This window comes from Vibrio sp. QJM3NY_21 (assembly GCF_057785975.1).
On sequence record NZ_CM173513.1, the window covers coordinates 3399992 to 3515334 of the forward strand.

The 115343-nt window shown below is 45.6% G+C and carries 87 protein-coding genes, 8 tRNA genes, 9 rRNA genes, 2 pseudogenes and 1 riboswitch (2 of these 107 running past the window's edge); of the genes and pseudogenes, 41 read left to right on the plus strand and 65 right to left on the minus strand.

Going from position 1 to position 115343, the window contains the following annotated elements; genetic code table 11:
- The 4 genes in view from AC3CID_RS15240 to lptM are tightly spaced (at most 44 nt apart) and all read right to left on the minus strand, a layout consistent with a single transcriptional unit that may run on beyond the window.
- Positions 1-202: the beginning of a DUF484 family protein gene (locus AC3CID_RS15240; RefSeq protein ID WP_488526728.1), read on the minus strand. Its footprint begins 497 nt before the window's first position; 202 of the gene's 699 nt are visible here — the first part of the coding sequence; its start codon is at positions 200-202; its stop codon lies beyond the left edge, outside the window.
- A 44-nt stretch (positions 203-246) separates the two neighbouring features.
- Positions 247-1077, minus strand: coding sequence for a diaminopimelate epimerase (gene dapF / locus AC3CID_RS15245; protein WP_004736615.1), 831 nt, complete (start codon positions 1075-1077; stop codon positions 247-249).
- An 11-nt stretch (positions 1078-1088) separates the two neighbouring features.
- Positions 1089-2342 carry a diaminopimelate decarboxylase gene (gene lysA / locus AC3CID_RS15250; protein ID WP_009848209.1) on the minus strand — a complete coding sequence of 418 codons (1254 nt, stop codon included), beginning with the start codon at positions 2340-2342 and terminating at the stop codon, positions 1089-1091.
- 42 nt (positions 2343-2384) lie between these two features.
- Positions 2385-2501 carry an LPS translocon maturation chaperone LptM gene (lptM, locus tag AC3CID_RS15255; RefSeq protein WP_407829960.1) on the minus strand — a complete coding sequence of 39 codons (117 nt, stop codon included), beginning with the start codon at positions 2499-2501 and terminating at the stop codon, positions 2385-2387.
- A 75-nt stretch (positions 2502-2576) separates the two neighbouring features.
- Between lptM and cyaY the strand changes: the two genes are divergently transcribed.
- Entirely contained in the window at positions 2577-2891 is a 315-nt protein-coding gene (gene cyaY / locus AC3CID_RS15260; RefSeq protein WP_171309431.1) for an iron donor protein CyaY, read from the plus strand.
- A gap of 68 nt (positions 2892-2959) precedes the next feature.
- On the opposite strand, the gene AC3CID_RS15265 is transcribed toward cyaY, so the two are convergent.
- Positions 2960-5488 (minus strand): class I adenylate cyclase, encoded by a 2529-nt coding sequence (locus AC3CID_RS15265; RefSeq protein ID WP_488526729.1) that lies wholly within the window; start codon positions 5486-5488, stop codon positions 2960-2962.
- 344 nt (positions 5489-5832) lie between these two features.
- On the opposite strand from AC3CID_RS15265, the gene hemC reads away from it, so the two are divergent.
- From hemC to AC3CID_RS15285, 4 genes are read left to right on the plus strand one after another with little or no spacing between them, the layout of a single operon-like run.
- On the plus strand, positions 5833-6771 hold the full coding sequence (hemC, locus tag AC3CID_RS15270; protein ID WP_009848205.1) for a hydroxymethylbilane synthase: 939 nt from the start codon (positions 5833-5835) through the stop codon (positions 6769-6771).
- Positions 6772-6773: 2 nt separating this feature from the next.
- The gene (locus AC3CID_RS15275) at positions 6774-7502 is read left to right on the plus strand and encodes a uroporphyrinogen-III synthase (RefSeq protein WP_171330996.1); all 729 of its coding nucleotides are present in this window, start codon (positions 6774-6776) and stop codon (positions 7500-7502) included.
- Positions 7503-7521: 19 nt separating this feature from the next.
- Positions 7522-8748: a uroporphyrinogen-III C-methyltransferase gene (locus AC3CID_RS15280; RefSeq protein ID WP_171330998.1), complete on the plus strand. Its 1227-nt coding sequence runs from the start codon at positions 7522-7524 to the stop codon at positions 8746-8748.
- Positions 8748-9929, plus strand: a complete 1182-nt coding sequence (locus AC3CID_RS15285) for a heme biosynthesis protein HemY (protein ID WP_171331000.1) — start codon at positions 8748-8750, stop codon at positions 9927-9929. The genes AC3CID_RS15280 and AC3CID_RS15285 overlap by 1 nt, the downstream gene beginning before the upstream one ends.
- A 920-nt stretch (positions 9930-10849) precedes the next feature.
- On the opposite strand, the gene AC3CID_RS15290 is transcribed toward AC3CID_RS15285, so the two are convergent.
- The 15 genes from AC3CID_RS15290 to trxA form a co-directional block, all read right to left on the minus strand.
- Positions 10850-10926, minus strand: a tRNA-Asp gene (locus AC3CID_RS15290).
- Positions 10927-10993: 67 nt separating this feature from the next.
- A 5S ribosomal RNA gene (gene rrf, locus AC3CID_RS15295) occupies positions 10994-11109 on the minus strand.
- 98 nt (positions 11110-11207) lie between these two features.
- Positions 11208-14101 (minus strand): 23S ribosomal RNA (locus tag AC3CID_RS15300).
- 303 nt (positions 14102-14404) lie between these two features.
- A tRNA-Ala gene (locus AC3CID_RS15305) sits at positions 14405-14480 on the minus strand.
- A gap of 21 nt (positions 14481-14501) precedes the next feature.
- Positions 14502-14578 (minus strand) — tRNA-Ile (locus tag AC3CID_RS15310).
- A 66-nt stretch (positions 14579-14644) separates the two neighbouring features.
- Positions 14645-16199, minus strand: a 16S ribosomal RNA gene (locus tag AC3CID_RS15315).
- Between the two features lie 411 nt (positions 16200-16610).
- Positions 16611-16726, minus strand: a 5S ribosomal RNA gene (gene rrf, locus AC3CID_RS15320).
- 98 nt (positions 16727-16824) lie between these two features.
- Positions 16825-19718: ribosomal RNA gene (locus tag AC3CID_RS15325) — 23S ribosomal RNA — on the minus strand.
- Positions 19719-20116: 398 nt separating this feature from the next.
- Positions 20117-21671, minus strand: a 16S ribosomal RNA gene (locus AC3CID_RS15330).
- Together the 16S, 23S and 5S rRNA genes with 3 tRNA genes alongside form the textbook arrangement of a ribosomal RNA operon.
- 566 nt (positions 21672-22237) lie before the next feature.
- A complete protein-coding gene (gene fre / locus AC3CID_RS15335) occupies positions 22238-22951 on the minus strand; it encodes an NAD(P)H-flavin reductase (RefSeq protein ID WP_009848201.1) in 714 nt (237 codons plus the stop codon).
- 20 nt (positions 22952-22971) lie between these two features.
- Positions 22972-23241, minus strand: a complete 270-nt coding sequence (locus tag AC3CID_RS15340; protein WP_017081534.1) for a 2Fe-2S iron-sulfur cluster-binding protein — start codon at positions 23239-23241, stop codon at positions 22972-22974.
- A complete protein-coding gene (gene ubiD, locus AC3CID_RS15345; RefSeq protein ID WP_488526730.1) occupies positions 23238-25079 on the minus strand; it encodes a 4-hydroxy-3-polyprenylbenzoate decarboxylase in 1842 nt (613 codons plus the stop codon). Before ubiD ends, AC3CID_RS15340 begins: the two co-directional genes overlap by 4 nt.
- A 98-nt stretch (positions 25080-25177) precedes the next feature.
- Entirely contained in the window at positions 25178-26173 is a 996-nt protein-coding gene (locus AC3CID_RS15350; RefSeq protein WP_004736631.1) for a hypothetical protein, read from the minus strand.
- Between the two features lie 110 nt (positions 26174-26283).
- Positions 26284-27543, minus strand: a complete 1260-nt coding sequence (rho, locus tag AC3CID_RS15355; RefSeq protein WP_029222011.1) for a transcription termination factor Rho — start codon at positions 27541-27543, stop codon at positions 26284-26286.
- A 200-nt stretch (positions 27544-27743) separates the two neighbouring features.
- A complete protein-coding gene (gene trxA / locus AC3CID_RS15360) occupies positions 27744-28070 on the minus strand; it encodes a thioredoxin TrxA (RefSeq protein ID WP_004736635.1) in 327 nt (108 codons plus the stop codon).
- 111 nt (positions 28071-28181) lie between these two features.
- Here trxA and rhlB point away from each other — a divergent pair, with 111 nt between their 5' ends.
- Together rhlB and gppA are read left to right on the plus strand one after the other, a co-directional pair.
- Complete coding sequence (gene rhlB / locus AC3CID_RS15365; RefSeq protein WP_004736636.1) at positions 28182-29492, plus strand: ATP-dependent RNA helicase RhlB; 1311 nt, start codon at positions 28182-28184, stop codon at positions 29490-29492.
- Between the two features lie 6 nt (positions 29493-29498).
- Complete coding sequence (gppA, locus tag AC3CID_RS15370) at positions 29499-30992, plus strand: guanosine-5'-triphosphate,3'-diphosphate diphosphatase (RefSeq protein ID WP_017081537.1); 1494 nt, start codon at positions 29499-29501, stop codon at positions 30990-30992.
- Positions 30993-31093: 101 nt separating this feature from the next.
- On the opposite strand, the gene AC3CID_RS15375 is transcribed toward gppA, so the two are convergent.
- The 3 genes from AC3CID_RS15375 to recQ all read right to left on the minus strand — a co-directional run bounded on the left by AC3CID_RS15375 (position 31094) and on the right by recQ (position 34286).
- Positions 31094-31765, minus strand: coding sequence for a 7-cyano-7-deazaguanine/7-aminomethyl-7-deazaguanine transporter (locus AC3CID_RS15375; protein ID WP_004736638.1), 672 nt, complete (start codon positions 31763-31765; stop codon positions 31094-31096).
- 298 nt (positions 31766-32063) lie between these two features.
- Positions 32064-32375: a DUF3630 family protein gene (locus AC3CID_RS15380; RefSeq protein ID WP_102448200.1), complete on the minus strand. Its 312-nt coding sequence runs from the start codon at positions 32373-32375 to the stop codon at positions 32064-32066.
- A gap of 72 nt (positions 32376-32447) precedes the next feature.
- Positions 32448-34286, minus strand: a complete 1839-nt coding sequence (gene recQ, locus AC3CID_RS15385) for an ATP-dependent DNA helicase RecQ (protein ID WP_488526731.1) — start codon at positions 34284-34286, stop codon at positions 32448-32450.
- 179 nt (positions 34287-34465) lie between these two features.
- Between recQ and rarD the strand changes: the two genes are divergently transcribed.
- The 5 genes from rarD to tpx all read left to right on the plus strand — a co-directional run bounded on the left by rarD (position 34466) and on the right by tpx (position 40148).
- On the plus strand, positions 34466-35374 hold the full coding sequence (rarD, locus tag AC3CID_RS15390; RefSeq protein WP_009848190.1) for an EamA family transporter RarD: 909 nt from the start codon (positions 34466-34468) through the stop codon (positions 35372-35374).
- An 86-nt stretch (positions 35375-35460) separates the two neighbouring features.
- Entirely contained in the window at positions 35461-36255 is a 795-nt protein-coding gene (locus AC3CID_RS15395; protein ID WP_017081539.1) for a helix-turn-helix transcriptional regulator, read from the plus strand.
- A gap of 99 nt (positions 36256-36354) precedes the next feature.
- Entirely contained in the window at positions 36355-37017 is a 663-nt protein-coding gene (locus AC3CID_RS15400) for a LysE family translocator (RefSeq protein ID WP_054548411.1), read from the plus strand.
- A 91-nt stretch (positions 37018-37108) separates the two neighbouring features.
- On the plus strand, positions 37109-38866 hold the full coding sequence (ggt, locus tag AC3CID_RS15405; RefSeq protein WP_488526732.1) for a gamma-glutamyltransferase: 1758 nt from the start codon (positions 37109-37111) through the stop codon (positions 38864-38866).
- 784 nt (positions 38867-39650) lie between these two features.
- Positions 39651-40148 carry a thiol peroxidase gene (gene tpx / locus AC3CID_RS15410; RefSeq protein ID WP_488526733.1) on the plus strand — a complete coding sequence of 166 codons (498 nt, stop codon included), beginning with the start codon at positions 39651-39653 and terminating at the stop codon, positions 40146-40148.
- Between the two features lie 135 nt (positions 40149-40283).
- On the opposite strand, the gene uvrD is transcribed toward tpx, so the two are convergent.
- Positions 40284-42458: a DNA helicase II gene (uvrD, locus tag AC3CID_RS15415; protein WP_004736649.1), complete on the minus strand. Its 2175-nt coding sequence runs from the start codon at positions 42456-42458 to the stop codon at positions 40284-40286.
- A 264-nt stretch (positions 42459-42722) separates the two neighbouring features.
- Between uvrD and AC3CID_RS15420 the strand changes: the two genes are divergently transcribed.
- The 4 genes from AC3CID_RS15420 (at position 42723) to AC3CID_RS15435 (ending at position 45132) form a co-directional block, all read left to right on the plus strand.
- Complete coding sequence (locus AC3CID_RS15420) at positions 42723-42983, plus strand: BufA1 family periplasmic bufferin-type metallophore (RefSeq protein WP_004736650.1); 261 nt, start codon at positions 42723-42725, stop codon at positions 42981-42983.
- 64 nt (positions 42984-43047) lie between these two features.
- Positions 43048-43908, plus strand: a complete 861-nt coding sequence (gene bufB / locus AC3CID_RS15425; RefSeq protein ID WP_054548409.1) for an MNIO family bufferin maturase — start codon at positions 43048-43050, stop codon at positions 43906-43908.
- The gene (locus AC3CID_RS15430; RefSeq protein ID WP_054548408.1) at positions 43905-44672 is read left to right on the plus strand and encodes an HvfC/BufC N-terminal domain-containing protein; all 768 of its coding nucleotides are present in this window, start codon (positions 43905-43907) and stop codon (positions 44670-44672) included. The genes bufB and AC3CID_RS15430 overlap by 4 nt, the downstream gene beginning before the upstream one ends.
- A 1-nt stretch (position 44673) precedes the next feature.
- Entirely contained in the window at positions 44674-45132 is a 459-nt protein-coding gene (locus AC3CID_RS15435) for a DoxX family protein (protein ID WP_017085662.1), read from the plus strand.
- 86 nt (positions 45133-45218) lie between these two features.
- Here AC3CID_RS15435 and tsrA read toward each other — a convergent pair whose 3' ends face one another.
- Positions 45219-45500, minus strand: coding sequence for an H-NS-like global regulator TsrA (gene tsrA / locus AC3CID_RS15440; RefSeq protein ID WP_004736654.1), 282 nt, complete (start codon positions 45498-45500; stop codon positions 45219-45221).
- Between the two features lie 102 nt (positions 45501-45602).
- Positions 45603-46802, minus strand: a complete 1200-nt coding sequence (locus tag AC3CID_RS15445) for a multidrug effflux MFS transporter (protein WP_208638345.1) — start codon at positions 46800-46802, stop codon at positions 45603-45605.
- A 101-nt stretch (positions 46803-46903) separates the two neighbouring features.
- Between AC3CID_RS15445 and AC3CID_RS15450 the strand changes: the two genes are divergently transcribed.
- Together AC3CID_RS15450 and AC3CID_RS15455 are read left to right on the plus strand one after the other, a co-directional pair.
- Positions 46904-47845 carry a LysR family transcriptional regulator gene (locus AC3CID_RS15450; RefSeq protein WP_012605070.1) on the plus strand — a complete coding sequence of 314 codons (942 nt, stop codon included), beginning with the start codon at positions 46904-46906 and terminating at the stop codon, positions 47843-47845.
- Positions 47846-47967: 122 nt separating this feature from the next.
- Entirely contained in the window at positions 47968-49758 is a 1791-nt protein-coding gene (locus AC3CID_RS15455) for an aminopeptidase P family protein (RefSeq protein WP_488526734.1), read from the plus strand.
- Between the two features lie 165 nt (positions 49759-49923).
- Here the strand turns inward: AC3CID_RS15455 and thiH are convergent, their stop codons facing one another.
- From thiH to AC3CID_RS15535, 16 genes are all read right to left on the minus strand, one after another.
- Positions 49924-51051 (minus strand): 2-iminoacetate synthase ThiH, encoded by a 1128-nt coding sequence (thiH, locus tag AC3CID_RS15460; RefSeq protein WP_488526735.1) that lies wholly within the window; start codon positions 51049-51051, stop codon positions 49924-49926.
- A 7-nt stretch (positions 51052-51058) separates the two neighbouring features.
- Positions 51059-51823, minus strand: coding sequence for a thiazole synthase (locus tag AC3CID_RS15465; RefSeq protein ID WP_171317446.1), 765 nt, complete (start codon positions 51821-51823; stop codon positions 51059-51061).
- Positions 51824-51825: 2 nt separating this feature from the next.
- Positions 51826-52035, minus strand: a complete 210-nt coding sequence (gene thiS / locus AC3CID_RS15470; RefSeq protein WP_171317444.1) for a sulfur carrier protein ThiS — start codon at positions 52033-52035, stop codon at positions 51826-51828.
- Positions 52032-52814: a HesA/MoeB/ThiF family protein gene (locus AC3CID_RS15475; protein WP_171317442.1), complete on the minus strand. Its 783-nt coding sequence runs from the start codon at positions 52812-52814 to the stop codon at positions 52032-52034. Before AC3CID_RS15475 ends, thiS begins: the two co-directional genes overlap by 4 nt.
- Positions 52804-54096, minus strand: a complete 1293-nt coding sequence (locus AC3CID_RS15480; protein WP_171317440.1) for a thiamine phosphate synthase — start codon at positions 54094-54096, stop codon at positions 52804-52806. Before AC3CID_RS15480 ends, AC3CID_RS15475 begins: the two co-directional genes overlap by 11 nt.
- Positions 54096-56045 carry a phosphomethylpyrimidine synthase ThiC gene (gene thiC / locus AC3CID_RS15485; protein ID WP_102421324.1) on the minus strand — a complete coding sequence of 650 codons (1950 nt, stop codon included), beginning with the start codon at positions 56043-56045 and terminating at the stop codon, positions 54096-54098. Before thiC ends, AC3CID_RS15480 begins: the two co-directional genes overlap by 1 nt.
- A 130-nt stretch (positions 56046-56175) precedes the next feature.
- A riboswitch (TPP riboswitch) is annotated at positions 56176-56274 on the minus strand.
- A 62-nt stretch (positions 56275-56336) separates the two neighbouring features.
- Positions 56337-56720 carry a fluoride efflux transporter CrcB gene (gene crcB / locus AC3CID_RS15490; protein WP_004736665.1) on the minus strand — a complete coding sequence of 128 codons (384 nt, stop codon included), beginning with the start codon at positions 56718-56720 and terminating at the stop codon, positions 56337-56339.
- Positions 56721-56820: 100 nt separating this feature from the next.
- Positions 56821-58218 carry a multicopper oxidase family protein gene (locus tag AC3CID_RS15495; RefSeq protein WP_488526736.1) on the minus strand — a complete coding sequence of 466 codons (1398 nt, stop codon included), beginning with the start codon at positions 58216-58218 and terminating at the stop codon, positions 56821-56823.
- A 350-nt stretch (positions 58219-58568) separates the two neighbouring features.
- A tRNA-Trp gene (locus AC3CID_RS15500) sits at positions 58569-58645 on the minus strand.
- A 60-nt stretch (positions 58646-58705) separates the two neighbouring features.
- Positions 58706-58782, minus strand: a tRNA-Asp gene (locus AC3CID_RS15505).
- Between the two features lie 67 nt (positions 58783-58849).
- Positions 58850-58965 (minus strand): 5S ribosomal RNA (gene rrf / locus AC3CID_RS15510).
- 98 nt (positions 58966-59063) lie between these two features.
- A 23S ribosomal RNA gene (locus AC3CID_RS15515) occupies positions 59064-61956 on the minus strand.
- Between the two features lie 369 nt (positions 61957-62325).
- Positions 62326-62401: transfer RNA gene (locus AC3CID_RS15520), tRNA-Val, on the minus strand.
- A 32-nt stretch (positions 62402-62433) separates the two neighbouring features.
- Positions 62434-62509: transfer RNA gene (locus AC3CID_RS15525), tRNA-Lys, on the minus strand.
- 2 nt (positions 62510-62511) lie between these two features.
- Positions 62512-62587, minus strand: a tRNA-Glu gene (locus AC3CID_RS15530).
- A gap of 122 nt (positions 62588-62709) precedes the next feature.
- A 16S ribosomal RNA gene (locus tag AC3CID_RS15535) occupies positions 62710-64264 on the minus strand.
- A gap of 570 nt (positions 64265-64834) precedes the next feature.
- On the opposite strand from AC3CID_RS15535, the gene AC3CID_RS15540 reads away from it, so the two are divergent.
- Complete coding sequence (locus AC3CID_RS15540) at positions 64835-65380, plus strand: gamma carbonic anhydrase family protein (protein WP_065205719.1); 546 nt, start codon at positions 64835-64837, stop codon at positions 65378-65380.
- On the opposite strand, the gene AC3CID_RS15545 is transcribed toward AC3CID_RS15540, so the two are convergent.
- The 4 genes from AC3CID_RS15545 to tsaC form a co-directional block, all read right to left on the minus strand.
- On the minus strand, positions 65377-65646 hold the full coding sequence (locus tag AC3CID_RS15545; protein WP_054548298.1) for a DUF1488 family protein: 270 nt from the start codon (positions 65644-65646) through the stop codon (positions 65377-65379). The genes AC3CID_RS15540 and AC3CID_RS15545 overlap by 4 nt on opposite strands.
- A gap of 17 nt (positions 65647-65663) precedes the next feature.
- A complete protein-coding gene (gene aroE / locus AC3CID_RS15550; RefSeq protein ID WP_488526737.1) occupies positions 65664-66494 on the minus strand; it encodes a shikimate dehydrogenase in 831 nt (276 codons plus the stop codon).
- 74 nt (positions 66495-66568) lie between these two features.
- The gene (hemF, locus tag AC3CID_RS15555; protein ID WP_171330655.1) at positions 66569-67486 is read right to left on the minus strand and encodes an oxygen-dependent coproporphyrinogen oxidase; all 918 of its coding nucleotides are present in this window, start codon (positions 67484-67486) and stop codon (positions 66569-66571) included.
- Positions 67487-67505: 19 nt separating this feature from the next.
- Positions 67506-68063 carry an L-threonylcarbamoyladenylate synthase type 1 TsaC gene (gene tsaC / locus AC3CID_RS15560; protein WP_171330653.1) on the minus strand — a complete coding sequence of 186 codons (558 nt, stop codon included), beginning with the start codon at positions 68061-68063 and terminating at the stop codon, positions 67506-67508.
- Between the two features lie 195 nt (positions 68064-68258).
- On the opposite strand from tsaC, the gene purE reads away from it, so the two are divergent.
- Positions 68259-68744, plus strand: a complete 486-nt coding sequence (gene purE, locus AC3CID_RS15565; protein WP_004735777.1) for a 5-(carboxyamino)imidazole ribonucleotide mutase — start codon at positions 68259-68261, stop codon at positions 68742-68744.
- A 5-nt stretch (positions 68745-68749) separates the two neighbouring features.
- Complete coding sequence (locus AC3CID_RS15570; RefSeq protein ID WP_488524899.1) at positions 68750-69880, plus strand: 5-(carboxyamino)imidazole ribonucleotide synthase; 1131 nt, start codon at positions 68750-68752, stop codon at positions 69878-69880.
- 86 nt (positions 69881-69966) lie between these two features.
- Here the strand turns inward: AC3CID_RS15570 and AC3CID_RS15575 are convergent, their stop codons facing one another.
- Genes AC3CID_RS15575 through AC3CID_RS15590 form a run of 4 tightly spaced genes read right to left on the minus strand, consistent with a single transcriptional unit; the run spans position 69967 to position 73229 of the window.
- Positions 69967-70536, minus strand: a complete 570-nt coding sequence (locus AC3CID_RS15575) for a DNA topoisomerase family protein (RefSeq protein WP_017080840.1) — start codon at positions 70534-70536, stop codon at positions 69967-69969.
- A gap of 12 nt (positions 70537-70548) precedes the next feature.
- The gene (locus tag AC3CID_RS15580; protein ID WP_004735774.1) at positions 70549-71025 is read right to left on the minus strand and encodes a DUF494 family protein; all 477 of its coding nucleotides are present in this window, start codon (positions 71023-71025) and stop codon (positions 70549-70551) included.
- Between the two features lie 3 nt (positions 71026-71028).
- On the minus strand, positions 71029-72141 hold the full coding sequence (dprA, locus tag AC3CID_RS15585) for a DNA-processing protein DprA (protein WP_017077324.1): 1113 nt from the start codon (positions 72139-72141) through the stop codon (positions 71029-71031).
- Positions 72138-73229, minus strand: a complete 1092-nt coding sequence (locus AC3CID_RS15590) for a LysM peptidoglycan-binding domain-containing protein (protein ID WP_265974284.1) — start codon at positions 73227-73229, stop codon at positions 72138-72140. Before AC3CID_RS15590 ends, dprA begins: the two co-directional genes overlap by 4 nt.
- A gap of 140 nt (positions 73230-73369) precedes the next feature.
- On the opposite strand from AC3CID_RS15590, the gene def reads away from it, so the two are divergent.
- From def to AC3CID_RS15620, 6 genes are all read left to right on the plus strand, one after another.
- Positions 73370-73882: a peptide deformylase gene (gene def / locus AC3CID_RS15595; RefSeq protein ID WP_004735769.1), complete on the plus strand. Its 513-nt coding sequence runs from the start codon at positions 73370-73372 to the stop codon at positions 73880-73882.
- 38 nt (positions 73883-73920) lie between these two features.
- Positions 73921-74886, plus strand: coding sequence for a methionyl-tRNA formyltransferase (gene fmt, locus AC3CID_RS15600; protein WP_065205715.1), 966 nt, complete (start codon positions 73921-73923; stop codon positions 74884-74886).
- Positions 74887-75005: 119 nt separating this feature from the next.
- The gene (gene rsmB / locus AC3CID_RS15605; protein WP_017077320.1) at positions 75006-76286 is read left to right on the plus strand and encodes a 16S rRNA (cytosine(967)-C(5))-methyltransferase RsmB; all 1281 of its coding nucleotides are present in this window, start codon (positions 75006-75008) and stop codon (positions 76284-76286) included.
- A gap of 110 nt (positions 76287-76396) precedes the next feature.
- Positions 76397-77773: a Trk system potassium transporter TrkA gene (gene trkA, locus AC3CID_RS15610; protein WP_004735766.1), complete on the plus strand. Its 1377-nt coding sequence runs from the start codon at positions 76397-76399 to the stop codon at positions 77771-77773.
- 96 nt (positions 77774-77869) lie between these two features.
- Positions 77870-79315 carry a TrkH family potassium uptake protein gene (locus AC3CID_RS15615; RefSeq protein ID WP_065205714.1) on the plus strand — a complete coding sequence of 482 codons (1446 nt, stop codon included), beginning with the start codon at positions 77870-77872 and terminating at the stop codon, positions 79313-79315.
- Between the two features lie 26 nt (positions 79316-79341).
- Positions 79342-79944: a DUF3157 family protein gene (locus tag AC3CID_RS15620; RefSeq protein ID WP_488526738.1), complete on the plus strand. Its 603-nt coding sequence runs from the start codon at positions 79342-79344 to the stop codon at positions 79942-79944.
- Here AC3CID_RS15620 and trhA read toward each other — a convergent pair.
- A complete protein-coding gene (gene trhA, locus AC3CID_RS15625; protein WP_004735763.1) occupies positions 79941-80594 on the minus strand; it encodes a PAQR family membrane homeostasis protein TrhA in 654 nt (217 codons plus the stop codon). The two genes, AC3CID_RS15620 and trhA, sit on opposite strands and share 4 nt — an antisense overlap.
- A gap of 108 nt (positions 80595-80702) precedes the next feature.
- Positions 80703-81494, minus strand: coding sequence for a sporulation protein (locus AC3CID_RS15630; RefSeq protein ID WP_114634151.1), 792 nt, complete (start codon positions 81492-81494; stop codon positions 80703-80705).
- Between the two features lie 283 nt (positions 81495-81777).
- On the opposite strand from AC3CID_RS15630, the gene AC3CID_RS15635 reads away from it, so the two are divergent.
- From AC3CID_RS15635 to AC3CID_RS15660, 6 genes are all read left to right on the plus strand, one after another.
- Positions 81778-81945: a hypothetical protein gene (locus AC3CID_RS15635; RefSeq protein ID WP_004735761.1), complete on the plus strand. Its 168-nt coding sequence runs from the start codon at positions 81778-81780 to the stop codon at positions 81943-81945.
- A gap of 131 nt (positions 81946-82076) precedes the next feature.
- On the plus strand, positions 82077-82340 hold the full coding sequence (locus AC3CID_RS15640) for a YihD family protein (RefSeq protein ID WP_054548310.1): 264 nt from the start codon (positions 82077-82079) through the stop codon (positions 82338-82340).
- A 327-nt stretch (positions 82341-82667) separates the two neighbouring features.
- Entirely contained in the window at positions 82668-84086 is a 1419-nt protein-coding gene (gene ccoG, locus AC3CID_RS15645; RefSeq protein ID WP_488526739.1) for a cytochrome c oxidase accessory protein CcoG, read from the plus strand.
- Positions 84087-84160: 74 nt separating this feature from the next.
- Positions 84161-85147, plus strand: coding sequence for a serine/threonine protein kinase (locus AC3CID_RS15650; protein ID WP_145566009.1), 987 nt, complete (start codon positions 84161-84163; stop codon positions 85145-85147).
- A gap of 55 nt (positions 85148-85202) precedes the next feature.
- Positions 85203-85802: a thiol:disulfide interchange protein DsbA/DsbL gene (locus tag AC3CID_RS15655; RefSeq protein ID WP_488526740.1), complete on the plus strand. Its 600-nt coding sequence runs from the start codon at positions 85203-85205 to the stop codon at positions 85800-85802.
- A gap of 139 nt (positions 85803-85941) precedes the next feature.
- Positions 85942-86895 (plus strand): DUF2860 domain-containing protein, encoded by a 954-nt coding sequence (locus tag AC3CID_RS15660; protein WP_114634148.1) that lies wholly within the window; start codon positions 85942-85944, stop codon positions 86893-86895.
- Between the two features lie 127 nt (positions 86896-87022).
- Here the strand turns inward: AC3CID_RS15660 and AC3CID_RS15665 are convergent.
- Positions 87023-87643, minus strand: a pseudogene (locus AC3CID_RS15665) (magnesium chelatase subunit ChlI family protein); the annotation flags it as partial.
- A 461-nt stretch (positions 87644-88104) separates the two neighbouring features.
- Here AC3CID_RS15665 and AC3CID_RS15670 point away from each other — a divergent pair.
- Positions 88105-88326 (plus strand): hypothetical protein, encoded by a 222-nt coding sequence (locus AC3CID_RS15670; protein ID WP_488526741.1) that lies wholly within the window; start codon positions 88105-88107, stop codon positions 88324-88326.
- Positions 88327-88663: 337 nt separating this feature from the next.
- Complete coding sequence (locus AC3CID_RS15675; RefSeq protein WP_488526742.1) at positions 88664-89401, plus strand: metallophosphoesterase; 738 nt, start codon at positions 88664-88666, stop codon at positions 89399-89401.
- Positions 89402-89947: 546 nt separating this feature from the next.
- On the opposite strand, the gene AC3CID_RS15680 is transcribed toward AC3CID_RS15675, so the two are convergent.
- From AC3CID_RS15680 to AC3CID_RS15705, 6 genes and pseudogenes are all read right to left on the minus strand, one after another.
- The gene (locus AC3CID_RS15680) at positions 89948-92533 is read right to left on the minus strand and encodes an nSTAND1 domain-containing NTPase (RefSeq protein WP_488526743.1); all 2586 of its coding nucleotides are present in this window, start codon (positions 92531-92533) and stop codon (positions 89948-89950) included.
- Positions 92534-93330: 797 nt separating this feature from the next.
- The gene (locus tag AC3CID_RS15685; protein WP_488526744.1) at positions 93331-94692 is read right to left on the minus strand and encodes a tyrosine-type recombinase/integrase; all 1362 of its coding nucleotides are present in this window, start codon (positions 94690-94692) and stop codon (positions 93331-93333) included.
- Entirely contained in the window at positions 94692-95228 is a 537-nt protein-coding gene (locus AC3CID_RS15690) for a hypothetical protein (RefSeq protein WP_488526745.1), read from the minus strand. Before AC3CID_RS15690 ends, AC3CID_RS15685 begins: the two co-directional genes overlap by 1 nt.
- Before the next feature lie 11 nt (positions 95229-95239).
- The gene (locus AC3CID_RS15695; RefSeq protein ID WP_488526746.1) at positions 95240-97651 is read right to left on the minus strand and encodes an integrase; all 2412 of its coding nucleotides are present in this window, start codon (positions 97649-97651) and stop codon (positions 95240-95242) included.
- Entirely contained in the window at positions 97645-99987 is a 2343-nt protein-coding gene (locus AC3CID_RS15700; protein ID WP_488526747.1) for a hypothetical protein, read from the minus strand. Before AC3CID_RS15700 ends, AC3CID_RS15695 begins: the two co-directional genes overlap by 7 nt.
- 154 nt (positions 99988-100141) lie before the next feature.
- Positions 100142-101053, minus strand: a pseudogene (locus AC3CID_RS15705) (YifB family Mg chelatase-like AAA ATPase); the annotation flags it as partial.
- A gap of 472 nt (positions 101054-101525) precedes the next feature.
- Between AC3CID_RS15705 and ilvG the strand changes: the two are divergent.
- From ilvG to ilvA, 5 genes are read left to right on the plus strand one after another with little or no spacing between them, the layout of a single operon-like run.
- Positions 101526-103172 carry an acetolactate synthase 2 catalytic subunit gene (ilvG, locus tag AC3CID_RS15710; protein ID WP_488526748.1) on the plus strand — a complete coding sequence of 549 codons (1647 nt, stop codon included), beginning with the start codon at positions 101526-101528 and terminating at the stop codon, positions 103170-103172.
- Position 103173: 1 nt separating this feature from the next.
- Positions 103174-103458: an acetolactate synthase 2 small subunit gene (gene ilvM, locus AC3CID_RS15715; protein ID WP_017077311.1), complete on the plus strand. Its 285-nt coding sequence runs from the start codon at positions 103174-103176 to the stop codon at positions 103456-103458.
- Positions 103459-103470: 12 nt separating this feature from the next.
- Positions 103471-104439: a branched-chain amino acid transaminase gene (locus AC3CID_RS15720; RefSeq protein ID WP_065205707.1), complete on the plus strand. Its 969-nt coding sequence runs from the start codon at positions 103471-103473 to the stop codon at positions 104437-104439.
- Between the two features lie 33 nt (positions 104440-104472).
- Complete coding sequence (ilvD, locus tag AC3CID_RS15725; RefSeq protein ID WP_054548317.1) at positions 104473-106314, plus strand: dihydroxy-acid dehydratase; 1842 nt, start codon at positions 104473-104475, stop codon at positions 106312-106314.
- A gap of 2 nt (positions 106315-106316) precedes the next feature.
- The gene (gene ilvA, locus AC3CID_RS15730; protein ID WP_488526749.1) at positions 106317-107861 is read left to right on the plus strand and encodes a threonine ammonia-lyase, biosynthetic; all 1545 of its coding nucleotides are present in this window, start codon (positions 106317-106319) and stop codon (positions 107859-107861) included.
- Between the two features lie 97 nt (positions 107862-107958).
- On the opposite strand, the gene punR is transcribed toward ilvA, so the two are convergent.
- On the minus strand, positions 107959-108873 hold the full coding sequence (punR, locus tag AC3CID_RS15735) for a DNA-binding transcriptional activator PunR (protein ID WP_004735746.1): 915 nt from the start codon (positions 108871-108873) through the stop codon (positions 107959-107961).
- A 163-nt stretch (positions 108874-109036) separates the two neighbouring features.
- Between punR and punC the strand changes: the two genes are divergently transcribed.
- On the plus strand, positions 109037-110248 hold the full coding sequence (punC, locus tag AC3CID_RS15740; RefSeq protein ID WP_488526750.1) for a purine nucleoside transporter PunC: 1212 nt from the start codon (positions 109037-109039) through the stop codon (positions 110246-110248).
- Positions 110249-110373: 125 nt separating this feature from the next.
- Here punC and glmU read toward each other — a convergent pair whose 3' ends face one another.
- From glmU to atpA, 5 genes are all read right to left on the minus strand, one after another.
- A complete protein-coding gene (glmU, locus tag AC3CID_RS15745) occupies positions 110374-111732 on the minus strand; it encodes a bifunctional UDP-N-acetylglucosamine diphosphorylase/glucosamine-1-phosphate N-acetyltransferase GlmU (protein WP_004735743.1) in 1359 nt (452 codons plus the stop codon).
- A 184-nt stretch (positions 111733-111916) separates the two neighbouring features.
- Complete coding sequence (locus tag AC3CID_RS15750) at positions 111917-112339, minus strand: F0F1 ATP synthase subunit epsilon (protein ID WP_004735742.1); 423 nt, start codon at positions 112337-112339, stop codon at positions 111917-111919.
- Positions 112340-112357: 18 nt separating this feature from the next.
- Positions 112358-113761: a F0F1 ATP synthase subunit beta gene (gene atpD, locus AC3CID_RS15755; protein WP_017077305.1), complete on the minus strand. Its 1404-nt coding sequence runs from the start codon at positions 113759-113761 to the stop codon at positions 112358-112360.
- A gap of 34 nt (positions 113762-113795) precedes the next feature.
- Positions 113796-114662: a F0F1 ATP synthase subunit gamma gene (atpG, locus tag AC3CID_RS15760; RefSeq protein WP_004735739.1), complete on the minus strand. Its 867-nt coding sequence runs from the start codon at positions 114660-114662 to the stop codon at positions 113796-113798.
- Between the two features lie 48 nt (positions 114663-114710).
- Positions 114711-115343, minus strand: the final stretch of a protein-coding gene (gene atpA / locus AC3CID_RS15765; protein WP_004735737.1) for a F0F1 ATP synthase subunit alpha. Its footprint extends 909 nt past the window's final position; the window shows 633 of its 1542 coding nt (coding positions 910-1542); the start codon falls outside the window, past its right edge — the gene reads right to left on this strand; it ends in the stop codon at positions 114711-114713.

Below are 115343 nucleotides of genomic sequence, written 5' to 3' on the forward strand. Positions count from 1 at the left end.
CAGTGATTTCTTCCTCTAGCTCTTCGATTCGGTGGCGTTGGCGTTTAAGCTGAACCTCCACCAGAGAAACAGCACCCTGCTCAACATTATTGATAGCAAGGCGATCAACCAAACCTTTCCTGTCTTGGAAAAAATCAGGGTTATCACGTAAATATTCCGCGACCACTTCTGCGGTGAGTGCGTCGGCTTGAACGTAAGACAAAACCTATCCTTTATTTTTATGAATCTATTGGTTATGAATGTTTATTAGCAAGAAAGTTGACCATCAAACACATGGGTTGCCGGGCCAGTCATAAACAGAGGTTTACCCGGACCTTGCCAACTAATCTGCAAATCACCACCAGGTAGACGAACTTTCACGTTCTCAGCCAGCAAACCTTGATTGATACCAACCGCAACCGCGCCACATGCACCGCTGCCACACGCCTGAGTTTCACCCGCACCGCGTTCATAAACACGCAAGCGAACCTCTTCACGGTTAATCACTTGCATAAAGCCAGCATTAACACGCTCAGGGAAGCGTTCATGTGATTCGAGAAGCGGACCTAAGGTCTCCACATCTGCAGTATCGACATCATCAACAACGGTAACCACGTGCGGGTTACCCATACTTACGGCACCACAGAACAAGGTATGTACATCCGTTCTTAAGATATACGTCTTCTCAGGCTGCTTTGCCTTGAATGGGATTTTGCCAGGTTCAAACTCAGGAATGCCCATGTTGACAGTGATCTGGTCATTGTCTTCAATCTTGAGAACCATTTTTCCTTTCTTGGTGCTCACGTTGATGCTGTACTTATTCGTTAAGCCTTTCATGCGAACGAATCGTGCAAAACAACGAGCGCCATTGCCACACTGCTCCACTTCACTGCCATCCGCATTGAATATGCGGTAATGGAAGTCAGTTTCTGGATCATAGGGAGCCTCAACCACAAGTAGCTGATCAAAACCCACACCAGTGTGACGATCCGCCAAACGACGGATCAAATCTGGAGAAAAGAAAATATTTTGAGTAATGCAGTCCACGACCATGAAATCATTGCCCAAACCATGCATTTTAGAAAAGTGGAAGTGCATAACGCTTAAAATTACTCCGGAAGAATGTTTTCAAGTTCCCACAGACTCGTAAGCTCTTCACGCTGACGAACCAAGTGAGTTTTATCGCCATCAACCATCACTTCAGCCGCACGCGAACGAGTGTTGTAGTTAGATGACATAGCGAAGCCATAAGCACCAGCAGAACGAACGGCCAGTAGATCGCCTTCTTCAAGAACAAGGTCACGATCCTTACCTAGGAAGTCACCCGTCTCACAGATAGGGCCAACCAAGTCGTAAGTCACCGCTTCACCCTGACGCGGGCTCACTGGCACAATATCCTGCCAAGCTTGGTAAAGTGCCGGGCGCATCAGATCGTTCATTGCCGCATCGATGATGGCAAAGTTTTTATGCTCTGTTGGCTTCAGGAACTCAACTTTCGTTAATAATACACCAGCGTTCGCAGCAATCGCTCTTCCAGGCTCGAAAATCAACTCTAGATCAGAATGATTGTCTAAACGAGCCAACAAAGCCTTCGCGTAATCTGAAGGTTGTGGTGGTAATTCATCTCGGTAAACCACGCCCAAACCGCCACCGACATCAAGGTGTTTGATGTTGATGTCATTCGCACGTAGTTGGTCGATCAGTGCAAGCAGGCGGTCAGTGGCATCGATGAAAGGTTCGATATCCGTTAACTGAGAACCGATGTGGCAATCAATACCATGGATAGACAAGTTATCGAGTGTTTTTGCAAACGCATAAACTGCAGGAGCACGGTCGAAGGCAATGCCGAATTTGTTATCACGCAGACCCGTAGAAATGTAAGGGTGAGTGTTCGCATCAACATCTGGGTTAATACGCAGTGAAATCGGCGCTTTAACACCAAGCTCACCAGCCACTTTATTCAGTCGCTCCAATTCTGGCTCAGACTCTACGTTAAAACATTTTATGTTCAACTCAAGCGCACGCTTCATTTCAGCGGCTGTTTTGCCGACACCAGAGAAAACAACTTTTGCTGGATCGCCACCGGCAGCAACTACACGCTCTAGCTCACCGCCAGAAACGATGTCGAAGCCAGAGCCCAAGCGAGCCAAAGTATTCAACACGCCAAGGTTCGAGTTAGCTTTAACGGCATAACACACCAAGTGTGGGTGCTCGCCAACCGACGAATCAAACGCATTCCAGTGGCGCTCTAATGTTGCACGAGAATATACATACAGCGGTGTACCATATTGCTCTGCTAGTTGTGAAAGTGCGACGTCCTCAGCCCAAAGCTGGCCATCTTCCTGATAGTTGAAGTAATCCAAAGTTCTTATCCCTTATAAATAACGATTTCTGCGTGTTTTCACTTATTGTGATTGTTCAGTCTGCTGAACTTCATCAGGATCGTACAAAGGACCCGTTTGACCACAACCAGAAAGTCCAATAACGGACACCATAAACAGAGCGGTAATTAATTTTTTCATTTTGCATATCGTGATTATTAACTCAATGCCCCCTATAATCGCACCACACTCAGGAAAAGCAATAGGATAGAAAGGATGAACGAGACTGAATTTCATCAACTGGTCGATATACAGATGCAAAACATCGAAGAAGCTATCGATGAATCAGAGGCAGATATTGATTACGAAGTGACTGGTAACGTAATGACGCTGGAGTTTGAGAACCGCAGCCAAATCATTATCAACCGCCAAGAACCAATGAAAGAAATCTGGTTAGCGTCTAAATCTGGTGGTTTTCATTTCAAGCTAATCGACGACAAGTGGACATGTTCTAAGACGGGCATGGAATTGTTTGAGATGGTTAAAGAAGAATGCGCGAAGCACGCAGATGAAGCGATCAATTGGGTCTAATTATTGGTAAAAAACAAAAAGGAGTGAATCAATCACTCCTTTCTTAATATCAATTATCGAGAATAAACCTAGATGTTGACTATCTTTGAGCTCCGAGAAGCTAAAGTCGCATCATTACGGTAAGGCACCACGTAAGAGTTACCTTCTTCAGGATGAACAATTTGGTAGTACTGAGGTAGATTGAAATTAATCAACTTAGATGACACCTTCGACTCATCTTTTACTGAAGTGTAGAAAGAATTCACGCTCGCGATCATCTCATCTTTTTCACCGCTGTATTGGTGATACACCTCAACTTGATTCGACTCGTCCAATACATAAATATTGAAACCTTTGTCGGTATCCTCAAAGAAAAATTGAATTAAACCTTCACTCGCAAAACCATCAACCACTTCTGGTAGCTGATACTCTTGCTCTTTATCGAGCATCAGTAAAGGTGAGCCCTTCAGCTTATTCGTCGAGATACTACGATAGAAATCGACCGAGTTTTCCAGCATCTGCACCGAAACGCCACGACGTTCAAAGAACAGGCCAAACATCTTATTTGCCAGACGAATAGCCTTGAAGCGGCGGCGCTTCTCCGGCTCAATCGGTTTCAATCGTAAGTCGATACACTCAGCAAGCAGTTGATACACCATATTACGCATCACACCACGCAGGTTTTTGCTGTAACAGAACACATCGACCGATTCTGGCGGTAAAGCATCTTGGTGCATTTTACCAAGTACCGTCTTCAACGCGTCGAGCATTGCAGTATCACCTTGGAAATGAAGCGTACGTACTTCATGCCAAGAGTTACGATAAACCAGATCAACACTTCCGACTAAACTCTTACCCTCTTCACCAAAACTGAAGATATCGGCGTTCTTAAGATCAACCTTCAACGCACGACCACTTAATTCAGAAGTTGGGTCACTTTCAAAATTGATGAACATCGCCAGCTGGCTTATTTCACACGGGCTCGCCAGTGCTTGCATGCTCGGGCGGCGCTTACGTAAAGAGAAGGTATTGCGCAGATCGCTCACCATTTGATAGAACTTATCGATATCAATGTGAGCATCACGTACCACAGAGTGCAAACGCGTCGACTCTGTAATCAAGCCATTAAAGAATGACCAAGCAACCAGTTTACTCAAGTACTCATGGTGCTCAAGTGAAGGCTGACCAAGAATACGATGCGCTACCAGTGGCTGCTTATACAAGTACCAACCGGCTTTATTCGACTGACCTTGACGAACTTCGATGAAGCTCAAGTCTGGTTCATGCAGATCAGGAGAGATTTGTGGGTTCAGTAGTGTCACTTTACCTGGCAATACCTCAAACGCAGCATAAAGCTTACGCGCCAAGATACTGATATCTTGTGGACTAATTGCCGAAGTGATGTCGTTACGACGCGCAAATTGAATCAGATTGCGGTAGCTCAGCATCAAGGCATCAAGCAGTGCATGGTGGACCACTTTAACCTGCTCTACCTTCCAGTTACGGCGGTTATCGAGCTCAGCAATGGTTTCATGTCCCCAATTCCAAGACTTAGTCATCTCAGTTAAGGCTTCACGACGCCACGCAACAGAACCAATGCCCGCATCTCGTGACAACTTCTCATGGGTCTTAAGGTAGAAACAACGTCTCACCAAGTCCAATCGAGTGTGGTCGTTAATGCGTTCTAGATAGCGCGTTACCTTCTCGAGCATCAGATAGTAGCTATCCATGCCATACAGATCCGGTTCATCCGCGAAGAAGCGACGCTTGGTATCAATACTAAGCAGTTGGGTGTTTGGGTATTCCCATGAATAAGCTTCTAACAGGATCGCCTTCAAAACCGATTTATACGGTGAGTCGATACTCTTATAGAGCTGCCATAGGTTTGAACCAAAGTACTCTTCAGCAGGGATGCGGTTCAGCTTGCCGAAATCGATCCACTGCGAGCAATCAAGATAACCATCCTGACACAGGCCTTGGACATACTCGTCGTAACACTCTTCCATTTCTGGCGGAATTATTTGCCACAACAAACGCTGGCCAGACAAACGAACGGCAGAGCGATAGAACTCATCAAGCAGTAATAAGTGCTGTGAAGAGCCACAGTTATCACCGGTCATCTCTTCAGAATGGTTTGAGCGGAAACGCTGTTCATCCATCAAGAAGAAGTTAGCTTCAACCCCTAAGGTTTCAGCCCAGTCGGTAATCAACAGACATTTGTTGGTCAGGCTGTCGCGAGATGCGCCATCCATATCCGGAGAAACACACACCCAGATATCGAGGTCACTTGAAGTGCTTTGGCCAATAGAAGAAGTACTGCCCATGGTGTACAAGCCCAGGATTGCCGGTTCAGAAGCCTCGGTGAGTTTTCCACCCAGCGTTAATTCGGTATCAGAGACAAATTGCTTTTGGAATTCATTAGGCGTGAAGCTACGAATTCCAAAAGGAACTTGTTGATCATAATAACCAGGCATCATGGGATGATTGAAGTGAAGTAGTGCAGGAATAAGGTTGAAAACTCGCTGGCCTTGGACATTCATCAACGCCAACGCACGATCAATGCGCTGCTGATTAAGATTGTCTAATCGTTGAATCAAAGTCTGAGTGTAAGCCTGCAAGGTAAGTCCTTGGTTTGAGATTAAATGCACTTCTGTTTAGTTACTGAACGAAAGGAGCAACAAAACGTGATCAATTTAACACTTTTACCCTTAATGGTAAAGCAAAGGAACCTGTCATACTGGCCAATGCCTTGATGACAAAAAGTTAAACTCACGGCGCCGTAGTGTCCTCTTTATTACCTATTTCTAATAATAGCCCATGTTTCAAATGAGATACCAATCACACTATTTTGGTGAACTCATGAAAATCCCTCAGCTATCAAAGCATGGAATGATCAAACAGTAAGAATTTTCGCCTCACAATGGTAGGATTAGCCTATTACAGAACCTATATCGGAAACACCATGACAAATTCAGCACCAATCCGTATCGCGACCAGAAAAAGCCCTCTTGCCCTTTGGCAGGCATACTTTGTAAGGGATGCACTGCAAGCTGCTCACCCTGGTTTAGAGGTTGAGTTGGTAACTATGGTGACCAAAGGTGACATCATCCTAGATACCCCACTGGCTAAAGTGGGTGGTAAAGGGCTGTTCGTTAAAGAACTCGAAGTGGCGATGCTAGAAGGCCGTGCTGACCTAGCCGTTCACTCAATGAAAGATGTACCGGTCGACTTCCCTGAAGGTCTAGGTCTAGTAACTATCTGTGAACGCGAAGACCCTCGCGATGCTTTCGTTTCAAACACTTACAACAACATCGACGAGCTACCACAAGGTGCTGTCGTGGGTACATGTAGCCTGCGTCGTCAATGTCAGTTGCTAGAATACCGCCCAGATCTCATCATCAAAGAACTGCGCGGCAATGTTGGTACTCGTCTAGGTAAACTCGACGATGGTCAATACGATGCGATCGTACTCGCTGCTGCAGGTCTTAAACGTCTAGAGCTAGAAGAGCGTATTCGTAGCTTCATCGAACCAGAGCAGTCTCTCCCTGCTGTTGGCCAAGGCGCTGTTGGTATTGAGTGTCGCCTTGATGACGAGCGTCTGATTAAACTCCTTGAACCACTGAATCATAAAGACACGGCTGATCGTGTACTGTGCGAACGTGCAATGAACCTTACCCTAGAAGGTGGCTGTCAGGTTCCTATCGGCAGCTACTCATTATTAGATGGCGATAATATCTGGCTACGTGCATTAGTAGGCGAACCAGATGGTTCTAAAATGGTTCGTGGTGAGATCTCTGGCCTTCGCAAAGATGCAGAAGCGCTTGGCGTTACTCTGGCAAATCAATTGCTGGATGATGGCGCGAGAGAAATCTTAACCAAGCTCTACGCTGACCAAGAATAATCATGACAGTGTTGGTGACACGTCCCGGCTCAGAGGGACAATCGCTTTGCCAACAACTAGCGGATGAAGGGATTCAAGCAATCCATCATCCGCTTATTCGTATCGTTGATAATCCACACTCATCGGATTTAAGCACCCAGCTTAATAACAGCGATATCATTATTGCAGTCAGTCACCACGCTGTTACCGCTGCCCAAAACATCCTTTCGAAAACTTCATCTATTTGGCCAACTTCGCCGCTTTATCTTGGCGTTGGTCAAAAAACTGCGCACGTTTTAAGCAAAGTTAGCAAACAAAAAGTAAACTATCCCCAAGTGAGTGATAGTGAACATCTTCTCAAACTTACTGAACTTAATGGCGTAGATAATAAATCCATTTTGATACTGCGTGGAAATGGTGGGCGTGAGCTCATTCGAGATTCTTTACTCAATCGAGGTGCACAAGTCTCCTATTGTGAGACCTACCGTAGAGAATATATTCCCATTAACGATCACAATATCTATCAAACATGGATAAACAAAAAAACGTCCAAAGTTGTCATCACTAGTCAGGAACAATTGGAGTATCTCTGCTCAATTACCCCTGATGAGTATTTGGTTTGGCTTTCAACGAGACAACTATTTGTCCCAAGCCAGCGCATAGTAGAACGAGCACAACAACTCGGTTTCTCGAACGTGACCAATACTCACAGTGCTACGAACCAAATATTACTGGCTGCTCTCCGGCCCTAGCTAGAAACAGGAAATAAGCATGACAAGCAAAAAAAATAATGAGCATATTGAACCTGAAAAGAAACCAGACACTCAGCCAGTAGTTGTTGAAAACGAAAAAGCTGAATCTACAGAGACAAAACAGCCTGAAAAAAAACTTGATGCCTCTGCGTCAAATACGGTTCAAAGTGAACAGCCCCAAGCTGAGCATAAAGAACAAATCGAGAAAGCAGAAAAGCAAGGTAAGCGCGGTGTCAAACTAGGCGCTATTGCGATCGCTATTTCTATTATTTTCAGTGGCGGTATCGCATTTCAAATGCAGCAAAAGAGCGCTGAATACTCGGCTCAAATCTCGGCTCTTCAAACACAACTGCAAAATACCCAATCTGCAGTAAATAAAGACCTGCAAACCATCAAGCAAGAGACTATCCAAGAAGCTTCTCACGCAGTGGAGAAAACTCAGGTCGTACAATCCCAGCAACAAAAGAGTATTCAAAGTCTGCAGTTAGCAGTAGCTGACGTTAAAGGCCGTCGACCAAATGACTGGTTGCTTGCTGAAGCCGATTACCTAGTAAAACTAGCAGGTCGTAAATTGTTCCTTGAGCATGATGCCGTTAGCGCAACCAAACTAATGGAAAGCGCCGATCAACGTATCGCAGCACTAAATGACCCAAGCTTAGTATCACTGCGCCAATCAATGACCAATGACATTACTAAGCTTCGCACTATCCCTCTTATCGACCGCGATGGCTTAGTTCTACGCATCACAAGTCTACAACAGCAAGTCGATACGCTACCGCTTGCCAATGCAATTCTTCCAGAAGCTGCAGTTGTTGAGAAAAAAGCGGTATCGAAAGATATTAATGATTGGCAGAACAACCTGATGACGTCGATGAAAGACTTCTCAGAAAACTTCATCACCTTCCGTAGTCGTGATGGTGAAGTCATCCCTCTACTCTCTCCTGAGCAACACTTCTACCTACGTGAGAATATCAAGGGCAAATTAGAGACCGCAATTCGCGCTGTCTACAAAGAGCAAGGTGATGTCTACAGTGCAGCACTTAATACCGCTAGCGAGTGGTCGAAAGCGTACCTAAACCAAGATAACAACTCAGTGATTGAATTTGAGAAGGCGATTAAACAGTTAAGTGAACAGAATATCTCTGTGAAATACCCTGTAAAACTTGAGTCTCAAAATGAGTTGTCAGATGTTATACGCGAGCGCCTACGTCGTGAAGTGACCGTTATGACCACGGAGGAGAAATAATGATTCGCTGGATTTTTCTTTTTCTCGTTCTAGGTGCCGGATTAGTTGTCGGTACCCAGTTCTCAGGTCAACAAGGTTATGTCCTGATCTCGATAGCAAATAAGACCATTGAGATGAGCGTGACAACACTGGTTATATTTGTCATTGCTCTTCTCGCTGCTCTATTCGGCTTGGAGTACCTATTCAAAAAGCTTATGTACGCAAGCTCAACGACTTGGAACTGGTTCAGTGTTCGTAAACTAAAACGCTCTCGTCGTTATACCAATGAAGGCATCATCAAGCTTCTTGAAGGTGATTGGAAAGGCGCAGAGAGGAAAGTAACTCGTTGGGCTAATCATCACGACATGCCTCTGCTTTGTTACTTAGTCGCTTCTCAAGCTGCTCATGAACAAGGTAATACGAGTGAGCGTGATAAGTACATCGAACTTGCTAGCCAACAAGAGGACTCTCTACTGGCCGTTGAGCTAACTAAAGCAAAACAACAAATCAGTGAGTCGAACTACGAAGCCGCATTCGATACACTTTCAACATTGAAAGGTTCGTACCCGAATAACACCGCCGTACTTGGCCTGCTAAAAGCCACTTACATGCAGCTTAAACTCTGGCAGCCATTACTAGAGTTAACCCCTAAACTAGCTAAAAACAAGCTTCTTACCGCTGAGGAGCAAGTTGAGTTGGAGCAGAAAGCACAATGTGGCTTACTTCACGATGTTGCACAGCAGCAAGGTAGCGAAGGTTTAATCAGCCATTGGAACAAGCTTTCAAGAAAGCAGAAACAAAGCTCTCACCTTGTTTCCTGCTTTGTGAAGCAACTGATCGCTCGTAAAGCTGACTCAGAAGCCTTCACTGTGATCAAAGAGAACATTGCGAAGAGTGGTTCAAATGAGCTCTACATGTTGCTTCCAGAGCTTAACCTTGCCGATCACCACCCAGTCGTTGTGATGCTAGAGCGCGCCATCAGTAAAGATGGTGGCAATGCCGAAGCACACAGCGCATTGGCTCAGTTCTACTTAAGAGAACAGAAGTGGGCAGAAGCACAAACCCACTTCGAGAAAGCACTAGCACTTCGCTCAAACGTATCAGATTACGGATACCTATCTGATGCACTAGAAAAGCAAAACTTAACGAAGGCAGCTCACGAAGTTTCTCGTAAGGCACTCGCTCTGGTTCAACCAGCTTAAACTGATACAACTAACATGAAGCCGATGCCTAGCATCGGCTTTTTTGTATCTACTGTTTACCTTAAGTAACTTGCTCAGTACGAATAAGCAAACACTAGAGATGGTAGTAAAAGTCTTCCATCCAGATCCCTTCTCCACACCCAGCTTATTGCTGACCGAAGCATCGTCCATTTTTAATAGGACCTACCTAGCTCGTAACAATCCATAAGTCACACATCTTGATCATGGATTTTCAAATGCTATTAATGCTTTATAAGTACTGATTTTAAGTCATGAGGTTAAATCTTCTTGGAATCCCCCGCAAGGTTTCCTAAAAAACACTGAGGGATACTTTAGATATATCCGTATGTAGTTTTAGCCAATTATAAAACAAGCTGTTTAGAATCCATTTGAGCTGACTGACAACCTTTATATAGATTTTTGAAGGAATAACGATCAGATAGCTTGGTTTAAGATTGAAGAAGTGAATGTATAGCAGCCGAGTTTCAGACTCTAGACGAAATCAATTCTGGGACACAGCAAAACTCCGAAGTTTAAAGCGCGGCTTAATCATCACTCAACAGAAGTAATTAAGAAGCCACAGCCACTTAGAGAACTCCTGCTAACTTATTAATTAAAATCAATTTGTCATGTTAGATCGCAAAGCCCGGCTATTGCTTAGCACAGCTTTCTAATCAACCGTCGATTCAACGATTACTAGCCAAAGCAACCTTTTACGGAAGCCAAAGCCAAGAGTTAAAACACATACCCGAGAAACGACGAAAGCCTAGTCGTCAGACTAGGCTTTCTAATAAGTAGCGGAATGGCCGGGTTGCGGACTTCAGGCAACCCCTTTGCAGGGCTCATTCGGCCGAAGGGCAAAACACCTTTCTTGAGATGTAAAAAAGCCCTGCTATTTCTAGCAGGGCTTTTCTAATAAGTGGCGGAGTGGACGGGACTCGAACCCGCGACCCCCGGCGTGACAGGCCGGTATTCTAACCAACTGAACTACCACTCCGCAGTGGTCAACTCACTAAGTGAGCGTCCATATCTCCAGGTCGGTCAACCTAAAGATTTAATTTAAAGCCTGGCGATGTCCTACTCTCACATGGGGAAACCCCACACTACCATCGGCGCTATTGTGTTTCACTTCTGAGTTCGGCATGGAATCAGGTGGGTCCACAATGCTATGGTCGCCAAGCAAATTTTAAAATTCGGAAAGCTTATCTAAAAGTTATTTCTCTTCAAACTCATTCAAGGTCTGGTACTTCTGAGTCCACAAAACCCCTTGGGTGTTGTATGGTTAAGCCTCACGGGCAATTAGTACAGGTTAGCTCAATGCCTCGCAGCACTTACACACCCTGCCTATCAACGTCGTAGTCTACGACAACCCTTTAGGACACTTATAGTGCCAGGGAAAACTCATCTCAAGGCTCGCTTCCCGCTTAGATGCTTTCAGCGGTTATCGATTCCGAACTTAGCTACCGGGCAATGCCATTGGCATGACAACCCGAACACCAGAGGTTCGTCCACTCCGGTCCTCTCGTACTAGGAGCAGCCCCTTTCAATTTTCCAACGCCCACGGCAGATAGGGACCGAACTGTCTCACGACGTTCTAAACCCAGCTCGCGTACCACTTTAAATGGCGAACAGCCATACCCTTGGGACCGACTTCAGCCCCAGGATGTGATGAGCCGACATCGAGGTGCCAAACACCGCCGTCGATATGAACTCTTGGGCGGTATCAGCCTGTTATCCCCGGAGTACCTTTTATCCGTTGAGCGATGGCCCTTCCATTCAGAACCACCGGATCACTATGACCTGCTTTCGCACCTGCTCGAATTGTCATTCTCGCAGTCAAGCGGGCTTATGCCATTGCACTAACCACACGATGTCCAACCGTGTTTAGCCCACCTTCGTGCTCCTCCGTTACTCTTTGGGAGGAGACCGCCCCAGTCAAACTACCCACCAGGCACTGTCCGTAACCCCGATTCAGGGGCCAACGTTAGAACATCAAAACTACAAGGGTGGTATTTCAAGGACGACTCCATCACATCTAGCGACGCAATTTCATAGTCTCCCACCTATCCTACACATGTAGGTTCAATGTTCAGTGCCAAGCTGTAGTAAAGGTTCACGGGGTCTTTCCGTCTAGCCGCGGGTACACTGCATCTTCACAGCGATTTCAATTTCACTGAGTCTCGGGTGGAGACAGCGTGGCCATCATTACGCCATTCGTGCAGGTCGGAACTTACCCGACAAGGAATTTCGCTACCTTAGGACCGTTATAGTTACGGCCGCCGTTTACCGGGGCTTCGATCAAGAGCTTCGACCGAAGTCTAACCCCATCAATTAACCTTCCGGCACCGGGCAGGCGTCACACCGTATACGTCATCTTACGATTTTGCACAGTGCTGTGTTTTTAATAAACAGTTGCAGCCACCTGGTATCTGCGACTCTCGTCTGCTCCATCCGCAAGGGATTTCACTGATAAGAGCGTACCTTCTCCCGAAGTTACGGTACCATTTTGCCTAGTTCCTTCACCCGAGTTCTCTCAAGCGCCTTGGTATTCTCTACCCGACCACCTGTGTCGGTTTGGGGTACGATTCCTTACAATCTGAAGCTTAGAGGCTTTTCCTGGAAGCATGGCATCAATGACTTCACTACCGTAGTAGCTCGACATCGTATCTCAGCGTTAATGAAAGTCCGGATTTACCTAAACTTTCCGCCTACATACTTGAACCTGGACAACCGTCGCCAGGCCCACCTAGCCTTCTCCGTCCCCCCATCGCAATTGTAAGAAGTACGGGAATATTAACCCGTTTCCCATCGACTACGCCTTTCGGCCTCGCCTTAGGAGTCGACTTACCCTGCCCCGATTAACGTTGGACAGGAACCCTTGGTCTTCCGGCGAGGGAGTTTTTCACTCCCTTTATCGTTACTCATGTCAGCATTCGCACTTCTGATACCTCCAGCAGCCCTTACAGACCACCTTCAACGGCTTACAGAACGCTCCCCTACCCCACATACCCTAAGGTACGTAGCCGCAGCTTCGGTGTATAGCTTAGCCCCGTTACATCTTCCGCGCAGGCCGACTCGACCAGTGAGCTATTACGCTTTCTTTAAATGATGGCTGCTTCTAAGCCAACATCCTGGCTGTCTGAGCCTTCCCACATCGTTTCCCACTTAGCTATACTTTGGGACCTTAGCTGGCGGTCTGGGTTGTTTCCCTCTCCACGACGGACGTTAGCACCCGCCGTGTGTCTCCCGGATAGTACTTACTGGTATTCGGAGTTTGCAAAGGGTTGGTAAGTCGGGATGACCCCCTAGCCTTAACAGTGCTCTACCCCCAGTAGTATTCGTCCGAGGCGCTACCTAAATAGCTTTCGGGGAGAACCAGCTATCTCCAGGTTTGATTGGCCTTTCACCCCTAGCCACAAGTCATCCGCTAATTTTTCAACATTAGTCGGTTCGGTCCTCCAGTTGATGTTACTCAACCTTCAACCTGCCCATGGCTAGATCACCTGGTTTCGGGTCTAATCCTAGCAACTGTACGCCCAGTTAAGACTCGGTTTCCCTACGGCTCCCCTAAACGGTTAACCTTGCTACTAAAATTAAGTCGCTGACCCATTATACAAAAGGTACGCAGTCACACCACGAAGGTGCTCCTACTGCTTGTACGTACACGGTTTCAGGTTCTATTTCACTCCCCTCACAGGGGTTCTTTTCGCCTTTCCCTCACGGTACTGGTTCACTATCGGTCAGTCAGTAGTATTTAGCCTTGGAGGATGGTCCCCCCATATTCAGACAGGATATCACGTGTCCCGCCCTACTCGTTTTCACTGATTATGATGTGTCGGTTACGGGGCTATCACCCTTTATTGCGAGACTTTCCAGACTCTTCACCTGCATCATTAAAAGCTTAAGGGCTAATCCAATTTCGCTCGCCGCTACTTTCGGAATCTCGGTTGATTTCTCTTCCTCGGGGTACTTAGATGTTTCAGTTCCCCCGGTTTGCCTCCTGTTGCTATGTATTCACAACAGGATACTTGCTTATGCAAGTGGGTTTCCCCATTCAGGAATCCCAGACTCAAAAGGTTATTACTACCTAATCTGGGCTTATCGCAAGTTATTACGCCTTTCATCGCCTCTGACTGCCAAGGCATCCACCGTGTACGCTTAGTCACTTAACCATACAACCCGAAAGGGTCTTAGCGTATGGCAACTAACCAAGGTTTTTGGTTGTCATCAAGAAGGGTTAATCCTTGATAACTGTTTGCCGGACTCAATTGTGAATCAAACTAAAGTTTGATTCGAATACAAGACACTTGAATGTGTTTGTTGTGTTTATCTAATGAAAGATAAACATTGAGAACTTTTAAATTTGATTGAATTACTCGCAAGTAAATCAATCAGTCAGCTTTCCAAATTGTTAAAGAGCTTGATTCAAACTAATGAACCATTTTTAAATATTTTCAGATAAAAACACTTAAAGATGGTGGAGCTATGCGGGATCGAACCGCAGACCTCCTGCGTGCAAGGCAGGCGCTCTCCCAGCTGAGCTATAGCCCCATCTTTGTATCTAGTCGATATTGGTGGGTCTGAGTGGACTCGAACCACCGACCTCCCGCTTATCAGGCGAGCGCTCTAACCAGCTGAGCTACAGACCCAATATCGTCTCTTTTACTTTCTAAACCTAATCAATCTGTGTGGACACTCGTCGTGGTATCTTCGTATAAGGAGGTGATCCAGCCCCAGGTTCCCCTAGGGCTACCTTGTTACGACTTCACCCCAGTCATGAACCACAAAGTGGTGAGCGTCCTCCCCGAAAGGTTAAACTACCCACTTCTTTTGCAGCCCACTCCCATGGTGTGACGGGCGGTGTGTACAAGGCCCGGGAACGTATTCACCGTGACATTCTGATTCACGATTACTAGCGATTCCGACTTCATGGAGTCGAGTTGCAGACTCCAATCCGGACTACGACGCACTTTTTGGGATTCGCTCACTATCGCTAGCTTGCTGCCCTCTGTATGCGCCATTGTAGCACGTGTGTAGCCCTACTCGTAAGGGCCATGATGACTTGACGTCGTCCCCACCTTCCTCCGGTTTATCACCGGCAGTCTCCCTGGAGTTCCCGACATTACTCGCTGGCAAACAAGGATAAGGGTTGCGCTCGTTGCGGGACTTAACCCAACATTTCACAACACGAGCTGACGACAGCCATGCAGCACCTGTCTCAGAGTTCCCGAAGGCACACCTGCGTCTCCGCTGGCTTCTCTGGATGTCAAGAGTAGGTAAGGTTCTTCGCGTTGCATCGAATTAAACCACATGCTCCACCGCTTGTGCGGGCCCCCGTCAATTCATTTGAGTTTTAATCTTGCGACCGTACTCCCCAGGCGGTCTACTTAACGCGTTAGCTCCGAAAGCCACGGCTCAAGGCCACAACCTCCAAGTAGACATCGTTTACGGCGTGGACTACCAGGGTATCTAATCCTGTTTGCTCCCCACGCTTTCGCATCTGAGTGTCAGTGTCTGTCCAGGGGGCCGCCTTCGCCACTGGTATTCCTTCAGATCTCTACGCATTTCACCGCTACACCTGAAATTCTACCCCCCTCTACAGCACTCTAGTTCACCAGTTTCAAATGCAGTTCCGAGGTTGAGCCCCGGGCTTTCACATCTGACTTAATGAACCACCTGCATGCGCTTTACGCCCAGTAATTCCGATTAACGCTCGCACCCTCCGTATTACCGCGGCTGCTGGCACGGAGTTAGCCGGTGCTTCTTCTGTTGCTAACGTCAAGATGCGCAGCTATTAACTACACACCCTTCCTCACAACTGAAAGTACTTTACAACCCGAAGGCCTTCTTCATACACGCGGCATGGCTGCATCAGGCTTTCGCCCATTGTGCAATATTCCCCACTGCTGCCTCCCGTAGGAGTCTGGACCGTGTCTCAGTTCCAGTGTGGCTGATCATCCTCTCAGACCAGCTAGGGATCGTCGCCTTGGTGAGCCATTACCTCACCAACTAGCTAATCCCACCTAGGCATATCTTGACGCGAGAGGTCCGAAGATCCCCCTCTTTGGCCCGTAGGCATTATGCGGTATTAGCCATCGTTTCCAATGGTTATCCCCCACATCAAGGCAATTTCCTAGGCATTACTCACCCGTCCGCCGCTCGACGCCCAACAAATCCTCCGAAGATTCAATGTTGTCGTTTCCGCTCGACTTGCATGTGTTAGGCCTGCCGCCAGCGTTCAATCTGAGCCATGATCAAACTCTTCAATTTAAGATTTTGTGACTCAACGAATACTGACTTCAAAACTATTCTTTATAAATAAAGAATGTAATTTTAAAGCTATTACCATTCCAACAGAATGGTAATGAATTGACTGTGCCAAAATTAAGTAAACTTAACTTTGTATTGGTCACTCAGTTCATTGAAATCAAGTTTGTTACCGAAGTAACTGTTTTACCCAAAGGATAAAACGTTTTGATATTCATCAACGAGTGCCCACACAGATTGATAGGTTTAAATTGTTAAAGAGCGTGTTCTCTAAAAAGAGAACGCTTTCAGTGCCTTAGCACTTAAGCAGGACGCGTATAATACGCTTTCCACTTTGAAAGTCAACATAAAACTCTAAGAAAACTTAGAACCCTATGGTGACTTGTCTATTAAATAGACAAAGTCGAAATTAAAGCCTGGCGATGTCCTACTCTCACATGGGGAAACCCCACACTACCATCGGCGCTATTGTGTTTCACTTCTGAGTTCGGCATGGAATCAGGTGGGTCCACAATGCTATGGTCGCCAAGCAAATTTTAAAATTCGGAAAGCTTATCTAAAAGTTATTTCTCTTCAAACTCATTCAAGGTCTGGTACTTCTGAGTCCACAAAACCCCTTGGGTGTTGTATGGTTAAGCCTCACGGGCAATTAGTACAGGTTAGCTCAATGCCTCGCAGCACTTACACACCCTGCCTATCAACGTCGTAGTCTACGACAACCCTTTAGGACACTTATAGTGCCAGGGAAAACTCATCTCAAGGCTCGCTTCCCGCTTAGATGCTTTCAGCGGTTATCGATTCCGAACTTAGCTACCGGGCAATGCCATTGGCATGACAACCCGAACACCAGAGGTTCGTCCACTCCGGTCCTCTCGTACTAGGAGCAGCCCCTTTCAATTTTCCAACGCCCACGGCAGATAGGGACCGAACTGTCTCACGACGTTCTAAACCCAGCTCGCGTACCACTTTAAATGGCGAACAGCCATACCCTTGGGACCGACTTCAGCCCCAGGATGTGATGAGCCGACATCGAGGTGCCAAACACCGCCGTCGATATGAACTCTTGGGCGGTATCAGCCTGTTATCCCCGGAGTACCTTTTATCCGTTGAGCGATGGCCCTTCCATTCAGAACCACCGGATCACTATGACCTGCTTTCGCACCTGCTCGAATTGTCATTCTCGCAGTCAAGCGGGCTTATGCCATTGCACTAACCACACGATGTCCAACCGTGTTTAGCCCACCTTCGTGCTCCTCCGTTACTCTTTGGGAGGAGACCGCCCCAGTCAAACTACCCACCAGGCACTGTCCGTAACCCCGATTCAGGGGCCAACGTTAGAACATCAAAACTACAAGGGTGGTATTTCAAGGACGACTCCATCACATCTAGCGACGCAATTTCATAGTCTCCCACCTATCCTACACATGTAGGTTCAATGTTCAGTGCCAAGCTGTAGTAAAGGTTCACGGGGTCTTTCCGTCTAGCCGCGGGTACACTGCATCTTCACAGCGATTTCAATTTCACTGAGTCTCGGGTGGAGACAGCGTGGCCATCATTACGCCATTCGTGCAGGTCGGAACTTACCCGACAAGGAATTTCGCTACCTTAGGACCGTTATAGTTACGGCCGCCGTTTACCGGGGCTTCGATCAAGAGCTTCGACCGAAGTCTAACCCCATCAATTAACCTTCCGGCACCGGGCAGGCGTCACACCGTATACGTCATCTTACGATTTTGCACAGTGCTGTGTTTTTAATAAACAGTTGCAGCCACCTGGTATCTGCGACTCTCGTCTGCTCCATCCGCAAGGGACTTCACTGATAAGAGCGTACCTTCTCCCGAAGTTACGGTACCATTTTGCCTAGTTCCTTCACCCGAGTTCTCTCAAGCGCCTTGGTATTCTCTACCCGACCACCTGTGTCGGTTTGGGGTACGATTCCTTACAATCTGAAGCTTAGAGGCTTTTCCTGGAAGCATGGCATCAATGACTTCACTACCGTAGTAGCTCGACATCGTATCTCAGCGTTAATGAAAGTCCGGATTTACCTAAACTTTCCGCCTACATACTTGAACCTGGACAACCGTCGCCAGGCCCACCTAGCCTTCTCCGTCCCCCCATCGCAATTGTAAGAAGTACGGGAATATTAACCCGTTTCCCATCGACTACGCCTTTCGGCCTCGCCTTAGGAGTCGACTTACCCTGCCCCGATTAACGTTGGACAGGAACCCTTGGTCTTCCGGCGAGGGAGTTTTTCACTCCCTTTATCGTTACTCATGTCAGCATTCGCACTTCTGATACCTCCAGCATGCCTTACAGCACACCTTCAACGGCTTACAGAACGCTCCCCTACCCCACATACCCTAAGGTACGTAGCCGCAGCTTCGGTGTATAGCTTAGCCCCGTTACATCTTCCGCGCAGGCCGACTCGACCAGTGAGCTATTACGCTTTCTTTAAATGATGGCTGCTTCTAAGCCAACATCCTGGCTGTCTGAGCCTTCCCACATCGTTTCCCACTTAGCTATACTTTGGGACCTTAGCTGGCGGTCTGGGTTGTTTCCCTCTCCACGACGGACGTTAGCACCCGCCGTGTGTCTCCCGGATAGTACTTACTGGTATTCGGAGTTTGCAAAGGGTTGGTAAGTCGGGATGACCCCCTAGCCTTAACAGTGCTCTACCCCCAGTAGTATTCGTCCGAGGCGCTACCTAAATAGCTTTCGGGGAGAACCAGCTATCTCCAGGTTTGATTGGCCTTTCACCCCTAGCCACAAGTCATCCGCTAATTTTTCAACATTAGTCGGTTCGGTCCTCCAGTTGATGTTACTCAACCTTCAACCTGCCCATGGCTAGATCACCTGGTTTCGGGTCTAATCCTAGCAACTGTACGCCCAGTTAAGACTCGGTTTCCCTACGGCTCCCCTAAACGGTTAACCTTGCTACTAAAATTAAGTCGCTGACCCATTATACAAAAGGTACGCAGTCACACCACGAAGGTGCTCCTACTGCTTGTACGTACACGGTTTCAGGTTCTATTTCACTCCCCTCACAGGGGTTCTTTTCGCCTTTCCCTCACGGTACTGGTTCACTATCGGTCAGTCAGTAGTATTTAGCCTTGGAGGATGGTCCCCCCATATTCAGACAGGATATCACGTGTCCCGCCCTACTCGTTTTCACTGATTATGATGTGTCGGTTACGGGGCTATCACCCTTTATTGCGAGACTTTCCAGACTCTTCACCTGCATCATTAAAAGCTTAAGGGCTAATCCAATTTCGCTCGCCGCTACTTTCGGAATCTCGGTTGATTTCTCTTCCTCGGGGTACTTAGATGTTTCAGTTCCCCCGGTTTGCCTCCTGTTGCTATGTATTCACAACAGGATACTTGCTTATGCAAGTGGGTTTCCCCATTCAGGAATCCCAGACTCAAAAGGTTATTACTACCTAATCTGGGCTTATCGCAAGTTATTACGCCTTTCATCGCCTCTGACTGCCAAGGCATCCACCGTGTACGCTTAGTCACTTAACCATACAACCCGAAAGGGTCTTAGCGTATGGCAACTAACCAAGGTTTTTGGTTGTCATCAAGAAGGGTTAATTCTTGATGACTGTTTGCCGGACTCAATTTACTTTTTGTTTCCACTTTTTAATAAAAAGTAGAATCAAAAAATGAACAATCATTTCTGATCATTCGAATACAAGACACTTGAATGTGTTTGTTGTGTTTATCTAATGAAAGATAAACATTGAGAACTTTTAAATTTGATTGAATTACTCGTAAGTAATCAAATCAGTCAGCTTTCCAAATTGTTAAAGAGCATAAAGCAAAAAGCTTTAATCAATAACTTACGTTATTAATTAAAGCTCTGGCTTTAACTAAATCTAAACCATCAATCTGTGTGGACACTCATCGTAAGTATCTTCGTATAAGGAGGTGATCCAGCCCCAGGTTCCCCTAGGGCTACCTTGTTACGACTTCACCCCAGTCATGAACCACAAAGTGGTGAGCGTCCTCCCCGAAAGGTTAAACTACCCACTTCTTTTGCAGCCCACTCCCATGGTGTGACGGGCGGTGTGTACAAGGCCCGGGAACGTATTCACCGTGACATTCTGATTCACGATTACTAGCGATTCCGACTTCATGGAGTCGAGTTGCAGACTCCAATCCGGACTACGACGCACTTTTTGGGATTCGCTCACTATCGCTAGCTTGCTGCCCTCTGTATGCGCCATTGTAGCACGTGTGTAGCCCTACTCGTAAGGGCCATGATGACTTGACGTCGTCCCCACCTTCCTCCGGTTTATCACCGGCAGTCTCCCTGGAGTTCCCGACATTACTCGCTGGCAAACAAGGATAAGGGTTGCGCTCGTTGCGGGACTTAACCCAACATTTCACAACACGAGCTGACGACAGCCATGCAGCACCTGTCTCAGAGTTCCCGAAGGCACACCTGCGTCTCCGCTGGCTTCTCTGGATGTCAAGAGTAGGTAAGGTTCTTCGCGTTGCATCGAATTAAACCACATGCTCCACCGCTTGTGCGGGCCCCCGTCAATTCATTTGAGTTTTAATCTTGCGACCGTACTCCCCAGGCGGTCTACTTAACGCGTTAGCTCCGAAAGCCACGGCTCAAGGCCACAACCTCCAAGTAGACATCGTTTACGGCGTGGACTACCAGGGTATCTAATCCTGTTTGCTCCCCACGCTTTCGCATCTGAGTGTCAGTGTCTGTCCAGGGGGCCGCCTTCGCCACTGGTATTCCTTCAGATCTCTACGCATTTCACCGCTACACCTGAAATTCTACCCCCCTCTACAGCACTCTAGTTCACCAGTTTCAAATGCAGTTCCGAGGTTGAGCCCCGGGCTTTCACATCTGACTTAATGAACCACCTGCATGCGCTTTACGCCCAGTAATTCCGATTAACGCTCGCACCCTCCGTATTACCGCGGCTGCTGGCACGGAGTTAGCCGGTGCTTCTTCTGTTGCTAACGTCAAGATGCGCAGCTATTAACTACACACCCTTCCTCACAACTGAAAGTACTTTACAACCCGAAGGCCTTCTTCATACACGCGGCATGGCTGCATCAGGCTTTCGCCCATTGTGCAATATTCCCCACTGCTGCCTCCCGTAGGAGTCTGGACCGTGTCTCAGTTCCAGTGTGGCTGATCATCCTCTCAGACCAGCTAGGGATCGTCGCCTTGGTGAGCCATTACCTCACCAACTAGCTAATCCCACCTAGGCATATCTTGACGCGAGAGGCCCGAAGGTCCCCCTCTTTGGCCCGTAGGCATTATGCGGTATTAGCCATCGTTTCCAATGGTTATCCCCCACATCAAGGCAATTTCCTAGGCATTACTCACCCGTCCGCCGCTCGACGCCCATTAACGCACCCGAAGGATTGTTAGTGTCGTTTCCGCTCGACTTGCATGTGTTAGGCCTGCCGCCAGCGTTCAATCTGAGCCATGATCAAACTCTTCAATTTAAGATTTTGTGACTCAACGAATACTGACTTCAAAACTATTCTTTATAAATAAAGAGTGTAATTTTAAAGCTATTACCATTCCAACAGAATGGTAATGAATTGACTGTGCCAAAATTAAGTAAACTTAATTTCGTATTGGTCACTCAGTTCATTGAAATCAAGTTTGTTACCGAAGTAACTGTTTTATCCAAAGGATAAAACGTTTTGATATTCATCAACGAGTGCCCACACAGATTGATAGGTTTAAATTGTTAAAGAGCTTCACTTGTTGAGCGTTCCTTTTAAGTAAGGAGCCTCTCTAAGTGGACGGCCATTCTAGCGAATTAACATTCAGTGTCAAACACTTTTTGAAAATTAATTTTTTGTCGCTTTCCGTCTGACTGATTGTTGCTGAAGCCTTGTGGCGTCTGCCGTCTCAGTGGTGTCGCATTATAGGGAACCCACTCAGCTTAGCAACTACTTTTTCATAAAAAATGAATAAATAGGGGTTAACTGCCTAATAGTTCACCTAAACAGAAAAAAGAGAACATTTCTGCTCTCTTTTCGCTCAAAATCCAAAAGAATTCTTAGATAAATGCGTAAGCATCTGCGTACATATGGTCACGCTTTGCTTCTTTATTCTGAGTAAACAAGTCTCTTGCAGCACCTGCCATTTCGAAACGACCCGCAATGTAGATATCGAAATCAGCTAATGATTCGAAACTTTGCGTGATTGCTTCAAGTACATTACCCGTTTGACCGTGCCAAACTTCAGGCGCTTCTTCTACTACTGGTACAAAATGTACATTGCTGTGTTTTGCTGCAATGTCGACAAGCTCTTCTTTCGCATACAGCTGACACTCATCTTTTGCGCCCCAGTATAGATGAATCTCTTTTTTACTGTTCTGCGCGATGCAGTGATCGAGAATAGAGCGCACGTAGCTAAAGCCAGTACCACCAGCAATGAGTAACAGAGGACGATCGCTTTCTTCTTTAACCCACGCATCACCGTGCGGAGCATCAATAGCTATATCGCCATCTTCAGCTTGCGCTTTCTTCATTGCCTCAACGACTTCTGAAGCGTAAGCATTGTGCTCAGCTGCACCAATGTGTAACTCAAGCTCGCCTTCATGGCGACAAGGGCTGCTTGCAATCGAAAATGGACGCTTATCTTTCTCGCCCATTTCAACCATCAGATATTGGCCCGCTTTAAAAGCGACCGGTGTTTCTGGGTGAAGTAGGATTTGGTAAGTATTACAAGCCAAAGGCTCAATAGACTTCACTTTACATTTAATAGTCATGTTCTTCCTCTTACTAACCCTTAATCGGCAAAGGTTAGAACTAAATTACTTTCTGCAAATGCTTGGCAAGCAAAAATCCAGCCTTGTTGCTGCTCTTTCTCTGTGAGCATGGGTTCAAGATGGTAACTCACTTGCCCTTCTAATTTTCTGCACATACACATCGCGCATGCGCCGACTTGGCAACGGTTTGGGAAATAGATATCGCTGTTGAGCGCAGCATCCAAGACCGTTTGCCCTTTTTCTACGGTAAAACTGATGTTTTCTGGGTATAAGACTACTTGGTAGCTCATGAAATTCCTAGCTGTTCCCAGATGCTATCAATCTTTTTAACGACATCAGGATCTTTTGTGATTGGAACACCCCACTCACGCAGGCATTCGCCTTCCCACTTATTGGTCGCATCTAGACCCATTTTTGAGTGTCCTGTTTCATTCTGTAGGAACAACGTATCTCTGGCCGGATCCATTCTTGTGGTCACCGCCCAAATAATGTCATTCCAATCACTCACGTTGACATCGCCGTCACACACGATAACAAACTTGTTCTCATCAAATTGAGACCAAACAGCTTCCATGATTTTCTTACCATGACCTGCAGCTTGCTTATCAATAGACACCACAACCATGTTGGCATTATCGTTTTGCAGGTGAATATCAATAATTTCAGGTTGAGTCTTGGTTAACTCAGCTAAGCTGCCCTCTATATGTTCACTATTTACAGGTGCTGATTCGACATCTGGCGATAGTGCTAACTCTGCATCCCACTTCTTAGTGATGTCTAGGCCCATCTTAGAACCTAACCCAACCACAGGTGATGCAAAATCCAATGAATCGATCGGCGTGTTCTCTATCATCAGGCTATCGCGTGACGGATCCATATGTTCACACATAGCAGCGGTCACTTGAGACCAGTCTCGTGCATTCACATCTTCATCGCACACCAATACAAACTTGGTGTACATGAATTGGCGTAAGAAAGACCATACACCCATCATCACTCGCTTAGCGTGACCTGGGTATTGCTTCTTCATGGTCACTACAGCCATTCGGTATGAACAACCTTCAGGCGGTAGATAGAAGTCTTCAATCTCTGGAAACTGCTTTTGAAGAATAGGAACAAACACTTCATTGAGCGCAACACCCAATACCGCAGGCTCATCAGGTGGACGGCCAGTATAGGTGCTGTGGTAGATAGGGTTTTCGCGCATGGTTACATGAGTAATAGTGAACACATGGTGCTTTTCTTTCTCGTTGTAGTAACCAGTATGATCTCCGTAAGGCCCTTCGTCCGCGAACTCATTCGGGTCGATGTAACCTTCCATCACGATTTCCGCACTTGCAGGAACGTCTAAATCATTGCTGATTGATTTAACAACCTCAGTTTTACTACCGCGTAGTAAGCCTGCAAACGCGTATTCCGATAAAGTATCCGGCACTGGCGTAACCGCACCAAGAATGGTGGCAGGATCTGCTCCAAACGCTACAGAAACTGGGAATGGTTTACCTGGGTTAGTTTCCATCCAATCACGCAGATCAAGCGCTCCACCACGGTGGGCTAACCAACGCATAATGACCTTATTCTTGCCGATTTTTTGCTGGCGATAGATGCCTAAGTTTTGGCGTTTCTTATTAGGCCCGCGAGTAACCGTTAATCCCCATGTTAGCAACGGCGCGACATCGTCGGCCCAACAGCTCATCACGGGAATTTTATCAAGGTCGACGTCATCACCCTGCCATATCACTTGTTGGCATGCCGCTTTACGAAGACGTTTAGCTGGCATATTTAAGACTTGCTTAAACACCGGCAGTTTATCGAGAGCGTCTTTAAAGCCTTTTGGTGGCTCAGGTTCCTTCAGGTAAGCTAACAACTTACCCACTTCACGCAGTTCTTTCACTTCCTGACGACCCATACCAATAGCCACACGATTAGGTGTACCAAATAGATTGGTTAAAACAGGCATGTCATAGCCTATTGGATTTTCAAATAAAAGAGCCGGGCCACCAGCACGTAGAGTACGGTCGCTAATCTCGGTCATTTCATAGTCTGGATCGACTGGGTGAGAAATGCGTTTCAACTGACCAATACTTTCAAGATGGTCGATAAAATCACGTAAATCTTTAAAACTCATAGGACTTCTACATGCTGATTATTCTGCGCTCAGTATATCAAAAAGGGTGACGCTGAGATCCCCCTTTTTAGTGTGGTTATTGAGAGGCAAAATCCACTTTACGGTAATGCTTGCTCGATCAAAGAGCTCTTCACCTGAGGGTTATCATTTACAAGATCTTGCAACCATCGCGTATGACCTTGTTTGGCTAATTCACGGGCGACTAATGGCGCTTCATCGGCAATCGCCATCCTAGAGACAAGAAACTCCTTCACCTCTTCTGATAGCGGGTTAACCTTGGTAAGCAAAGTAATCGCTTCATCTTTCAAACGAGGGTTCTTAGTCGCAGCCATTACTTGTTCAAGTGCGAACGCTTGTTTGGTTTCAGCAAGGCGGACTAGCTCAGCTTGGCTATGATAATCGGCCTTCATTCGCCATAGAATCTTGTAGACCTCTGGGTCTTCGCTCACTTGCGCTAATCGAACCACCACCTCAGTAGAAGGTAGCCAGCTAACAATCGAGGAGGCCGTGAGTTGCTTAGTCAGATAATCAACCGCTTCAGGAGACAAACTGTCTAGCTCTCTGATTAACAATGCTTCTCGTGTTTGAACTTGATGCTCAGATCCAGATAACCACTCTTTTAGGTCGAGTTCTTGTTTCTCTGCATCTAACACAAACACCAGCGTCTTCTGGTCTTGGCGCCACTGTTTGATGAGCCGGTTGGCAATCGAAGGGTAATTAAAGGCAGGTACCGTAAACTCATAACCATCGCCACGCTCTAAAACTTGGTAAGTTGGCGTGATAGCGAGTTGCTGCTCAATGAAGATAGACATCTTGGGGGTGAGGACAATTTTTTGCTGTTCGAGCTTCTTCAAGAGTTGGTAACGAGCCACTTCTTGTTGGGGAAATGTCAGACGCTCAAGCGCGAAGCGCAGCGAATTAACTTCGTCACGCACGACAAATTCGAGTAATTCAGCAGTTTTCAGTTTTACTTGATCATTCTCAAGCCAAGACTCTACTGTAATTGGAGACATCTCGGTGGCATAGCTCATACCGACCGGGGAAAGTAACAGTGAAGTAGACAGGAGTAATGATGACAACAGTCCATGTTGCATTTTAACTTCCTTTTAACACTTTTGCTCATTCTGCAAGCTGTCGCTATAAAATGCAAATAAAAAGCGCCACCCGAAGGCAGCGCTTTTTAATAACTATCAGCTAATCAAGACTACTGACGACGCATTGCGTCAAAGAACTCATCGTTCGTTTTAGTCATTGCTAACTTATCGATAAGGAATTCCATTGCATCAGTTTCGCCCATAGGGTGAACAATCTTACGCAGGATCCACATCTTCTGTAGTTCATCGCTCTTAGTAAGAAGCTCTTCACGACGAGTACCAGAGCGGTTGAAATCAATCGCTGGGAATACGCGCTTTTCAGCAATCTTACGGTTAAGGTGCAGTTCCATGTTACCTGTACCTTTGAATTCTTCGTAGATTACTTCATCCATCTTAGAACCAGTATCAACCAGTGCTGTTGCGATGATAGTTAAGCTACCGCCTTCTTCTACGTTACGTGCCGCACCGAAGAAACGCTTTGGACGATGTAGAGCATTCGCATCAACACCACCAGTAAGAACTTTACCTGATGAAGGAATAACAGTGTTGTAAGCACGAGCTAGACGAGTGATTGAGTCCAGTAGGATAACCACGTCTTTTTTGTGTTCAACAAGACGCTTCGCCTTCTCGATTACCATTTCTGCAACTTGCACGTGGCGAGATGCTGGCTCATCGAAAGTCGATGCGATTACTTCGCCTTTAACTAGGCGCTGCATTTCTGTTACTTCTTCTGGACGCTCATCGATAAGTAGAACCATTAGTTCACACTCAGGATGGTTGCGTGCAATGCTTTGTGCAATATTTTGCAGAAGCATTGTTTTACCTGCTTTAGGCGGAGCAACAATCAGACCACGCTGGCCTTTACCTATAGGTGAAGCAAGGTCAAGAATTCGAGCTGTGATATCTTCAGTCGCACCATTACCCGCTTCCATCACCATACGTTCGTTGGCGTGAAGAGGAGTCAGGTTTTCAAAAAGGATTTTGTTACGAGCGTTGTCTGGCTTGTCGTAGTTAACCGTGTTTACTTTAAGCAGTGCAAAGTAACGTTCGCCATCTTTAGGTGGACGGATTTTACCGCCAATCGAGTCACCGGTGCGAAGGTTAAAACGACGAATCTGGCTTGGTGATACGTAAATATCATCTGGCCCAGCAAGGTACGAACTGTCGCCGCTACGCAGGAAACCAAAACCGTCTTGAAGAATTTCTAGAACACCATCACCAAAGATGTCTTCACCACTTTTTGCATGCGCTTTAAGGATGGAGAAGATAATGTCTTGTTTTCTTAGGCGAGCTTGATTTTCAAGACCTAGGCTTTCGCTAAGTTTAACAAGTTCAGACACAGGTCTGTTCTTCAGTTCAGTAAGATTCATAGTGGTGGAAGTTTGTTTAGTCAAAATAGGATCTGTTTTCTTAAGTTAAGAAGGAGTTGGTCACAGGATCGACCAAGAAGAGAAATTCGTTCAATTAACGTGCGATAAATTAGCACTAAAACTAAGAGTAGTCCATAGCTTAGAAAAAACAAAACCGCGCATTTGTTAACTGCGCGGTTTCTTTTCAAAGGCTCACCTAATTAAAGGTTAGCGTCTAGGAACTCTTTAAGTTGAGTTTTAGACAATGCACCAACTTTAGTTGCTGCTACGCCGCCATCTTTGAAAAGAAGCAGCGTTGGAATGCCACGAATACCAAATTTTGGTGGAGTTCCAGCATTTTGGTCGATATTTAATTTACCGATTGTGAGCTTGCCTTCGTACTCGTTTGCGATTTCATCAAGAATCGGCGCAATCATTTTACATGGACCACACCATTCTGCCCAAAAATCAACAAGAACAGGGCCTGCAGCATTGATTACATCGTTATCAAAACCGTCATCAGTTAGCTGCAAAATCTTATCACTCATCTTCCACTCCAATGTATTTTTTAGAACTGGTTGGATGATAACCAGTAAATAGATGCCCTATTGGAATGTATTTACTTTCGTATTGCAAGCTTAAGCTGATATTCTATAGCAATGAAAAAGACGCATATCACAGAGCAAAAGTTCGCCGACTTGGATTTACTTCCTCAAGTCATTGAAGGATTGGAGAAAAAAGGGTTCGATTATTGTACCCCTATCCAAGCCTTGGCGCTCCCGGTACTGCTCACCGGCCAAGACATTGCAGGCCAGGCCCAAACGGGTACTGGTAAAACGCTTGCGTTTCTAACTGCTACTTTTAACCACCTGCTAAAAACACCTGAGCATGAAGGGCGTAAGCCTAACCAGCCACGTGCAATTATTATGGCACCAACGCGTGAACTCGCGATTCAGATCTACAACGATGCTGACTCTCTGGTTGAAAGCACGGGTATCAAAGCAGCACTCGCTTACGGTGGCGAAAGCTACGACAAGCAGCTAGGTAAGATCGAAGAAGGCGCAGATATCTTAATTGGTACGACTGGCCGTATCATCGATTTCTACAAGCAAAAGGTATTTAACCTTAACCACATTCAAGCTGTTGTGCTTGATGAAGCCGATCGTATGTTTGATCTGGGCTTTATTAAAGACATTCGCTTCTTGTTCCGCCGTATGCCTGAGCCAAAAGATCGCCTGAACATGCTGTTCTCTGCGACGCTGTCTTACCGCGTACAAGAGCTAGCGTTCGAGCACATGCACAACCCAGAGCACGTGGTTGTTGAGCCTGAGCGTAAAACAGGTCACCGCATTCAAGAAGAGCTGTTCTACCCTTCTAACGAACATAAGATGGCTCTTCTACAAACGTTAATCGAAGAAGAATGGCCAGATCGCGCAATCATCTTCGCTAACACGAAGCACAAATGTGAATCAGTTTGGGGCCACTTGGCTGCCGATGGTCACCGTGTAGGCCTGCTAACGGGTGATGTTCCTCAGAAGAAACGTGAAAAGATTCTTGAGCAGTTCACCAAAGGTGATGTTGACCTTCTTGTCGCAACGGATGTTGCAGCTCGTGGCCTACACATTCCTCAAGTAACACACGTATTCAACTTCGACCTACCTGATGATTGCGAAGATTACGTTCACCGTATCGGTCGTACAGGTCGTGCTGGTGAAAGCGGTCACTCGATCAGCTTTGCTTGTGAAGATTACGCAATCAACTTGCCACCAATCGAAGAATACATTGAGCATGCTATCCCAATGTCTGACTACGATGCTTCTGCACTACTAGAAGATCTGCCAGCACCGATGCGCTTACGTACACGTAACCCGCAACAACGCCGCTCGAACAACAATGGCCCACGCAACGGTAACCGTAAACCAAACCAGAACCGTCGCCCACGCCAACCGCGTCATAACAAGGAAGCTTAGTCGCTTATGAGTCAAACAGTGTCACCCCCGCTTTATGCTGCAATCGACCTCGGGTCGAACAGTTTTCATATGCTCGTTGTGCGTCACATCGATGGCAGCGTACAAACCATGGCTAAGATTAAGCGTAAAGTGCGTTTAGCAGCAGGCTTAAATGAAAATAATGCGCTTAGTACAGAAGCTATGCAGCGCGGCTGGGACTGTTTGAGTCTCTTTGCAGAGCGACTGCAAGATATTCCGAAAGAAAATATCCGCATTGTGGGTACAGCGACCCTACGTACCGCTATCAATGTGGATATATTTCTAGAGAAAGCGAACCAGATCCTTGGTTACGACATCAATGTTATCTCTGGTGAAGAAGAAGCTGCGACTATCTATAAAGGCGTAGCACACACTTCTGGTGGCAGCGGCCGCCGACTAGTGGTTGATATTGGTGGCGCAAGCACCGAAATGATCATAGGTGAAGGCTTCTCAGCGAAAGCACTAACTAGCCTGAAGATGGGCTGTGTTACCTGGCTTGAGCGCCACTTTAAAGATCGCCAATTAACCGCAACCAACTTTAACAATGCCATTGAAGCGGCTAAGTCTACGTTGGCTCCTATTCTAGATAGCTACACGGATATTGGATGGGATGTGTGTGTTGGTGCCAGTGGTACCGTTCAAGCACTGCAAGAAATCATGTTGGCGCAAGGCATGGATGAAGTCATTACTCATGCCAAACTTAAGCGACTACAGAAACAAGCCATGATTACCGAGCGCTTGGAAGAGCTAGAAATAGAAGGTTTGACCCTAGAGCGTGCATTAGTGTTCCCAAGTGGCCTTTCTATTCTTATCGCTATTTTTGAGCTACTTGAAATTGATTCAATGACACTCGCAGGCGGTGCACTCCGTGAAGGCCTAGCCTACGAGATGGTGGATGAACTTCGCCAAGAAGATATTCGTGCGCGTACCATCAAGAGCGTGCAATCACGTTACCAAATGGACGTAAGCTACGGTGAACAAGTTGCTGTCGTCGCACAAACTCTGTTAGAGCAAGCGGGCGCCGAAGAGTGGGTTTCAGAACCTCAAGCTGGCGTGCTATTGCAAACCGCAGCTAAGCTTCATGAGATTGGTTTAACCATCGATTTCAAAAAAGGCGGCGAGCACAGCGCTTACCTACTGCAGAACTTAGACCTGCCAGGCTTTACTCGAGCGCAAAAGCACTACTTGGGTGAGTTAACACGTCGCTACCGTGAACAGTTAACCTCATTGCCTGAGCAACATGCAATTTCAGGCACCAGCAGCAAGCGTATTTTACGAATTCTGCGTTTAGCTATTTTGCTGACCCACCGTCGCAATCCAGCGCTAGAGCCTGAGTTTAAGCTTGCAACCGATGGTAACAACCTGACCTTAACGCTTTCTAAGCAATGGCTAGCAGACAACCCGCTGACCGCTGCTGAGCTAGAGATCGAGTCGAATAGACAAACCGATATTGGCTGGCCATTGAATATTGAATGCCTCTGATATTAGTATCTGACGCTAGAAATTAAAAAAGCCCAAGTTAGTAGACTAACTTGGGCTTTTTCTTATCGCTGCATTAATGCTTTGTGTTACAAATCTCAAACTTAAGCGTTAACACCTGTCGCTTTAAAATCAGGGTTCACTGCGGTTAACTTCTTAACCACGTAATTAAGAAGCACACCGTACATAGGCACGAACAAACCTAAGCTAATGATGAGTTTGAATCCGTAATCAACCAACGCAATTTCAGTCCAGTGCTCAGCCATAAATGGATCTGGGCTTTGGTAGAAGGCAATCGCAAAGAACGCGATGGTATCAATGGCATTACCGAATAACGTTGAACACGTTGGCGCAACCCACCACTGCTTCATTTGACGTAAGCGGTTGAACACATGCACATCCAAGATCTGACCAAGCAAATAAGCCATGAAGCTTGCTGCTGCGATGCGTGCAACAAACAGGTTGAACTCGCCTAGTTGGCTAAAGCCTTGGAATGAACCTTCAAAGAACACCACAGACAATAAATAAGAAACGGCCAGTGCAGGCAACATCACTAAGAAAATAATTTTACGAGCAAGCTGCGCGCCAAAAATGCGTACTGTGAGATCGGTCGCTAGGAAGATAAACGGGAAAGTGAAAGCACCCCAAGTGGTGTGCATACCGAAGACGGTAAAAGGTAGTTGAACCAAATAGTTGCTTGACGCAATAATGACCAAATGGAACAAAACTAATAGTGCTAGGGCTTTGCGCTGTTGCGCAGGGGTAAAGTTACTCATGCTGTACCTTTTTAGTTTGGTTTGGGGGTGAGGGAACCCAAATCGAGTCATTTCTTCGAATAATCCAAGAAAGCTCTTACCAATAATGTGAATTAAAAATGTTTCTATAATTTGCTCTATTGAGCGGCGGGCGATTATACATTAATCAATATTGGCTGCAATGGTGAGAACAAACGCAAACGTTTATCCTCACTTTTATTGATGAATGACGCTAGAAGCTCTGTTTTTTAAAGCTATGTTTTTAGAAGCGATGCTAAACGTTAGAAACCACGCTTGAAGTTAGAAACCATGCCAAAAGTTAGAAGCCGCGCTTGAAAAGCGTCGCGAGATAATCGAACTCTTCTCGGCTTTCTTCAGCGTTTAACGACTCAAACCAAATTGATTCGCTGTAATGCTCAGACTTTAAAAACATTCGACAATCTTCAAAATCAATCAACCAAGAGTGCATGTCAGCGTCCCATTGTTTTTCAACTATAGACGCTGACAGTAACGCCACCAGCTTTTCACCTAACACTTCGTAAGAATCAAAATCAAAACTTGGAGACGTAATCAATAAACGTCCTTCCTCAGCCAAATACTCTCTTAAGCCAAATTCTGTTGGTGTTGTCATGTCCCTATCAACCTTATTCTTTTTCTATGAGCTAATGGTTTTTATAAGCTAAACACTTCTGAAAACTAGCAATTAGCCGTGTGTAGTGATGTGTTCTTGAATCAAATCTAAGAATGGATCAGCGTACTTATCCAGTTTGCGTTGACCAACGCCATTGACTGCCAGCATCTCGCCATAAGATGTGGGTAGGATTTCAGCCATATCAATCAGCGTCGCGTCACTGAATACCACATAAGGTGGTAAGCCATCTTCATCTGCAATCGACTTACGCAGCTTTCGCAGTTTCGCAAACAGCTTCTTATCGTAGTTCTTACTGCTCAGCTTGTCGGACTTCGCATTACGCACCGCGGTATCTAAACGAGGAACAGCCAACTCCAAAGACATCTCACCACGCAGTAACGGGCGGGCTTCTTCTGTTAACTGTAATGTCGAGTTACGAGTGATGTTTTGGAACAACAAACCTTTGTGAATCAGCTGACGGAAGATACTGATCCAGTAATCATGACTGTGGTCACGGCCAATACCGTAGGTAGACAGCTTATCGTGGCCATTATCGCGCACACGGATATTCTGCATGCCACGCATCACTTCAACCACATAGCCCATACCAAACGACTGATTCACACGGTACACACAAGACAACGCCTTCTGCGCTTCTTGGGTCGCATCAAAATGCTTAGGTGGGTCGAGACAGATATCGCAGTTGCCACATTGCTTCTCACGATATTCACCAAAGTAGTTAAGCAGAACCTGACGGCGACAGGTTTGTGCTTCAGCAAAGGCACTCATCGCGTTCAGCTTGTGCATCTCAACTTGTTTTTGCGGGCCTTCTTCTTTCTCATCCAACATACGACGCAGCCAACCCATATCAGCAGGGTCAAACAGCATCATGGCTTCAGCAGGCAAGCCATCACGACCCGCACGGCCAGTCTCTTGATAGTAAGACTCAATGTTGCGTGGAATATCAAAGTGCACTACAAAGCGAACGTTGGGTTTATTGATACCCATACCAAATGCCACGGTCGCCACAACGATCTGAATATCATCACGTTGGAAAGCTTCTTGAACGTAAGCACGTTCGTCGGTGTCCATGCCAGCATGGTAACCCGCAGCGCGAATACCGTTATTGCACAGCTTCTCGGTCACCATCTCCACTTTCTTACGGCTACCACAGTAGATGATGCCGCAATTGCCTTTCTGTGTTTCTAGGTAGCGAACCACCTGTGACACGGGCTTGTGCTTCTCAACCAAGTTGTAGCGAATATTAGGGCGATCGAAGCTGCCTAAATGCGTATGCGGATCCACCAACTGCAAACGCGAGATAATATCTTTGCGCGTCGCATCATCAGCGGTTGCCGTTAGCGCCATGTAAGGTACATGTGGGAAATACTGTTTAAGCTGACCTAATGATGCATATTCAGGGCGGAAATCGTGTCCCCACTGAGAGATACAGTGCGCTTCATCGACCGCAACCATCGAAAGCGGTAAGCCTTGTAGACGCTCGATAAAGTCACGCATCAACACGCGCTCTGGCGAGACATACACCATTTTCAACTGACCTGAGTTCATACGATTAAAGACCGAGATCAGATTCTCACGCGGCATCGACGAGTTAATGCACTCTGCCGCGACACCGTTGGCTTTCAACTGATCAACCTGGTCTTTCATCAATGAAATCAGCGGTGAGATAACCAGAGTCAGCCCTTCACGAACCAAAGCCGGGATTTGGTAACACAGAGATTTACCGCCACCGGTTGGCATAATCACCAAGCTGTCTTTGCCCTCAACGGCCAAATCAATAACCTCTTGCTGACCATCGCGAAAGCTTTGATAGCCGAACACATCTTGCAAGATGGTTTGCGCATCATTCGCGGGAGTTGGTATTTGCTCAGCAATCAGAGTGGCGGTCATTATGGTTCCTAATCGAGGTATGAAATCAGCAAGCATCTTCGGCAAGCAAGTCGCACATTGTAGAGGGGAACGCTGGCGAATTAAACCGCAAATTGTTAGGTGAAAAGGGTTATCGCTCCTATACTGACCAACTCTCTTATAAATCTTATTAATAAGCACTCAGTGCTAGAGAAAGATGCATGACACAGGAAGAACAACAACGTACGCGCCAGGGGGTTTTGCTTGCCGTCGGCGCCTACACAATGTGGGGTATCGCCCCTATATATTTCAAATCTTTAAGTGACGTTTCCCCGTTAGAGATCCTTAGCCACCGTGTAGTATGGTCCTTTTTCCTACTCGCTTTCTTACTGCACATTGGCCGCAGCTGGCGTAAAGTCCGCGACACCCTGACCTCGAAACCAAAAATGCTCTATTTGGTGGCGACGTCTATTTTGGTGGGCGCTAACTGGCTTATTTTTATTTGGGCTGTGAATTCCAATCACATGCTTGATGCCAGCTTGGGGTATTACATCAACCCACTGATTAACGTGTTGCTCGGGATGCTCTTCCTCGGCGAACGCTTACGTAAGCTGCAATGGTTTGCAGTGGCTCTTGCTGCGATTGGCGTATTAATCCAATTAATTGCCTTCGGCTCAGTGCCGATCGTCGCCATTGCCCTAGCCTTTAGCTTCGGTTTTTATGGCTTACTGCGTAAAAAGGTGAGCTTAGAAGCGCAAACCGGTTTGTTCATTGAGACTCTGGTTATGTTGCCTCTCGCAGCAACGTACCTACTGTTTATTGCTGATAGCCCAACCTCGGACTTCTCAATGAACCCTATGCAACTCAATCTGTTACTGGTTGCTGCTGGTGTTATTACCACTATTCCACTGCTGTGCTTTACTGGCGCTGCAACACGCTTGAAGCTATCGACCCTCGGCTTCTTCCAGTACATTGGACCAAGCTTAATGTTCTTGTTAGCGGTGCTGATTTATGGCGAAGCGTTTACCAGTGACAAAGCGATTACCTTCGCCTTTATTTGGGGAGCGTTGGTGATATTCAGCTTTGACGGTCTGCGTAACAACAGAAAGAACAAACGCGCTAAGCAGTAACACTGATCGTTTTTTACAAGACAATCCCTTAATACGAAGATAAGCTTGGTTGAATTGATGACTATTTGACCAAGCTTTTTTGTACCATGGATAAAGTCCACTATTACTCCACCCCAACAGAAGATATCAGCCTGATCCAAGCTCAATACCAAGAGTTTGCTTTTCAGCGCCACTATCATTTGGACTTTCACATTGGTTTAATTACCCAAGGACAGCAGAAATTCGTCTATAAAGGGACGAGCCACAATGTAGGTGCTGGCCAAGTTGTTATCATGCCACCCGATGAGCTACATGATGGGCACTCCAAGCTCGATTCGGGTTATCAAGTCAGTGTGTTTGCCGTGTCTCCCCAATGGTTTCAAGATCTTGCCGATCCCAAGCAAAATGGTCACACATTGGGCTTTTCTGAGTTGATCCTCTCCGATCAAGCTGCATTTTCACAATTACGCAACTTACACGGCCTATTAATCCATCAAAACATCAGCCAGCTCGCTCAAGATTGCTTACCTTTCGAAGGGTTCTCGACGATTGTCGATCGTTATGCGAAGTTTGGATCGAAGAGTGACATCAAACTGGGTAATCAATCGATTGATACGCTAAAAGACTATTTGATGGCGAATTTGGATCAACCAGTGCGATTAGAACAATTGTCTGAGTTGTGTGGTTTAACCACGACTCAATTCCAACGCCATTTTAAAAACAGGATGGGCATTACGCCTTATGCATGGCTGAGCCGTTTACGTATGGAACAGAGCATGCGTCTGATTAAGTCTGGGATATGTGGTACCAAGGTCGCGCACCAAGTAGGCTTCTATGATCAAGCACACTTCTCTAAGGCTTTCAAAACCACGTTCGGCGTCCCACCGTCACAAATCAACTAAGTGTTGATAATTTACAATTGCTCGATTTCAAATCACGGTAAGCTACGCTCAATACGATTACTTATTTAAAAATAGCGGCAACGTTATTGAGAACTGACGATGAACGAAGTCACCATACTGATCACCCTAGCCTCTATCCACTTCATCGCTTTGATGAGCCCCGGCCCTGATTTTGCGTTAGTCGTGCAAAATGCGACGCGTCACGGACGCCAGACAGGCTTGTACATTGCGCTTGGTTTATCTTGCGGGATCTTGCTGCACTCATTGCTAAGCCTGACGGGAATCAGTTACCTAGTCCACCAACAACCGACATTATTTGCCATTATCCAACTAGCCGGCGGTAGCTACTTGCTGTACTTAGGCTACGGTGCACTTAAAGCAACCTGGCAAATCATTCAGAACCACGATGATGATGCCGATATCGTCAATTCCAACGATCTGATTCTGACCAATAAGCGTCAGGCATTTTCGAAAGGGTTTGCGACCAATATTCTCAACCCAAAGGCTTTGGTGTTCTTTATCAGCTTGATGTCGAGCCTAGTGCCTGCCGACATGTCTCTGTCAGGTAAGGGCTTTGCGCTTATCATCCTATTTGGTCTGTCTCTGTTTTGGTTCTCACTACTGGCGTGGATGCTTTCGACTAAGGCATTGCAAAAGAAACTCAGCGAAGCAACGGTATACATCGATGGCTTATGTGGCGTGGTATTCAGCCTTATTGGCGTGAGTATTCTTTGGCAGTCGCTGTCCGGTTTAATCGCTTAAATTCGAATCAAGATTACAATTCGTTAACAACACTCTGGCTATCTCATCTTTCCACTGCCAATCTAGCTCTGCATATTAAAAGGAGAAGATCATGCAGTGGAAAACAAAACTAACAACCCTCGCCACTTCTACCCTACTTTTTGCCTCTCACGTCAGTTGGGCAAATCAAGCTGCCGATTCCGTCGCACCCGAACAAAGTAGTGGTTTAGAAACCAAACAGCTCGTTAAAGCCAACGATTGGATGGTCACCGCGGCCAACCCTCTTGCCACACAAGCCGGTGCTGATGTACTTGCTCGTGGTGGTAACGCGATAGACGCCATGGTTGCTGTGCAGCTTATGCTTGGCTTAGTGGAACCTCAGTCATCAGGTATTGGTGGCGGCGCGTTCCTTGTTTATTTTGATGGCAAGGACAAGCAACTCAAAACCTACGATGGCCGTGAAACCGCGCCGCTTGATGCCACACCACGTCTATTCCAAGACGAAAACGGCCAACCGCTTAAATTCTATGATGCCGTGGTTGGCGGTCGTTCTGTTGGCACGCCAGGCACGGTGCAATTACTGTGGGACACTCACCAGAAGTACGGCAAGCTCGAATGGGCGTCACTGATTAAGCCTATTGCTCAGCTGGCTGAAGAAGGTTTTACTATTAGTCCACGTTTAGCCACCTTGATTGAGAATGACCAAGAACGTCTAAGCCGCTTTGCCACTACCAAAGCCTACTTCTTCAATGCCGATGGCAGCCCGAAAACCGCAGGTACTCAACTTAAGAACCCAGAATACGCGGCCACGTTAAACGCTATCTCGAAGAACGGCGCTAAGGCCTTCTATCAGGGTGAGATCTCTGCCGACATCATTAATACTGTGCAAACTGCCAAAGGTAACCCTGGTGTATTGGCACAGAAAGATTTCGACGCGTATTCAATTAAGCAACGCGAGCCGGTTTGTTCTGCTTACGAGAGCTATCAAGTATGTGGAATGGGGCCACCAAGTTCAGGTGCATTGACGGTTGGACAAATTCTCGCGATGACCGAGCAGTTTGATCTTAAATCATGGGGACCAAACGACGCAAAATCTTGGCAAGTGTTAGCAGACGCTTCTCGCTTAGCCTTTGCAGACCGTGGTATGTACATGGCCGATCAAGATTACGTACCGATGCCTACCCAAGGGTTAGTGAATACTGACTACTTGCAGGGACGCGCTCAGTTAATTACCGCAGGTAAGGCATTGGCAAGCGCATCTTCAGGCACACCGCCGTGGGATCACGCGATGCAGAGAAGCCAAGATGTTTCTATTGAATTACCGTCCACCAGCCACTTCAATATTGTAGATAGCGATGGCAATGTCGTGTCGATGACCACCACCATTGAGAATGCCTTTGGCTCACGCTTGATGGTAAGAGGCTTCCTACTCAACAACGAACTTACGGATTTCTCATTCAAGACCCATAACGATGGTAAGCCTATCGCCAACCGACTTGAACCGGGTAAGCGTCCGCGCTCTTCAATGGCACCGACCATCATCATGCAAGACGATAAACCTTACATGGCAATTGGCTCTCCGGGCGGCAGCCGTATCATAGGTTATGTGGCACAAGCGATCATTGCTCATACCCAATGGGACATGGATATTCAGCAAGCCATCAATCAACCACACTTCCTAAACCGCTTCGGTACCTTAGATTTGGAAAAAGGAACATCAGCGGAAAACTTCAAACCTGAGCTAGAAAAGATGGGTTTTGAGGTCAATGTTCGCGATCTTAACTCTGGTTTACACGCGATTCGCATCACAAAAGATGGTTTAGAAGGCGCTGCAGACCCTCGTCGTGAAGGTGCAGCCATTGGTCAGTAGGGAATAATCCTCCCTTTTTACTCGCTGCCTTGTGCGAGATCTCTCACAAGGCAGTGAGTAAATATCGATATTTGATGACGAAATTAGTCACCTAGATATCGTAACCAACTGAAATAAAACGATACGTACATTTATCATTCAAATAATTATATGGAAATTCGCTTATGCACCATTGCTGATAAATAAGGAATCGGTAATATGAATGGTGTCGGAAGGATGCTGACACGGAACAGGAAACGCCAAGGACTTGGTTATCTTCAGGATGAAGATTCGATTACTCAGGATGAATAATCGGCATGGATAGCGAAATGGACATTGAATGGACGCAATAGTAACTAGGATGGTTGCTACTAAGGAAAGACAATGGACACCTCTGGACGAGGAAAGGACTGAACATCAGGATGATGTAAAGGACACCGCTCAAGGAACAAGTGACGCGCGCTAACGAGGATTGTTGGCAGATCAGGATAAGATCAAGGACACCGCTAGGAAGGCGACGAAAGGAATACGCTGAAGGATAACAGCACACTATCATGGATTTGATGCATGGAGCACACTTAGTAGCCGGATTGCTGCGAGTAAGACTATAGACCCCGATGAGCGCAAGCTCTCGGGGTTTTTCTTTATCTGTCGTTTCACTTATTCTTCTCTCAAACAAATAAATCAAAGACCTTTAATTACAATTCTGACATTTAAAGCATTCACTTCTTAACCACTTCCGAGTAACGTAAGTCTTACTAGGCTCAACTAGTTTCATAACCATAATTAAACTAAGGACAAATTCATGTCACACGTTACCTTCAAAGGCGCTGCTGTACCGCTAACAGGCACATTCCCACAAACTGGCGAACAAGCACCAAGCTTTGCACTGACCGCAGGCGATCTTTCTGAACTAACTCTTGCTTCTCTTGAAGGCAAGAAAGTAGTTCTAAACATCTTCCCAAGCATCGATACAGCAACTTGTGCGACGAGCGTACGTACGTTCAACGCAAAAGCGGCAGAGCTTGAGAACACGGTTGTTGTTTGTATTTCTGCTGATCTACCGTTTGCTGCGGGTCGCTTCTGCGAACTAGAAGGCATTGAGGGCGTTCAACACGCTTCAACTTTCCGCTCTCCTGCGTTCGCATCAGACTACGGCGTGGCGATTGCTGAAGGCCCACTAGCAAGCCTAACAACACGTGCAGTTGTCGTTGTTGATGAGAAAGGTCTGGTAACACACAGCGAGTTAGTTGCAGAGATCACTGAAGAACCAAACTACGAAGCGGCACTTGCAGCACTGTAAGTCTCACTTTAAGGCAGTAATGTCTTCAGCTTGTATTAACCTAATTTAGGTCGGTACAAAGCAATAAAAAGAGCAGCTATTGGCTGCTCTTTCTATTTTTAATAATGAACGATTTTTAGATACCGAGGTAGCAGATTAAAGCTGCTCTAATCGAGCATAAGCCGTTACTAACCACTTGATGCCTTCACCGTTAAACGCGACTTGAACTCGGCTCTGCGGGCCACTTCCCTCGAAGTTGATGATGGTGCCTTCACCAAACTTAGGGTGCTTAACGCGAGAACCCAAACTAAAGCCTGTTTCGTTAAAGTTCTCTTTCACGGCGGTTTGGCTAAAGCGGCCACTGCTTGCAGGACGGCTCACTTGCGCTTTCATACGAACCTCATCCAGACAGGTTTCTGGTAGTTCACGAATAAAGCGTGATGGTTTGTGGTACTTATCCTGACCGTACAAACGACGCATCTCAGCGTAAGTGATGTAAAGCTTCTCCATCGCACGCGTCATGCCTACGTAACACAGGCGACGCTCTTCTTCTAAGCGCCCTGCTTCTTCTGCTGACATCTGGCTTGGGAACATACCTTCTTCCACACCCACCATGAAGACCATTGGGAACTCTAGGCCTTTGGCGCTGTGCAGAGTCATTAACTGAACTGCATCATCAAACTCATCAGCTTGGCCTTCGCCCGCTTCCAAAGCCGCATGAGTTAAGAATGCTGTTAGCATGCTCATTTCATCCGCTTCTTCTGGTTTTTCAAACTGACGCGTTGCCGTTACTAATTCTTCCAAGTTCTCAATACGTGCCTTCGACTTCTCGCCCTTCTCTTGCTCGTACATCGCAAACAAGCCCGACGATTTGATCACGTGGTCGGTTTGCTCATGAAGCCTCAGTTCTATCGTGTCATCTTCAAGCGCATTGATAAGCTCGATAAAGCGGCTCAATGCACCCGCAGCACGGCCTGGGAGCACTTGCTCTTCTATCAGAGCAATACTGGCTTGCCACATGGTTGCACCACGGTCACGCGCCGCAAGGCGAATCGTTTCTAACGTTTTATCACCCAAGCCACGCGTTGGCGTATTGACGACACGTTCGAACGCCGCGTCATTGCTGCGATTGCTCATGAGGCGCAGGTAGCTCAAGGCATCTCTGATTTCTTGACGCTCGAAGAATCGCATGCCGCCATAGATTCGGTAAGGTAGACCACCTTGAATCAAAGCTTCTTCAAGCACACGAGATTGGGCATTGTTACGATAAAGCATCGCGGTATCTTCTAGCGCACCGCCTTTCTCTTGCCACTCTTTGATTTTGCTGACCGTGAAACGCGCTTCATCGAGCTCGTTATAAGCCGAGTACACAGAGATTGGCTCACCATCGTTGCCATCGGTCCAAAGCTCTTTACCCATACGCTCGGTGTTGTTCGAAATAAGCTCGTTCGACGCCTGCAGAATGGTTTTGGTTGAACGGTAGTTTTGTTCGAGTCGAACCGTTGAAGCTCCTGGGAATTCATCCAAGAACTTTTGAATATTTTCGATTTTCGCGCCGCGCCAACCATAGATAGATTGGTCATCATCACCCACGATCATCACGCGACAATCCGGGCCTGCCATCATACGTAGCCAAGCGTATTGAATGTTGTTGGTATCTTGGAACTCGTCGACAAGGATATGCTTGAAGCGAGCTTGGTAGTGCTCTCGGATGTGTTTCTTATCGCGCAGTAATTCATGCGATCGCAACAAGATTTCAGCAAAGTCGACCAAGCCAGCACGATCACATGCCTCTTGGTAAGCAGAGTAGATCTTTAACCACGTTTGAGTTATTGGATCATGGTAGGCGTCAATGTGACTTGGGCGTAGCCCTTCGTCTTTCTTACCATTGATCCACCAAGAAGCTTGCTTGGCAGGCCACTGCTTTTCATCAAGGTTTTGCGCCTTGATTAAGCGACGTAGTAAACGAATCTGATCATCTGAATCAATGATCTGGAAATCTTCTGGCAGTTTTGCATCTAGGTAGTGAGCACGAAGGATACGGTGACAAATACCGTGGAAGGTACCGTTCCACATACCCGATGAACTTCCCATCATCAACTCTTCAATACGGCCACGCATCTCTGCTGCCGCTTTGTTGGTGAAGGTAACCGACATGATAGAAAACGGCGATGCTTGCTCTACGCTTTGCAGCCAAGCAATACGATGCACCAACACTCGCGTTTTACCACTGCCAGCACCAGCCAGAATAAGTAGGTTTTCTAAAGGTGCTGCGACCGCCTCACGTTGTTTATCGTTTAGGCCATCGAGTAAAAGCGAAGGATCTATCATTGGATATGCTCACTACTGGGTATTTATACATAAAAGCTGATTATAACCTAAACACTAGGCTGCGTTTAGGATAATAAGAAGAAAAAACAATCAAAAAATAACATCATATAATCAGTAACTTAATAGCCAACACATCATTAATATTGATATTTTTTATAATGCAGTGAAATTATTTCCGAGTTCTTCCTATCCTTTTTAGTAAGCAAGTTAACAACTTATTAACCTGCGATATAAAAATACTATTAAGTCCTAGAGGGAATGACTATGAAAAATTCTAATCTTGCTGTTACAGCTGCAATCACAAGTGTACTCGCGTTCGGCGGTGCAGTTCTTACATCAGCACCTGCGGAAGCAGCAGCAAAAGAGAAATGCTACGGCGTGGCAAAAGCTGGCCAAAATGATTGTGCAACCAAAACAAGTTCATGTGCGGGTACAGCAAAAGAAGACAACCAATCCGATGCATTCGTAGTCGTACCTAAAGGGCTGTGTGGCAAATTATCAGGTGGTAACACTCAATCATCATAATTGAGCTGCTTAGTATGGTGAGCTGACATTCAGCTCACCTCCACTTCCTATTAGGAGAATCGTTGTGACTCAAACTCTTCACCCCAACGCAGGGGTTGGCCTTAGAACACCGCACTTGGACTTCTTTAGCCAAAACCCAGCTTTAGTGAGTTGGTTAGAGGTGCACAGCGAGAACTACTTTTTAGCTCAATCACCGCAACGTCAACAACTGAGAGAGATTCGTCACGCACACAACATAAGTTGTCACGGCGTTGGGTTGTCATTAGGTTCTGTTGATCGCATCAATCAACATCATCTGATGCAGTTAAAAGAACTCATTGATGATATCGAACCGTTCTTGGTTTCTGATCACCTAAGCTGGAGCCAAACTGGCGGTCATTACTTCAATGACTTATTACCGCTGCCTTATACCGAAGAGGCGTTAGAAGTCTTTTGCCGTAACGTGTTAGAGGTTCAAGATAGCCTACAACGCCCTATGCTAATTGAGAACCCATCCAGTTATCTCGCCTTCAAGCATTCAACCATCCCAGAGTGGGAATTTTTGGAAGAGGTACAGAAGCGCACCGGGTGTCGACTATTACTCGATTTCAATAATATTTTTGTCTCATCTTTTAATCATGGCTTCAGCTGTGAAGAATACTTAAGTGGAATTCCTGCAGACAAAGTGGAAGAGATTCACTTGGCAGGTTTTACCAAAAAGAAACTCGAACAAGGTGAGATCTGGATAGACACCCATAGCAAGCCTGTCTGTGACGAAGTGTGGCAACTTTACACGCAATGGATAGCACAACATGGTTCGCGCCATACCTTGATAGAGTGGGATTTAGATATCCCAGAGCCACAAATTTTATTGGCTGAAGCGGCCAAAGCCAGTGATATTTTGTATCAACACGACAAGTTCAACCAAAGGAGTCGCGCATCATGAGCCACTCTTTAGCTAATGTGCAATCGGAGTTTGCCAACGCCCTACGCTATCAAAACAATGGTGAGCACTGCGACATAGTGAGCGACCACTTTACCGATGAACAGCGCATACAGATCTACCGTAATAACTTTGTGATTAGCTTGAGCGAAGTACTGGCTGCCATGTATCCACTCACTGAAATGCTGGTTGGTGAAGAATGCTTCCAACAGATGGCTCGTCGACATGTCTTAAGTTATCCATCAACCTCTGGTGATGTCAGTGGTTACGGTGAACACTTTGAACAAACTATCCAAGCCTTTCCTGCTGTTATCGAGGCTGCACCTTATCTCGGTGAAGTGGCTTTGTATGAATGGCAAAAAGATAGCTTGGTGAGATGCGTTTCAGAATCACATGTCGACCAACATCCTCTTTCTCGTTTAGCTGATGTACCGCAAGAACAACAGGGCGCTTTAGTCTTTCATCTCAAAGATTCAATAACGCTCATTAATTCTAGCTATACGATCATCGTGCTTGAGCAAGCTATCTACCAGCAACAACTCGATGGGTTAGACATCAACCAACCTGAATTTGGGGTGTTAATCCGCGCCGAGAATTCACAGGTTGAGAGCCATTGTGTGACAGAAGAATGCCACCAACTATTAACTGAATTGCAATCGGGTCAAACGCTCTCAGCGATAGACCCTTTACTACTACAACATCTGAATACTGTCATGGCACTTAACGTCATCTCAGGCTTTTCAATCAATGCCGAATTGGAGACATAATATGGATAACAACACAGTCACGAACATGATGGCTCAATACGACAGTTTGATTGAGAAATCACAGGCACTTTTTGTTCCCGTACTACTTCTGTTTTGTCGCCTATGGGTGGCGTGGGTCTTCTTTAATTCAGGACTCACCAAGATAGCCACTTGGGATAGCACCCTTTACTTGTTTGAATTGGAATACCAAGTGCCTCTTTTGCCTTGGGAATTGGCCGCTTACATGGGTACCGCAGCTGAATTGATTCTGCCGGTATTCTTAGCGCTTGGCTTGTTAACCCGACCAATGGCTGCAGTGCTGTTCGTTTTCAATATCATGGCCGTCGTGTCATACCCTGTATTGTGGGCACAAGGCTTCTATGATCATCAGCTTTGGGGATTAATGATTCTTATCGTCGTGGTATGGGGAGCAGGACCATTTTCATTGGATAGAATCTTAAAAGCGCAGTTCAAAAGCTAAACCTCTTTTCCATGGTCTTTAAATTTACATAGGTCCAAAACGCAAAAAACCACTCAATTGAGTGGTTTCTTTTTATCTGGAATAAACTACTTGTTTAGAAAAGCTTGTAGCTCTTCAGCAGAGATACCTTGCTCGGCTAGCTCTTTTGCTAGTAGCTGAACTTGTTCACCTTTACGAGATTCAACCACGCGTTGAAATTGGTAAATGATATCTCGCAAAGTATCAATTGGAACTTGTTTTGCCGCACTGCGAATACGCTCTTCACTTTGGTTTCCTAGCTCTTTAAGCAATTTACCAAACATGACCTTTTCAGGTGCATCTTCCATTTGTTCTAAGATGCGCGCCATTTCGTAGGTTGTTAATGACATTACAGTATTTTCCGTTGGGGACTAACGTTTCAATGAGTGACAAATATACCATGTTTTAACGTTTCGCAAACCGCCATTTGTATATTTTGTCACCCTTGAGACTTATGCCTTAGCAAACGTCATGTGCCATGACTTACCCGCTTTGCTCGCAAGCACTAACAATGCAGGAACAATAAGGAACATTTGCAGCGCAATCATCACTTGAGACGTTAAATCAAGACGTTGCATCGTACCAACAAGCAGTCCAGAACCGCTCATTTGGAACAAGCCAAGCAACGCAGCTGCGGTACCCGCACGGTCACCAAAAGGTTCAAGTGCCTTACCGGCTGCGGCACCAAGAATCCAAGCGAAGCCAACTGAAGATAGGAAAATCGGCAGCATAAATGCGATCGCGCTAGCATGCTCAGCAAGCACCAGCATAACCACACCCGCTAAGCCAAGCGTTGAAATACCAACAACCAATGCTTTGTAAGTACCAAAACGGTCCATGAACTTAGGCGCTGTGAATGCAGCCGTGATATTGATAACCGCGTTAATACCAAACCAGAAGGTAAATTCGTTCATCGTCAAACCTAGGTTTTCCATCAACACAACAGGTGCAGAGGTAACGTAAGCAAGAATTACTGCCATCGCCATTAAGCATAAGGTTGCGTGGAAGATGAACGATGGTGTTTTCAATACCGACCAGTAACGCTCTAATTTGAACACCGCGACCTTCTCTGTCGCTGGATTAGACTCTTTCATTTGGAAAAACAAAATGGTGCCAACCACGACAGCGAACACAGCCATAAAGCTGAAGTTCGAGCGCCAGCCAAACTGTTGAGTCAACCAAGCACCAAGAATCGGTGCCAGTGCAGGAATAAAGCAAATTGCACCATTGAGGTAACTGATCATGCGGCCACTTTTTTCAGGGCCAAATAGATCGCGAACCGTCGCAAAGGCTGCTACAGAAGTCGCACAAGCTCCTAAGCCTTGTAGCAGCCGAGCTATTAGCATCATATCAATCGATTGAGCTGCCCACGCCAAGCAAGCACTCAATGCATAGATACTAACACCTCCCAATGCAACGGTTCGACGTCCTAACTTATCAGCCAAAGGGCCTGCAAATAATTGCCCGACACCCATGGCGAATAAAAACCAAGTAATCGTATCTTGTGCTAATGCGTGTTCCACGTGAAACGCTGTTGAAATTTGTGGCAGAGCTGGAAGATAAATATCTATAGCCAGAGGGCTAAATAGAACCAGCATTGCCAATAAAGCAACCTGCAGTTTACTAGGGGTTGGAAGCGCGTTAGAAGGCACAAGATTCTCCGAATGAGTTAATTTAGGTGCATAATAACCAACTAAAGATATGAACAAAAATGGCATATACTCATTAGCATTATTCCAAATAGGAAACTCACATGAATATCGAGAAACTATCACGCCTCGACCTCAATCTATTGGTTTGCTTGCAGGTGCTGATGGAAGAGCTGAGTGTCACTCGCACTGCACATCGATTATGCTTGAGCCAGTCAGCGGTGAGTAAGTCGCTAGCCAAGCTTCGTGAACAATTTAATGACCCCCTTTTTACACGAAGTGCTCATGGCCTACGACCAACACCGAAAGCTGTTTTCCTTAAGCCTCGGTTAGAAACGTTGATCAACCAACTTGATGTTCTCACTCAGCCTGAGACATTCATACCCAACAATAGCGACCACAGCTTTCACATTGCTGCCGTTGAGAGTGTTTATCCTCTGATTCTTCCGCACTTCTTACCGGCGATATTTCGACAAGCGCCTAAGGTTAATATCAACACCCATGCGTGGACGGAGCAAACCTTTAAGAAGCTGCAGCTTGGTGAGTTAGATATCGGACTCACCGGCAAAGACATCGACATCAACGATGCGCGTTTAACCATGCTGCCGCCAGACGACATCTGCGAACAAGAGATCTACCGTGATGCACAGATGTGTGTGTTAAGACGCAACCACCCTGCTCTGAGCGGTAAATGGGATCTGGAAACCTACCTTGCGCAGCGTCATGTACAAGTAAGATGTGATGGTAACGACCGCTGGCTGCTCGACTACAAACTGGCTGATCTTGGTCATCAGCGAGATATCGCTATTTCTGTTCCAGACTTCAATAGCGCCGCAAGCCTATGTACCTACACCGACTTTGTGTTTACCGCACCAAGCCATTTTACTTACCTCGTCGCCAAGCAACTCGACTTAGTGGTTGTTCCTTTACCTATGGAATTCCCACCGATGGCATACACTCTGTTTTGGCACCGTGACAGAGAAAATGACCCAGCGTTAACTTGGCTGCGAGATATCATCAAAGAAAAAACTCTGCACCTTAGATAAAAATGGCGTACAGCGTTTGCAGCAAACGAACAAAAGCGCTAGCTTATTGACCTAATAAGTCCCCTCGCATATATATCGACTGTGAGTGTTAACAAGGACCCTAACAATAAGGATAAACACAGATGCACAATATCACTGCTGAACGCGTTGATGCGGTTCGAGCTTGGCTTGAAACAAACAACCTAGATGCCGTTATCATTCCACACGAAGACGAATATCTAGGTGAATACGTTCCAGCTCATAACGAGCGACTTCACTGGTTAACAGGTTTCACAGGCTCTGCAGGTGCCGCTGTTATTACTCGTGAAACTGCTGCTATTTTTGTTGATGGTCGCTATACCGTTCAGGTTCGTAAGCAGGTGCCAGCAGAGTTATTTGAGTATCGCCACCTTATTGAAGAACCAGCTTTAGATTGGATCGTCAATTCATTACCACAAGGCAGTAAGGTTGCATTCGACCCACGCATGCACACTGCCGCTTGGTTGAAAGGCGCACAAGCAAAACTAGCAGAGAGAGTTGAGCTCACAACGCTATCAGCAAACCCGATTGATGAGCTTTGGTCTGATCGTCCTGAGCCTGTCGTGTCTGATGTGCGCCTAATGGCAACAAACGCCGTTGGTCAATCAAGCGAGAGTAAGCGCGCTGAGATTGCTGGCTTGTTAAAAGCAAAAGGTGCAGACGCCGCTATCCTTACCGAGCTTGACTCAATCTGTTGGTTACTTAACGTTCGCGGTTTAGACGTATCCCGCCTACCTGTTGTGCTGTCTAATGCAGTCATTCACGCTGATGAAAGCGTCGATTTCTTCCTAGACCCAGCACGCATCCCAGCAGGCTTTGAAGCACACGTTGGTAATGGTATTCGAGTTTCTCACCCATCAGAGCTTGAAGCGCGCCTTCAGTCTTTAGAAAACAAAAATGTGTCTGTCGATTCAGGTACAAGCAATGCTTGGTATACGCTTGTTCTTCAAAACGCTGGCGCTCATATCATTGAAGCAGCAGACCCATGTCTCATGCCAAAAGCCGCTAAAAACGAAACTGAAATTGCCGGCATGAAAGCGTGTCACATTCGTGATGGTGTGGCGATGGCGAAATTCCTATCTTGGATTGATGCAGAAGTCACACAAGGTAACCTGCACAACGAAGCGGTATTGGCTGACAAAGTACAGTCGTTCCGTGAGCAGGACCCAACGCTGATGGACCTAAGTTTTGACACGATTTCAGCAGCGGGCGGAAACGCAGCTATGTGTCACTACAACCATGAGAACCAACCTAAACCAGGTCAGTTAGAACTGAATACTTTGTACCTAGTCGATTCAGGCGGCCAGTACTTAGATGGTACAACCGACATCACTCGTACTATCGCGATTGGCCAACCAAGCGACGAAATGATTCAGCAGTTCACTCTCGCACTAAAAGGTCACATCGGCATTGCACGTGCACGTTTCCCTCAAGGTACTCGTGGTTTCCAACTGGATATCCTAGCGCGTCAGCACTTATGGGCAGAAGGCTTCGACTACGACCACGGTACTGGTCACGGTGTTGGTCATTTCCTAAGTGTTCATGAAGGACCGCAAAGCATCTCTAAGAAGCTGATCGACGTACCTCTAGTTGAAGGCATGGTGTTATCGAACGAGCCGGGTTACTACCGTGCTGATGAATTTGGTATCCGCATCGAAAACCTAGAGCTCGTGGTTGAACTTCCAACTCAAGGTGATTTCTCAGTACTAACGTTTGAGTCGCTAACACGTTGCCCTATCGATAAGCGCAACATCAATGTTGATTTGCTAACACGACCTGAACTGGCATGGCTGAACGACTACCATCAGAAAGTTTGGAACGACGTTAGCCCATTAGTTGAAGGTGATACATTGGAATGGTTACGCCAATCAACCACTCCATTGGCTCACGCTTAATGCTTCGCTAAGCTGTTAGCTGTTAGCTGTTAGCTGAACCAAAATGAGCTTGCTAGGTTAATAAGTTAAATAGCAAATAGCAAAACGGCTACCCAAAGGTAGCCGTTTTTATTTGCCTGTATCATTACATCGATGTTTCACGTGGAACATCAACCAATATGTTGATTAACCAGAATAGGCACTGTGCCAGTCTCGCCACACTGGGTCGAAACCACGCTGACGAATCATCGACTCAACATCAGCAGCACTTCTCTCATCACTGATCTCAAACTGCTCGAGTTCTTCCTCACCGGAAGCATAACCACCGGGTTGGGTTTTCGAAGCTGCCGACATACTGGTGATACCCAAAGGCAACACGTTATTGCGAAAAGTTGCCGACTCACGGGTCGAAAGGGATAACTCGACCTCAGGATTCAAGAGTCGATATGCGCAGATAAGCTGAACCAACTGTTTATCGTTCATGACTGATTTAGGCTGTAAGCCTCCACTAGACTCCCCACCTTCACACGGGCGAAGACGTGGGAATGAAATCGAGTAACGTGTCTGCCAATAAGTACGCTCCAGGTAATCTAAATGAGCAGCAACAAAGAAGCAGTCGGTTCGCCAATCTTCCAAACCAATCAAAGCACCAATCCCTACCTTATCAATACCCGCTTTTGCCAAGCGATCGGGAGTTTCAAGACGATATTCAAAATCCATTTTATTGCCACGTAGATGATGCTCAGCGTAGGTCCTTGGTTGATAGGTCTCTTGATAAACCATCACCGCATCTAAACCGAGAGTTTTAAGCTCTGCGTAATCATGTTGATCAAGCGGCTGCACTTCCATCGCAAGGTAGTTGAATTGCTTTTTGATATTCGGCAGCACCTGTCGAAAGTAATTCATCCCGACCTTAGTTTCATGTTCACCGGTGACTAACAAAACGCTATCGAACTTCATCTTTTTGATGGCCCCACTTTCGGCATCAATTTCATCCAAAGTAAGCGTGCGACGTTTGATACGGTTCTCCATTGAGAAGCCACAATACGTGCACGCATTAGCGCATAGGTTAGATAGGTACAAAGGAATATAAAGCGATATCGTATTGCCAAATCGCTTGCGAGTTAGTGCCAACGATTGTTGTGCCATCTGCTCTAAGTAAGGTTCTGCCGCCGGAGAGATCAGAGCCTTGAAGTCTTCTAAGTCGCGTTTGGGTTTACTCAGAGCGCGTTCAACATCCGCTGCCGTTTTACTGAAGATAGACATACCAATGTCATCCCAGTTTAGCTGTTTAAATCGATCAACAAACGTCATAACAATACTACTCGTCTAGGAATGAAGTTAGCGGGCTCGAAGCAACCGCGTGAGATACTTTTCCTGCAAGTCCAGCAAGATAAGCCATTCGACCCGCCTCAACCGCCAACTTAAAAGCAATCGCCATATCAACAGGCTGTTGCGACGCAGCTATAGCCGTATTCACTAACACAGCGTCTGCACCCATTTCCATTGCACGAGCAGCATGAGATGGCGCACCAATGCCCGCATCAACAATCACAGGGACATTCGCTTGATCGATGATGATCTCTAAGAAGTCTGCAGACGCAATACCCTTATTTGAACCAATTGGCGCACCTAACGGCATAACCGCAGCACAACCCACCTCTTCCAAGCGTTTACACAATACTGGGTCGGCATGGCAGTAAGGCAACACAACAAAGCCATCTTTAACCAGTTGCTCAGCGGCTTTAAGCGTTTCAATTGGGTCTGGCATCAAGTACTTTGGATCTGGGTGAATTTCCAGTTTGAGCCAATTTGTGCCTAGCGCTTCACGAGTCAAATGCGCAGCAAAGACGGCATCCTTCGCGTTCTTAGCCCCAGAGGTATTTGGTAGCAAGTTCACGCCAGCATCCATGATGGGCTGCAAAATATCATCTTGCTCAGAGCGAATATCGACTCTCTTTAGTGCCATGGTTGCCAGTTGAGAACCTGAAGCTTCGATAGCACTAGCCATCAAGTGCTTATTGGCAAACTTGCCAGTTCCAGTAAAGAGTCGAGATTGAAACGTTTTATCGGCGATAGTTAACATGGTTAGCCTCCTGCAATGGCTTGGAAAAGAGATATAGCGTCGCCTTCATTAACGACTGTTTGTTGCCACTGGCTACGCGGGATAACCGTATTATTGATTGCAAATACACAACCTAGATCAGGTAATGCTAGAACTTGGATAATGTCTGCTAGAGACGACGAGTGTGCTACTTGTTCTGATTGTTCGTTTATCGAGATCGTTATATGGCTCATTGGATTTCTTCTTCTAAATGCTTAACTACAGACGCACTGCACACAGGACATTCACTATCTTGAGTGACCATTAAGTTATGCCAATTCATCGTTTGGCCATCGAACAGTTTGAGCTGGTGTGTTGCGACCTGAAACTCACCACGAGCTAAGCGTTGAATAGCAGCCAAAGCTTGAAGGTTACCTATGGTGCCAACAACCGGACCTATGATGCCGCTATCACTACAACGAGTCGTTTGTGGATGATGACTGAACGGGAACAAACAGTGATAGCACCCTTGCTGATTCTGATAATCAAATACAATAAACTGGCCTTTCCAACCGATTGCAGATCCAGAAATCAAAGGTGTAATGCTACCGAAACACGCACGGTTAACCTGCTGGCGTGACGCGAAGTTGTCAGTACAATCCAACACTAAGTCAGCTAGCATCACTTCAAGCTCAAGCTGACTTTCACTCATTCGTTGATTGATGGTTCTAACTTGGCTGCGACTATTGAGCTCACTCAGTTGTTGCTTCAGAGCTTCAACCTTAGGCGAACCTAACTGACCTTCTCTGAACGCGACCTGTCGTTGCAGGTTCGATGAATCTACACAATCATCATCGACCAGAACGACCTTTCCAACACCAGAAGCTACGAGGTAAAGAGCCGCAGCATTACCTAAGCCACCACAACCAATCAACAGCACATGACTATTTAGTAGGTTGCGTTGCCCTTGCTCACCCACTTCAGGTAACGCAATTTGTCGTTGATAACGAATAAATTCAAAGTCACTCAGCATAGCTAGGCTCCTGCATAACCTCTTCTTTGGTAGTCGGAGGTTTAGGCGTCATCAGTTTTTCGAAAAATTCGATCACTTTTTGTGGGTCTTCCGCCAATGTAATCGCACGTACCACCGCTAAACTCGACACCCCACACTCCCACACCTGCCCAGCTGTCGATTGATCAATACCGCCAATAGCAACCGTCGGATAACCGGTGAGTTGTTCTGTGTATGGGATAGTATCAATCAGCTGTTGATACAGAGATAAACGAACTAAACCTTGAGGCTTCGATGGCATCTGTTTAGTTGTTGTTGGGAAGATATGCCCCAGCGCAATATAGCTTGGGTTGATTTGAACAATGCGCAGCAACTCGTAATAGCCATGAGTCGAGAGACCGATCTTTATACCCGCTTGGCTCAACTGTGAGAGGTTTGATTCTTCAATATCCTCTTGCCCTAAATGAACACCAAAAGCACCATGCTTGAGTGCAAGCTGCCAGTAATCATTGATAAAAACTTGAGCGTTATACTCACGACCAAGATCGATAGATCGTGCGACTTGTTGTTCTAAATCCGCTTGCTGTGGATTCTTAATACGTAGTTGGACAGTGTTGATTCCAAGCTTGAGCAATCTTTCGATCCACTCAACATCATCAACTACTGGGTATAAACCGAGGCTACTCTTACTCAACTCAGGAAAAGAAAGTGATGTCCCTTGGTTAACCCAACCTACGCTTATGTCCAATCGTTGATCTTCAAGAACAGGGATAGGAAAGTTTTGGTAATGTGCAGGCCATGTTCCACGTGAAACATTGGACGCTGCGCGAGCTAAAACTAGTGCGTCTTCTAATGGGAACTCCAACGCCAACAAAGTAAGTAACCAGGCAAAATGGCCGCGATTATCTAATTCCTTATGAGCTGTAGTTGCACCCTTGATAGCACGATTAGCATCTAGGTGTGACCAGATATCCAATACAGCCGAATCATCTAAGACGCCAATATAGATAGTATTCGGAGTTTGTGCCAAGGCATCGCGGACGCCAGCTAGCACCACTGAATGACTGTAATCAACAACATGGTTCAGTTCTGCTAGCTGACACACCGTCAATGAATCAACATCATGAGCGAAGCCAATAGATAACGACTGCTGAGAATCAACAATAGAGAAGTATTGAGTTGGGCTTACGCCCAACTCAACTGCATCGGTTGCCAAGCCTTGTCGCTTAGCAACCAATAGACAGTTCTGCACCTCTCCCGTTAACTCAATATTTTGAGATGGGATGAGTATCTTCACTGTCATTATTCCTCTAATTGAGCTTCTTTTGCACCTACTGCAGGGTGGTAAAGTTCAGAGCCAGTATCACGGAACTCTTGTGATTTTTGACGCATCCCTTCCAACGGGTTATCTAGCATCTTAATCTCGATAGCCTGATCCGCGGCTACTTGTTCGGTGTCTTTCGCATACTCTCGAACTTCCTGAGAGATCTTCATCGAGCAGAATTTAGGTCCACACATTGAGCAGAAGTGAGCAACCTTACCCGACTCTTGTGGCAGGGTTTCATCGTGGAAAGAACGCGCGGTTTCCGGATCTAAAGCTAGATTAAATTGGTCTTCCCAACGGAATTCAAAACGCGCCTTTGATAATGCATTGTCGCGGATCTGTGCGCCCGGATGTCCTTTTGCCAAGTCTGCTGCATGTGCTGCCAGCTTATAAGTAATCAAGCCAGTCTTCACGTCTTCTTTGTTTGGTAAGCCTAAATGTTCTTTGGGAGTGACATAACAGAGCATCGCACAGCCGTACCAACCAATCATGGCCGCGCCAATTCCAGAGGTAATATGGTCGTAACCAGGGGCAATATCTGTCGTCAGTGGACCTAAAGTATAGAAAGGCGCTTCGTGGCAGTGCTCTAACTGCTCGTCCATGTTCTCTTTGATTAAGTGCATTGGCACATGTCCAGGGCCTTCAATGATCACCTGAACATCATATTCCCAAGCCACTTTAGTCAACTCACCTAGAGTACGTAACTCCGAGAACTGAGCCTCATCATTGGCATCTGCAATAGAACCAGGACGTAGGCCATCACCTAATGACAGTGCAACATCGTACTTCGCACAGATCTCACAGATCTCTCGGAAGTGGGTATAAAGGAAACTTTCTTGGTGATGAGCAAGACACCATTTCGCGATAATAGAACCACCACGAGAAACAATACCGGTCACGCGTTTAGCCGTCATCGGAACGTAGCGAAGCAACAAACCAGCATGGATAGTGAAGTAGTCAACACCTTGCTCTGCTTGTTCAATCAAGGTATCGCGCATCACTTCCCAGTTAAGGTCTTCGGCTACGCCATTCACTTTTTCAAGCGCCTGATACATAGGAACCGTACCAATCGGCACTGGACTGTTACGTAGAATCCACTCGCGAGTCTCGTGGATATTACGGCCAGTTGAGAGATCCATTACGGTATCGCCCCCCCAACGAGTTGACCATACTAGCTTCTCAACTTCTTCTTCAATCGAAGAGCTTACTGAAGAGTTACCGATATTGGCGTTCACTTTCACTAAGAAGTTTCGGCCAATAATCATAGGTTCTGATTCTGGGTGGTTGATGTTTGAAGGGATAATAGCTCGACCTTCTGCAACCTCTTTACGCACGAACTCAGGAGTAATTTCTTTCGGCAGGTTTGCGCCAAAGTTATGGCCAGGGTGTTGATGGTTAAGCTGCTCATCAGCGAACTTCTGACGTCCCATGTTCTCACGTATGGCAATGTACTCCATCTCAGGCGTGATAATGCCCTGACGAGCATAATGCAATTGGGTAACACATTGGTTGTCTGTAGCACGGCGAATTCTAGGTAGGTTGCCGTAGCGAAGGTCGTCTAGGGTTTCATCTTCTAAACGTTCTTTGGTGTAAACAGAGCTTACATCGTCTAACAGTTCCGTATCACCACGCTCTTCAATCCATTGCTCTCGCAACTTAGGAAGACCGCTATACAGGTCTATTTCGTGTGTAGGGTCTGTATAAACACCGGAGGTATCGTAAACTTGAATAGGTACATTAGGTTCGAATACAGGCTCTTTTTTGCTGCCACCCACAAGGCTATCAGCGAGTGATATTTCTCGGACAGGGACTTGAATGTCCGCTCGAGATCCTTGGATGTAAGCTTTTTTTGAATTTGGATAAGGTTGTACGGATAAAGAATCAATGAAATTCTTCGCTTCCAGTCTTGCTTGTTTACGACTCGACATAGCATTTTTCCTTGGCTTTTAGCCATTATTTATAGGGATAAAAATGCTTGACGGATTTGATGCTACAAGAGGGATCACAACAAGAAAATACAGTTGTGATCTGGAGATAGATCTCTAGAAGGATTCTAGTTAGATATCTACTCTTGTTCCCTTCGCAGGTATTAGCCTGATCAGGTTCAACGGATCCCGAGTTAACGGTCTCAGCCATATGGCACTCCGACAAGTTCGATCGAGTATATAAAAACGGCTTGGATAAACCAAGCCGAGTTGTTAACAAATCGTAAGAAAGTTTTAAGACTTTATCAAAAGTTGGAAGCCGATCCATGCAGCTGAGATGCTGAGAACCACGTTGAGTAGCACATTGAGTCCCATCTTAAAGAAAGCACCCTGCTGCATAAGAAGCACGTTATCCATCGAAAATGTAGAAAATGTAGTCAATGCTCCAAGGAAACCAAGACCGATGATCTGCCTCCATGGTTCTGTCGCAACCATCTCATTCTCAAACGCTGCGATGAGCAAACCCATAATTAAAGAGCCAATTACGTTAACTGTCAGTGTACCGTAAGGGAAACCACGTCCTAGCATCACCACACATAACTCTGAAATCAAATAACGCGAACAAGCACCAAATGCGCCACCAATGGCAATAAAACCTAAAATAGATAACTGACCCATGAATCCTCCCAAACAATAGTCCCTATATTCTAGCTTTACCGTCGATAAAAGCGAGGGTAGAAACTAAGAATGCATGCGCAAATATTAAACGTTACAGGTGTCACTTAACTTCAATATATCCCATCAATCCTGTTTTCATGTGCTCAATTACATGACAGTGGTACATCCAGCGTCCTGGGTTGTCTGCAACAAATGCAGCTTTAGCTCGGCCATTTTTTCCAAGTAACACTGTATCGGTATGGAAAGGCTCTTCAATTTTTTTACCATCAAGTTCCAATACAGTAAATGTATGACCATGAATATGAATCGGGTGATGATATTGAGTGACGTTCTTAAGATCGAATATGTAAGTCTTACCCAACTCTAAAGTCGCCAACGGTTCAGGAATATTGTCTTTGCTCATTCCTTCCCATGCTCTTTTATTTGTTAGCCAAAACTTAGGCATCGATTTTCCATCTTTGGATACTGGAGAAACAGCCCCTTCCCATTCAAATAAAAAGTCGATCTCTTCAGCATTAGCAAGATCTAGGTTGGGCACTGGATTCAATGGTAGTAATGGCAACGAACGTCCTTGAGCAAATGCTGAATCTACGACTTCAAATTCACACAAAGAAAATGGGAAACGCCCCTTCATATGGAGAACGTTAACTCGCTCACCAGCTTTAGGAGCGATCAGTCCGATATCAACACGCATACCCGGACCAATTTTATGTTGAGTCAGTTTATAAGGCGTTTTTACAGGATTACCATCGATGGCTATAACCCATGCTTCAGCCCCTTCGACAGCAATAGGGTAAGTGATCGTATTATCGACATTAGCAATACGCAGTCTAGTCGCTGCATACTGCTTCAACTGATATACGGGTTCATGGACTCCATTAACACTACTCCACTCCCCAGGAGTGCCCATGCGAGCACTGAGTCGTGGGATCATTAAATCTTTCCATTGACCCTGCTTGTCGATGTGCCAATGCTTAAGCATCAATGCGTGTTCTTCATCGAACCGTACTGGATTGCTCTCTTCTACGATAATAAGACCAACTAAGCCCATACCAAGCTGCTTCACGCTATTCATGTGTGGGTGATACCAAAACGTACCGGCATCTGGCGGCGTAAACTCATAAATGAATGTTTCACCTGGCATGATTGGTGGCTGACTTAAGAAGGGAACCCCATCCATTTCGATAGGAATTCTTAAACCATGCCAATGAATAGTCGTCGGCTCTGATAGCTTATTCGTAAAGCGGATCGTGACCTTTTCACCCTGTCGACATCGAATCGTTGGCGCTGGAATCTGGCCATTAAAGCCTAGAATATTAGTCTCAAATCCCGTTACTAGTTCAGCGGTTGAAGGCTCTGCCGTTAGGTCGTAAACATACTTTTCTTGTTCATCAACCAACCGTTTAATTGAGCAAGCGGGCAGTACAGTGAGTGCTGATATAGCGAGAGATGATATAGCGAGAGATGATTGAATAAACTTACGACGGGAGATATCCATATTTGTTGCCTTTTAGTAATAACGACCAAAATGTAACAAAATATTGAGAATAATTCTCATAAAGAAGTGGGGATTGTGCTGTTGATTGTTTATAAAAGAGGCTGGGATAAGTAAGCACTTACACTTTTAAGGCTAGGTTTTATTAAAAGCAGGAATTGTCGACTAAAAATCGAACAAATATAAAGTGAAAAAACAGAACTTCTGCTGAGGCATTGATATGGCAGGGTGGAGGTTTCGACTCCCAACAAGCTCTATTTTGGTAAGTCGGAGAATCCGCTGCTTTGCTAATGGCGTATATATTAGATTCAGAAAGCAAAAAGGCTCTAGCATTTCTGCTAGAGCCTTAAATATGGCAGGGGTGGAGAGATTCGAACTCCCAACACGCGGATTTGGAATCCGCTGCTCTGCCAATTGGAGCTACACCCCTAAAACTTTTTACTACGTCAGATTCGAAAAAACCTCGCACTAGGCGAGGTTATCGAATAAGTGGCGGAGTGGACGGGACTCGAACCCGCGACCCCCGGCGTGACAGGCCGGTATTCTAACCAACTGAACTACCACTCCGCAGTGGTCAACTCACTAAGTGAGCGTCCATATCTCCAGGTCGGTCAACCTAAAGATTTAATTTAAAGCCTGGCGATGTCCTACTCTCACATGGGGAAACCCCACACTACCATCGGCGCTATTGTGTTTCACTTCTGAGTTCGGCATGGAATCAGGTGGGTCCACAATGCTATGGTCGCCAAGCAAATTTTAAAATTCGGAAAGCTAATCTAAAAATTATTTCTCTTCAAACTCATTCAAGGTCTGGTACTTCTGAGTCCACAAAACCCCTTGGGTGTTGTATGGTTAAGCCTCACGGGCAATTAGTACAGGTTAGCTCAATGCCTCGCAGCACTTACACACCCTGCCTATCAACGTCGTAGTCTACGACAACCCTTTAGGACACTTATAGTGCCAGGGAAAACTCATCTCAAGGCTCGCTTCCCGCTTAGATGCTTTCAGCGGTTATCGATTCCGAACTTAGCTACCGGGCAATGCCATTGGCATGACAACCCGAACACCAGAGGTTCGTCCACTCCGGTCCTCTCGTACTAGGAGCAGCCCCTTTCAATTTTCCAACGCCCACGGCAGATAGGGACCGAACTGTCTCACGACGTTCTAAACCCAGCTCGCGTACCACTTTAAATGGCGAACAGCCATACCCTTGGGACCGACTTCAGCCCCAGGATGTGATGAGCCGACATCGAGGTGCCAAACACCGCCGTCGATATGAACTCTTGGGCGGTATCAGCCTGTTATCCCCGGAGTACCTTTTATCCGTTGAGCGATGGCCCTTCCATTCAGAACCACCGGATCACTATGACCTGCTTTCGCACCTGCTCGAATTGTCATTCTCGCAGTCAAGCGGGCTTATGCCATTGCACTAACCACACGATGTCCAACCGTGTTTAGCCCACCTTCGTGCTCCTCCGTTACTCTTTGGGAGGAGACCGCCCCAGTCAAACTACCCACCAGGCACTGTCCGTAATCCCGATTCAGGGACCAACGTTAGAACATCAAAACTACAAGGGTGGTATTTCAAGGACGACTCCATCACATCTAGCGACGCAATTTCATAGTCTCCCACCTATCCTACACATGTAGGTTCAATGTTCAGTGCCAAGCTGTAGTAAAGGTTCACGGGGTCTTTCCGTCTAGCCGCGGGTACACTGCATCTTCACAGCGATTTCAATTTCACTGAGTCTCGGGTGGAGACAGCGTGGCCATCATTACGCCATTCGTGCAGGTCGGAACTTACCCGACAAGGAATTTCGCTACCTTAGGACCGTTATAGTTACGGCCGCCGTTTACCGGGGCTTCGATCAAGAGCTTCGACCGAAGTCTAACCCCATCAATTAACCTTCCGGCACCGGGCAGGCGTCACACCGTATACGTCATCTTACGATTTTGCACAGTGCTGTGTTTTTAATAAACAGTTGCAGCCACCTGGTATCTGCGACTCTCGTCTGCTCCATCCGCAAGGGACTTCACTGATAAGAGCGTACCTTCTCCCGAAGTTACGGTACCATTTTGCCTAGTTCCTTCACCCGAGTTCTCTCAAGCGCCTTGGTATTCTCTACCCGACCACCTGTGTCGGTTTGGGGTACGATTCCTTACAATCTGAAGCTTAGAGGCTTTTCCTGGAAGCATGGCATCAATGACTTCACTACCGTAGTAGCTCGACATCGTATCTCAGCGTTAAGAAAGTCCGGATTTACCTAAACTTTCCGCCTACGTACTTGAACCTGGACAACCGTCGCCAGGCCCACCTAGCCTTCTCCGTCCCCCCATCGCAATTGTAAGAAGTACGGGAATATTAACCCGTTTCCCATCGACTACGCCTTTCGGCCTCGCCTTAGGAGTCGACTTACCCTGCCCCGATTAACGTTGGACAGGAACCCTTGGTCTTCCGGCGAGGGAGTTTTTCACTCCCTTTATCGTTACTCATGTCAGCATTCGCACTTCTGATACCTCCAGCAGCCCTTACAGACCACCTTCAACGGCTTACAGAACGCTCCCCTACCCCACATACCCTAAGGTACGTAGCCGCAGCTTCGGTGTATAGCTTAGCCCCGTTACATCTTCCGCGCAGGCCGACTCGACCAGTGAGCTATTACGCTTTCTTTAAATGATGGCTGCTTCTAAGCCAACATCCTGGCTGTCTGAGCCTTCCCACATCGTTTCCCACTTAGCTATACTTTGGGACCTTAGCTGGCGGTCTGGGTTGTTTCCCTCTCCACGACGGACGTTAGCACCCGCCGTGTGTCTCCCGGATAGTACTTACTGGTATTCGGAGTTTGCAAAGGGTTGGTAAGTCGGGATGACCCCCTAGCCTTAACAGTGCTCTACCCCCAGTAGTATTCGTCCGAGGCGCTACCTAAATAGCTTTCGGGGAGAACCAGCTATCTCCAGGTTTGATTGGCCTTTCACCCCTAGCCACAAGTCATCCGCTAATTTTTCAACATTAGTCGGTTCGGTCCTCCAGTTGATGTTACTCAACCTTCAACCTGCCCATGGCTAGATCACCTGGTTTCGGGTCTAATCCTAGCAACTGTACGCCCAGTTAAGACTCGGTTTCCCTACGGCTCCCCTAAACGGTTAACCTTGCTACTAAAATTAAGTCGCTGACCCATTATACAAAAGGTACGCAGTCACACCACGAAGGTGCTCCTACTGCTTGTACGTACACGGTTTCAGGTTCTATTTCACTCCCCTCACAGGGGTTCTTTTCGCCTTTCCCTCACGGTACTGGTTCACTATCGGTCAGTCAGTAGTATTTAGCCTTGGAGGATGGTCCCCCCATATTCAGACAGGATATCACGTGTCCCGCCCTACTCGTTTTCACTGATTATGAGATGTCGACTACGGGGCTATCACCCTTTACTGCGGCACTTTCCAGAGCCTTCGTCTGTCTCATTAAAAGCTTAAGGGCTAATCCAATTTCGCTCGCCGCTACTTTCGGAATCTCGGTTGATTTCTCTTCCTCGGGGTACTTAGATGTTTCAGTTCCCCCGGTTTGCCTCCTGTTGCTATGTATTCACAACAGGATACTTGCTTATGCAAGTGGGTTTCCCCATTCAGGAATCCCAGACTCAAAAGGTTATTACTACCTAATCTGGGCTTATCGCAAGTTATTACGCCTTTCATCGCCTCTGACTGCCAAGGCATCCACCGTGTACGCTTAGTCACTTAACCATACAACCCGAAAGGGTCTTAGCGTATGGCAACTAACCAAGGTTTTTGGTTGTCATCAAGAAGGGTTAATTCCTGATGACTGTTTGCCGGACTCAATTGTGAATCAATGTAAACATTGATTCGAATACAAGACACTTGAATGTGTTTGTTGTGTTTACCTAATAAAAGATAAACATTGAGAACTTTTAAATTTGATTGAATTACTCGTAAGTAATCAATCAGTCAGCTTTCCAAATTGTTAAAGAGCATGAGACTTTAAGAACCAGTGTTCTAAAATTCACATTTTCTAAAGACTCTCAGGGTCAAACATACCAACCAACGACAAAAGAAGTGGTTTGGATATGAAGATAACCAAGAATTTTTAGAGAATGGTGGGCGATACCGGGCTCGAACCAGTGACCCCCTGCTTGTAAGGCAGGTGCTCTCCCAACTGAGCTAATCGCCCACGATAGTTTTAATTCCTTCGCGGAGAAAGAATGGTGGGTCGTGCAGGATTCGAACCTGCGACCAATTGATTAAAAGTCAACTGCTCTACCAACTGAGCTAACGACCCAATGGTATCCCGTAGGGGAGTCGAACCCCTGTTACCGCCGTGAAAGGGCGGTGTCCTAGGCCTCTAGACGAACGGGACACTGCAATTTATCTCTACTTTAAAAAGTAGAAACAAACTTCGAAGAACTTGGGAGTTCTTCATCTCTTTGCTTTTCTAAACCTAATCAATCTGTGTGGACACTCATCGTGACTATCTTCGTATAAGGAGGTGATCCAGCCCCAGGTTCCCCTAGGGCTACCTTGTTACGACTTCACCCCAGTCATGAACCACAAAGTGGTGAGCGTCCTCCCCGAAAGGTTAAACTACCCACTTCTTTTGCAGCCCACTCCCATGGTGTGACGGGCGGTGTGTACAAGGCCCGGGAACGTATTCACCGTGACATTCTGATTCACGATTACTAGCGATTCCGACTTCATGGAGTCGAGTTGCAGACTCCAATCCGGACTACGACGCACTTTTTGGGATTCGCTCACTATCGCTAGCTTGCTGCCCTCTGTATGCGCCATTGTAGCACGTGTGTAGCCCTACTCGTAAGGGCCATGATGACTTGACGTCGTCCCCACCTTCCTCCGGTTTATCACCGGCAGTCTCCCTGGAGTTCCCGACATTACTCGCTGGCAAACAAGGATAAGGGTTGCGCTCGTTGCGGGACTTAACCCAACATTTCACAACACGAGCTGACGACAGCCATGCAGCACCTGTCTCAGAGTTCCCGAAGGCACACCTGCGTCTCCGCTGGCTTCTCTGGATGTCAAGAGTAGGTAAGGTTCTTCGCGTTGCATCGAATTAAACCACATGCTCCACCGCTTGTGCGGGCCCCCGTCAATTCATTTGAGTTTTAATCTTGCGACCGTACTCCCCAGGCGGTCTACTTAACGCGTTAGCTCCGAAAGCCACGGCTCAAGGCCACAACCTCCAAGTAGACATCGTTTACGGCGTGGACTACCAGGGTATCTAATCCTGTTTGCTCCCCACGCTTTCGCATCTGAGTGTCAGTGTCTGTCCAGGGGGCCGCCTTCGCCACTGGTATTCCTTCAGATCTCTACGCATTTCACCGCTACACCTGAAATTCTACCCCCCTCTACAGCACTCTAGTTCACCAGTTTCAAATGCAGTTCCGAGGTTGAGCCCCGGGCTTTCACATCTGACTTAATGAACCACCTGCATGCGCTTTACGCCCAGTAATTCCGATTAACGCTCGCACCCTCCGTATTACCGCGGCTGCTGGCACGGAGTTAGCCGGTGCTTCTTCTGTTGCTAACGTCAAGATGCGCAGCTATTAACTACACACCCTTCCTCACAACTGAAAGTACTTTACAACCCGAAGGCCTTCTTCATACACGCGGCATGGCTGCATCAGGCTTTCGCCCATTGTGCAATATTCCCCACTGCTGCCTCCCGTAGGAGTCTGGACCGTGTCTCAGTTCCAGTGTGGCTGATCATCCTCTCAGACCAGCTAGGGATCGTCGCCTTGGTGAGCCATTACCTCACCAACTAGCTAATCCCACCTAGGCATATCTTGACGCGAGAGGTCCGAAGATCCCCCTCTTTGGCCCGTAGGCATTATGCGGTATTAGCCATCGTTTCCAATGGTTATCCCCCACATCAAGGCAATTTCCTAGGCATTACTCACCCGTCCGCCGCTCGACGCCCAACAAATCCTCCGAAGATTCAATGTTGTCGTTTCCGCTCGACTTGCATGTGTTAGGCCTGCCGCCAGCGTTCAATCTGAGCCATGATCAAACTCTTCAATTTAAGATTTTGTGACTCAACGAATACTGACTTCAAAACTATTCTTTATAAATAAAGAATGTAATTTTAAAGCTATTACCATTCCAACAGAATGGTAATGAATTGACTGTGCCAAAATTAAGTAAACTTAACTTTGTATTGGTCACTCAGTTCATTGAAATCAAGTTTGTTACCGAAGTAACTGCTATTACCTAAGTAATAACGTTTTGATATTCATCAACGAGTGCCCACACAGATTGATAGGTTTAAATTGTTAAAGAGCTTTTCCTTTTTGAGCTTCGCTCAAATCGGACGGCCATTTTAGCGATTTAAGTTTTAGTGTCAACCACTATTTTCAAAACTTTTTTCAAGCGCTTAGCTTGGCTAATTTGACCTGCTGATTCGTTTTGGTTTCTTACGAAGCCTTCCCGTTTCAACGAGGTCGCATTATAGAGATTTCGATCACACTGGCAAGCCCTTTTTGAAGTTTTTCTTACTTTTTTGATTGTTCGAGCGTTTTTTGTTCAAAACACTCCGTTTTCACTAGTATTCCCCTTAATTAAAGGCTTAAGGTGCCTATATAAAGGAGGATTTATGAGTTCAATGCGCAGTTATAAAGGAATATCCCCTCAGATTGGACAAGGTGTCTATATAGATACAAGTTCGGTACTGGTTGGTGATATCAAAATCGGTGACGACTCTAGCGTGTGGCCTTTGGTTGCAGCTCGAGGAGATGTGAACCACATTCATATTGGAGATAGAACGAATATCCAAGACGGCAGCATTTTGCACGTCACCCATAAGAATGCTGACAACCCTGAAGGTTATCCTCTACTAATAGGTAATGATGTCACTATCGGACATAAAGTAATGCTGCATGGCTGTACTATTGAAGATCGCGTACTTGTTGGCATGGGAGCTATCGTGCTTGATGGCGTGATTATTAAAGAAGAAGTGATGATTGGTGCTGGTAGCTTGGTTCCACCTAATAAGGTACTTGAAAGCGGTTATCTATATGTAGGAAGCCCAGTAAAACAAGCACGCCCATTAAATGATAAAGAGCGTGCCTTTTTACAGAAGTCAGCTGACAACTATGTTCAGAATAAAAACGACTATCTAGACTCTGTGCTGCCAGTCTAAAGCATTTTGATTTGAATCCGATTAGAGGAGTCATACTCCTCTTCTTCTATTAACTCTTCAGCTAGTTCTTCAATATCAAAACGTAACTCTGAAAAGATAACTAAAGCTTGATCGCCTTCTTCTATATCTTTACCTGCCAATCGAGACAGCTCTTCAATAGACATAACACACTCAATTAGTGCGCCAGACTGCTGTGCTGGGAATATGATTGATTGATTTTCTTCATCCCAATCTTGGATATCAGGAAATAGAATTGATTGATTCATTTTTTATAAATACCTTGTTACATCTCTAGGTTTTTGCGTAATTCTCTTAAAATCTGTTTTGTTCCTGGGCGAAGACCACGCCACAGCATAAAGCTCTCAGCAGCCTGCCCTACCAACATACCCAAACCATCATAAGCAGCGTGAACACCGTTATCTAATGCCCATTGATTAAATACTGTGGTTCCAGATCCGTAAACCATGTCATAAACAGCACTATTCGAATTGAAGATAATCTCAGAAACTTCAGGAAGCTGACCACTTAGACCAGATGAGGTCGAGTTAATGATGACATCAAACCCTTCATTAACATCGCTTAATCCCATTCCTTTGATGTTTCCATATGAAGAAAACATCTCAGCCAGAAGTTCAGCCTTTGAACTGGTTCGATTAGCGACTACCAACTGTTGTGGCTTTTGGTCGAGAAGAGGTTGAATCACTCCTCGAGCGGCGCCACCAGCGCCAAGCAGAAGAACGCGAGCCCCTTCTAGCATAACTTGATGTTGAAGAAGGTCTTGAACTAAACCCTCACCATCGGTGTTATCACCAATGATTTCTCCGTCATCGAGCTTCTTAAGTGTGTTTACGGCACCGGCTAGTTCAGCCCTCTCAGTAAGGCGATTGGCAAACTGATACGCATCTTCTTTAAAAGGTGCTGTGACATTACATCCTCTACCACCTTCGCTGAAAAAGGCTTTGGCAGCAGTGATAAATTCACCATGCTCTGGCTGTAATGCTGTATAGGTAAGTTGTTGGCTGGTTTGGCGAGCAAATAATGTGTGAATGAATGGCGATTTGCTTTGCCCAATAGGGTTACCGAAAACGGCATAACGATCTACTTGCTGTGTCATATCCTTACCTAACAGAAATAAAAAAGGTCATCTATATAGATGACCCTATCACTATCCCTATAAGGAAGGAAGAACTACCAAACTCGAGGCTTTAGGTAGTCGCTATAAAGCAGAGCTTCTGGTGAACCCGCTTGAGGTTCGTAGCGATATTCCCAACGAGCCAATGGCGGCATCGACATTAATATTGATTCTGTGCGGCCACCACTTTGTAGACCAAATAGGGTGCCACGGTCATAGACTAAGTTAAATTCAACATAGCGACCACGACGATAAAGCTGGAAGTCACGCTCGCGTTCACCGTAAGACGTCTCTTTTCGTCGTTCTACAATGGGTAAATATGCGGCTGCGAAACCTTCACCGACCGCCTGTATATAAGCAAAGCTCTTTTCAAAGCCCCACTCGTTTAAGTCATCAAAGAACAGACCGCCAACACCACGTGTTTCATCACGGTGAGGTAGATAGAAGTACTTATCACACCACTCTTTGTGTTCTTGGTAAACGTCATCACCAAATGGTGCACACAGGTCTTTAGCAGTTTGATGCCAAGATTGGCAATCTTCATCGACAGGATAGAATGGCGTTAAATCAAAACCACCACCGAACCACCAGATAGGATCTTCCCCTTCCTTTTCGGCAATAAAGAATCGTACGTTCGCGTGTGAGGTTGGGATGTATGGGTTTTTAGGGTGGATAACTAATGAGACACCCATAGCTTCAAACTTACGTCCGGCTAATTCAGGACGGTGAGCGGTTGCAGAGGCAGGCATAGCCTTACCAGCGACATGAGAAAAGTTAACACCGCCTTGCTCAAATACCGCACCATTGGTCATCACGCGAGTTCGACCACCGCCACCAAGGCGCTCGCCAGGTTCACGTTGCCATGCATCTTCTTCAAACAGTGCTGTACCATCAGCTTGCTCAAGCTGCTGGCAAATCGAATCTTGTAGGCTCAGTAAAAACTGCTTTACTGCTTCTTTATCAATTGCTGACATCTTACTTCCTTTGCAGGGCTTAACCCTGTCTTAATATTTTCGACGTTTTTGCATCTCTAATTTCGCTTGGCTTCTCACGGCCACCCGTTTGACCTTCTAGAATCGCGACTAAGTGCTGACCCAGTTGCTGTTGAACCTCTTCAGTCGTCATACAAGGCGGTTCACCTGTCAGGTTAGCACTGGTAGAGGTTAACGGCTTACCGAATTCATTACACATTCTTTGAACTAAGGGGTGATCCGTCACTCGCACCGCGATGGATTCAAATTGGCCACTGACCCAATCAGTTGCTTTACTGCTGGTTGGCATTATCCAAGTCACAGGTCCCGGCCATGTTGCTTTTACGGTCGCTAACTGCGCTTCAGTCAGTTGGCTTTCATCAATATAGGGCAGCAACTGCTCGTAACTCGCTGCAATTAGGATCAACCCTTTCTCCATCGGCCGCTGTTTTAAATCGAGCAATTTCTTAATGGCTTGTGGATTATCGGGATCACAACCGACCCCAAAAACGCCTTCAGTCGGGTAAGCAATGACTTCACCTTGTTGTAATGCCTGCAAAGTATGTTGAAAGTTATCCAAGGGTTGCCTCATTAATTCTGTTATCGAACTCGCTAAGTGTACAAATTATCATTCACTGTGACTAAAGCTATTTGTTTATAAAATGTATCAATTAACAACTTAGACTGACGCAAACGTTTTCCTTAAGCAATTTTACCCGTATAATGCGCGCAAAATATCTAATCACTAATTAAATCGTACCTGAAGGAGTTTGAGATGACTGTCGGTATTATCATGGGTTCTAAATCTGATTGGCCAACAATGAAGCTAGCTGCAGAAATGTTGGATCAGTTTGGCGTGGCGTACGAAACAAAAGTGGTTTCTGCTCACCGCACACCTCAGTTGCTTGCAGATTACGCAACCAGTGCGAAAGAGCGCGGTATTAAAGTGATTATTGCTGGTGCTGGCGGTGCAGCGCATCTTCCGGGCATGGCTGCAGCTTTCACAAGCGTACCTGTTTTAGGTGTTCCTGTTCAGTCTAAAGCACTCAAGGGCATGGATTCTCTGCTTTCTATCGTACAGATGCCAAAAGGCATTGCGGTAGGTACTTTGGCTATCGGTGAAGCTGGCGCTGCCAATGCTGGTATCCTAGCAGCCCAAATCATTGGTACTCACAATGAAGAAGTGATGGCAAAAGTAGAAGCGTTCCGCTCTGAGCAAACAGAAACGGTTCTGGCTAATCCAAACCCTGCAGAGGACTAATTCCCATGCATGTTCTTGTGTTAGGCGCGGGCCAACTTGCTCGCATGATGTCCCTAGCTGGGGCGCCGCTGAATATTGAAATTTCTGCTTTTGATGTTGGCAGCAAAAATATTGTTCACCCATTAACGCAAGCGATTCTAGGCAGCGGCTTAGACAATGCGATTGAGCGTGCGGACGTCATTACTGCTGAATTCGAGCATATCCCTCATGATGTACTTGAGGTGTGTGAGCGCAGCGGTAAGTTCTTACCGACAACAGAAGCAATCAAAGCTGGCGGTGACCGTCGCCTTGAAAAAGCCCTGTTAGACGAAGCAAGCGTGAAAAATGCTAAGTACTACGTGATTAACTCTCGCGAAGACTTTGACGCTGCGATCGCTCACGTTGGCTTACCAATGGTATTGAAGAGCACACTTGGTGGCTACGATGGCAAAGGTCAATGGCGCTTAAAGACATTAGATAATGTTGACGCGACTTGGACAGAAATGGCTGAGTGCATCGCTGCAACAGACAACCAAGCGATTGTTGCTGAAGAGTTTGTCCCGTTTGACCGCGAAGTCTCACTGGTGGGTGCTCGTGGTGCCAATGGCGAGATCCAAGTGTACCCACTGGCTGAGAATGTTCACACCGATGGCGTGTTGAGCTTATCAACAGCGATTGACGACATTGAACTGCAAGAACAAGCTAAGACCATGTTCACCGCAGTTGCAGAGCGTTTGGATTACGTTGGCGTACTCGCGCTAGAGTTCTTTGATGTTCAAGGTTCACTGCTGGTAAATGAGATTGCACCACGTGTTCATAACTCGGGCCACTGGACACAACAAGGCGCTGAAACTTGTCAGTTTGAGAACCATCTACGTGCCGTATGTGGGATGCCATTAGGCAGCACTAAGCTGATTCGTCCAACCGCAATGATCAACATCCTTGGTGAAGATACCCTACCTGAAGCAATTCTTGCTCAAGGTGGTTGCCATGTTCATTGGTATGGTAAAGAGAAGCGTGCAGGTCGTAAGATGGGCCACATTAACGTGAGCGCTGACTACAACGCAGAGCTGCAAAGAGCGCTATGCTCACTGGCAGACATTCTCGATAAGCAAGCCTACCCTGCTGTGCATGAATTTGCTGAGCAGATGAAGTAAATCTACATTGCTTGATGAATATAGAACGTTTATTGGATATAGCAACGGCGCTCATTGAGCGCCGTTTTTTTGTCTATAACATCAAGTTATTGAGATTGAATGTGATGACACTTGCGATCAGCACATTGCTTCTTAGTGCCACTGGCCGTTTTCTTCTCCAGCAACAGCGGGAACTGACACTGTTCACAACGACCTATAACAGGTGGCTGATTAACGGCGAACTTACACTTAGGGTAGTTATCGCACGCATAGAAGGTTTTGCCATAGCGAGATTTACGCTCAACCAAATGGCCTCTGCCACACTCAGGACAAGCAACAAGTGGCTGCTCTTCAGGTTGTTCTTTTGGTTGGTCCAAAGATTCGATGTGATTACACGTTGGGTAGCTACTACAACCAATGAACATACCAAAGCGACCTTGCCTTAATACCAATTCGTTTTGGCATTTAGGACACGGCACACCCAGCTCTTTCACTACGTGGCCATCGTTCTGATGCAGAGGTTTGATGTAATCACAGCTAGGATACTGCTTACAGCCTAAAAATGGGCCATGCTTACCATGACGAAGCTGAAGCTCTCCACCACACTGTGGACATGGTTCATGCTCTAATGCATGTTCATGTGCCGAAAAAAGCTGATTATCAATCTTACTACTCATGACAAGCCTGTATTAATGCAAGATACCTTGCTCTTTGGTGTACAACAGCTCTTCCATTTGCGTGTAAGCACTTTCATTACCCGGCACATTAAATAGCACCATTAAGATAATCCATTTCAGATCATCCAATTCAAATTCGCTCGTCTCAAGCCCCATCACACGATCAATCACCATTTCACGAATCTCTGTCGTGAGTACGTTGATCTGTTCAAGGAACAATAAGAAACCTCGACACTCCATATTAATACGTGAAATCTCTCGACTGGTATAAATACGCATCGAGGTATTGGAACACATAGTAATCGCCGCTTGATTCTCAGTATCTTGCAATGCCGCAAGATCTTCTAACCAATGGAGGGCCTTATAAATATCATCTTGGTGAAACCCTGCTCGAAGAAGCTCATCTTCCAGCTCATCTTGATCCACCTGCAATTCAGAATCGCTATGGATGTAGGTTTCAAACAAGTACATCAGTATGTCCATCATCATAGCTTAGCCTCTCCCCTTTCGAATATAGCCACCGGAAACTGCAACAACATGCCCTGAGAGCTCAAGCTCTAAAAGCTGCATCATGACCTCATGCACAGGTATATGGGTTCTCTGTGCCAAAATATCAACGGGTGTCGCCTCTAACCCTACGTTAGCTAACAGCTGTGGAAATGGCAATTGTTCATTTTCCCCCATACTGGGCGTAGGTTCGAACAAGCTGGGTTGCTGATCGATAGACCAGTCTAACAGACTCTTTATTTCAATCAGAACATCTTGTGCACTCTGTACCAAGCATGCTCCAGCTTTGATTAAGCTATTACCTCCTCGACTGGTTGGGTTATGAATAGAGCCAGGAAGCGCAAACACCTCTCGGCCTTGCTCCATGGCATAGCGAGCTGTAATCAAAGAACCACTCTTCTCAGCCGCTTCAACCACCAAGGTTCCGAGCGATAACCCACTTATAATACGGTTACGGCGAGGGAAATGTTCAGGTCGTGGTTTGGCACTTGGGCGAAACTCTGAAATCAACGCACCATTTTCACAGATCCTATCGGCTAAATTTCTGTGTCGCGCAGGATAAATGGAATCCAATCCAGAACCCAATACAGCAAAAGTTTCCCCTCCTTTATCTAGAGCACCATCATGAGCATAGCCATCGATACCGAGTGCTAAGCCACTGGTGACAATCAAACCGTTTTGGACGAACTCTTTGGCGAAGGACTTCGCGGTTTGCAACCCTTCGAGACTGGCATTGCGACTGCCGACCATAGCGATTTGAGGCTCAATCAGTTTTTCAACGTGACCTTTAACGAAAAGCACGCTTGGCGCGGAGGCGGTCTCATTCAGCAGTTTGGGATAATGCGAGCAATTCGGGGTAATGATGTGATGGTTGGGTTGTCTTGCTTGCCACTCTAGGCAAGCCTCCACTTCTCTTGGGGCTTGCTCTCTTAGATAGGCAATTTGCTTGGCAGACAAACCAAGCGCTTGCAGTTGCTGACTTGAGTAACCAACAATATTCAAAGGAGAATCAATACTCAACAGTCGAGAAAGGCGCTTGCCACCCAATTGCGGAACAAAACTTAGAGTTAACCAAGCACTCAGTTGTTGCTCATTCACTCGGTGCCCTTAGCTTCTTCCTTCAAAGCCAGATCCAAAGGTGATACCGCCAGAATATCATTACTAACCGGTTTTGAGCTCTGAGTGATCAAGGCCAAGCTAAAATACTCATAAGGACGAATGACCATCAAACTACCAAGTGAGGTACTTGGCAGCTGCACCTTATCGCTCGCTGCAGACTCTTTGTAGCTGTATTCACCTTGCTTACCAAACACCACAGCGCCGCTTTCACTGAGGGTAAACATAGAGCCTTGGCGAAGATTGTCCTGTGAGCCTTTATTAATAACGACCACTTGATTCTTTGCACTGTATTGGCTGCCATCTAATGAACCCAAGATATTAGCAAACTGCCCCGCAGCACTAGGCGCTGGATAAAATGTGGTTGAGAGCTTCACCTGATCAACGCCAAGTTCAGGTAACACGAGGTCATTAAGTAACACCTCTTGCAGTTGAGTCTCTATCTGTAAACTACTGAACTCAGCATCCACCTCTTTCAAGCGCGCCGTGGCGACCAAACGCAAAGAGGTAATACTCGCTTGAGGTTGTTGCCTTTGATAAGTCTCGACGGCACGGTAGATACCCCATTTTTGATGCTGCTGGTTCCCAGAAATAAACAATCGGTCTTCACCCGATAAGAAGCGTTTGCCATCACTGGTCCCTAACACTCGTTGCGCTGACTGGATATCTTGCTGCTCAACCAAGCGGTCAGATTGTAGATACGGTAGAACAAGCCCCTCATTCACGGTAGGTACTGCTTTCTTCTCTGATACACGAATCTTAGGGCTTAGCTTGATTACGGGTTTAAGGCTCAACACAGGCTCACCATTAATCCAAACCAGAGACAATTTATCTCCGGGGTAAATAAGGTGAGGGTTTTCTATTTCAGGGTTTACCTGCCATAGCCTTGGCCACAACCAAGGGCTATCGAGATACATCGCGGAGATATCCCATAAGGTATCCCCCTTAACCACCACATACGCCTCGGGTGCGTCTTGTTTAATGGTTAAAGGTTGCTCACTATTTCCAGCCATAGCGGCAAACGAAAGCGAGGCACAAATAAGAGATAAAGCGGGGAAAAAATGACGCATGACCTAGGTTCCTTGGTCTGAATATATGACATCTGATTAGAGAATTAACTTCAGGATGCTGTCATTTGACCTCTAAAATGTCTAGAATTGAGCCAACAAGGTTTAAGCTGTTTCGGCACAGTTCAATATTTCGAGTGTATATGTCTGTATTACAAGTATTAACATTACCAGATGATCGTCTACGTACCGTGGCGAAACCGGTAAAAGAAGTTACCCCAGAGATTCAAAAGTTCGTTGATGACATGATTGAAACCATGTACGACGAAGAAGGTATCGGCCTTGCTGCAACGCAAGTAGATTTCCACCAGCGCATCGTTGTTATCGATATTTCAGAAACACGTGACGAGCCTATGGTTCTGATCAACCCTGAAATTACCGACAAACGTGGCGAAGATGGTATCGAAGAAGGCTGTCTATCTGTACCAGGCGCTCGAGCTCTAGTCCCTCGCGCTGCAGAAGTAACGGTTAAAGCATTAGACCGTGAAGGCAACGAATTCACATTCGACGCTGACGACCTTCTGGCTATCTGTGTTCAGCACGAACTTGACCACCTAGAAGGCAAGTTGTTTGTTGATTACCTATCGCCACTAAAGCGCAAACGTATTCAAGATAAGCTAGCGAAGATTAAACGTTTCAACGAGAAACAAGGTTAATAACCGCTGCTATTACTAAATTAAGAAGGAAGTCTACCTTGGGTCAATCTTTAAGAATTGTCTTCGCAGGTACTCCGGATTTCGCCGCCCGTCACTTGGCGGCGTTGTTGTCTTCGGAGCATGAAGTTATTGCTGTTTACACACAGCCAGATCGTCCAGCAGGCCGCGGTAAAAAACTGACTGCGAGCCCAGTAAAAAACATCGCACTTGAAAACAATATTCCGGTTTACCAACCAGAAAACTTCAAGTCAGATGAAGCTAAGCAAGAGCTAGCAGATTTGAATGCTGACATCATGGTTGTTGTCGCTTACGGCTTGCTTCTTCCACAAGCTGTATTAGATACGCCTCGCTTGGGTTGTATCAACGTGCATGGCTCGATCCTACCGCGCTGGCGTGGTGCTGCTCCGATCCAACGCTCTATCTGGGCGGGCGATAAAGAGACTGGCGTGACGATCATGCAGATGGATATCGGCCTAGATACCGGTGATATGTTAAGTATCGCGACGCTACCAATCGAAACAACAGACACCAGCGCGTCAATGTACGAGAAGTTGGCAGGCCTTGGTCCTGATGCTCTTGTTGAATGTTTAGCTGACATCGCTTCTGGTAAAGCTGTTGCTGAGAAGCAAGACGACGAACTTGCTAACTACGCGAAGAAGCTGAGCAAAGAAGAAGCTAAAATTGATTGGAATGACAGTGCAGAACACATCGAACGTTGTGTGCGCGCTTTCAACCCATGGCCAATGAGTCACTTTGCAGTTGTTGATAGCAGCTCCAATGATGAAAAAAGCATTAAAGTTTGGCAGACGCGTGTTGATGAAGAATCGACACCTGCGCCAGCAGGCTCAATCATCAAAGCAGATAAGACTGGTATCTATGTTGCGACTGGCGACAAAGTACTGGTTTTGGAACAGCTACAAGTTCCAGGTAAAAAAGCCATGTCAGTTCAAGATATCTTGAACTCACGTGCAAGCTGGTTTGAAGTTGGTACTCAACTTTCTTAACCGCTTTAAAGCTACTCAATAGGCACTTAAAAATGTGTAGCTTGTAAAAACACAGTTTAGAAAACCTTTACGAGGGCAGAGATGCCCTCATGTATTCAAATAAATATTCGGTACCCCTCATGAATGTTCGCGCTGCTGCTGCAAATGTCCTATTCCAAGTTGTCGATAAAGGCCACTCTCTTTCACACGCTCTCCCTGCGGCTCAAAAAACGATCCGTCCGCGAGACCATGCTCTACTGCAAGAGATTTGCTACGGCGCACTTCGTTACCTGCCTCGCTTAGAGTCAATCGCTAACGAACTGATGGAAAACTCGCTTAAAGGTAAAAAGCGCGTCTTTCACCACCTGATCTTAGTAGGCATTTATCAGTTGGGCTTTATGCGCATTCCTTCGCATGCAGCCGTTGCTGAAACAGTTGAAGCAACCAAAACACTGCGTGGCCCAAGCCTCAGTGGTTTGATCAATGCCGTACTTCGCAGCTACCTGCGCGATCAAGAAGAACTAGACGAGAAAGCCGTTAGCCACAATGCTGGCAAATACAGCCATCCAAGCTGGATTCTAAAAATGCTTCAAGAGAGCTACCCAGATCAGTGGGAGCAATTGGTTGAAGCAAACAATAACAAGGCACCAATGTGGCTGCGCGTAAACCGCCAACACCACACTCGTGACGAGTATGTTGAACTGCTTAAAAACGAAAACATTGAATACACACTGCACCCTGAAGCAGCTGATGCCATAAAATTAGCCTCACCTTGTGACGTTACTTTGCTTCCTGGCTTCGACAGAGGCTGGGTATCTGTGCAAGATGCTGCAGCTCAGCTTTCCGTTGATTTCCTAACACCAAAAGATGGTGAGCTAATCCTAGATTGTTGCGCAGCACCTGGTGGTAAAACTGCACACATTCTTGAACATACTCAAGACACTGAAGTGGTTGCAATCGACAGTGATATTAAACGCCTAGACCGCGTTTACGATAACCTTGAACGCCTACAACTGCGTGCCGACGTAATCTGTGGTGATGCTCGCTACCCTGAAGAGTGGTGGACAGGCAGTCAGTTTGACCGCATCCTACTTGATGCTCCGTGTTCAGCGACGGGTGTAATCCGCCGTCACCCTGACATTAAGTGGCTACGCCGTGCCTCTGATATTGATGCACTAGCAGAGCTGCAAAGCGAGATCTTGGATGCAATGTGGCGCCAGCTAAAAGAAGGCGGCACCATGGTTTATGCGACATGCTCTATCACGCCGCAAGAAAACGTGCTGCAAGTGAAAGCATTCTTAGAGCGTACCGAGAACGCAACGCTGGTTGGGTCTGATATCGAAAAACCGGGTCGTCAAATACTACCTGGTGAAGAAGATATGGATGGCTTCTACTACGCAGTTCTAGTAAAACAGGCATAACAACTAACAGCGGCTAAGAATTTATTTCTTAGCCGCTGTTTCTTTCTAGTGCATTATCAAAGCGAAAAGAGATCACTAGAATTACAACGGCAAAAAATAAGAGAAAAGCTATGAAGATCATTATTCTAGGTGCTGGACAAGTTGGCGGTACCCTTGCTGAAAACCTAGTGGGTGAAAACAATGACATCACGATCGTCGACCGTAATGCCGACCGACTTCGTGAACTTCAGGACAAATACGACCTTAGGGTTGTAAACGGCTATGCCAGCCACCCGAACACACTACGTGAAGCGGGCGCGCAAGATGCCGACATGTTGGTTGCCGTAACCAACATGGATGAAACCAACATGGCCGCATGTCAGGTTGCCTTCTCTCTTTTTAACACACCGAACCGTATTGCCCGAATCCGCTCTCCACAGTATTTAGAAGAGAAAGAAGCACTCTTCAAATCAGGGGCGATTCCAGTTGATCATTTAATTGCCCCAGAAGAACTCGTCACCAGCTACATCGAGCGCCTAATTCAATATCCAGGTGCACTGCAGGTTGTGAGCTTTGCTGAACAGAAAGTTAGCCTAGTAGCGGTAAAAGCCTACTACGGTGGCCCACTGGTCGGTAACGCACTGTCTGCTTTGCGTGAGCACATGCCGCACATTGATACTCGTGTTGCCGCTATCTTCCGTCAAGGTCGCCCTATTCGCCCACAAGGTACTACCATCATTGAAGCCGATGATGAGGTTTTCTTTGTGGCAGCGAGTAATCATATCCGCTCAGTAATGAGTGAGCTTCAGCGTCTAGAGAAACCGTATCGTCGCATCATGATTGTTGGCGGTGGTAACATTGGTGCAAGCTTGGCAAAACGCCTTGAGCAAAGCTACAGCATCAAGCTTATCGAGCGCAGCTACACTCGCGCCGAGAAGCTATCTGAAGAATTAGAAAACACCATCGTATTCTGTGGTGATGCTGCCGACCAAGAACTGCTGACCGAAGAGAACATCGATCAGGTGGACGTGTTCATCGCTCTAACCAATGAAGATGAAACCAACATCATGTCAGCGATGCTGGCGAAGCGAATGGGTGCCAAGAAAGTAATGGTGCTGATTCAGCGTGGCGCTTATGTCGACCTTGTTCAAGGTGGCGTGATTGATATTGCGATCTCTCCACAGCAAGCGACCATTTCTGCTCTGCTTACTCACGTTCGTCGTGCTGATATCGTAAACGTATCCTCTCTACGTCGCGGCGCTGCAGAGGCGATCGAAGCGATTGCTCACGGTGACGAAACCACCTCTAAGGTCGTTGGCCGAGCGATTGGCGACATCAAACTGCCACCGGGCACCACCATTGGTGCGATTGTTCGCGGAGAAGAAGTACTTATCGCGCACGATAGAACCGTAATCGAACAGGATGACCACGTAGTGATGTTCCTAGTGGACAAGAAATACGTACCTGATGTTGAGTCTCTATTCCAACCGAGCCCGTTCTTCTTATAGCCTTGTTCTCGTAAGCTTGTTCTCGCAACTTTCTTTTTGTGAGAACGACGCTCCGGCACAAAGCTGTAATCAATTAAAGCTATGGTCTATTAAGCTATGGTCAACTTTCGTCCGATATTATTAGTGATAGGGTTAGTGTTATCAAAACTCGCCCTTTTCATGTACATCCCCACATTGGTTGCCTTTTTTACTGGCACCGGTGGTTTCCTCGAGTTTGGTCAATCAGTAGTGATCACGCACATTGTGGCGTTCATCTGCTTGAGCTTGGGCCGCTCCGCTAAGTTCCGACTTGGGGTGCGGGATATGTTCCTGATCACCTCTTTGGTTTGGACAATTGCCAGCGCCTTTGCCGCCCTGCCCTTTGTCTTCATTAACCACATCAGCTTTACGGACGCCTATTTTGAAACCATGTCTGGTATAACCACGACAGGCTCAACCGTATTAAGCGGCTTAGACAGCATGGCACCAAGCATTCTGTTGTGGCGTTCAATACTGCAATGGTTAGGCGGCATCGGCTTTATCGTGATGGCGGTAGCAGTTCTACCAATGCTCAACGTTGGTGGTATGCGCCTGTTCCAAACCGAATCATCCGATTGGTCAGATAAAAGCAGCCCACGAGCAAAAACCGTCGCGAAGAACATCGTAGCGGTTTATCTGGTTCTGACTGGTTTATGCATCATTAGCTATTTGTTTGCAGGCATGAGTATCTTTGACGCGATCAATCACGCGTTCACAACACTGTCGACGGGGGGTTACTCAACCTCAGATGGATCGATGAACCACTTCTCCAACAGTGCTCACTGGGTGGGAACACTGTTCATGTTCCTTGGTGGACTGCCGTTCTTACTGTTTGTTAGCGCACTGCGAGGCCGAAAACTCTCAATCCTCTACAAAGACGCGCAAGTGAGAGGTTTTACATACCTGTTCTTGGTCACCAGCGCCGTAATATCAACATGGTTGGTGGTTAGAGATGGCTACACTGTTATGGATGCGATGCGTGTTTCGATGTTCAACATCGTATCAGTCGTCACCACAACCGGTTTTGGCTTAGAAGACTTCACCGCGTGGGGTGCACTGCCAACGACCTTGTTTGCATTCCTAATGATGGCGGGAGCTTGCTCGGGTTCAACCTCTGGCGGTATTAAAATATTCCGTTTCCAGATCGCGATGACCATGCTCCACAAACAAATGATGAAGCTAATTCACCCATCGGGCGTGTTTGTTCAACGCTACAATCAGCGACCTGTGAATGACGATATTGTGCGTTCACTCGTGGCATTTGGTTTGATGTTCTTTATCACGATTATCTTAATTGCAGGCGGCTTGAGCGCGATGGGGCTTGATCCTGTGACCAGTATATCTGGCGCTATCACAGCCGTTGCCAACGTGGGCCCAGGCATGGGTAACGTGATCGGTCCAACGGGTAACTTTGCTCCATTACCAGACGCTGCTAAATGGCTATTAAGTTTGGGAATGCTGATGGGCCGACTTGAGATACTGACGCTAATTGTTCTATTTTTCCCTGCCTTTTGGCGACGCTAATTACGCGAATATTTAAGGAAACACAGATGAAATCATACGTACTTCTCGCTAGCGCATTGCTCGCAAACTCAGTATTCGTAAGTTCTGCCTTTGCTGATCAAATGGTCACATTGCCTGATGGCAAGCAAGTGTTACTAAAAGACAATTTTACTTGGCAGTATATGGCAGAAAATAAAACAGAAGAAACAACAACGACAGAGATAACTTCAGCGGTAGCGACGGCGCCAGTCGCAGCAGTACCCGTAGTCGCTGTCCCAGTTGCAACGAGTACGCGTGGTACTACGATTGTGGTTAATAGTAAAAAGCCAAGCTTGCAACTGTCTCAATCAGGAGTGGATGTCGTATTAGGCGCGAGCCGCTATGAAGGTGGTGAGCTTATCATTCCGACAGCCATCACCAACCAAGGCACTCAAGCTGTCATTTTGGTATCACTTAACATCAGCGTATTTACCGCAGAAGGTGAGTTACTGGCACAACAAGAAGTCGCAGTCTGGAAATCAATCAAACGAATGGCCGACACTTACCTGCGACCAAAGACAGCTGAAGAAGGTAAGTTGATAGAACTCGACCTAGCAGAGCACCCTGAATATCAGATTAAAGCCGAGATTATCGAAGTCGTTGCCCGCTAAACTGGTGTCACGAACAGATAGATAGCGAAGAAATGGCAAGCGCAGCCCGCCAACACAAACAAGTGCCAGATGGCATGGTTATAAGGGATGCGTTTTGCCACATAGAAAATCACACCCAGCGAGTAAATCACCCCGCCAACCGCCAGTAACACCAAACCACCTATATCGATGTTCATCGCTAATTGATAAACCACAATCAAAGATAGCCAACCCATCGCTAAGTAAATGAACAGCGATAAGCGCTTGAATCGGTATACGAAAGCAATCTTCATGATGATACCGACTAACGCAATTCCCCAGATCACCGCCATCAAGCCCATCGCTAGTGGGGTTCTTAAGCCCACCAAGAGAAACGGCGTGTAACTGCCCGCAATCAGCAAATAAATCGCACAGTGATCGAGCGTTTTGAGTAAGCGCTTGGTTTTCTCAGTGGTGATCGAGTGGTACAACGTGGAAGCAAGAAAGAGCAGAATAATACTGCTGCCATACACCGCCATACTGGCAACCGTTAGCATGTCAGCTTGGTAATCAAACGCACGAATCAGTAACAGGATCAGGCCCACTACGCCAAGTACGACGCCCAAACCATGGGTTATCGCATTAGCGCGCTCTTCGATGTCACTGTATTCGCTGGCTGATGATGCAGACATGAGTATCCTACTAGAGTAAATGTTCGATTGACCCAGTATTACACATTAAGCTTACACGTGTAAGCTTAAATTTTTATGACAAAATGACTTATAAAATGTGCGATTCAGCTAAGATGCGCTTTCTAAATACTCGACCACCATCTTACCAGCGTCTTCTGGTGAGGTATCAAGCGGGACACTCAATTGGCGCTGTAGCTGACCAATTCCCAGCAAACTCGCCAACATGCCTTTTGCGCCATCGCGATTGCGGTCTATCTCAAACCACAACTTAAGTTCTGTCTCACCACGATGAGCAACAACCTCAAGCTCACGCCAGCGACCATGATAAGGGCCAGTCGTCGGAACAAATTCGAACTCTTGCACAAACGGTAACTCGAAACCTTCCACCGCCTCACACTCGACTTGGCGAATGCGTAGCCCTTGAGCTTCAAGTTCGTTAAAGATGCCATCGAGGAGTGCATCAGGACGAACCGTTAAGGTATCTTTATCCGATGGGTCAATCGCCATCGCAATGTCCAACCCGGTTTCCAGCCACACCTTTGAATCACCAATCGTGACTGGTGTATTCAGCGGTACATCAAACTCACATTCAAAGTCACGGGTTTCTCCCGGCTGAATCACAAAGGCATACGGCAGGCTCCATTTAGCCAACGAGTACGTCTGATGCATTCGGCGTTTATGACCGCCCTCTTGCCTTTGCGAGTTCATGGTGACTTCTTTGACGTAACGACAGCACAAGTTGAGATCAATGTTGTCGATTTCTTGTGGCTGAGCGCCACCATAGACATGCACAATAATGCTCGCCTTCTTGCCTGGGTAAAGCACTTCCTGTTGCAATACAGAATCCACCTTGGCAGATCCAATACCAAAACTAGCTAACGTTTTCTTTAAGAACGACATATGCACCTCCTTTAAAGCATCATCTTAAGCCTGAAAGAGGTTCAAACTCAAATATACTGCTCACACTATTTTAGCTCTAATATCGTTTAATTATCACTCAGGCGTCGATCGATAACTTAGATAGTGATAATCTAAGCCTTGATATGCATGCATATCATTATCCTGATTTATTTTTCGGATTGGCGAAAGCCAGACGAGTGACTCTTCAAGTAATTGAAGCGAAGCTCATGATAAGTCAGGCCATTAGATTGGCAATGGATATGCCTGACCGTTAGGTAAATTAATGCGCCCAACAGCTGTCAGGTTCTCGCACACCAACCGTAGTGCGATGCGTCGTCGTAGTGGCTTTGTTGCTGCTCCAACGGCTAAGAAATTGGCTCCTACAATGACTCTCGTTCAGAAGACTGCTTTATTAGCACCGACTGCAACAAAAGTAATTAAAGCCGCTTAACGAAAAGCGCAGTTTTTACTGCGCTTTTTTCTTGCCCAGTCCCATCTTGAAATGCCTTTACACATTGGTATTCCCTACCCGATTTGATACCTTAACCACAAATCATTATAAAATTTGTGGAGAAGTAAAGTATGAAGTGTCACCGCATTGAAGAACTGCTTGAACTGATGGAGCCTGAGTGGCAGAAAGATCAAGAGCTTAACCTATTAGAGTTCATCATTAAGCTATCAAACGAAGCTGGCTATCAAGGCAAGCTTGAAGAGCTGACTGACGATGTTCTTATCTACCATCTAAAAATGCGTAACAGCGAAAAAGATGAAATGATCCCAGGTCTTAAAAAAGACCAAGAAGATGATTTCAAAACGGCAATTCTAAAAGCGCGTGGCATCCTTTAACTGCTTAAATGCGTTAAAGCTTAATTGCCTTATAAATAAATTGCTCAATTCTAAAAAGCGACCACTCGGTCGCTTTTTTATTTCTGTTCGCTATTTTTTCGTCACAACTGTTATGACTTTTGTTGTTAAAGGTTGATAGCGTTAAAGAAATGAGAACAAGATTGTCGTTATAATCGCCATCCATAAGAATCTTCTAAAATAATAAGAGTGAGTGCGATACCAACAAATGCACCAAGCTCAATTTCTACAGGTTCTCTAAACCATACTTTCAAGTAATGTCGTCATGCCCGACTTAACCGGGTAAACAAGCCACAAAAAGGATAGTCCATGAGTCAGGATAAAATCGACATCAAAGATGTGACTCCTAAAACCTTTAACCCAAAAACACATAAAGGTAATGGAGATCGATTTAACCCAAGTAACCGAATCTATGTTCGAGAAAGCAAAGGTAAATTCCAACAACTTCGTCGTTACGGCGGTTGGTTCTTACTTTTACTTTTTGCGCTTATCCCATGGATCCCATTTGGCGAGCGACAAGCGATCTTGCTCGATATCGGCAGCCAACAGTTCAACTTCTTTGGTACAACCCTATACCCACAAGATCTGACGCTACTCGCCATCCTATTTATGATTGCTGCGTTTGGCTTATTCTTCATAACCACCTTCTTAGGGCGAGTCTGGTGTGGTTATTTATGCCCGCAAACCGTCTGGACCTTCATGTACATCTGGTTCGAAGAGAAACTGGAAGGTGCTGCCAATAAGCGAAGAAAACAAGACTCGGGCAAACTGACAAGCAATTTAATTCTCAGAAAAACCATCAAGCACATCGCGTGGTGGGCGATTGCCATTGCGACGGGCTTAACCTTTGTCGGTTATTTCATCCCAATCAAAGAGCTGGTGGTTGGTTTCTTTACCTTTAACTCGACTTTCTGGCCGGTGTTTTGGGTATTGTTCTTTGCTGGGTGTACTTATGCGAATGCCGGGTGGATGCGTTCTATTGTTTGTCTGCACATGTGCCCTTACGCTCGCTTCCAGTCAGCTATGTTTGATAAAGACACTTTCATCGTAGGTTATGACACCGAGCGTGGTGAAAGCCGTGGTCCTCGCTCTCGCAAAGCCGATCATAAAGCACTAGGCCTTGGTGACTGTATTGACTGCAACCTATGTGTACAAGTGTGCCCAACGGGTATCGATATCCGTGATGGTCTTCAATACGAATGTATTAACTGTGGTGCCTGTATTGATGCCTGTGATAACACAATGGAACGTATGGGTTATGACAAAGGCCTAATCAACTACACCACCGAACACAGGCTCGATGGTCACACAACCAAGGTAATGCGTCCGAAGCTGCTAGGTTATGGCGCCATATTGATCGTCATGCTGGGTTTGTTCTTTGCACAGATAGTGAGTGTGGATCCGGCAGGATTAAGCGTGTTGCGTGACAGAAATCAGCTATTTAGAATCAATAACCAAGGGCTTGTTGAAAATACTTACACCTTAAAGGTGATCAACAAAACTCAGCAAGAACAAGAGTACAAGCTTGATGTCAGCGGGCTGCCTGATTCTATCTGGTACGGTAAACAAACCATTACTGTCGATCCGGGCGAGGTTTTGAACCTGCCTATCAGTTTGGGCGTCGATCCAGAAAAACTCAGTTCACCAGTTTCGACAATTCAGTTTATACTCTCGGATAATGAAGAGTTTACGATGGAAGTCGAAAGCCGCTTTATCAAGAAGCTCTAATACCAACAACCTCAACAGTTGGTATACATACCCAATAAATGGAAAAAGGCTCAGTAATGAGCCTTTTTTATTCTATGACGATACAAGCCTTTAACTTTGATAACTTAACACCTGACTTCATGTGGTACGCACTGGAGAGCATTGGAGTTCGAGCGGAATCAGGCCTGCTCGCCCTCAACAGCTACGAAAACCGGGTATATCAATTTATAGATGAAGACCGTAAACGCTACGTTGTGAAATTTTATCGTCCACAACGTTGGAGCACAGAACAGATACAAGAAGAGCACGACTTTACACTTGAACTGATCGATCAAGAAATTCCAGTCGCACCACCGATACGCATCAATGGTGAAACCTTACATGAATATAAAGGCTATCTGTTTACACTGTTTGAAAGTGTGGGTGGCAGGCAGTACGAGGTGGATAACTTAAACCAATTAGAAGGTGTAGGTCGCTTCCTTGGTCGAATTCATAAAGCAAGTGCAGGTAAAACATTCCAGCACCGCCCAACCATTAGCTTAGATGAATACCTCTATCAGCCTCGTAAAATTCTAGAAAGCTCCCAATTTATTCCAACACACCTTGAGAATGCTTTCTTTAACGATATCGATTTACTGATCAAAGAGTTAGAACACCAATGGCCGACAGAGGTTGATAATATTCGCCTACATGGCGACTGCCACCCAGGTAATATTTTATGGCGAGACGGACCAATGTTCGTCGATCTCGACGATTCACGTAATGGACCTGCGGTACAAGATCTGTGGATGCTACTTAACGGCGAACGCCAAGATAAGCTGATGCAGTTGGATATTTTGTTGGAAAGTTATCAGGAGTTTTGTGATTTTAATCCATCACAACTGAAACTAATCGAACCACTGCGCGGTCTACGTATGGTGCATTACATGGGATGGTTAGCAAAACGATGGCACGATCCTGCTTTTCCTTTGGCCTTCCCATGGTTTAATGACCCTAAATATTGGGAGCAACAAGTACTTGCTTGTAAAGAGCAAATTGCTACCCTGCAAGAACCACCACTTTCGTTAATGCCTCAGTGGTAACAACAATCGCAACATACAACTAGATAAAAATTCAAACATAATGGAGATTGGATAAATGAAAAAGCTATTCGCATTTTTCTCATTGATCATGTTGAGCCTTTCAGCTCACGCTGCGAAATTTAACGAAGGTGAACACTACAAAGTTCTCGATCTAGAAGCATCAAAAAAACCAATGGTGACAGAGTTCTTCTCTTTTTACTGCCCACACTGTAATAGCTTTGAGCCAATCATCCAGCAGCTAAAACAACAGCTACCTAAAGACGCTAAGCTACAGAAGAACCATGTTTCATTCATGGGTGGCAACATGGGCCTGCCAATGAGCAAAGCTTACGCGACCATGATTGCACTGAAAGTTGAAGATAAAATGGTGCCAGTGATGTTTAACCGCATCCACACCATGAACAAGCCACCACGCGATGAATCAGAACTGCGTCAAATCTTCCTAGATGAAGGCGTTGATGCTAAGAAATTCGATGCGGCATACAACGGCTTTGCAGTAGATTCGATGGTTCGTCGCTTCGACAAAGCATTCAAAGACAGCGGCTTGTCAGGCGTTCCAGCTGTTGTAGTAAACAACCGCTACCTGATTGACGCTCAAGGTATTAACTCTCTCGATGAGTACTTCGAGCTGGTTAACTTCTTATTAAAGAAGTAAGGTAATGATTAAAGGAAGCTTCGGCTTCCTTTTTTTTCCTAGTTCAAAAATCATCATTGATAAATAATCAGCCATAAAATTCAGAGCTTTACTGGTATTAATAACCCGTCCTAAGAACCGGTGGGCAAGGAGCCCTTAAATGAAAATAAAAATCACACTTCTCGCATTAAGCGTTGTTACTTCGCCAGCCTTTGCCAAACTTGCAGACGAACAAGGTTTCAGTGGTGAAATCTCTATCAATACCGGGGTAACCTCTTCCTCCTCAAATTTTAATACCGATGCTGATAGCACCCTCTCGTCAAATAAACAGAAAGCCTCATCTGAAAGCTCATTTCTTGTCGCACCTTTAGGCAGTGTCGCTTACACCTTTGGTGAGAAGCTAAATCACCAGGTGTACACAGGTACTGCTCGTGATGATGTGGCAACCGGTACTGTTGTGCTGGAGGTTGGCTATAAATACCAACTAGAGTCAGGCATGACTATCGACGCGTCACTCCTGCCAACCATTATGTCAGGTGAAACTTGGGCGAATCCATACACAGAAGACGTTGCTCGAAGCAAAACCGATGAAACCGGCAATGCCTTTCGTTTGAAATTAAGTAGCATCGCAGGTTCTGCATTCTCGCTAGATATGGCCTACGCGACTAAAGATGTGAAAGATGATCGAGTTGAAGAAGCTCTACAGCGTGATGCCGAAACTTTCTACCTGAAAGGCCAATACCGCGTTCCATTGAGCCGCACCATGATGCTTATCCCATCGATCATTTATCAAACAAGAGATGCCGACGGCAACGCTGAGTCTTACGACCAATTTGGTGGTGAAGTAAGTTTATTTGGTGGCATGGGTCGCCATCAATATGCACTAACGGCGGGCTACAACCAACGTTCTTACGATGCAAGTAACCCGATCTACGATAAGAAACGCAGTGATGACAACATCAACCTGTTTGCCGCGTATGAATATGACCGATTTATGGATTGGGAAAACTGGTCGTTTGTTTCTCTTGCGGGCTATGGCACCAGCGACTCGAATATAACCTTCTACGATGAATCGCAATACATCGTCTCAGTCGGCCTGAACTACAAGTTCTAGTTAGGCATCACTGCTTGCTCATAGCCATTAGTTCATAACAACGAAAGCCTGCGTAAAAAGCAGGCTTTCTTGTTTGTATACCAATCACAGTAAATAAATGACCCGTTATTTACTACGATTGGCATGACTACACCGCTTGAGCCGTGAGTTGTTTCAACAGTCGATCCATCGCTCGGTAGCCAAGTGCCTCTGATAAGTGCTTCTTTTCAATCTGCTCATTACCGTCAAGGTCTGCAATGGTTCGCGCTACCTTAATAATGCGATGATAGGCACGGATCGATAAACCCAATCGATGTAGTGCGGTCTCGAGAAACTCCGCATCTTCACGTCGCAATGGGCAATACTTTTCAATTTCTCGACTACCTAACAGTGCGTTCGACTTATGGTTTCGAGATAACATCAACTGACGCGCTTGTTTAACTCGTTGCTTCACGACTTGAGTGGTTTCTCCACGATCGCCTCCTTCGGCTAGCATGCCTTTTGGGAGTAGTGGGATCTCTAATGACATATCGAATCTATCCAACAATGGCCCAGATAAGCGGTTGAGGTAACGCAGGATAATTTGCGGGTTCGCTCGAGCTTGATTGCCCTCGTAATATCCTGTTGGGCTTGGGTTAAGCGCACCGACTAATTGAAAGCGCGCCGGAAAACGCGTCTTACCCGCGACACGGGAGATAATGATTTCACCCGACTCTAGCGGCTCTCGCAGTGAATCAAGTACCTTACGCTCAAACTCTGGCATTTTCCTAATATTGAGTATTAGTAAGAAATATTGTCAGAGTTAGTGGAGTGAATCACTTCAGGTGCTCATGTCACGATAGGTAGTTTATTTTGTACGTGGTCGCGCAACTACTTATGCTACCCATTCAATCTTACTTTTTACCTAACCACGCTTATGAATGAATATTCATTTGGTCGTCAACTATAAATACTAATTAAATCAAAAAGGTCCTATCGAGAGTGGAACGACTACTTGCTGAAGTTGATCATAATTACCCTTCAACACTTTACACTCACACTAAAGCCATACGCTATGCACAACGTCAGGTAGCACAAGGTAAGCTAAACAGTTTTATCCAAAAACGTACTACATCTTTCATGTGATAGCACTCATTCGGAAAGGAGTGCCTTATTGCTTCTATCTATAATGATTAAATGGATAAACTATGTGATGATACGTATGTTTTTAACTATGCGATGAGCAAAATCATGACAAATAAATTTGAAAATGCGCTGCCTGAACTGAAAGAATTTGACTTGGAAAATGTTGCATTCAAAGTCGTTGACCCCACCCAGCTTCCAGAGAAAACTTTGTCTGCTTTTGATGAGTTTATGGCAGGGTCTACAGCACCACATCGTATTTACGTATATTCGCATGACTATGCGAGATTCTGTATGCTGGTTCGTGAAGGGCATATATCAATTAATTAGACTTCACCAACACCAGCGTCAGAAACACTTTTTAATATGTCATGCTTCTAATAAGAGCCCCAAGCCATGGCTATCTAAGAGGAACAAGTGCCTTAGACTTACCACTTAAAATACGTTTACTGAGTCAGCTTATTGTTAGTTTACCTCTATCAGTGATAGCCAACATGTAATCTGCAAGTCGACAAGCAAATGAACTTCTTCTTTTGATGAAAGATTTACACAGAGACAATGTGATAAGTTAACTCTATGCCTTGATGTAATTTTTGAGAACGTTTTAGTGAGTGCCTTATTCCAGATAATATCTGACCTGCATGAGGAGTTCTGCGGAACTACCATTGTGGATCTAGTTAACCCTGATGCTGATGTTGTAATTGTTGCTGGTGATATAACACATGGTGTGGGGCTAGCAGAGTTAGCATTGCAAGCAGCAAAATCCAATCCAGATCTTGAGTTTATTGTCATTTCAGGGAACCATGAGTTCTATCAGAGAGGTTTTGATTATCAGGATTATCTGTCCTGTATACCTCTTTGGAATCAATTGAGCGATAACTTACACTTCCTAGAAAACACTTCTGTTGTCCTTAACAAATTCGACCTTGAGTTATTTGGTGGCGTTGGTTGGACTAATCTTAGTCGGCTAAATGACGTAAATACACTGTCTTTACAAATGAAAATCAATGACTTCAAGAGCATCTCAGTAAATAACCAAGTATTGACCCCCTCTAAAATGAGAGAGCTCAATTTAGAGTTTAGAGATGCTTGTATTAACTCGATGTCAACCTCCACAGTACAAAACAAGATAGTTGTAACCCACTTCCCACAAAGCATTGAACTAAGACACTCTGGGTTTCCAGTCGACCTCTTGGCCTCCTACTTTTGCTCAGATGACAATAAACTAATTCGTGAATTAGCAAACTGTGGTGTAAAGGCGATGGTGAGTGGTCACACCCACGATAATTTTGATTGTATTGTAGAAGGTGTTCGGCAGGTTTCTAATCAGATTGGGTACGCACACGAAGGTAGCTATAACAAAAAGCTCCTCAATTCACGAAAATTGTTCAGATTATTCAATTGACCGAGTTTAATGCTAATAGCATTGAACTCGGTCACATTTGCTTGGATTTTGTTCTTTAAAGGCGAATAATGAGCAAAAGTATCTGTTTTATCGGCTTTTTTTCTATCTTACTCATACTTTCATCACCTCTGACTTATTTCAGGAGAGCTACGGCAATCGTGAAAGTTCAATAGTGGTTTTGACGTAGGGATCATTCTATTCATTGTGAGGTGCACTTTGATAGAGGTGACTGATAGCTAAGTTTGTGACAAGAGCGCCTTAGTGCGACTACTCCAAAGTATCTTAGAGTTATCACACTACAAACCAATAACACCACCAATTTACCCCATAGTTAACTAATGACAGGCTCTCACAAAGAGTTCCAGCTATTAGCTACGACCCTATGTTGCTTTCATCTCGCATCATCCTGTTGGGATTGATTCAAGCAGGATAGTGTCTACACATTCAGACTTTAAGCTCGTAGTATAAATGCTACTACAAATTTATTATTCAGCAGTACAAACATACAAAGTTAATAAAATGGCGACTTAACAGCCGCCATTTTATTCAGTATTTGAATCGCTTGTTTGGAATAATATTTAGCTTCTTAGCCAAAGAAGTCACCTTGCGGATCCTCCACCTAATTGTGCTTTCTTTCAAGCCTTCACCAACAATCTTAGTGAAAATATCTAAGCACTGTTGACCATTATTTATGGCATCCCATAGGTCTTTATACCCAGGATCTTGGAGCTGAGCCGTTAGCGCTTCCTCAAGCTCTTTGGTATTGGAAACTGCAAGTTGATCTCCAACTAGAACACCTGCATTTTTCAGGTCTGCTTTGGCTTTTGCCTGTTCTTTACCTGTAATTTCGTTGCCCTTGAGCAACTCTTCCGTCACTTGAATCATCATCGAGTAAGACGTAACAGGGAAGAACAAACCTTTGTTACCAGCACGATAGCTTGATATTTGTTTAAGATTTCCTAACTCTCTACCTACATCTGAGTGATTGCTACCAGTTAGCTTCAAATCACCATTTTTCTCTATCTCAATTATTTTTAGAGAAAGTAGCCATGACTTCAGAACAGTTGAATATTGTCCCCATGTTTTATCGGATGCATCAATGTATGGATAAAGCCTCGAGAACATATCTGGGATGCCAGATTCAGAGATCCGCTCACCCGCCATAAGGCCGCTGACAATAGTTTCAACAATCACATTATCCATAATTTTACGTCGCAGATACCCCGCGAGTAGACCTTGAGAGTAGATATCCTTGACATTTGTCGGGATCACCCAACAACCTTTGCTGCTTTTCGACGATTCTAATAAATCAAGGTTTCGACACTCCTTAACCGTATTGAACGCATACCCCTCACTCACATCCAATTCCTGTGACATCGTGGCTATATCGATTCTGCTCAAGTTTACTAATTTATGGAACTGAGAAAGTAATGTACTAGGGTACATCCTATAAATTGTGAGGGGTCTAAATTCAGGTAACTTCTCGTATACCAAATACTCTTTAAATACGTCGTTATATGTGTCGTACGTTGACCCGCTGAGTCTCACGAGCCTTGATGCAGTCAGCTTATCCAACACTTTAACTAAGATTGGATCTTCATCGAAGTGAACCTGAAGTTCTTTAAAGTCGGCAGGCAATTTCGCAGCAATCTTGGTTAGATAATCCTTCTCAATCTCATCTAACCCTTCCAGTTCCTCTTCAAATAAGTCATGCAATTTCAACCCTGCATTGATTAGCTCCTTTTGAGAATCACCTTGATTGGTTAGTTTGAGTACATGGGCAATAGTTCGCTTCAATAGCCAAGGGAAACCTTGTGCAAACTCAATGATGTAAGGAAGGATCTCTCGGCCAAGAATGTTGTTATTGTTCTCGTTGATCTTGTCGAGCAGAAGGATTGACTCATCTCTTTCGAAGTCTGGAAGAGTGTAGCTTTTAGACATCGAGTTGAGACGGGTAAGAGATACTTTCGTATCGTCATAAGTGGTTAACTGGTCGTTCTTCCTAGCAAAAATGACATACAGATTACCACCTATACGTGTGACGGCATTCGCTATGTACTCATAGCATTCATAAATGTCAGGGTTTAAGAAAGTTGACTCGAATTGATCGACAAAGAAGATAGCCTTTTTCCCATGGAGACTTTTATTTAGCTCAATTAGGTACTGATCAACTTCGTTATAGTTTGTCGGGATTGTATCTTTCCCCGTTAATCTAGCCAAAAGTGAAAATACATCATAGAAAGTCTTCACATCCCTCGAGTCATGAAGTTCTGTTACATTACCAGCATCAGCAAATTTCTGTTCGATAAATGAGATGACCGAACTTTTACCAACACCTGAACGACTCTTAATCTGAATGACATGAGGGATGTCATCATTGTTGATATGCTTGCTTATTTTGTCTACGAATTCATGCCTTCCCACAAAAACATTTGGACCAGCAGGTAGACGGTAGTCAGCCCAATCAGTACCAACTGAAAGCCCCTTTACGATCTCCCTAACATGCTTATTGTCTGAACTTGATGCATGTTGCTTTGCCTCAACAAAGTCGAAACCAGCTAGCTCGGGTAAGTTGTCTCTAAGTGCTTCACTGAATAATCGGTCTGAGAGTAGCTCACCACATGAATTGAATATAGCAAAAGCCGAAGGCGTGCCTGAATTTTTCAATTTCAGTATCAGTAGCTTAAATACCCCTGTATCTGTCTTTAGGATATTTGGCACGAGCAAATCATAACCAAGGTTATTGACGACTTTCTCAAGACTTTTATCAGTGGGAAGGTCTAAAGCTTCCGAAACTTCACTGTATAATTTTTGTCCTGTACTTGTGGTAACTCCCAAATAATCAACTGTAGAAAGGTAGTCCTCAGCATCGGGAGTCAGCGGGGAAATGGACAAAAACAAACCATGCACTTCCTTGGTGAGCAAGCCAAGCGGTAGAATCTTCCCAACAAAAGAAGAAATAATCTGACCAGACATACTTTTACTATGAGCCTTTGCCTCACCGATAATCTTTTGACCAGTGGCACGAGCCGTACCTTCGAGATCATACTCTAGACTAGAGTTTTTTTTGCGAAGCTCTACTACATACCCAACTTGCTCAAGATAGTCTTTAAGGAGGCCTTCGAAAAGCACGCCTTTGTGGTAGTTTACGTTCTTCGCATCTTGGTCGCTATGGTAAAACAAGAACATTCAATAGCCTCAGTTTGACTGCAAGCCGACAACCATAATCCCTAGGTATCAGGCTTATCGACATATAAATAATTGTGCATATCTTATTTTAAACATAGGTACTCAGCAAATAGAAAATAGGAGCAATATCAATATGTAGCTAATTTCGTGATCAAGGGTATCTAGAAGGTCTTCAACGATCCCCCTTTCGATTTTCAAGCTGCCTTTCTTATTGATGTGGATGAAAAAATAGGCCAACGGCTAGTAGTCAATTTACACAATTTGAAGTAGCCGAGATTATCCGAAATCTTAAAGCATCCAGAGCTTCGTAACACGAAAATGTCCACATGTATGATATCTCCGTCATGATACAGATGAAGAGGCTAGTGTTGGGGCATACTTATAGGTGATATAAATAACAGCAAAAGGCAGGGTTTAGTTATTTTGGGAAAACAACCCCCTTGTTTTCCCAAAATGCACGATAAACAGAGGAGTTCGTTAGGTTTGAGTGCACAAATCGAGTTTGAAAAATATAATTCAGAGTCGCCCTTAAGATGCCTCTATTAAGAGGCTAAAAATCGTTGCACTTGCCGTTTGGTATGATGGCTTCACACCTTATATCAGCATTATTAAAAGCCGGTATCAGGTACGAATGGCTGGATACCTAGTAGAACGATTGATTCGTTTTCCTTTATCAGCAATAGATCTCACAAGTCAGAAGACTGATACAGGTTAGTCAATGCCAGTGAGCACAATTATTGTTATGAAGAAACTATGCTTTTATCAATATCAGACTGAAAAGCTTCCAGTAACCCCTCAAACTCCCTAAGAGCTGCGGTAGTAGTCAGTTCTTTCTTTGTGACCTGCTCCTTTAATAACTCAACCTGACGTTTTGCTAAGTCAACACTCGACTTTAGAGACACTGCATTATAAACCTCTGTATATCCGTGGATATCTGCAAAAGCGAGATCAATGTACGTATTCAAAGAACTAAGCATCGTATGACCTGTCCATTGCTGAAGCTGCATTTTAAATGTTTGTGTGTGGAGTAAATGCTTTCGGAAATCATCTTTATCATTTACTTCTTTAGTGACAAGAATCAGCTCTTTGAGCTTGTCTGTAATGAATGCATGTCTCCAAAGGTGTGGGTGCAACTCCCCCTCAATGCCAAGCTCTTTCTTCCATAAATTCATGTACGTTGTCCATGAATCCGAAGATAAAGGCTGGCCTGTTTTTAAGCCGATAAAAAGGTAGTCATGTTGGACTTTTTTCTTCCTCATGACTTTCTTACGTACTTTTATGTAATCCGCAATCACTGATAATAAAAGGTGTGGTACAGGGATCTTTCGAGTGGTGTTACCGTCTTTACGCTTTAAAGTGGTAAGAGTGAGAATACCTGTCCGTCTTGCTTCCTCATAATCAGTCATTTTAATCAAATGAAGCTCCGACACTCGGCCACCTAGTTGCTCCATAGCTGTATAAAGCGCCATATCCCGTCTGCGCTTATCTTTGTTTTTCTGAGTCTTTATGTGTTCCCATACACGTAAGGCATCAGCTTGTGACACAGGGTGGCGCTTCCTGATCTCATCTTTTGTTGGCACAGCAGAGTGAGTAACTTTGACACCATGTATAAACCCTTTGTAACCTTCTTGCTTGCGCTTATAAGGCTCTTCAAGTATCTGAATTGAGTTTGCTTTATCTTTACCAATAAAATAACTCAAGTCATGAAAGTCTTGGACAAACTGTAAAAACTCTAAGCAGGTGAGGGCAATTTTTCTAACTGTATTATTTTGTCGAACCAACTCACCGAGGGGGGATCTCTCTGCTTGCAATGACTGAACAAAAAGGGTGAAGGTCTCATCAGTAAGTTGGCCGAACCGACTCAATATTGGTTGTTTCTCAATAAAGTGAACCAAATGAGTAACATCGTAAGCATACCCTCGAATTGTGTCACTTTTTAAGTTCCTCACTATCAAGCTATGAATGAAGGCATTAACCTCATAGCAAGGAGTATGGTCACTGTAAGTTACAAAAGGTATGTCCAAAGGCTTGCGAAAAACAAGCTTGCTATCAAACCCAAGGTGGCTCCATTGCTCGAAGTCTTTTAGCCTATAAACCGCCATCAGACCTCTCCACTCTGGGTATAGGTATAACTCATCTGAGCTTCGACTTTCCGATTGTGCTCTCGGTAAATCTCTTGTCGTTCTTCTACTGTTCCCTCATGTAACGCTACTTGCTTCAACTTAGAGCGCAACTCAGAAACCATAACGGTCAATAAAGAATTGCTTCGCTGCGCTGCATTCCGTTCCGATTCAAGCTCTGCGACTTTAAGCCTTAAACCTGCGACGGTTTGTTTATTTCCTTTGGTAGTTTTCTCAGTGTGATGCGTAGCCTCAATCACCAGTTTTGCATTAAGGCGAAGCTCATCTAAGGATAAGAAACCTCTCTCTAGAAGTGCTTCTGAGATGCTTTTAACCGTGTTTAATGAGCATGCTGTGATATTACGCTCTTGATTTTGATATTTGGCGATGCCCGATTGTGATTTAAGGGCCTTCATAAGCTCTTCATCATCTTTAAAGTCAGCAGGAGATGTGATTATTTCTCTCAACAACTTTTCTGTTTCAAGTACCTTAATTTGGTTTTTCTCTAGAACTTTCATTAGCCTGATCCTTAGTCAAGGTCTTTGATTTTTAAAATAAGATTAAAGGTTTGAGTGGCGTTGCCATCACTATCATCTATTGTAAAAAACTCTGGCTCCAGTGTGATTCGCCCCTCTTCCAGAAGGTGAAAAACCTCTGTTTCAATGTCCTGCTCTTTTTGAATTTGACTAATATGAGGGACGGTTAAGTAAGACTCATCATCGTAATCTTGTGCCGCTTCGCTCACTGACTCTATAGTAATCGGCGTTGAGCTATCACCTGTCAGTCGCTCTGCAATAATTTTCCGAACCTCTTCTATTCCATCTAGCTTGGTGAGCTCAGAGGTGGCATCAACTACACCACGAACAATCACACTCGCTTTAGCCCCATTAAGGACAGCCCCGGTCTCCGATTCAGAGATATAGTGGTATAGATGCTCCATGTCTGAGTGTCCGAGCATCCAACGCAGAGCATCCATACCATCAAACCCTTTAGACCAGAAAAATGCCATCGCAAAGAAGCGTCTCAATTGGTGTTGACGAACATAATTACGGCGGAACTCACCATTATCGTACTCTACCAAGTCCGTTTCTAAGTAATCACATAAAGCATCAAGGTGTGCATTATAGGTAGTGTGTACTACCCTACTTAATTGGCAAAGGTTTGAATTTATATTGTTAAACAGAGACAGCTTTCCTCTAGATAGATTTAACTTGCTCGCTTTGATGTTAAATTGCTCCAATTGCCAAATGAACTTCGCGATAGAGGAAGGGATTGGTCTTTCTATAGTGGCGTTGACACCTTTTGAGCCTGTTTTCTTTACTTTAAACTTCAGGCTGTACTCTACTTTTGCCCCTTTTTCGGAAAAGGGGGTGATATTCGGTGAAAGATTACTGTGTGGTTTCAATGTGATTAGCTCATCTTGTCTACGAGCCATTATTGCTCCTAACAAGACCTGTATAGCTCCTTGAAGTACAGAAAATAAATCAAATAAGCTTTTATTGGCTCGAATACGTTCATGCCGCTTTTCAGTGCTTCCAGAAAAGCTTTGAATCTGCTTTATTCCTTTTTTCAGATACTCACTACTTACGCAATTGATTGCTTCTGTTTGAAGCCAGTAACCTCGTTCAGTGCTCTTCATGCCTCGATGTGATTCTTCACTCCAAGAGCGGCTATTTTGTTGGGGAAGGAGTATATTGGAGCGTGATGCGGCAGATTTACTTCTTGCTTCAGATAAAAGAGTGAGCGTTTCATCCAGTAAATTCACAGCACCCTTATCTGCTATGAGATGCTCTCTGGCAAACTCATAGCAGTGACGAATTAAATTGAACACAAATTTAGGCGGTAAAGTACGAGTGCGTCCCGTTTTTTTTAAGCTAACTAACTCACTAATGCAGCCTGCATTGACACGTTCAGAGATAGTTGAGGGAGTAGCAGCATCCTCACGCTCAAGGTTGGTGTGAATAAATCGAATAGCTTCAATGTATCGCGTTATTGTTCGTTCATTTAATCCTGATGAAGTGTCTTTGTTATCAACTGGGCGATATTCTGAGTTACGTTTTGCCGCTTTAAGGTAGAGCTCAGGATAACTGGGTAAGCTTATGTCGTGATAAAGCATCTTCCCATCAAACAACAGTTCACCCAGCACAGTGGTACTACCTGTGTATCTAACGGCTTCTCCCGCATGATAATAGCCTTGCTCGAAAAGCCAAGCGCAAGCCTTCTCCCTCTCCGTTAGAGATAAGAGCCTTTCATCTTGCGCAACGTCCCGAGCAATATAGGGGTACTTATCTTTAAACTTTTGCACATCTGCATCCGAAATCCCCTTTGAAGCACTATCTAGTAATACTTGGGTGCGCTTATCGACCTCGAACATGCCTTGGAAATTTCCGTGTTCGGCGTATTTAGTCAAGATGTTCAACCAAAAGTCATCATTAACTTTCAGAAGGTGGTATTCAGCCAGCTTTAACTCCCTCGAGTGCAGCAAGATGGTATTGATAAGAGTAATAACTTTGTTAACTTTATAGTAAGCAGTTATTGGACTAATAATCTTTCCACCGTTATCTAGTGGGTTGTCTGCCGCTGTGATCCAGTATTTAAAACTATTTAATAATTTTTGATGCTTTATGTCCGTTAACTTCTTTCCATCATCTAAATACACGGTGTCCCAATGTAGCGTTTTTGGGGTTTTTCCAAATTTTAGAACCCATTTAGTTTCAGAAAAACTGGACTCTAGCCACTCAGGTTGCCTGTCATCGAAGCCGTAAATGCCCGTATGGATATTGGTGATGATATCCAATACTCGATAGTCATCATGTACTACTGAATAATTTATAATCTCTTCAAGAATATCTACACTCAGACCATCCAACCTCGTGTGGTCTCGCACGATGCTCTCAATAAGATTAGTAATAGAGGGATTATCGTCGGCAACACTTAACATAACAACGCTCCTTTAATTGAATCAGTATTCAGTTTGTTACTGGTTGCAATATCGAGCATTTCTATCAAATCCTCATCTACACTGTGCTTGCCAGAGCTCAGAGTATCTAAGACAAATACCGCTGATTGATACCAGTGGGAAACTGCATCTAAAAAAGAGTCCTCATCTTCACTACTCTCAACAACAAGGCGTATCGCCATTAGTAGCTGCAATAGAGGTGTGGAGATCGTATATGTCAACTGATCAAATACTAACGATTTTGAGGCTTCATTATCACTTGTGGCTTGTTGTTCAAAACCATGTTCGAAATGCTCAGGAATATTACTAATGCCGTGATTACATAAAAACTCTTCGATATCTTGAGCCCCCATATTAACGGCATCAAATCGGTACATAGAATCTTTCATGGCTTCAAGTAAAATAGCGCTCTGAAACTGACGTATCCAACGTGAATTAAAGAAATCCATTAGTGGTTTAGGAAGGTAAGAAGTCAATAACGTTACATCTTTTTCTTCATGACCTAGCATCTCCGCAACCGCATCCATTGAACGTGTTTCCAAGTAAATTTGAAGACCTCTGTGTCGTCTAATCGATCTTAATGAGTGAATCTCAGAAATAGCTTTAGCGTCCTTTAGGGAGATATCACTGTTCTTATCAAAGAGCGATTCATTTTGGAGAGTCTGATAAAAATCAGTTGCCCAATGAAGAGTTGTGTTGAGGTTGCTTGGACAAATTACATTAGAAGCGGTTGCGGTCAAAATCATCTTCCGCCAATTTACATTCCCTGTATCTTTTAGGTATTGACGACTCGTGTGAGTATGCCGTATTAAGAACTCAACGATAGATTTAGAAATATCATTGAGCACAACGTCCTGTTGCGCATTGGCTGAGCCTTTACGCGATTTGTAACTTACCGCAATGTGCTCAGTACCCACTTGCTTGTAGCCAACCTGATTACCATTTGCGTCAAATAGCTCCCACTTTTCTAACCAAGAGGGGGTTATCAAAGGGTGTTCCATAACAAGCAGGGTCAAAAGAGCATTCAGTGTTGAGCTAGTGGGTAAATTCAACTCAGTGCAAAGCTGTCTAGCATTACTCTGAAAACCCAAAAATGATGGATAGCCATGAGCTTTCGCAGCTATACCGTGTGCATAAAAGGTCGCGACGGTGTTGTCTAACTTATCTTCACCGACAAAATGGTTATATTGAACTTTACCTTTAGTGTCGTTAAGTGGCTTAACTAAGCCACTTTTTACAAAGACTTTATTTCTATCTTCTCGCTCTAAAAGTTCCTTAAACTTCAAGAAACATATATGCCTGATATGCGCCATATCTCGATCAATACGTTGTTGAATAATTGAAACTGCCTCTTCATCTTTAATTGTGATTGGGATGTTAGAGAACCATCTGCGATTTTCTGATTGAGTAGCATTACCACCTACAGAGAAAGTGGGAGCAGCATCTTTCGGCTCTTTCCAATCTGGAACGATGAATGGCTTGTGAGGTTCAGCGAAAACACCTTGGCTGATAAAGCACCTTGTATAATGGTGAATTGCCTCTCGCCACTTAGCATGAAATTTCTTGGGGCAGTGCTGGGCTGCTTGGGAGCGCACGAATAGCACTTTAAAAATCTTGTGGAAAAAGTGCTGCACTTGATTGCTGCTCAAGAGGACTTCTATTGTTGCTCCGTTACGTTCGTTATAAACAATAGACATGCCGATAAACAATTTTTTTAGCACTTGTAATATATGAATCAAGCTTGTTGATTTTTGTGTATAGGCATAGTTTTTTAAAGCAAGGTAGACTTTGTTTGTAAACACTTCACCAAAATTCACATAAAGCGTATCAAGATGAGCCTCGACGCTTTTGCCTTCTTTTGATGTCACCTTCCAGCCATTTAAGTAGTCAACTTTTGCTTTATCTTTCTTAAGACTGCCATACTGCGATACACAATTCGATGCGTCATCTGTAATTTTACTTTTTGATAGGTTTATCTCATCCAGTCTCAATTGCTTATCTTGTGCAATGTAGCGAAAAAGGGTTGTTAGTTTTTTACACAAAGTGTATCTGCGCTCGGATGTGATTTCATCGTGTCTATAAACGAAACCAACTAGCAACCGAAAATGTACATTGAGTGCGTACGAGTCACTCAAAATCTCAAATGCTGTATAGTTACCTTTTTCAACCAAGTAGCAGTAAGCTGCATAAACATTCAATGTTGCTTGTATATCTTTCTTGTTAATTAAGAGTTCAGCAGCAAACTTTAGATAGTTAGAGTATTCGACTGACAGCGCCGTTTTTAATAAAGACAACTCATTCAGTGTTTTGATATTCACAATCCCCCCCTATAGATTCAAATTGACAGCTAGTAATCAGTCTAGTTGTCAGATTGACAACTATCAAAGTGAGAGAAATCAAAAATCAAAAATAAGCCATTATATTTCAGACATTATCAGCATTTTGACATATTTTAATTATTGGGATTAGGCAAATCTCATCAAGAAACAATAAGCCATTATGCGCCAAAGATATCTCACCGGGGCGAGGTATCGAGCCACCACCGACCAATGCTGCCATCGAACTCGAATGGTGTGGGGAACGGAAAGGTCGTTGTTTCCAGTTGTATTGATTGATCTCTTGTTGCGTTAAAGAGGCTACCGAAGCGGTTTCCATCGCCTCGTCGTCACTCATTTCAGGCAACAAATCGCGCAATCGAGAAGCCAACATGGTTTTTCCAGTTCCGGGCGGGCCGAGAAAAAGTAGGTTATGGTTGCCCGCTGCGGCGATCTCCAGTGCTCGCTTACCTTGCTGCTGGCCAATAATATCTTGTAAGTCACGATTATCAGACACATCGACATGATGATGTTCGGTTCGATATAGACCAAGCTGAGCCTGGCCACACATATCAGCACAAACCTCTAGCAAGGTTTGCGCTGATTTATGGGCCCCCTTGCCGACTAAGGCCGCCTGATCACCATTGTGGTGTGGAACCACTAAGTATCGTTCGACACTATCGGCGGCTAAAGTCGCAGGCAGAACGCCCTTTACCGAGCGCAATTCTCCTGACAATGCCAACTCACCGATAAATTCATGTTGAGCTATTTTTGATGTCGGAAGTTGATCTGACGCCACCAAAATCCCAAGCGCGATTGGCAGATCGAAACGTCCTCCCTCCTTGGGTAAATCAGCAGGCGCGAGGTTGACTGTGATCCTTTTCGATGGAAATTCAAAGCGAGAATTGATGATGGCACTCCTGACTCGATCTTTAGACTCCTTGACCGTCGTTTCAGGTAAACCCACCAACGTAAAACCGGGCATTCCATTGCTGATATGCACTTCAACAGTCACTTCTGGTGCCTCTACTCCCACACTAGCTCGGCTATGAATTATCGCGAGTCCCATAACATTCCTTTGTCTTTGATTTAAAAGTATTCACTCTGGGTATTCGTTGCTCACCAAAGCAATAAGGTTGTTATATAGCGTGGTGGAATGGTGTTTTAATGTGAAAAAAGAATGACATTTTCCTTGTCATACTGCAGATTTGTGTGATAACACTAGAGATGTAGACTTTTACTGAAGACAATAAACGAGAAAACTCGAAAATTATGATTTTTAACGCTCGCATTTACGCACTGATTAACCTGATTATCGTAGTCATTATTAAGACTGCGCGGGGGCGAGTGGGAAGAAAGTAACCACGAATTAGAAAAAACCCCCGCACTGAAAAGTCCGGGGGTTTTTTCTAATTTAGCGATTCGATTTTTATAATTTTTATTATTTTCGGCCTTGCCGATTTACAGGAAGAATGGGAGCACAAGATGTGCAAAGACAATGGAAACAATTACCAAAATAAAGGTAATACGGAGGAATTACGATGAAAGGCGCAGAACTGGTCGTATCCGCACTCAAGCAACAAGGCATTGAGACCGTATTTGGTTACCCAGGCGGTGCCATCATGCCAATCTACGATGCACTCTATGACGGCGGGGTTGAACATATCCTATGCCGCCATGAGCAAGGCGCTGCAATGGCCGCTATCGGTATGGCTCGAGCAACGCAAGACGTGGCGGTTTGTATGGCAACCTCAGGCCCAGGTGCAACTAACCTAGTCACAGGCCTTGCTGATGCTTTTATGGATTCCATCCCACTGGTTGCCATCACAGGCCAAGTTGCGAGCTCCCACATAGGTACCGACGCATTCCAAGAAATGGATGTGATTGGTATGTCTCTGTCATGTACTAAACACAGCTACCTCGTTACCGATATTGAAGATCTTGCTCCAACACTCGCTGAAGCATTTATCGTTGCAAAATCAGGTCGTCCAGGCCCGGTTATTGTCGACATCGCCAAAGATGTTCAATTAGCAGAAGCACCCGTTAAAATTCTTCCTGAATTTACGCCACCAGCCATTCCTGTTGCGACAACTGACGCGATTGAACAAGCACAACACTTCCTATCTCAAGCGACTCGTCCTGTTCTATATGTAGGTGGTGGCGTTCAACTGGCTAAAGCAACCGACGCAGTTCGTGAGTTTTTACGTCTGAACCCAATGCCTGCGGTTAGTACACTAAAAGGCTTAGGCACCATTGAGCGTGATGACCCGCACTACCTTGGTATGCTGGGCATGCACGGTACTAAAGCCGCAAACCTAGTGGTTCAAGAGAGTGACCTGTTGATTGTTGTTGGCGCTCGTTTTGATGACCGAGTAACCGGCAAGCTTGATACCTTCGCACCACACGCGAAAGTTATCCATATCGATATCGATGCGGCAGAGTTCAGTAAACTGCGCCTTGCTGATGCGCCAATTCGCGGTGACATCAACAAGATCATGCCTCAACTAGAACTGAGCCAAGACATCTCATCTTGGGTTCACCACTCAGAAGGCCTTCGTAGCTCATTCAAGTGGCGTTACGACCACCCTGGTGATCTGATCTTTGCTCCACTACTACTAAAGCAGCTATCAGACATGATGCCAGCAAGCTCTATCATTTCGACGGATGTTGGCCAACATCAGATGTGGGCTGCTCAGCACATTCAGCCTCGCGATCCACAAAACTTCATCACCTCAGCCGGTTTAGGCACTATGGGCTTTGGTTTACCAGCCGCTATGGGTGCATCGGTTGGCCGTCCTGATGACCAATCGATTCTTATCTCTGGTGATGGTTCATTCATGATGAACATACAAGAGCTTGGCACGCTAAAGCGTCGTCAGATCCCAGTGAAGATGGTGCTTCTGAATAACTCTCGCTTAGGCATGGTTCGCCAATGGCAATCTCTGTTCTTTGATGGCCGACACAGTGAAACCATCTTGGATGACAACCCTGATTTCGTCATGCTCGCGAAAGCATTTGATATTCCGGGCAAAACCATCACGCGTAAAGAAGAAGTAGAACCAGCATTGAAAGAGATGCTAGAAAGCAAAACCGCTTACCTACTTCATGTTCTTATCGATGAAGAAGAAAACGTATGGCCACTAGTACCGCCAGGTGCTTCAAACAGTGAGATGTTGGAGAACACATAACATGAAAAGATACCTATTAGACATCAAAGCCGATGATAAGCCAGTACTACTAGAGCGTGTTCTTCGTGTTATTCGTCACCGTGGCTTCATTGTTAAGCAAGTTGCGGGCACTCAAAACCACGAAAGCAAAGTGGCGAGTGTAGAGATCATTGTCGACAGTGACCGTCCGATCTCTTTTTTGGTAAACCAAATCGAAAAGCTGTGGGATGTACGTTCCGTTGACGTTATCTCTATCAGTCGTAATGAATTGCCAAACAACAACTTACAGCAAAAGATAAACGCATAAGGAACCGCAAACATGACAGCTAAAACAGCAGACTATATTTGGTTTAACGGTGAAATGGTTCCTTGGGCAGAGGCGAACGTTCACGTCCTGACTCACGCAATGCACTACGGTACTTCTGTGTTTGAAGGTGTTCGTTGTTACAACACGCCAAAAGGGCCGGTAATCTTCCGTCACCCAGAGCATGCAAGACGCCTAAAAGACTCAGCGAAAATCTACCGCTTTCCTATTCCTTTTACTGAGGAAGAAATTATGGAAGCGACTCGCGAAACGCTGCGCCAAAATAAGCTACAGTCTGCGTACATACGTCCACTGGGCTTTGTAGGTAATGTTGGTTTGGGTGTGTGTCCGCCAGAAAATACTGAGATGGATCTGATCATCGCTGCGTTCCCTTGGGGTTCTTACCTAGGTGAAGAAGCGCTAGAGAATGGTGTAGATGCGATGATTTCAAGCTGGAATCGTGCCGCTCCAAATACTATCCCTACCGCTGCGAAAGCTGGTGGTAACTACCTATCTTCATTACTGGTTGGTGGTGAAGCTCGTCGTCATGGTTACGATGAAGGTATCGCACTGAGCGTCGATGGTTACCTTTCAGAAGGTGCTGGCGAGAACATATTTGTGATTCGTAACGGTGTGTTATCAACGCCACCAGCAACCAGCGCGATTCTACCGGGCATCACCCGTGATTCAATCATGACACTAGCAAAAGACATGGGTTACGAAATCCGTGAAGAAAACATTGCTCGTGAAGCGCTATACCTTGCCGATGAAGTATTCATGACAGGCACAGCTGCAGAGATCGTTCCGGTTCGCAGTGTAGACAAAATTACAGTAGGTGAAGGCAAACGCGGTCCTATCACTGAAAAAGTTCAAGCAGCTTACTTTGGTTTATTCAATGGAACCACTGAAGATAAGTGGGGCTGGTTAGACTACGTTTATCCAGCAGACCATGCGTCAGAAAACCAAACACAAACAAATAAGTAAGCAACAGCCAAATATTTTATAAGGATTTAAACAATGCCAATCTATCGTTCAGCAACGACAACCCACGGACGCAACATGGCTGGTGCGCGCGCTTTATGGCGTGCAACTGGCGTTAAAGATGATGACTTCGGTAAGCCAATCATCGCGGTTGTAAACTCTTTCACTCAATTCGTACCAGGCCACGTTCACCTTAAAGATATGGGTCAACTGGTTGCGGGTGAAATCGAGAAAGCGGGCGGTATCGCTAAAGAATTCAACACCATCGCAGTCGATGATGGTATCGCAATGGGCCACGGCGGCATGCTTTACTCACTGCCATCACGTGAGCTTATTGCAGACTCAGTAGAATACATGGTCAATGCACACTGTGCGGACGCAATGGTGTGTATCTCTAACTGTGACAAAATCACTCCGGGAATGATGATGGCTGCAATGCGCCTTAACATCCCAGTGATCTTTGTATCAGGCGGCCCAATGGAAGCAGGTAAAACCAAGCTTTCAGATCAGATCATCAAGCTCGACCTTGTTGATGCAATGATCCAAGGTGCCGATCCAACGATTTCAGATGAGCAAAGTGAGCAAGTAGAACGTTCTGCATGTCCAACCTGTGGCTCATGTTCAGGTATGTTCACAGCTAACTCAATGAACTGTCTAACAGAAGCTCTGGGGCTATCTCAGCCAGGTAACGGTTCTATGCTGGCGACACACGCAGACCGTGAAGAACTGTTCATCAATGCCGGTAAGCGCATCGTTGATCTAACCAAGCGTTACTACGAGCAAGACGACGAATCAGCACTGCCACGCAACATCGCAAACCGCGCAGCCTTTGATAATGCGATGGCGCTTGATATCGCAATGGGTGGTTCTAGTAACACCGTTCTTCACCTTTTAGCAGCAGCTCAAGAAGGCGACATCGATTTCGATATGGATGATATTGATGCGATGTCTCGCCGTGTTCCACACCTATGTAAGGTTGCTCCTTCAACACCTAAATACCACATGGAAGACGTTCACCGTGCTGGTGGCGTAATGGCCATCCTAGGTGAGCTTGATCGTGCTGGCCTACTGAATAATCAAACTCGCACCGTACTTGGCTTAAGCATGCAAGAGCAGCTCGCTCAATACGACATCATGCAAACAGAAGACGAAGCCGTGCTTAAGTTCTTCCGTGCAGGTCCTGCAGGCATCCGTACCACCAAAGCCTTCTCACAAGATTGCCGTTGGGATCGTCTAGATGACGACCGCAAAGAAGGTTGTATTCGTACCAAAGAAAACGCATTCAGCCAAGAAGGTGGCCTAGCGGTACTTTCAGGTAACATCGCCGTTGATGGTTGTATCGTTAAGACCGCGGGTGTTGATGAAGAAAACCTTAAATTCCAAGGTCCTGCAATCGTATTCGAAAGCCAAGATACGGCAGTAGAAGGCATCTTAGCGGGTAAAGTAAAAGCAGGCGAAGTGGTTGTCATTCGTTACGAAGGTCCTAAAGGCGGACCGGGTATGCAAGAAATGCTCTACCCAACGACTTACCTAAAATCGATGGGTCTAGGCAAGTCTTGTGCTCTTCTAACCGATGGTCGTTTCTCTGGTGGTACATCAGGTCTGTCTATCGGTCACGCTTCTCCAGAAGCAGCAAGCGGTGGTGTAATTGGTCTAGTGAACACAGGCGATATCATCACTATCGATATCCCTAGCCGCTCAATCACGCTTGATGTTCCAGAAGCAGAACTAGAAGCGCGTCGTGTTAAGCAAGATGCTCTAGGCTGGAAACCAGAAAACCGTCAACGTGAAGTATCTTTCGCACTGAAAGCTTACGCAAGTATGGCGACCAGTGCCGACAAAGGCGCTGTGCGTGATAAGTCTAAGCTTGAGGGCTAACTATGAGTGATGACACCTCCAGTCCCAAAAAACAAAGTGGCGCAGATTATCTGCGCCAGATCCTGAGAGCTCCGGTTTACGAAGCGGCAATCGTGACACCTCTGCAAGATATGCCACGCTTAAGCGCTCGTATCGGTAATCAGGTTCAGCTAAAACGAGAAGACCGTCAGCCGGTACACTCGTTTAAGCTGCGCGGTGCTTACAACATGGTTTCAAGCCTTTCTGAACAACAGAAAGCAGCCGGTGTTATCGCAGCATCCGCAGGGAATCACGCACAAGGAATGGCGTTATCTGGCTCTAAGTTGGGTATTCAAACCACAATCGTGATGCCAAAAACGACACCGGATATCAAGGTTGATGCAGTACGCGGATTTGGCGGTAAGGTCGTTTTACACGGCAGTAATTTCGATGAAGCGAAAGCGGAAGCGGAACGTCTGTCGGCTGAACATGGCTTCACCTTTGTTCCACCTTTCGATCACCCACTCGTGATTGCAGGGCAAGGTACGATGGGTATGGAGATGCTGCAGCAAAACGGCCACATGGATTATATCTTTGTGCCGGTTGGTGGTGGTGGCTTAGCCGCTGGTGTTGCAGTGCTTATCAAACAACTGATGCCAGAGATTAAAGTGATTGCGGTAGAGCCTGAAGACTCGGCTTGCTTGAAAGCAGCACTGGATGCGGGTGAACCAGTGGTACTGGATCAGGTCAGCATGTTTGCTGATGGTGTTGCGGTTAAACGCATTGGTGAAGAAACCTTCCGTCTTTGCCAACAGTACATTGATGGTCATATTACCGTCTCCAGCGATGAAATTTGCTCTGCGGTAAAGGACATCTTTGAAGATACCCGTGCAATTGCTGAGCCTTCAGGAGCGCTTGCTCTGGCTGGCTTGAAGAAGTTTGCAGAACAAAACCAACTGCAAAATAAGCAACTAGCAACGGTACTGTCTGGTGCGAACACCAACTTCCACGGTCTGCGTTATGTCTCTGAACGTTGTGAATTGGGTGAGAAGCGAGAAGGTCTACTTGCGGTGACGATTCCAGAGCGACAAGGTGCGTTCCTAGAGTTCTGTAACATTATTGGTGGTCGAGCGGTGACTGAGTTTAACTACCGCCACAACGACGAAAGCCTAGCGAATATCTTCGTTGGTGTACGTCTGCAAGGTGGACAAGAAGAGCTCGAGCACATCATCAATGACCTACGTGAAGGCGGCTACCCGGTTGTCGATCTCTCAGATGATGAGATGGCAAAACTGCACATTCGCTACATGATTGGCGGTAAACCATCGAAAACCCTGAAAGAACGCCTATACAGCTTTGAGTTCCCAGAATACCCAGGTGCATTGATTAAATTCCTTGATACCTTAGGTACTCACTGGAATATCAGCCTGTTCAACTATCGTAACCACGGTGCCGACTACGGTCGTGTGCTGTGTGGCTTCGAGCTCGGTGATGACGATTTAGCTCAGTTCTCTACACACTTAGAAGAACTTGGCTACCAGTGCAAAGATGAAACAGACAACCCTTCCTACAAGTTCTTCTTGTCTTAAGAGTTAAGCTATCGAACCAAAAAGAGCGAGTATTAACTCGCTCTTTTTATTTGAGCGTTTCCGATAAACCTCACACGATCTTATTTCAAATAGATCATTAAAGTGCTTTACGATGATCTAACCAATCTTGGTGAAGCTGTTCACTTGATCCTAGATATTTGACCATCCATTCGATCAATTTATGGTTATCGTCTTTTCGCCACACCAAACAACAGTGACTCTGTGGGCTAGGCTCTGGTAATATTTTTTCCACCAGCAAGCCTTGTTCGATAATAGGCGCGGCAATATGCCTTGGCATGTAACCCACCCCAACACCATTCTTGAGGCACTCTATCGCACTGTACCAGTTCGGTAATAGAAGACGTCTCTGACTCGCATAATGGCCAGTGTGACGCTTTGGCAGTACGCTAGAGGTATCATCCAAGCAGATCGCAGGATACTGGCTAACAAAGGCTTCATTAAGGTTTTGCTCTCGCACACACGGATGACTGGGTGACATTACAAATGCCCAATCTAACCGCCCCATATCCTTAACTTCAAAGTCACCGCCAACCGGAATCGCCGAAGTGGCGCCAATGACGACATCGGCCCTACCCTGTGCAATAGCTTCCCAAGAACCATTAAACACTTCCATGTTGATCTGCAGCTCAGCGAACTCAAAGGTTTGATAAAACTCTTCAATCATAGGCTTCATCTTGTCGAGCTTAACCACGTTATCAAGGGTTAGACGTAAGGTTTTCTTCCAACCACGCGCAGCTCGGCGAGTTTGCGCACTGAGTTCTTCCATCTGTCTCAGCAGTTGACGAGCCTCTTCAATAAACAGCTCCCCAGCAGGCGTCAGCTCTACTTTTCTTGGTAAGCGTCTGAAAAGTAGAACATCAAGCTCTTGCTCTACCTGCCTAACCCCATAGCTGATCGCCGATGGCACTTTGTGCAATTGCTCTGCAGCCGCAGTGAAGCTGCCCAAGCGAGCAACGGTATCAAGCATTTCTAACGAGGATTTAGAGAACATAAGCCTTCAAATTTTTTGATTGATAACTACATATTTTAGCGTTTTATTTTATCAGCTCTGAAAAATAGAATGTCAGCATAAATAAACAGGGGTTCTTACTCCTGAATATCTAACAATTTTTTTGATGATAAAAACATCACTACCTTTAGCTTAATGGCATCTTATGAATATTTCTAAATTTCAATTGGTCTACCTTGCAGTTCTTTCCATGCTTGGCTTTATTGCGACCGATATGTACCTTCCTGCATTTAAGGCAATGGAAGTCGATTTTGCAACTGGTCCAGAGCAGATTGCTCTGTCTCTAACCGTATTCCTTGGTGGTATGGCAATGGGTCAGCTTCTTTGGGGCCTGGCGAGTGACAAGTATGGTCACCGTAATACGCTAGCGGTTGGTCTTGTTATCTTTACTGCAGCTTCATTCGGCTTAGCATTCAGCACCGAGGTATGGCACCTACTAACACTGCGCTTCATTCAAGCGATCGGTGTGTGTGCGCCTGCGGTAATTTGGCAAGCAATGGTTATTAAGCGTTACTCTCAAAGCAGCAGCCAGCAAATTTTTGCGACTATCATGCCTCTAGTAGCGCTATCTCCAGCATTAGCACCGCAACTGGGTGTGTTGCTAGCAGATAGCTTTGGTTGGCACAGTATCTTTATCACACTGACGCTAATGGGCGCATTGTTGATCGCAACGACCATGGCTCAACCAAAAGAAGCGCCAGAAGTAAAACAAACGTCGATCAAAACCGATATCAAAGCACTGCTTCATTCAAAGCCTTACATGGGTAATGTGTTGATGTTTGCTTCTGCGTCAGCAGCGTTCTTCGCTTACCTAACCGGTATGCCAGAGATCATGGCTCAGCTGGGTTATGAAGCAAAAGACATCGGTTTGAGCTTTATTCCACAAACCATTGCATTTATGGCGGGTGGTTACTTCGGTAAGCAGGCTGTGAAGAAGTATGGCGATGGTGTGGTACTAAGAAATCTTATTGGTTTGTTTAGTGTTGCTGCATTACTGATTTTCATTGCATCACAATGGGAACTGACTTCAATCTGGCCTCTACTGGCACCTTTCTGTCTAATTGCCGTAGCGAATGGCGCACTTTACCCAATCGTAGTAAACCGTGCCCTATCAAGCGCGAAACAGAGCCCTGCGACAGCGGCTGGCTTACAAAACAGCCTGCAAATCAGTATTAGTGGCCTAGCAAGTGCATTGGTTGCAGCAATGGCAAGCCAAGCACTAAGCGCAACAGGTATCGCGGTAGTGATTTGTTTAGGTGCATTGTGGATTGGCTATATTGTTTCGAACAAAGAGCTTTCTGAACACTTCGCAACACCAGATAACTCTCGAGTGGTTGTTGACGATAAGCAAGACTAGTTTCTCGTTTAACGAAAACAAAAAAGAGCGAGTAATCTCGCTCTTTTTTTATATCTAAAGTTATTTAGAAAGCAGCCAGTAGCATTGCTACTGGCTTATATCAGAATATTTTTGGACGTTAGTACTTACTTCTTAGTTGGACGTTTCCAATCAGCAATCTTACGTTCTTTAGCACGGCTGATAACTAACTCATTTTCAGCAACATCACGAGTTACTGTAGAGCCAGCACCAACCGTAGCGCCATTACCAATAGTAACTGGAGCAATTAATTGACTATCTGAGCCAACGAATACGTCATCGCCGATGATGGTCTTAAACTTGTTTGCGCCATCATAGTTACAAGTGATAGCACCTGCACCCACGTTTACGCGCTGACCAATTTCAGCATCGCCTAAGTACGTTAGGTGATTCGCTTTAGAGCCTTCACCAAGGCGAGTGTTCTTCATTTCGACAAAGTTACCAACGTGCGAGTTATTACGCATGTCAGCACCAGGACGTAGACGAGTGAAAGGACCAACCGTACAGTCTTCACCGACCGTTGCACCTTCAATTACACTGTATGGACGCACGATGGTGTTGTCATCGATCTCACAGTCTTTCAATACACAACCTGTACCGATAACCACGTTGTCACCAATGCTTACGCTACCTTCAATGATAACGTTAGTATCAATCTCAACATCCATACCGCACTGCAATTCACCGCGTAGATCAAAGCGGCTTGGGTCACGTAGCATAACGCCTTGCTTCAATAGTTTGTCGGCTTGCTCAGCTTGATAAGCGCGCTCTAAACGAGCCAGTTGAGAGCGGTCGTTCACGCCTTCAACTTCAATTGGGCTTACTGGGTGTACAGCTTCTACTGCACGACCTTCATCGTGAGCCGCTGCGATAACGTCAGTCAGGTAGTATTCACCCTGTGCGTTGTCGTTGCTTAGACCAGACAACCAACGCTTCAGATCGCCACCAGTCGCAACCATAACGCCAGTGTTGATCTCTTTGATAAGCTTCTGCTCATCGGTTGCGTCTTTTTGTTCAACGATAGCAACAACAGGACCATTACGACGAATAATACGACCGTAGCCCATTGGGTTGTCTAACACGACCGTAAGTAGCGCGATGCCACCATTTGGTTGAGCGTCTAATAGGTTTTCAATGGTTTGAGGTGAAATCAATGGAACATCACCGTATAGCACAAGTACTTTTTCATCATCAGCGAAATGTGCAGATGCCTGATCCACAGCGTGGCCAGTACCCAACTGCTCAGCTTGCAGTGCCCAGTTTACCGATTCTTCAGCTAAAGTAGCCTTCATCTGATCACCACCGTGACCGTAAACCAAGTTGATGTTTTGAGCACCAAGACCATTACAGGTATCGATAACATGTTTAACCATCGGCTTACCCGCAAGAGTATGCAGAACCTTTGGTGTGTTTGAATACATGCGAGTGCCTTTGCCCGCTGCGAGAATTACCGCGCTAAACTTCATTGTAAACCTATCCAACATTATTTTTATTAAGCCGACATTGTAACCGTTTTTAGCCAAAAAATTAAATATCAATGGCAACTAAACCATTACTGATACGTAAAACTGAACATTTCCGAGATTCCAGAAAAGCAAAAAGGCGACCCTAAGGTCGCCTTTATTACAGAACCAATAATCTTATAAAAGATTAACGACGCTGTTTTGTCAGTTCGATAACTCGTAACTGAGCAATGGCTTTAGCCAGTTCACCGGCCGCTTGTGCGAAGTCTATGTCGCCATGCTGATTTTGGATATTCTCCACAGCCTTGCGTTTAGCTTCTTCCGCCTTTGCTGCGTCTAGTTCTTCACCACGGATAGCCGTATCAGCCAGTACAGTCGCTGTACCAGGTTGAACTTCTACCATACCACCAGAAACATAAATAATTTCTTCGTGGCCGTGCTGCTTAACAATACGCACCATACCAGGCTTGATAGCGGTCAGCAGTGGAGTGTGACCATGGAAAATACCAAGCTCACCCTCACTACCGGTCACCTGAAACGTCTCAACAAGGCCTGAGAAAATTTGTTTCTCTGCACTTACAACGTCTAGGTGAAAGGTTATTGCTGCCATATCGCCTCCTAGTTAGCCTTATAGCTTCTTAGCATTCTCAATAGCTTCGTCAATTGCACCACAGTACATGAACGCTTGCTCTGGAATGTCATCGTATTCACCAGATAGAAGACCTTGGAAGCCACGTAGAGTCTCTTTAAGAGGTACGTAAACGCCTGGGTCACCTGTAAATACTTCCGCTACGTGGTAAGGCTGAGTTAGGAACTTCTCAATCTTACGAGCACGAGATACAACTTGCTTATCTTCTTCAGATAGCTCGTCCATACCTAGGATAGCAATGATATCTTTCAGCTCTTTATAGCGCTGAAGAGTAGACTGAACGCCACGAGCGATGTCGTAGTGCTCTTGTCCAACTACCAATGGATCCAGTTGACGTGAAGTAGAATCTAGCGGGTCGATCGCTGGGTATAGACCCATAGATGCGATATTACGGTTAAGTACTACCGTTGCATCTAAGTGAGCGAACGTTGTTGCTGGAGACGGGTCAGTCAAGTCATCCGCAGGTACATATACCGCCTGTACAGACGTGATAGAACCAGCTTTAGTTGACGTGATACGCTCTTGTAGAACACCCATTTCTTCAGCTAGTGTAGGTTGGTAACCTACCGCAGAAGGCATACGACCTAGAAGTGCTGATACTTCAGTACCTGCTAGTGTGTAACGGTAGATGTTATCAACAAACAGTAGAACGTCACGACCTTCGTCACGGAAGCGCTCAGCCATTGTTAGACCAGTCAGTGCAACACGTAGACGGTTACCTGGTGGCTCGTTCATCTGACCGTAAACCATCGCTACTTTTGATTCTTCAGGGTTTTCGATGTTTACAACACCTGCTTCCTGCATCTCAAAGTAGAAATCGTTACCTTCACGAGTACGCTCACCTACACCTGCAAATACAGATAGGCCTGAGTGTTGAAGTGCGATGTTGTTGATAAGTTCCATCATGTTAACGGTCTTACCTACACCAGCACCACCGAATAGACCGATTTTACCACCCTTAGCGAATGGACAAATCAAGTCGATTACTTTAACACCAGTTTCTAGAAGAGAAGTCTCGTTAGACTGCTCTTCGTAGCTTGGAGCTTCGCGGTGAATTGCGTAATGCTCTTCAGCACCGATTTCACCACACTCATCAATTGCGTCACCTAGGACGTTCATGATACGACCAAGTGTCTTAGTACCTACTGGTACCGAGATTGGAGCGCCAGTATTTTCAACTGTCAAACCACGACGTAAACCATCAGAGCTACCCATTACGATTGCGCGTACTACGCCACCGCCAAGTTGTTGCTGAACTTCAAGAACTAGACGTTCTGTCACTTCATTAACATTCAGAGCATCGTATACACGAGGTACTTCGCCCTGTGGGAACTCTACGTCGACTACCGCACCAATGATCTGTACGATCTTACCTGTAGCCATCGTTAATCCTCTAACTATTTAGTTTTACCTAAGCTTAAACCGCAGCTGCGCCTGAAACGATCTCAGAAAGTTCTTGTGTAATCGCCGATTGACGGGCTTTGTTATACACAAGTTCTAAGTCATCAATAATGTCACCAGCGTTATCTGTTGCTGATTTCATTGCAATCATTCGAGCCGCTTGCTCACAAGCAAGATTCTCGACCACACCTTGATACACTTGAGATTCGACGTATCGAACTAATAGTGCATCTAGTAGTGGTTTTGGCTCGGGCTCATAAATGTAATCCCAAGAATGACTGCGTTTCATTTCTTCGCTGTCTGATTTAGGCAAAGGAAGTAATTGATCGATCGTTGGTTCTTGAACCATAGTGTTTTCAAATCTGTTAAACACTACGAACAGGCGATCCAATTCACCTTCATCATATTTCTTCAGCATAACGCTTACAGAGCCAATCAAGTCTTCAAGGCTTGGGCGATCACCCAGACCAGAAACTTGAGCTGCTACTTTCGCGCCGCTGTTATTGAAAAATGCTGTTGCTTTAGAGCCTACAATTGCAAGCTCTACATCAGCACCTTTCTCAGACCAATCTTTCATGTCGTTCATAGCTTTTTTGAACAAGTTAATGTTCAAACCACCACAAAGACCACGGTCTGTAGAAACGATGATGTAACCAACACGTTTGGCTTCACGTTCCTCAAGATAAGGATGCTTATACTCGAGGCTACCATTAGCCAAATGACCGATCACTTTACGCATTGTTTCTGCATATGGACGAGTAGCTTCCATTGCGTCTTGAGAACGACGCATTTTCGAAGCTGCTACCATTTCCATTGCTTTCGTAATCTTCTGTGTGCTTTTAACACTACCGATTTTATTACGTATCTCTTTTGCGCCGGCCATCGTTACTCTCCGTTAATGGTATGAGGTGGCCCTAAGACCACCTACCAATTACCAGGTCTGGGTTGCCTTGAAATCGTCAACAAGCTTCTTCAGCTCAGCTTCGATTTCTTTGTTGAAAGCACCCGTTGCGTCGATCTGTGTTGCTAGATCAGCGTATTGACCACGAGCAAACGACAGTAAAGCAGCTTCAAAATCTAGAACTTTAGACAGTTCTACGTCTTGAAGGTATCCACGCTCTGCAGCGAAGATTACTAGAGCTTGGTCAAATACAGACATAGGAGCATATTGTTTCTGCTTCATCAGTTCTGTAACTTTTTGACCGTGGTCTAGTTGCTTTTTGGTCGCTTCATCAAGATCCGATGAGAACTGTGCAAATGCTGCAAGTTCACGGTATTGAGCTAGAGCAGTACGGATACCGCCAGATAGCTTCTTGATGATTTTAGTCTGCGCCGAACCACCTACACGAGAAACTGAGATACCAGGGTCAACAGCTGGACGTACGCCCGCGTTGAATAGTTCAGTTTGTAGGAAGATCTGACCATCAGTAATCGAGATTACGTTCGTTGGTACGAATGCAGATACGTCACCAGCTTGCGTTTCGATGATAGGAAGAGCAGTTAAAGAACCAGTCTTGCCTGTCACTTCACCGTTAGTGAACTTTTCTACGTATGCTTCGCTTAC

Excerpts from the sequence above, each read along its gene's own strand:
- trkA (WP_004735766.1), top strand. The coding sequence starts at position 76,397 with ATGAAGATCATTATTCTAGGTGCTGGACAAGTTGGCGGTACCCTTGCT.
- AC3CID_RS15650 (WP_145566009.1), top strand. The coding sequence starts at position 84,161 with ATGACGATACAAGCCTTTAACTTTGATAACTTAACACCTGACTTCATG.
- purE (WP_004735777.1), top strand. The coding sequence starts at position 68,259 with ATGACTGTCGGTATTATCATGGGTTCTAAATCTGATTGGCCAACAATG.
- ubiD (WP_488526730.1), bottom strand. The coding sequence starts at position 25,079 with ATGAGTTTTAAAGATTTACGTGATTTTATCGACCATCTTGAAAGTATT.
- AC3CID_RS15620 (WP_488526738.1), top strand. The coding sequence starts at position 79,342 with ATGAAATCATACGTACTTCTCGCTAGCGCATTGCTCGCAAACTCAGTA.
- AC3CID_RS15540 (WP_065205719.1), top strand. The coding sequence starts at position 64,835 with ATGAGTTCAATGCGCAGTTATAAAGGAATATCCCCTCAGATTGGACAA.
- AC3CID_RS15375 (WP_004736638.1), bottom strand. The coding sequence starts at position 31,765 with ATGAGTAACTTTACCCCTGCGCAACAGCGCAAAGCCCTAGCACTATTA.
- thiS (WP_171317444.1), bottom strand. The coding sequence starts at position 52,035 with ATGAGCCATATAACGATCTCGATAAACGAACAATCAGAACAAGTAGCA.
- AC3CID_RS15285 (WP_171331000.1), top strand. The coding sequence starts at position 8,748 with ATGATTCGCTGGATTTTTCTTTTTCTCGTTCTAGGTGCCGGATTAGTT.
- AC3CID_RS15670 (WP_488526741.1), top strand. The coding sequence starts at position 88,105 with ATGACAAATAAATTTGAAAATGCGCTGCCTGAACTGAAAGAATTTGAC.
- rarD (WP_009848190.1), top strand. The coding sequence starts at position 34,466 with ATGACACAGGAAGAACAACAACGTACGCGCCAGGGGGTTTTGCTTGCC.
- AC3CID_RS15655 (WP_488526740.1), top strand. The coding sequence starts at position 85,203 with ATGAAAAAGCTATTCGCATTTTTCTCATTGATCATGTTGAGCCTTTCA.
- AC3CID_RS15580 (WP_004735774.1), bottom strand. The coding sequence starts at position 71,025 with ATGATGATGGACATACTGATGTACTTGTTTGAAACCTACATCCATAGC.
- def (WP_004735769.1), top strand. The coding sequence starts at position 73,370 with ATGTCTGTATTACAAGTATTAACATTACCAGATGATCGTCTACGTACC.
- AC3CID_RS15420 (WP_004736650.1), top strand. The coding sequence starts at position 42,723 with ATGAAAAATTCTAATCTTGCTGTTACAGCTGCAATCACAAGTGTACTC.
- AC3CID_RS15380 (WP_102448200.1), bottom strand. The coding sequence starts at position 32,375 with ATGACAACACCAACAGAATTTGGCTTAAGAGAGTATTTGGCTGAGGAA.
- AC3CID_RS15545 (WP_054548298.1), bottom strand. The coding sequence starts at position 65,646 with ATGAATCAATCAATTCTATTTCCTGATATCCAAGATTGGGATGAAGAA.
- rsmB (WP_017077320.1), top strand. The coding sequence starts at position 75,006 with ATGAATGTTCGCGCTGCTGCTGCAAATGTCCTATTCCAAGTTGTCGAT.
- AC3CID_RS15720 (WP_065205707.1), top strand. The coding sequence starts at position 103,471 with ATGACAGCTAAAACAGCAGACTATATTTGGTTTAACGGTGAAATGGTT.
- ccoG (WP_488526739.1), top strand. The coding sequence starts at position 82,668 with ATGAGTCAGGATAAAATCGACATCAAAGATGTGACTCCTAAAACCTTT.
- AC3CID_RS15630 (WP_114634151.1), bottom strand. The coding sequence starts at position 81,494 with ATGTCGTTCTTAAAGAAAACGTTAGCTAGTTTTGGTATTGGATCTGCC.
- AC3CID_RS15570 (WP_488524899.1), top strand. The coding sequence starts at position 68,750 with ATGCATGTTCTTGTGTTAGGCGCGGGCCAACTTGCTCGCATGATGTCC.
- AC3CID_RS15395 (WP_017081539.1), top strand. The coding sequence starts at position 35,461 with ATGGATAAAGTCCACTATTACTCCACCCCAACAGAAGATATCAGCCTG.
- aroE (WP_488526737.1), bottom strand. The coding sequence starts at position 66,494 with ATGACACAGCAAGTAGATCGTTATGCCGTTTTCGGTAACCCTATTGGG.
- gppA (WP_017081537.1), top strand. The coding sequence starts at position 29,499 with ATGAGTCAAACAGTGTCACCCCCGCTTTATGCTGCAATCGACCTCGGG.
- hemF (WP_171330655.1), bottom strand. The coding sequence starts at position 67,486 with ATGTCAGCAATTGATAAAGAAGCAGTAAAGCAGTTTTTACTGAGCCTA.
- AC3CID_RS15340 (WP_017081534.1), bottom strand. The coding sequence starts at position 23,241 with ATGAGCTACCAAGTAGTCTTATACCCAGAAAACATCAGTTTTACCGTA.
- thiH (WP_488526735.1), bottom strand. The coding sequence starts at position 51,051 with ATGACGTTTGTTGATCGATTTAAACAGCTAAACTGGGATGACATTGGT.
- ilvA (WP_488526749.1), top strand. The coding sequence starts at position 106,317 with ATGAGTGATGACACCTCCAGTCCCAAAAAACAAAGTGGCGCAGATTAT.
- cyaY (WP_171309431.1), top strand. The coding sequence starts at position 2,577 with ATGAACGAGACTGAATTTCATCAACTGGTCGATATACAGATGCAAAAC.
- AC3CID_RS15635 (WP_004735761.1), top strand. The coding sequence starts at position 81,778 with ATGCGCCCAACAGCTGTCAGGTTCTCGCACACCAACCGTAGTGCGATG.
- AC3CID_RS15575 (WP_017080840.1), bottom strand. The coding sequence starts at position 70,536 with ATGAGTAGTAAGATTGATAATCAGCTTTTTTCGGCACATGAACATGCA.
- AC3CID_RS15615 (WP_065205714.1), top strand. The coding sequence starts at position 77,870 with ATGGTCAACTTTCGTCCGATATTATTAGTGATAGGGTTAGTGTTATCA.
- fre (WP_009848201.1), bottom strand. The coding sequence starts at position 22,951 with ATGACTATTAAATGTAAAGTGAAGTCTATTGAGCCTTTGGCTTGTAAT.
- tpx (WP_488526733.1), top strand. The coding sequence starts at position 39,651 with ATGTCACACGTTACCTTCAAAGGCGCTGCTGTACCGCTAACAGGCACA.
- atpG (WP_004735739.1), bottom strand. The coding sequence starts at position 114,662 with ATGGCCGGCGCAAAAGAGATACGTAATAAAATCGGTAGTGTTAAAAGC.
- ggt (WP_488526732.1), top strand. The coding sequence starts at position 37,109 with ATGCAGTGGAAAACAAAACTAACAACCCTCGCCACTTCTACCCTACTT.
- trhA (WP_004735763.1), bottom strand. The coding sequence starts at position 80,594 with ATGTCTGCATCATCAGCCAGCGAATACAGTGACATCGAAGAGCGCGCT.
- AC3CID_RS15495 (WP_488526736.1), bottom strand. The coding sequence starts at position 58,218 with ATGGATATCTCCCGTCGTAAGTTTATTCAATCATCTCTCGCTATATCA.
- atpD (WP_017077305.1), bottom strand. The coding sequence starts at position 113,761 with ATGGCTACAGGTAAGATCGTACAGATCATTGGTGCGGTAGTCGACGTA.
- ilvG (WP_488526748.1), top strand. The coding sequence starts at position 101,526 with ATGAAAGGCGCAGAACTGGTCGTATCCGCACTCAAGCAACAAGGCATT.
- rho (WP_029222011.1), bottom strand. The coding sequence starts at position 27,543 with ATGAATCTTACTGAACTGAAGAACAGACCTGTGTCTGAACTTGTTAAA.
- lptM (WP_407829960.1), bottom strand. The coding sequence starts at position 2,501 with ATGAAAAAATTAATTACCGCTCTGTTTATGGTGTCCGTTATTGGACTT.
- AC3CID_RS15435 (WP_017085662.1), top strand. The coding sequence starts at position 44,674 with ATGGATAACAACACAGTCACGAACATGATGGCTCAATACGACAGTTTG.
- AC3CID_RS15480 (WP_171317440.1), bottom strand. The coding sequence starts at position 54,096 with ATGACAGTGAAGATACTCATCCCATCTCAAAATATTGAGTTAACGGGA.
- glmU (WP_004735743.1), bottom strand. The coding sequence starts at position 111,732 with ATGAAGTTTAGCGCGGTAATTCTCGCAGCGGGCAAAGGCACTCGCATG.
- rhlB (WP_004736636.1), top strand. The coding sequence starts at position 28,182 with ATGAAAAAGACGCATATCACAGAGCAAAAGTTCGCCGACTTGGATTTA.
- AC3CID_RS15350 (WP_004736631.1), bottom strand. The coding sequence starts at position 26,173 with ATGCAACATGGACTGTTGTCATCATTACTCCTGTCTACTTCACTGTTA.
- ilvD (WP_054548317.1), top strand. The coding sequence starts at position 104,473 with ATGCCAATCTATCGTTCAGCAACGACAACCCACGGACGCAACATGGCT.
- AC3CID_RS15430 (WP_054548408.1), top strand. The coding sequence starts at position 43,905 with ATGAGCCACTCTTTAGCTAATGTGCAATCGGAGTTTGCCAACGCCCTA.
- thiC (WP_102421324.1), bottom strand. The coding sequence starts at position 56,045 with ATGTCGAGTCGTAAACAAGCAAGACTGGAAGCGAAGAATTTCATTGAT.
- AC3CID_RS15660 (WP_114634148.1), top strand. The coding sequence starts at position 85,942 with ATGAAAATAAAAATCACACTTCTCGCATTAAGCGTTGTTACTTCGCCA.
- AC3CID_RS15590 (WP_265974284.1), bottom strand. The coding sequence starts at position 73,229 with ATGCGTCATTTTTTCCCCGCTTTATCTCTTATTTGTGCCTCGCTTTCG.
- AC3CID_RS15475 (WP_171317442.1), bottom strand. The coding sequence starts at position 52,814 with ATGCTGAGTGACTTTGAATTTATTCGTTATCAACGACAAATTGCGTTA.
- hemC (WP_009848205.1), top strand. The coding sequence starts at position 5,833 with ATGACAAATTCAGCACCAATCCGTATCGCGACCAGAAAAAGCCCTCTT.
- recQ (WP_488526731.1), bottom strand. The coding sequence starts at position 34,286 with ATGACCGCCACTCTGATTGCTGAGCAAATACCAACTCCCGCGAATGAT.
- AC3CID_RS15690 (WP_488526745.1), bottom strand. The coding sequence starts at position 95,228 with ATGAAAGTTCTAGAGAAAAACCAAATTAAGGTACTTGAAACAGAAAAG.
- ilvM (WP_017077311.1), top strand. The coding sequence starts at position 103,174 with ATGAAAAGATACCTATTAGACATCAAAGCCGATGATAAGCCAGTACTA.
- punC (WP_488526750.1), top strand. The coding sequence starts at position 109,037 with ATGAATATTTCTAAATTTCAATTGGTCTACCTTGCAGTTCTTTCCATG.
- uvrD (WP_004736649.1), bottom strand. The coding sequence starts at position 42,458 with ATGATAGATCCTTCGCTTTTACTCGATGGCCTAAACGATAAACAACGT.
- AC3CID_RS15400 (WP_054548411.1), top strand. The coding sequence starts at position 36,355 with ATGAACGAAGTCACCATACTGATCACCCTAGCCTCTATCCACTTCATC.
- dapF (WP_004736615.1), bottom strand. The coding sequence starts at position 1,077 with ATGCACTTCCACTTTTCTAAAATGCATGGTTTGGGCAATGATTTCATG.
- punR (WP_004735746.1), bottom strand. The coding sequence starts at position 108,873 with ATGTTCTCTAAATCCTCGTTAGAAATGCTTGATACCGTTGCTCGCTTG.
- trxA (WP_004736635.1), bottom strand. The coding sequence starts at position 28,070 with ATGAGTGATAAGATTTTGCAGCTAACTGATGACGGTTTTGATAACGAT.
- AC3CID_RS15450 (WP_012605070.1), top strand. The coding sequence starts at position 46,904 with ATGAATATCGAGAAACTATCACGCCTCGACCTCAATCTATTGGTTTGC.
- AC3CID_RS15455 (WP_488526734.1), top strand. The coding sequence starts at position 47,968 with ATGCACAATATCACTGCTGAACGCGTTGATGCGGTTCGAGCTTGGCTT.
- AC3CID_RS15640 (WP_054548310.1), top strand. The coding sequence starts at position 82,077 with ATGAAGTGTCACCGCATTGAAGAACTGCTTGAACTGATGGAGCCTGAG.
- AC3CID_RS15280 (WP_171330998.1), top strand. The coding sequence starts at position 7,522 with ATGACAAGCAAAAAAAATAATGAGCATATTGAACCTGAAAAGAAACCA.
- AC3CID_RS15465 (WP_171317446.1), bottom strand. The coding sequence starts at position 51,823 with ATGTTAACTATCGCCGATAAAACGTTTCAATCTCGACTCTTTACTGGA.
- AC3CID_RS15695 (WP_488526746.1), bottom strand. The coding sequence starts at position 97,651 with ATGTTAAGTGTTGCCGACGATAATCCCTCTATTACTAATCTTATTGAG.
- AC3CID_RS15275 (WP_171330996.1), top strand. The coding sequence starts at position 6,774 with ATGACAGTGTTGGTGACACGTCCCGGCTCAGAGGGACAATCGCTTTGC.
- AC3CID_RS15750 (WP_004735742.1), bottom strand. The coding sequence starts at position 112,339 with ATGGCAGCAATAACCTTTCACCTAGACGTTGTAAGTGCAGAGAAACAA.
- tsrA (WP_004736654.1), bottom strand. The coding sequence starts at position 45,500 with ATGTCATTAACAACCTACGAAATGGCGCGCATCTTAGAACAAATGGAA.
- AC3CID_RS15685 (WP_488526744.1), bottom strand. The coding sequence starts at position 94,692 with ATGGCGGTTTATAGGCTAAAAGACTTCGAGCAATGGAGCCACCTTGGG.
- crcB (WP_004736665.1), bottom strand. The coding sequence starts at position 56,720 with ATGGGTCAGTTATCTATTTTAGGTTTTATTGCCATTGGTGGCGCATTT.